Annotated in this window: 90 protein-coding genes, 3 tRNA genes and 4 pseudogenes; 43 read left to right on the forward strand and 54 right to left on the reverse strand. The window is 72.6% G+C overall.

Annotated features, from left to right (window positions below; translation table 11 throughout):
- The 13 genes from ACP4J0_RS22575 to ACP4J0_RS22635 form a co-directional block, all read right to left on the reverse strand.
- Nucleotides 1-274 (reverse strand): hypothetical protein (locus tag ACP4J0_RS22575; protein WP_426600479.1); only part of this gene is annotated, 274 nt, incomplete at its 3' end.
- A gap of 274 nt (nt 275-548) precedes the next feature.
- On the reverse strand, nt 549-1,325 hold the full coding sequence (locus tag ACP4J0_RS22580) for a TIGR03936 family radical SAM-associated protein (protein ID WP_426600480.1): 777 nt from the start codon (nt 1,323-1,325) through the stop codon (nt 549-551).
- Nucleotides 1,326-1,556: 231 nt separating this feature from the next.
- Nucleotides 1,557-3,389 carry a trypsin-like serine protease gene (locus tag ACP4J0_RS22585; RefSeq protein ID WP_426600481.1) on the reverse strand — a complete coding sequence of 611 codons (1,833 nt, stop codon included), beginning with the start codon at nt 3,387-3,389 and terminating at the stop codon, nt 1,557-1,559.
- 346 nt (nt 3,390-3,735) lie between these two features.
- On the reverse strand, nt 3,736-5,676 hold the full coding sequence (locus ACP4J0_RS22590) for a TIGR03960 family B12-binding radical SAM protein (protein WP_426600482.1): 1,941 nt from the start codon (nt 5,674-5,676) through the stop codon (nt 3,736-3,738).
- 93 nt (nt 5,677-5,769) lie between these two features.
- Nucleotides 5,770-6,969, reverse strand: a complete 1,200-nt coding sequence (gene rodA / locus ACP4J0_RS22595; protein ID WP_426600483.1) for a rod shape-determining protein RodA — start codon at nt 6,967-6,969, stop codon at nt 5,770-5,772.
- On the reverse strand, nt 6,966-9,272 hold the full coding sequence (gene mrdA / locus ACP4J0_RS22600) for a penicillin-binding protein 2 (protein ID WP_426600484.1): 2,307 nt from the start codon (nt 9,270-9,272) through the stop codon (nt 6,966-6,968). The genes rodA and mrdA overlap by 4 nt, the downstream gene beginning before the upstream one ends.
- A gap of 120 nt (nt 9,273-9,392) precedes the next feature.
- Entirely contained in the window at nt 9,393-10,064 is a 672-nt protein-coding gene (gene mreD, locus ACP4J0_RS22605; RefSeq protein WP_426600485.1) for a rod shape-determining protein MreD, read from the reverse strand.
- A 13-nt stretch (nt 10,065-10,077) separates the two neighbouring features.
- The gene (mreC, locus tag ACP4J0_RS22610; protein WP_426600486.1) at nt 10,078-11,088 is read right to left on the reverse strand and encodes a rod shape-determining protein MreC; all 1,011 of its coding nucleotides are present in this window, start codon (nt 11,086-11,088) and stop codon (nt 10,078-10,080) included.
- A gap of 163 nt (nt 11,089-11,251) precedes the next feature.
- On the reverse strand, nt 11,252-12,271 hold the full coding sequence (locus ACP4J0_RS22615) for a rod shape-determining protein (RefSeq protein ID WP_398130593.1): 1,020 nt from the start codon (nt 12,269-12,271) through the stop codon (nt 11,252-11,254).
- Nucleotides 12,272-12,591: 320 nt separating this feature from the next.
- Entirely contained in the window at nt 12,592-13,005 is a 414-nt protein-coding gene (gene ndk / locus ACP4J0_RS22620; RefSeq protein WP_007449819.1) for a nucleoside-diphosphate kinase, read from the reverse strand.
- Nucleotides 13,006-13,109: 104 nt separating this feature from the next.
- The gene (locus tag ACP4J0_RS22625; RefSeq protein WP_426517218.1) at nt 13,110-13,466 is read right to left on the reverse strand and encodes a DUF4233 domain-containing protein; all 357 of its coding nucleotides are present in this window, start codon (nt 13,464-13,466) and stop codon (nt 13,110-13,112) included.
- Between the two features lie 5 nt (nt 13,467-13,471).
- A complete protein-coding gene (gene folC / locus ACP4J0_RS22630) occupies nt 13,472-14,983 on the reverse strand; it encodes a bifunctional tetrahydrofolate synthase/dihydrofolate synthase (RefSeq protein WP_426600487.1) in 1,512 nt (503 codons plus the stop codon).
- Nucleotides 14,984-15,199: 216 nt separating this feature from the next.
- Nucleotides 15,200-17,851, reverse strand: coding sequence for a valine--tRNA ligase (locus ACP4J0_RS22635; protein ID WP_426600488.1), 2,652 nt, complete (start codon nt 17,849-17,851; stop codon nt 15,200-15,202).
- A 137-nt stretch (nt 17,852-17,988) separates the two neighbouring features.
- Between ACP4J0_RS22635 and ACP4J0_RS22640 the strand changes: the two genes are divergently transcribed.
- Nucleotides 17,989-18,951: a hypothetical protein gene (locus ACP4J0_RS22640; protein ID WP_426600489.1), complete on the forward strand. Its 963-nt coding sequence runs from the start codon at nt 17,989-17,991 to the stop codon at nt 18,949-18,951.
- Between the two features lie 78 nt (nt 18,952-19,029).
- Here ACP4J0_RS22640 and clpX read toward each other — a convergent pair whose 3' ends face one another.
- From clpX to ACP4J0_RS22665, 5 genes are all read right to left on the reverse strand, one after another.
- Nucleotides 19,030-20,316 (reverse strand): ATP-dependent Clp protease ATP-binding subunit ClpX, encoded by a 1,287-nt coding sequence (clpX, locus tag ACP4J0_RS22645; RefSeq protein WP_426600490.1) that lies wholly within the window; start codon nt 20,314-20,316, stop codon nt 19,030-19,032.
- Nucleotides 20,317-20,496: 180 nt separating this feature from the next.
- The gene (locus tag ACP4J0_RS22650) at nt 20,497-21,177 is read right to left on the reverse strand and encodes an ATP-dependent Clp protease proteolytic subunit (RefSeq protein ID WP_426600491.1); all 681 of its coding nucleotides are present in this window, start codon (nt 21,175-21,177) and stop codon (nt 20,497-20,499) included.
- A 126-nt stretch (nt 21,178-21,303) separates the two neighbouring features.
- A complete protein-coding gene (locus ACP4J0_RS22655) occupies nt 21,304-21,909 on the reverse strand; it encodes an ATP-dependent Clp protease proteolytic subunit (protein ID WP_031040345.1) in 606 nt (201 codons plus the stop codon).
- A gap of 384 nt (nt 21,910-22,293) precedes the next feature.
- Complete coding sequence (tig, locus tag ACP4J0_RS22660; protein ID WP_426600492.1) at nt 22,294-23,700, reverse strand: trigger factor; 1,407 nt, start codon at nt 23,698-23,700, stop codon at nt 22,294-22,296.
- Nucleotides 23,701-24,112: 412 nt separating this feature from the next.
- Nucleotides 24,113-24,186 (reverse strand) — tRNA-Pro (locus tag ACP4J0_RS22665).
- Nucleotides 24,187-24,348: 162 nt separating this feature from the next.
- Here ACP4J0_RS22665 and ACP4J0_RS22670 point away from each other — a divergent pair.
- Nucleotides 24,349-24,419 (forward strand) — tRNA-Gly (locus tag ACP4J0_RS22670).
- Between the two features lie 188 nt (nt 24,420-24,607).
- On the opposite strand, the gene ACP4J0_RS22675 is transcribed toward ACP4J0_RS22670, so the two are convergent.
- Nucleotides 24,608-24,802: a hypothetical protein gene (locus ACP4J0_RS22675; RefSeq protein ID WP_426600493.1), complete on the reverse strand. Its 195-nt coding sequence runs from the start codon at nt 24,800-24,802 to the stop codon at nt 24,608-24,610.
- Nucleotides 24,803-25,467: 665 nt separating this feature from the next.
- Between ACP4J0_RS22675 and ACP4J0_RS22680 the strand changes: the two genes are divergently transcribed.
- Nucleotides 25,468-26,658, forward strand: coding sequence for an acyltransferase family protein (locus ACP4J0_RS22680; protein WP_426600494.1), 1,191 nt, complete (start codon nt 25,468-25,470; stop codon nt 26,656-26,658).
- A 17-nt stretch (nt 26,659-26,675) separates the two neighbouring features.
- Here the strand turns inward: ACP4J0_RS22680 and ACP4J0_RS22685 are convergent, their stop codons facing one another.
- Together ACP4J0_RS22685 and ACP4J0_RS22690 are read right to left on the reverse strand one after the other, a co-directional pair.
- Nucleotides 26,676-27,104 carry an HD domain-containing protein gene (locus ACP4J0_RS22685; protein WP_426600558.1) on the reverse strand — a complete coding sequence of 143 codons (429 nt, stop codon included), beginning with the start codon at nt 27,102-27,104 and terminating at the stop codon, nt 26,676-26,678.
- Nucleotides 27,105-27,240: 136 nt separating this feature from the next.
- Complete coding sequence (locus ACP4J0_RS22690) at nt 27,241-28,428, reverse strand: PP2C family protein-serine/threonine phosphatase (RefSeq protein WP_426600495.1); 1,188 nt, start codon at nt 28,426-28,428, stop codon at nt 27,241-27,243.
- A gap of 162 nt (nt 28,429-28,590) precedes the next feature.
- Here ACP4J0_RS22690 and ACP4J0_RS22695 point away from each other — a divergent pair, with 162 nt between their 5' ends.
- Nucleotides 28,591-29,847, forward strand: a complete 1,257-nt coding sequence (locus ACP4J0_RS22695) for a GNAT family N-acetyltransferase (protein ID WP_426600496.1) — start codon at nt 28,591-28,593, stop codon at nt 29,845-29,847.
- 10 nt (nt 29,848-29,857) lie between these two features.
- Here ACP4J0_RS22695 and ACP4J0_RS22700 read toward each other — a convergent pair whose 3' ends face one another.
- On the reverse strand, nt 29,858-30,676 hold the full coding sequence (locus ACP4J0_RS22700) for an Fpg/Nei family DNA glycosylase (protein ID WP_426600497.1): 819 nt from the start codon (nt 30,674-30,676) through the stop codon (nt 29,858-29,860).
- A gap of 346 nt (nt 30,677-31,022) precedes the next feature.
- A complete protein-coding gene (locus tag ACP4J0_RS22705; protein ID WP_426600498.1) occupies nt 31,023-31,508 on the reverse strand; it encodes a ribose-5-phosphate isomerase in 486 nt (161 codons plus the stop codon).
- A 210-nt stretch (nt 31,509-31,718) separates the two neighbouring features.
- Between ACP4J0_RS22705 and ACP4J0_RS22710 the strand changes: the two genes are divergently transcribed.
- Nucleotides 31,719-33,161, forward strand: coding sequence for an amino acid permease (locus ACP4J0_RS22710; protein WP_426600499.1), 1,443 nt, complete (start codon nt 31,719-31,721; stop codon nt 33,159-33,161).
- A gap of 108 nt (nt 33,162-33,269) precedes the next feature.
- Here ACP4J0_RS22710 and ACP4J0_RS22715 read toward each other — a convergent pair whose 3' ends face one another.
- Nucleotides 33,270-33,854 (reverse strand): biotin transporter BioY, encoded by a 585-nt coding sequence (locus tag ACP4J0_RS22715; RefSeq protein WP_426600500.1) that lies wholly within the window; start codon nt 33,852-33,854, stop codon nt 33,270-33,272.
- 332 nt (nt 33,855-34,186) lie between these two features.
- On the opposite strand from ACP4J0_RS22715, the gene ACP4J0_RS22720 reads away from it, so the two are divergent.
- The 3 genes from ACP4J0_RS22720 to ACP4J0_RS22730 all read left to right on the forward strand — a co-directional run bounded on the left by ACP4J0_RS22720 (nt 34,187) and on the right by ACP4J0_RS22730 (nt 36,955).
- The gene (locus ACP4J0_RS22720) at nt 34,187-35,569 is read left to right on the forward strand and encodes an amino acid permease (protein WP_426600501.1); all 1,383 of its coding nucleotides are present in this window, start codon (nt 34,187-34,189) and stop codon (nt 35,567-35,569) included.
- 186 nt (nt 35,570-35,755) lie between these two features.
- On the forward strand, nt 35,756-36,397 hold the full coding sequence (locus tag ACP4J0_RS22725; protein WP_426600502.1) for a superoxide dismutase: 642 nt from the start codon (nt 35,756-35,758) through the stop codon (nt 36,395-36,397).
- Nucleotides 36,398-36,727: 330 nt separating this feature from the next.
- The gene (locus ACP4J0_RS22730) at nt 36,728-36,955 is read left to right on the forward strand and encodes a hypothetical protein (protein ID WP_426600503.1); all 228 of its coding nucleotides are present in this window, start codon (nt 36,728-36,730) and stop codon (nt 36,953-36,955) included.
- A gap of 26 nt (nt 36,956-36,981) precedes the next feature.
- On the opposite strand, the gene ACP4J0_RS22735 is transcribed toward ACP4J0_RS22730, so the two are convergent.
- Complete coding sequence (locus ACP4J0_RS22735; RefSeq protein WP_426600504.1) at nt 36,982-37,620, reverse strand: DsbA family protein; 639 nt, start codon at nt 37,618-37,620, stop codon at nt 36,982-36,984.
- A 219-nt stretch (nt 37,621-37,839) separates the two neighbouring features.
- Between ACP4J0_RS22735 and pepN (ACP4J0_RS22740) the strand changes: the two genes are divergently transcribed.
- Nucleotides 37,840-40,419, forward strand: coding sequence for an aminopeptidase N (pepN, locus tag ACP4J0_RS22740; RefSeq protein WP_426600505.1), 2,580 nt, complete (start codon nt 37,840-37,842; stop codon nt 40,417-40,419).
- A 204-nt stretch (nt 40,420-40,623) separates the two neighbouring features.
- Entirely contained in the window at nt 40,624-41,703 is a 1,080-nt protein-coding gene (locus ACP4J0_RS22745) for a hypothetical protein (protein ID WP_426600506.1), read from the forward strand.
- Nucleotides 41,704-41,780: 77 nt separating this feature from the next.
- Here ACP4J0_RS22745 and ACP4J0_RS22750 read toward each other — a convergent pair whose 3' ends face one another.
- Together ACP4J0_RS22750 and ACP4J0_RS22755 are read right to left on the reverse strand one after the other, a co-directional pair.
- Nucleotides 41,781-42,917: a serine hydrolase domain-containing protein gene (locus ACP4J0_RS22750; protein ID WP_426600559.1), complete on the reverse strand. Its 1,137-nt coding sequence runs from the start codon at nt 42,915-42,917 to the stop codon at nt 41,781-41,783.
- Between the two features lie 137 nt (nt 42,918-43,054).
- A complete protein-coding gene (locus ACP4J0_RS22755) occupies nt 43,055-43,540 on the reverse strand; it encodes an NUDIX hydrolase (protein ID WP_426600507.1) in 486 nt (161 codons plus the stop codon).
- Between the two features lie 250 nt (nt 43,541-43,790).
- On the opposite strand from ACP4J0_RS22755, the gene ACP4J0_RS22760 reads away from it, so the two are divergent.
- A complete protein-coding gene (locus tag ACP4J0_RS22760) occupies nt 43,791-47,099 on the forward strand; it encodes a S8 family serine peptidase (RefSeq protein ID WP_426600508.1) in 3,309 nt (1,102 codons plus the stop codon).
- A gap of 64 nt (nt 47,100-47,163) precedes the next feature.
- Here ACP4J0_RS22760 and ACP4J0_RS22765 read toward each other — a convergent pair whose 3' ends face one another.
- Nucleotides 47,164-47,901, reverse strand: a complete 738-nt coding sequence (locus ACP4J0_RS22765; RefSeq protein ID WP_426600509.1) for a hypothetical protein — start codon at nt 47,899-47,901, stop codon at nt 47,164-47,166.
- Nucleotide 47,902: 1 nt separating this feature from the next.
- Nucleotides 47,903-48,439, reverse strand: a complete 537-nt coding sequence (locus ACP4J0_RS22770) for an RNA polymerase sigma factor (RefSeq protein WP_426600510.1) — start codon at nt 48,437-48,439, stop codon at nt 47,903-47,905.
- Between the two features lie 374 nt (nt 48,440-48,813).
- Between ACP4J0_RS22770 and ACP4J0_RS22775 the strand changes: the two genes are divergently transcribed.
- The gene (locus ACP4J0_RS22775; protein WP_426600511.1) at nt 48,814-49,830 is read left to right on the forward strand and encodes an aspartate-semialdehyde dehydrogenase; all 1,017 of its coding nucleotides are present in this window, start codon (nt 48,814-48,816) and stop codon (nt 49,828-49,830) included.
- On the opposite strand, the gene ACP4J0_RS22780 is transcribed toward ACP4J0_RS22775, so the two are convergent.
- Complete coding sequence (locus ACP4J0_RS22780) at nt 49,827-50,303, reverse strand: DUF1203 domain-containing protein (protein WP_426600512.1); 477 nt, start codon at nt 50,301-50,303, stop codon at nt 49,827-49,829. The genes ACP4J0_RS22775 and ACP4J0_RS22780 overlap by 4 nt on opposite strands.
- A 112-nt stretch (nt 50,304-50,415) precedes the next feature.
- Here ACP4J0_RS22780 and pepN (ACP4J0_RS22785) point away from each other — a divergent pair, with 112 nt between their 5' ends.
- The 3 genes from pepN (ACP4J0_RS22785) (at nt 50,416) to ACP4J0_RS22795 (ending at nt 55,495) form a co-directional block, all read left to right on the forward strand.
- Entirely contained in the window at nt 50,416-52,986 is a 2,571-nt protein-coding gene (gene pepN / locus ACP4J0_RS22785) for an aminopeptidase N (protein WP_426600513.1), read from the forward strand.
- 323 nt (nt 52,987-53,309) lie between these two features.
- Nucleotides 53,310-54,026, forward strand: coding sequence for a S1 family peptidase (locus tag ACP4J0_RS22790; RefSeq protein ID WP_426600514.1), 717 nt, complete (start codon nt 53,310-53,312; stop codon nt 54,024-54,026).
- A gap of 128 nt (nt 54,027-54,154) precedes the next feature.
- Entirely contained in the window at nt 54,155-55,495 is a 1,341-nt protein-coding gene (locus ACP4J0_RS22795; RefSeq protein WP_426600515.1) for a hypothetical protein, read from the forward strand.
- A gap of 45 nt (nt 55,496-55,540) precedes the next feature.
- Here ACP4J0_RS22795 and ACP4J0_RS22800 read toward each other — a convergent pair.
- The 3 genes and pseudogenes from ACP4J0_RS22800 to ACP4J0_RS22810 all read right to left on the reverse strand — a co-directional run.
- Nucleotides 55,541-55,799: pseudogene (locus ACP4J0_RS22800) on the reverse strand (LysR substrate-binding domain-containing protein); the annotation flags it as partial.
- A 1-nt stretch (nt 55,800) separates the two neighbouring features.
- A pseudogene (locus tag ACP4J0_RS22805) lies at nt 55,801-56,316 on the reverse strand (DMT family transporter); the annotation flags it as partial.
- Nucleotides 56,317-56,433: 117 nt separating this feature from the next.
- Complete coding sequence (locus ACP4J0_RS22810) at nt 56,434-57,384, reverse strand: EamA family transporter (RefSeq protein ID WP_426600516.1); 951 nt, start codon at nt 57,382-57,384, stop codon at nt 56,434-56,436.
- Nucleotides 57,385-57,489: 105 nt separating this feature from the next.
- Between ACP4J0_RS22810 and ACP4J0_RS22815 the strand changes: the two genes are divergently transcribed.
- Nucleotides 57,490-58,002 (forward strand): MarR family winged helix-turn-helix transcriptional regulator, encoded by a 513-nt coding sequence (locus ACP4J0_RS22815; RefSeq protein ID WP_426600517.1) that lies wholly within the window; start codon nt 57,490-57,492, stop codon nt 58,000-58,002.
- Nucleotides 58,003-58,125: 123 nt separating this feature from the next.
- On the opposite strand, the gene ACP4J0_RS22820 is transcribed toward ACP4J0_RS22815, so the two are convergent.
- From ACP4J0_RS22820 to ACP4J0_RS22830, 3 genes are all read right to left on the reverse strand, one after another.
- Nucleotides 58,126-58,407, reverse strand: a complete 282-nt coding sequence (locus tag ACP4J0_RS22820; protein ID WP_426600518.1) for a hypothetical protein — start codon at nt 58,405-58,407, stop codon at nt 58,126-58,128.
- Between the two features lie 82 nt (nt 58,408-58,489).
- Entirely contained in the window at nt 58,490-60,592 is a 2,103-nt protein-coding gene (malQ, locus tag ACP4J0_RS22825) for a 4-alpha-glucanotransferase (protein ID WP_426600519.1), read from the reverse strand.
- 9 nt (nt 60,593-60,601) lie between these two features.
- Nucleotides 60,602-60,907, reverse strand: coding sequence for a hypothetical protein (locus tag ACP4J0_RS22830; protein ID WP_426600520.1), 306 nt, complete (start codon nt 60,905-60,907; stop codon nt 60,602-60,604).
- Nucleotides 60,908-61,275: 368 nt separating this feature from the next.
- Between ACP4J0_RS22830 and ACP4J0_RS22835 the strand changes: the two genes are divergently transcribed.
- The 4 genes from ACP4J0_RS22835 to ACP4J0_RS22850 all read left to right on the forward strand — a co-directional run bounded on the left by ACP4J0_RS22835 (nt 61,276) and on the right by ACP4J0_RS22850 (nt 66,922).
- A complete protein-coding gene (locus tag ACP4J0_RS22835) occupies nt 61,276-64,227 on the forward strand; it encodes a beta-N-acetylglucosaminidase domain-containing protein (protein ID WP_426600560.1) in 2,952 nt (983 codons plus the stop codon).
- Nucleotides 64,228-64,326: 99 nt separating this feature from the next.
- Nucleotides 64,327-64,860: a PadR family transcriptional regulator gene (locus tag ACP4J0_RS22840; RefSeq protein WP_426600521.1), complete on the forward strand. Its 534-nt coding sequence runs from the start codon at nt 64,327-64,329 to the stop codon at nt 64,858-64,860.
- Nucleotides 64,857-65,564, forward strand: coding sequence for an ABC transporter ATP-binding protein (locus ACP4J0_RS22845; protein WP_426600522.1), 708 nt, complete (start codon nt 64,857-64,859; stop codon nt 65,562-65,564). Before ACP4J0_RS22840 ends, ACP4J0_RS22845 begins: the two co-directional genes overlap by 4 nt.
- Complete coding sequence (locus ACP4J0_RS22850; protein ID WP_426600523.1) at nt 65,561-66,922, forward strand: FtsX-like permease family protein; 1,362 nt, start codon at nt 65,561-65,563, stop codon at nt 66,920-66,922. Before ACP4J0_RS22845 ends, ACP4J0_RS22850 begins: the two co-directional genes overlap by 4 nt.
- 491 nt (nt 66,923-67,413) lie before the next feature.
- Here the strand turns inward: ACP4J0_RS22850 and ACP4J0_RS22855 are convergent, their stop codons facing one another.
- Nucleotides 67,414-67,608 (reverse strand): DUF397 domain-containing protein, encoded by a 195-nt coding sequence (locus ACP4J0_RS22855; RefSeq protein ID WP_426600524.1) that lies wholly within the window; start codon nt 67,606-67,608, stop codon nt 67,414-67,416.
- A 3-nt stretch (nt 67,609-67,611) separates the two neighbouring features.
- The gene (locus tag ACP4J0_RS22860; protein ID WP_426600525.1) at nt 67,612-68,496 is read right to left on the reverse strand and encodes a helix-turn-helix domain-containing protein; all 885 of its coding nucleotides are present in this window, start codon (nt 68,494-68,496) and stop codon (nt 67,612-67,614) included.
- 201 nt (nt 68,497-68,697) lie between these two features.
- Here ACP4J0_RS22860 and ACP4J0_RS22865 point away from each other — a divergent pair, with 201 nt between their 5' ends.
- Nucleotides 68,698-69,186: an ATP-binding protein gene (locus ACP4J0_RS22865; protein ID WP_426600526.1), complete on the forward strand. Its 489-nt coding sequence runs from the start codon at nt 68,698-68,700 to the stop codon at nt 69,184-69,186.
- Entirely contained in the window at nt 69,183-69,767 is a 585-nt protein-coding gene (locus ACP4J0_RS22870) for a Uma2 family endonuclease (protein ID WP_426600527.1), read from the forward strand. The genes ACP4J0_RS22865 and ACP4J0_RS22870 overlap by 4 nt, the downstream gene beginning before the upstream one ends.
- Nucleotides 69,768-69,807: 40 nt before the next feature.
- Here the strand turns inward: ACP4J0_RS22870 and ACP4J0_RS22875 are convergent, their stop codons facing one another.
- Nucleotides 69,808-70,344 carry an HNH endonuclease gene (locus ACP4J0_RS22875; protein WP_210962055.1) on the reverse strand — a complete coding sequence of 179 codons (537 nt, stop codon included), beginning with the start codon at nt 70,342-70,344 and terminating at the stop codon, nt 69,808-69,810.
- A 309-nt stretch (nt 70,345-70,653) separates the two neighbouring features.
- Between ACP4J0_RS22875 and ACP4J0_RS22880 the strand changes: the two genes are divergently transcribed.
- The 9 genes and pseudogenes from ACP4J0_RS22880 (at nt 70,654) to ACP4J0_RS22920 (ending at nt 83,730) form a co-directional block, all read left to right on the forward strand.
- Nucleotides 70,654-71,757 carry a mechanosensitive ion channel family protein gene (locus ACP4J0_RS22880; protein WP_426600528.1) on the forward strand — a complete coding sequence of 368 codons (1,104 nt, stop codon included), beginning with the start codon at nt 70,654-70,656 and terminating at the stop codon, nt 71,755-71,757.
- 9 nt (nt 71,758-71,766) lie between these two features.
- Nucleotides 71,767-72,025, forward strand: a pseudogene (locus ACP4J0_RS22885) (ATPase); the annotation flags it as partial.
- Nucleotides 72,026-72,270: 245 nt separating this feature from the next.
- The gene (locus ACP4J0_RS22890) at nt 72,271-73,737 is read left to right on the forward strand and encodes a hypothetical protein (RefSeq protein WP_426600529.1); all 1,467 of its coding nucleotides are present in this window, start codon (nt 72,271-72,273) and stop codon (nt 73,735-73,737) included.
- A gap of 59 nt (nt 73,738-73,796) precedes the next feature.
- Complete coding sequence (locus ACP4J0_RS22895) at nt 73,797-74,849, forward strand: glutamate ABC transporter substrate-binding protein (protein ID WP_426600530.1); 1,053 nt, start codon at nt 73,797-73,799, stop codon at nt 74,847-74,849.
- A 59-nt stretch (nt 74,850-74,908) separates the two neighbouring features.
- A complete protein-coding gene (locus ACP4J0_RS22900) occupies nt 74,909-76,243 on the forward strand; it encodes a hypothetical protein (RefSeq protein ID WP_426600532.1) in 1,335 nt (444 codons plus the stop codon).
- A 21-nt stretch (nt 76,244-76,264) separates the two neighbouring features.
- Nucleotides 76,265-79,168: a tetratricopeptide repeat protein gene (locus tag ACP4J0_RS22905; protein ID WP_426600533.1), complete on the forward strand. Its 2,904-nt coding sequence runs from the start codon at nt 76,265-76,267 to the stop codon at nt 79,166-79,168.
- 3 nt (nt 79,169-79,171) lie between these two features.
- On the forward strand, nt 79,172-80,566 hold the full coding sequence (locus tag ACP4J0_RS22910; RefSeq protein ID WP_426600534.1) for a PP2C family serine/threonine-protein phosphatase: 1,395 nt from the start codon (nt 79,172-79,174) through the stop codon (nt 80,564-80,566).
- A 128-nt stretch (nt 80,567-80,694) separates the two neighbouring features.
- Nucleotides 80,695-82,077 (forward strand): vWA domain-containing protein, encoded by a 1,383-nt coding sequence (locus tag ACP4J0_RS22915; RefSeq protein ID WP_426600535.1) that lies wholly within the window; start codon nt 80,695-80,697, stop codon nt 82,075-82,077.
- A 48-nt stretch (nt 82,078-82,125) separates the two neighbouring features.
- Complete coding sequence (locus tag ACP4J0_RS22920; protein ID WP_426600536.1) at nt 82,126-83,730, forward strand: FHA domain-containing protein; 1,605 nt, start codon at nt 82,126-82,128, stop codon at nt 83,728-83,730.
- A gap of 25 nt (nt 83,731-83,755) precedes the next feature.
- On the opposite strand, the gene ACP4J0_RS22925 is transcribed toward ACP4J0_RS22920, so the two are convergent.
- A complete protein-coding gene (locus tag ACP4J0_RS22925) occupies nt 83,756-84,730 on the reverse strand; it encodes a methyltransferase domain-containing protein (protein ID WP_426600537.1) in 975 nt (324 codons plus the stop codon).
- A gap of 75 nt (nt 84,731-84,805) precedes the next feature.
- On the opposite strand from ACP4J0_RS22925, the gene ACP4J0_RS22930 reads away from it, so the two are divergent.
- Nucleotides 84,806-85,219 carry a globin gene (locus ACP4J0_RS22930; protein ID WP_426517092.1) on the forward strand — a complete coding sequence of 138 codons (414 nt, stop codon included), beginning with the start codon at nt 84,806-84,808 and terminating at the stop codon, nt 85,217-85,219.
- Nucleotides 85,220-85,262: 43 nt separating this feature from the next.
- Here the strand turns inward: ACP4J0_RS22930 and ACP4J0_RS22935 are convergent, their stop codons facing one another.
- Genes ACP4J0_RS22935 through ettA form a run of 3 tightly spaced genes read right to left on the reverse strand, consistent with a single transcriptional unit; the run spans nt 85,263 to nt 88,023 of the window.
- The gene (locus ACP4J0_RS22935) at nt 85,263-85,949 is read right to left on the reverse strand and encodes a hypothetical protein (RefSeq protein WP_426600538.1); all 687 of its coding nucleotides are present in this window, start codon (nt 85,947-85,949) and stop codon (nt 85,263-85,265) included.
- Nucleotides 85,946-86,356, reverse strand: a complete 411-nt coding sequence (locus tag ACP4J0_RS22940) for an acyl-CoA thioesterase (protein ID WP_426517088.1) — start codon at nt 86,354-86,356, stop codon at nt 85,946-85,948. The genes ACP4J0_RS22935 and ACP4J0_RS22940 overlap by 4 nt, the downstream gene beginning before the upstream one ends.
- Before the next feature lie 2 nt (nt 86,357-86,358).
- The gene (gene ettA / locus ACP4J0_RS22945; protein WP_426600539.1) at nt 86,359-88,023 is read right to left on the reverse strand and encodes an energy-dependent translational throttle protein EttA; all 1,665 of its coding nucleotides are present in this window, start codon (nt 88,021-88,023) and stop codon (nt 86,359-86,361) included.
- 240 nt (nt 88,024-88,263) lie between these two features.
- On the opposite strand from ettA, the gene ACP4J0_RS22950 reads away from it, so the two are divergent.
- Nucleotides 88,264-88,782: an HAD domain-containing protein gene (locus ACP4J0_RS22950; RefSeq protein ID WP_426600540.1), complete on the forward strand. Its 519-nt coding sequence runs from the start codon at nt 88,264-88,266 to the stop codon at nt 88,780-88,782.
- Nucleotides 88,783-88,842: 60 nt separating this feature from the next.
- Here ACP4J0_RS22950 and ACP4J0_RS22955 read toward each other — a convergent pair whose 3' ends face one another.
- The 6 genes and pseudogenes from ACP4J0_RS22955 to ACP4J0_RS22980 all read right to left on the reverse strand — a co-directional run bounded on the left by ACP4J0_RS22955 (nt 88,843) and on the right by ACP4J0_RS22980 (nt 95,566).
- Nucleotides 88,843-89,103 (reverse strand): cold-shock protein, encoded by a 261-nt coding sequence (locus ACP4J0_RS22955; protein WP_426600541.1) that lies wholly within the window; start codon nt 89,101-89,103, stop codon nt 88,843-88,845.
- Between the two features lie 36 nt (nt 89,104-89,139).
- Nucleotides 89,140-89,235: pseudogene (locus ACP4J0_RS22960) on the reverse strand (GntR family transcriptional regulator); the annotation flags it as partial.
- Nucleotides 89,234-90,640: a Cys-Gln thioester bond-forming surface protein gene (locus ACP4J0_RS22965; RefSeq protein ID WP_426600542.1), complete on the reverse strand. Its 1,407-nt coding sequence runs from the start codon at nt 90,638-90,640 to the stop codon at nt 89,234-89,236. The gene ACP4J0_RS22965 and the pseudogene ACP4J0_RS22960, both read right to left, overlap by 2 nt.
- Before the next feature lie 262 nt (nt 90,641-90,902).
- Entirely contained in the window at nt 90,903-91,376 is a 474-nt protein-coding gene (locus ACP4J0_RS22970; protein WP_426600543.1) for a single-stranded DNA-binding protein, read from the reverse strand.
- Between the two features lie 320 nt (nt 91,377-91,696).
- Nucleotides 91,697-93,955, reverse strand: coding sequence for a YfjP family GTPase (locus ACP4J0_RS22975; protein WP_426600544.1), 2,259 nt, complete (start codon nt 93,953-93,955; stop codon nt 91,697-91,699).
- Nucleotides 93,956-93,958: 3 nt separating this feature from the next.
- Nucleotides 93,959-95,566: a dynamin family protein gene (locus ACP4J0_RS22980; protein ID WP_426600545.1), complete on the reverse strand. Its 1,608-nt coding sequence runs from the start codon at nt 95,564-95,566 to the stop codon at nt 93,959-93,961.
- Nucleotides 95,567-95,888: 322 nt separating this feature from the next.
- Between ACP4J0_RS22980 and ACP4J0_RS22985 the strand changes: the two genes are divergently transcribed.
- A tRNA-Arg gene (locus tag ACP4J0_RS22985) sits at nt 95,889-95,964 on the forward strand.
- Nucleotides 95,965-95,995: 31 nt separating this feature from the next.
- On the forward strand, nt 95,996-96,955 hold the full coding sequence (locus tag ACP4J0_RS22990) for a D-2-hydroxyacid dehydrogenase family protein (RefSeq protein WP_426600546.1): 960 nt from the start codon (nt 95,996-95,998) through the stop codon (nt 96,953-96,955).
- 114 nt (nt 96,956-97,069) lie between these two features.
- On the opposite strand, the gene ACP4J0_RS22995 is transcribed toward ACP4J0_RS22990, so the two are convergent.
- The 4 genes from ACP4J0_RS22995 to ACP4J0_RS23010 all read right to left on the reverse strand — a co-directional run bounded on the left by ACP4J0_RS22995 (nt 97,070) and on the right by ACP4J0_RS23010 (nt 100,003).
- The gene (locus ACP4J0_RS22995) at nt 97,070-97,936 is read right to left on the reverse strand and encodes a tyrosinase family protein (RefSeq protein ID WP_426600547.1); all 867 of its coding nucleotides are present in this window, start codon (nt 97,934-97,936) and stop codon (nt 97,070-97,072) included.
- On the reverse strand, nt 97,920-98,477 hold the full coding sequence (locus ACP4J0_RS23000; protein WP_426600548.1) for a tyrosinase family oxidase copper chaperone: 558 nt from the start codon (nt 98,475-98,477) through the stop codon (nt 97,920-97,922). Before ACP4J0_RS23000 ends, ACP4J0_RS22995 begins: the two co-directional genes overlap by 17 nt.
- 265 nt (nt 98,478-98,742) lie before the next feature.
- Nucleotides 98,743-99,024, reverse strand: coding sequence for a hypothetical protein (locus tag ACP4J0_RS23005; protein ID WP_426600561.1), 282 nt, complete (start codon nt 99,022-99,024; stop codon nt 98,743-98,745).
- Between the two features lie 250 nt (nt 99,025-99,274).
- On the reverse strand, nt 99,275-100,003 hold the full coding sequence (locus tag ACP4J0_RS23010; RefSeq protein WP_426600549.1) for a hypothetical protein: 729 nt from the start codon (nt 100,001-100,003) through the stop codon (nt 99,275-99,277).
- Nucleotides 100,004-100,849: 846 nt separating this feature from the next.
- Here ACP4J0_RS23010 and ACP4J0_RS23015 point away from each other — a divergent pair.
- The 8 genes from ACP4J0_RS23015 to ACP4J0_RS23050 all read left to right on the forward strand — a co-directional run bounded on the left by ACP4J0_RS23015 (nt 100,850) and on the right by ACP4J0_RS23050 (nt 110,871).
- The gene (locus ACP4J0_RS23015; protein WP_426600550.1) at nt 100,850-102,319 is read left to right on the forward strand and encodes a glycosyltransferase; all 1,470 of its coding nucleotides are present in this window, start codon (nt 100,850-100,852) and stop codon (nt 102,317-102,319) included.
- Entirely contained in the window at nt 102,316-103,746 is a 1,431-nt protein-coding gene (locus ACP4J0_RS23020; RefSeq protein ID WP_426600551.1) for a sugar transferase, read from the forward strand. The genes ACP4J0_RS23015 and ACP4J0_RS23020 overlap by 4 nt, the downstream gene beginning before the upstream one ends.
- 4 nt (nt 103,747-103,750) lie before the next feature.
- Nucleotides 103,751-105,307, forward strand: a complete 1,557-nt coding sequence (locus tag ACP4J0_RS23025; protein WP_426600552.1) for an O-antigen ligase family protein — start codon at nt 103,751-103,753, stop codon at nt 105,305-105,307.
- Nucleotides 105,304-107,043: a lipid II flippase MurJ gene (locus tag ACP4J0_RS23030; protein ID WP_426600553.1), complete on the forward strand. Its 1,740-nt coding sequence runs from the start codon at nt 105,304-105,306 to the stop codon at nt 107,041-107,043. The genes ACP4J0_RS23025 and ACP4J0_RS23030 overlap by 4 nt, the downstream gene beginning before the upstream one ends.
- Nucleotides 107,044-107,098: 55 nt before the next feature.
- The gene (locus ACP4J0_RS23035) at nt 107,099-107,788 is read left to right on the forward strand and encodes a polysaccharide deacetylase family protein (protein WP_426600554.1); all 690 of its coding nucleotides are present in this window, start codon (nt 107,099-107,101) and stop codon (nt 107,786-107,788) included.
- 1 nt (nt 107,789) lies between these two features.
- The gene (locus ACP4J0_RS23040; RefSeq protein WP_426600555.1) at nt 107,790-108,950 is read left to right on the forward strand and encodes a glycosyltransferase; all 1,161 of its coding nucleotides are present in this window, start codon (nt 107,790-107,792) and stop codon (nt 108,948-108,950) included.
- Entirely contained in the window at nt 108,947-109,678 is a 732-nt protein-coding gene (locus ACP4J0_RS23045; RefSeq protein ID WP_426600556.1) for a lipopolysaccharide biosynthesis protein, read from the forward strand. The genes ACP4J0_RS23040 and ACP4J0_RS23045 overlap by 4 nt, the downstream gene beginning before the upstream one ends.
- A 74-nt stretch (nt 109,679-109,752) precedes the next feature.
- Nucleotides 109,753-110,871: a GNAT family N-acetyltransferase gene (locus ACP4J0_RS23050; RefSeq protein ID WP_426600562.1), complete on the forward strand. Its 1,119-nt coding sequence runs from the start codon at nt 109,753-109,755 to the stop codon at nt 110,869-110,871.
- A 25-nt stretch (nt 110,872-110,896) separates the two neighbouring features.
- On the opposite strand, the gene ACP4J0_RS23055 is transcribed toward ACP4J0_RS23050, so the two are convergent.
- Nucleotides 110,897-112,081 carry a glycoside hydrolase family 26 protein gene (locus ACP4J0_RS23055; protein ID WP_426600557.1) on the reverse strand — a complete coding sequence of 395 codons (1,185 nt, stop codon included), beginning with the start codon at nt 112,079-112,081 and terminating at the stop codon, nt 110,897-110,899.
- Nucleotides 112,082-112,150: the final 69 nt, after the last annotated feature.

The raw sequence follows: 112,150 nt of genomic DNA on the forward strand, positions 1-112,150 counted from the left end.
GACGCGGCCGGCCCGCGGACGCGGGCTCCGGAGCCGCCCCGGCCGCCGCTGCGGCCGCCTCCTCGGCTTCCGTCTCTTCCGGCTCGTCGGCCGCGGCGCTCACACCGGCAGGCGCGACGGTCTCCGCCGGCGCGGCGGAGCCACCGGACGGCGGTCCCGCCGGCCGGGACGCGGCCCTGCGCCGACGGCGCGGCGGCAGGGTGTCGCTGGGGGTGTTCGATTCGGTGTCCGTCGAGGTGGTCGAGGACCCTGTGGGTTCGGTCGGTTCGAGCATGCGGGGGTTTCTCCCGTCAGGCTCCCGGGCGCCGCGCCTGGTCCGGCATCGACCATGTCGACCGCCGGTGACGTCCGCGGCTCGCGCGATGCGCGGTCGCCGCCGTCCGGGGCGCGGGCGCCGCTCGGGAGCTCTCCGTGTCTTGTCTCGCCGGTTCCGTACCCCTTGTCGTGTACGGCCTGGCGAAAGTCTTGTGGTCGGTGCGCTGCCCGACCCAGGTGGCTCCCGAGTTCGAGGGCGGCGCTACGACGTCCGTCCCTACGCGGAACCTTCCTTACGCCGGCGCCTTCGCGGCGGCGGAAGCGGCGGCCGGTTGCGGCTCGGGCGCTTCTGCCTCGCGGTCGGGCGCGAGCGGGTCGGTCACCGCACCGGTCTCTTCATCGAACAGCCCCTGCGCCAGCCTGGTCACCGCTGCGGGGACCGGCGGCGCCAGGTCGGCCACGGCGCGAAGACCGGACAGGACGTCGTCGGGTCGTACGGCAGGCGTCACGTGCCGAACAACCAGCCGCAGTATCGCACAGGGCCGGTCGGTCGGCCTATCAGCCGGCGAACCGTGCGTGGTGACGCTCTCGAGGTGCGCGACGGCGGAGCGGGCGTCGAAGGTGCGGACGCCGTTCTTCGTCCTGCGCTGGACCTCCACGGCCGGGGCCGCGTTGAAGGCCGCCACGGCGCGTTCCGCGTCCGCGGAGTGCACACCGTCCAGCCGCAGCTCCCACACGGAAGCCGTCAGCCGGTCCGCGAGCCCGGAGGTCCTGGCCTCGGCCGCCTCGACGATGTCGAGCCCGGCGGGCAGCGACTCGTCGAGGAGCAGCCTGAGCCGCTCCGGGTCACGCGCCTCGGTGAGCGCGATCTCCAGGTACTCCGCCTCACTGCCCGTGCCGGTGGGTGCGGCATTGGCGTACGACACCTTCGGATGCGGCGTGAACCCCGCCGAGTACGCCATGGGCACCTCGGCACGGCGCAGCGCACGCTCGAAGGCGCGCTGGAAGTCACGGTGGCTGGTGAACCGGAGGCGGCCGCGCTTGGTGTAACGCAGTCGGATGCGCTGCACCGCGGGTACGGGCGGCGGGCCTTCGGGCTGTCGCTTGCCCAGGGGAACTTCTCCTTGTGTACGGCGGTCGGGACGGGGCACCGTCCTCGCCTCGGCGGGGGCATCACGCCCAGTCCTCTTTTCTAGAGTACGCGTTCCCGCCACCACGAGTTCCCGCCGGTACGCGAACCGCCACGACGGGACACCTTCCGGCGTCCGACCGTCGTGGCGGTTCGTGCGAGCGAGCGCAGATCAGGCGATGTCGCTCCGCGCCCAGGTCCAGCTGCTGCCGCTGTCCGCGCTGTCCCAGACCTTGACCGGCTTGCCCGAGCCGGACCCGGTGCTCGTCAGCGTCCACAGGCCCGTGCGGCTGCCGCCGCCCGCCTGCACGCCGTAGTCGTACAGCACACCGACGTCACCGCGGCCGTCACCGTTGAAGTCACCGGCGACCGGCTTGGAGCGGTCCCAGTTCCAGCTGCCGCCGTCCACGCTGTCCCAGACCCTGACCGGCTTGCCGAAGGCGGAGCCCGTGCTCGTCAGCTTCCACAGCGCGGTGCGGTTGCCGCCGCCGTCCGCCCGCACCCCGTTGTTGTAGAGCACACCGACGTCGCCGCGGCCGTCACCGTCGAAGTCACCGGCGACCGGCTTCGAGCTGTCCCACCTCCAGCTGATACCGCTGTCCACGCTGTCCCAGGCCATGACCGGCTTGCCGAAGCCGGACCCGGTGCTCGTCAGCGTCCACAGGCCCGTGCGGCTGTCGCCGTCCGCCTGCACGCCGTAGTCGTACAGCACACCGACGTCACCGCGGCCGTCACCGTTGAAGTCACCGGCGACCGGCTTGGAGCGGTCCCAGTTCCAGCTGCCGCCGTCCGCGCTGTCCCAGACCTTGACCGGCTTGCCGAAGCCGGACCCGGTGCTCGTCAGCGTCCACAGCGCGGTGCGGTTGCCGCCGCCGTCCGCCCGCACCCCGTAGTCGTAGAGCACACCGACATCGTCGCGGCCGTCACCGTTGAAGTCACCGGCGACCGGCTTCGAGCTGTCCCAGCTCCAGCTGCCGCCGTCCGCGCTGTCCCAGACCTTGACCGGCTTGCCGAAGCCGGACCCGGTGCTCGTGAACGTCCACAGCGCCGTGTGGTTGCCGCCGCCGTCCGCCCGCACGCCGTAGTTGTACAGCACACCGACATCGCTGCGGCCGTCACCGTCGAAGTCACCGGAGAACGCCTTCGAGCGGCTCCCGTTCCAGCTGCCGCCGTCCGCGCTGTCCCACTTCATCTGCGGCTCGGCCATCCCGGACCCGGTGCTGGTGAGCGACCAGAGCGTCGAACGGGACCTGCCGTCCTGGAGGGCGCCGTTGTCGTAGAACACGCCGACGTCGCTGCGGCCGTCGCCGTCGAAGTCGGAGCCGGGAGTGGCCCGGGCGTTGGCCGTGATCCAGTCCCGGACGTCGTCGACACGGGTGCTGATCGCGGTGCTGGGGGTGCCCGCCGGGGCGTCGTTGCCGAAGCAGCCCGCCTGGTCGGAGCGGCTGCTGATCGCGACGAGCGCCGGCTTGCCGTCGACGGTGCGGACGGCGGGGCCTCCCGCATCGCCCTGACAGACCGCGGCGCCGCCCTTCCCACTGAGGGTGAGGTCGCCGCCGGCGACGGAGGCGACGGCGAACGTGCCGGTGTGCCCGCCGAGCGGCGCCCATTCCCCGGCCGTACGGCCGTGTCCGGCGACGGTGAGCTCCTGCCCGGCGGCGGGCGCCGCGGCGGCGACGGCGACCGGGGTCACGCCGCGCACGGGCTGGGCGAGACGGGCCAGGACGAGGTCGCGCTCGCCGTGCGGTCGCAGTTCGGCCACGGTCCGGGACTGGCCGCCGCCCACGGTCACGACGGTCTTGACCCTGGGTGCGCCGGCCGGCACCGTGCGGTCGGCGACCGGGTCCTCGGCGAAGCAACTGGCGGCCGTGAGCACCCACTCGGGGGATATCAGCGCGCCGGAGCAGCCTCGCTCGTAGTCGCCGACGAGAAGCCGGGCGGTGAAGCCGTAGGAAGCGCCCTCGGCAGGCTCACCGACCACCGCGTGGCCCGGTGAGGCGGTCATGAGCAGCAGCGGCGCCGCACCGAGCAGGGCCGCTGACCTGATCGCGGCGGCTCCGGGCGCCTGCCGTCTGGATCGCTTCGGGTGTGCTGTGCTGGGGGTGCCGGGTGCTCTCATCACTGTCCTAGAGATCGTTCGGGCACAACTGGACTGGAGGATGCGGCCCGCCGGCGGCCCCCGGACACCCGGAAGTCACGTAGGCGCCACCGCAACTTCGGACATCTAAGATCATCTACGTGATCTCGTCCACCGGTCCATCCCAGGCAAACTGACCGTACGTCACACACCGAATGTGACGTACGGCACCACGCCACGTCACCCGCGCCGCACGGTCCCCCCGCTCCGCCGGCTACTTGACCGTCAGCGGCAGCAGCTTCTTGCCGGTCGGACCCACCTGGATCTCGGTCTGCATGGCCGGGCACACGCCGCAGTCGAAGCACGGCGTCCAGCGGCAGTCCTCGACCTCGGTCTCGTCGAGGGCGTCCTGCCAGTCCTCCCAGAGCCACTCCTTGTCGAGGCCGGAGTCGAGGTGGTCCCAGGGGAGGACCTCCTCGTAGCCCCGCTCGCGGGTGGTGTACCAGTCGACGTCGACGCCGAACGGCTCCAGGGCCTTGTCGGCGCAGGCCATCCAGCGGTCGTACGAGAAGTGCTCGCGCCAGCCGTCGAAGCGGCCGCCGTCGTCGTAGACGGCGCGGATGACGGCGCCGATGCGGCGGTCGCCTCGGGAGAGGAGGCCCTCGACGATGCCGGGCTTGCCGTCGTGGTAGCGAAAGCCGATGGAGCGGCCGTACTTCTTGTCGCCGCGGATCTTGTCGCGGAGCTTCTGCAGCCGGGCGTCCGTCTCCTCGGCGGAGAGCTGCGGGGACCACTGGAAGGGGGTGTGGGGCTTGGGGACGAAGCCGCCGATGGAGACCGTGCAGCGGATGTCGCCCGAGCCGGAGACCTCGCGGCCCTTGGCGATGACGCGGGTGGCCATGTCGGCGATCTGGAGGACGTCGTCGTCGGTCTCGGTGGGGAGGCCGCACATGAAGTACAGCTTCACCTGGCGCCAGCCGTTGCCGTACGCGGTGGCGACGGTGCGGATCAGGTCCTCTTCCGAGACCATCTTGTTGATGACCTTGCGGATGCGCTCGGAGCCGCCCTCGGGGGCGAAGGTGAGGCCGGAGCGGCGGCCGTTGCGGGTCAGCTCGTTGGCGAGGTCGATGTTGAAGGCGTCGACGCGGGTGGAGGGGAGGGACAGGCCGATCTTGTCCTCCTCGTACCGGTCCGCGAGGCCCTTGGCGACGTCGGCGATCTCCGAGTGGTCCGCGGAGGACAACGACAGCAGGCCGACCTCCTCGAAGCCGGTCGCCTTCAGGCCCTTCTCGACCATCTCGCCGATGCCGGTGATGGAGCGCTCGCGGACCGGGCGGGTGATCATGCCGGCCTGGCAGAAGCGGCAGCCGCGGGTGCAGCCGCGGAAGATCTCCACCGACATGCGCTCGTGGACCGTCTCGGCGAGGGGGACGAGGGGCTGCTTGGGGTAGGGCCACTCGTCGAGGTCCATGACGGTGTGCTTGGAGACGCGCCACGGGACGCCCGAGCGGTTGGGGACGACGCGGGCGATACGGCCGTCGGGGAGGTACTCGACGTCGTAGAAGCCGGGGACGTAGACCCCGCCGGTCTTGGCGAGGCGGAGGAGGAGCTCCTCGCGGCCGCCGGGGCGGCCCTCGGCCTTCCAGGCGCGGATGATCGCGGTGATCTCCAGGACGGCCTGCTCGCCGTCGCCGATGACGGCGCAGTCGATGAAGTCGGCGATCGGTTCGGGGTTGAAGGCCGCGTGTCCACCGGCCAGGACGACCGGGTCGTCGATGCCGCGGTCCTTGGACTCCAGCGGGATGCCGGCCAGGTCCAGGGCGGTCAGCATGTTCGTGTAGCCGAGCTCGGTGGAGAAGGAGAGGCCGAACACGTCGAAGGCCTTCACCGGGCGGTGGCTGTCGACCGTGAACTGCGGGACGGTGTGTTCCCGCATCAGCGCCTCCAGGTCCGGCCACACGCTGTAGGTGCGCTCGGCGAGGACGCCCTCCTGCTCGTTGAGGACCTCGTAGAGGATCATGACGCCCTGGTTGGGCAGACCGACCTCGTACGCGTCGGGGTACATCAGGGCCCAGCGGACGTCGCAGGATTCCCAGTCCTTGACCGTGGAGTTGAGCTCTCCGCCGACGTACTGGATCGGCTTCTGCACATGCGGGAGCAGCGCTTCGAGCTGCGGAAACACGGAAGACACAGACTCGGCGGCTTCGGCAGGCATCTCACGGAACCTTCGTGTGCTGACAAGGGGGACCATCCAGCCTAACCCGGCGCGGACGGTCCCCCGTACCGCTCGGGCGGCCGGTGCCCCGCCTTACGCCGACATCGGTCTCTGCACCGTGATCGACTGGAGCAGGCCCACCGCTATCCACACGGCGAACATGGAGGAGCCGCCGTACGACACGAAGGGCAGGGGGAGGCCGGTGACCGGCATGATGCCGAGGGTCATGCCGATGTTCTCGAAGGTCTGGAAGGCGAACCAGGCGACGATGCCGGCGGCGACGACCGTGCCGTACAGGTCGGTGGTCTCGCGGGCGATCCTGCAGGCGCGCCACAGGACCACGCCGAGCAGGGCGATGATCAGGCCCGCGCCGAGGAAGCCCAGTTCCTCTCCGGCGACGGTGAAGACGAAGTCGGTCTGCTGCTCCGGGACGAACTGGCCGGTGGTCTGGGAGCCGTGGAAGAGGCCGGAGCCGGTCAGGCCGCCGGAGCCGATCGCGATGCGTGCCTGGTTGGTGTTGTAGCCGACGCCCGCGGGGTCGAGTTCCGGGTTGGCGAAGGCGGCGAAGCGGGCGATCTGGTAGTCGTCGAGGATGCCGAGCTGCCAGACGGCGAGCGCGCCGGCGGTTCCCGCGCCGAGCAGTCCGAACACCCAGCGGTTGGAGGCGCCGGAGGCGAGCAGCACGCCCAGCACGATGATGACCATGACCATGACCGACCCGAGGTCGGGCATGAGCATCACGATCAGCATCGGCACGACGGCCAGGCCCAGGGCCTGGAGGACGGTCCGGTGGTCCGGGTGGGCCCGGTCCCCCGCGTCGACGCGTGCGGCCAGCAGCATCGCCATGCCGAGGATGATCGTGATCTTCACGAATTCCGAAGGCTGCAGGGAGAAGCCGCCGGGGAGTTTGATCCAGGAGTGGGCGCCGTTGATGGTCGAGCCGAGCGGGGTGAGCACCAGCAGGATCAGGAACACGGAGAAGCCGTACAGGACCGGCACGGCGGTGCGCAGGGTGCGGTGGCCGAGCCAGACGGTGGCGATCATCAGGGCGAGCCCGATGCCGGTGTTCAGCAGGTGCCGGGTCAGGAAGTAGTACGGGTCGCCCTGGTTGAGCTCGGTGCGGTTGCGGGTCGCGGAGTAGACGAGCAGGGAGCCCATCAGCGAGAGCGCGACGGCGGCCAGCAGTATCGGCCAGTCGAGCCGGCGTGCCATCGAGTCCCGGGCGAGCAGCCGGGTCCAGCCGGCTTTCTCGGGTCCGTAGCCGGAGACCTGGAAGCTGTTGGAACCGGTCATGCGCGTGTCCTCCGGCTTCCGCTGCTGGCCGCCCCGCGGCTTCCGCTGCCGCGACGGCCCCCGCCGCGTCGTCGGTGGCGGCGCGTGTCGCGGTTGTCGCCGTTCTGTGCCGGTGGCGTCGCTCCCTGTTCCTGTCCGTCGACGGGGGCGTACTCGTCCTCCGGGGAGGCCTTCTCCTTGGGGAGGAGGTCCTTGATCACGTCCTTGGGGATCTTCGGTGCGGGGATGGTCCCGTCCGCCTTGATCGTCGGCAGCTTCGCCTGCGGTTCGGGCAGCAGCCCCTTCCTGCTGTCGACCTCCCCGTCGTCCGAGACGCCGTACAGCGCGTCGTAGATGTTGCGGACGGCGGGACCGGAGGCGCCCGAGCCGGTACCACCCTGGGAGATCGTCATGACGATCGCGTACTCGTCGGTGTAGGTGGCGAACCAGGAGGTGGTCTGCTTGCCGTAGACCTCGGCCGTGCCGGTCTTGGCGTGCATCGGGATCTTGTCCTGCGGCCAGCCGTCCTGAGCGAACCGCCAGGCGGCGGTGCCGCGGGTGGCGACGCCTTCGAGGGCGTCGTCCATCTTGGCGAGCGTGGTCTTGCTTATCGGCAGCTTGCCGTGGGCCTTGGGCTCGATCGGGCGGATCTCCTTGCCGTCGGGGCTGACGATCGCCTTGCCGATGCTCGGGTCGTACATGGTGCCGCCGTTGGAGATGGCCGCGTAGATGGTGGCCATCTGGATGGGGGTGACGAGGGTGTCGCCCTGTCCGATGGAGTAGTTGATGGCGTCACCGGCGCGCATCTGGTTGCCCTCGAGGCAGTTCTCGTACGCGATCTGCTCGACGTAGGAGCCGCCCTTCTTGCCGGACTTGCACCAGGCGTCCTTGTTGGCCTCCCAGTACTCCTGCTTCCACTGGCGGTCGGGGACGCGGCCGGTGACCTCGTTGGGGAGGTCGATGCCGGTCTTCTTGCCGAGGCCGAAGTCGTGGGCGGCCTTGTAGAAGTAGTCGTTGGGCTTCTTCGGCTTCATGCCGCCGTCCTTCTTCCACTCCTGGTGGGCCAGGCGGTAGTAGACGGTGTCGCAGGAGAGTTCCAGGGCGCGGCCGAGGTCGATCGAGCCGTAGCTGGCGGACTCGTAGTTCTTGAAGACCTGGCCGCCGACGGAGTAGGAGCTGGAGCAGTCGTAGCCGCCGTCGAAGTCGTAGCCGGCGTCCACGGCGGCGGACGTGGAGATCACCTTGAAGATGGAGCCGGGGGCCGCCTGGCCCTGGGTGGCCCGGTTGAGCAGCGGGTAGCGGGAGTCCTTGCCGGTGAGCTTCTTGTAGTCGGCGGCGGAGATGCCGCCGACCCAGGCGTTGGGGTCGTACGCGGGGTTGGAGGCCATGGCGACGACGCGGCCGGTCTTGGCCTCCATCACGACGACGGCGCCGGCGTCGGCCTTGTAGTTCTCGCCGGTGTTGTCGTCGTAGACCTTGCGGGCTTCCTTCATCGCCGCGTTCAGCTCGTACTCGGCGACCCGCTGGACGCGGGCGTCGATGCTGGTGACGAGGTTGGAGCCGGGCACGCCGGGGTCGGACTCGGCCTCGCCGATGACCCGGCCGAGGTTGTCGACCTCGTAGCGGGTGACGCCGGCCTTGCCGCGCAGCGCCTTGTCGTACTGGCGTTCCAGGCCGGAGCGGCCGACCTGGTCCGAGCGCAGGAAGGGCGAGTCGGTGTCCTGGGCCTTCTGGATCTCCTCGTCGGTGACCGGCGAGAGGTAGCCGAGGACCTGTGCGGTGTTGGACCCGCCGGGGCCGGCGTAGCGGCGCAGCGCCTCGGGTTCGGCGGTGATGCCGGGGAAGTCCTCGGCGCGCTCGCGGATCTGGAGGGCCTGCTTGGGGGTGGCCTCGTCGGTGACGGGGATCGGCTGGTAGGGCGAGCCGTTCCAGCAGGGCTGGGGTGTTTCGGCGTCGCACAGCCGGACCTTGTCCATGACTTCTTTGGGCTGCATGCCGAGGACGCCGGCGAGCTTGGTGAGGACGGCCTTGCCGTCGTCCTTCATCTTCAGCAGGTCGGTGCGGGAGGCGGAGACGACGAGGCGGGTCTCGTTGTCGGCGAGGGCCACGCCGCGGGCGTCCAGGATCGAGCCGCGGGTCGCGGGCTGGACGACCTGCTGGACGTGGTTGCCGGAGGCCTCCTCGGCGTACTCGTCGCCCTGGCGGATCTGGAGGTACCAGAGCCGGCCGCCGAGGGTGGCGAGGAGGGAGAGGACGAGGATCTGGATGACGACGAGCCGGGTCTGGACGCGTGTGCTGCGGCCGGTCTCCGGAATGTTACTCATGGGAGCAGCCCATTCCGTTGAGGGTGGTGGTGGGCGACGGGCGGGGGTCGGTCACTGCGGCTGCCTCCCCCGTTCAGTGGGTGTACGTGTCGAGGCGGTCGTACGGCCGGGGGGTCGTCGTCACAGCCGCTTGACCCCCTTGATGCGTCCGGCCCGGGCGACCCGCGCCCGCGCCGCCTTGGCCCGCAGTCCGTTGCGCTGGCTGCCGATGCGCAGTCCGGTGCCGCCGGAGAGCCAGCCGGAGGCGATGTCGGTCTTCTGGCCCGCGGAGTTGGTCTCGGCGAGCGGGTCGTTCTCGGCGCGTCGGGCCAGGGCCATGATGCCGGGGACGACGAAGGGCGCGAGCAGCAGGTCGTACAGGGCGGCCGTGAACAGCAGGCCGGGCAGGCCGACATGGCGGGCGGCGGTGTCGCCGACGAGGGCGCCCACGCCGGCGTAGAGCAGGGTGGTGCCGAGGGCGGCGACGACCACGACGGCCATGGGGCCGGTGGCCGACCTGAGCCGGCCGTTCTCCGGTTTGGCGAGCCCGGCGAGGTAGCCGATGACGCAGAGTACGAGGGCGTAGCGGCCGGCGGCGTGGTCGGCGGGCGGGGCGAGGTCGGCGAGGAGTCCGGCGCCGAAGCCGACGAGGGCGCCGCCGACGTGGCCGTAGACCAGGGCGAGGCCGAGGACGGTGAGGAGCAGCAGGTCGGGGACGGCGCCGGGCAGGTGGAGGCGGGCGAGGACGCTCACCTGGATGACCAGGGCGACGACGACGAGGGAGACGGACAGCAGGATCCGGTTGACGCGCATGGGGTGAAAGCTCCTACTGCTCGGTCTGCTGGTTCTGCTCGGTCTGCCCGTCCTGCTGGGTCTGCCCGCCCTGCTCGTCCTGCTCGTCCTGCGACTGGCCGTCGACGGGGGCCCCGGCGGACGGAGTGACGGTCACCGTCACGGTCGGCCTGGGTTCCGGCTTGGGCTTGTCCGGGAGCACCGTGTCCCGCGGGTCCTTCTGCGGGGCCTGGACGACGACGCCGACGATGTCGAGCTTGGTGAAGCTGACGAACGGTGTGACGTCGAGGGTGCGGGTCAGGTCGCCGCCGGAGGGGTCGACGCGGGAGACGACGCCGACGGGCACGCCGGGCACGAACGGCTTGTCGGCCTGGGAGCCGAAGGTGACCAGGCGGTCGCCCTTCTTGACGTCGGCCTTGCCGTTGAGGAGTTCGACGCGCAGGGGGCGGCCGCCCTGGCCGGAGGCGAAGCCGAGTTCGTCGCTGCCCTCCATCCGGGTGCCGACGGTGAAGTCGGGGTCGTTGGCGAGCAGCACGGTGGCGGTGTTCGGGCCGACGGTGGTGACGCGGCCGACGAGGCCGTCGCCGTTGAGGACCGTCATGTCGCGCTTGATGCCGTCGCCCGCGCCGGCGTCGATGGTGATGGTCCAGGAGAAGCCCTGCGCCGCTCCTATGGCGATGACCTGGGCGCCCTTGATGCCGTACTGGCCGGCGCCGGCGAGCCCGAGCATCTTGTCGAACTGCTTCAGGCGGCTGCGGCCGCGCTCGTCGCTGCCGAGCTTCGCCTCCAGGGCCGCGTTCTGCGTCTCCAGTTCGGAAAGGCGGTCGTGCCGGTCGCCGGATTCACGGATCGCGGTGATGGCGTTGCCCACCGGGTCGACCGCGGACGACACCCCGTTCTCGATCGGGCCGAAGACGGTGGCCGCGGCCTGCCGGGCACCGTCGACCGGTGAGTCCTCCCCGCCGCGGATGTCCACCGTGATCAGTGCGAACGCGATGGCGATCAGCAGCACCAGGAGCAGCCGGCTCTCTTTCGTGTCCCTCACGTGCGGCGGCCGTGCCTTCCTCGTCGAATTCGGGAATTACGTGGCGGTGTTCAGGAATTCAGGCGATTCGGTACCTGAGGTACATGCGCGGTACCGCACCTCTATATCAACGATCCGCCGTACGAGAGGAGTTCGTCTCGTACGGCGGAACCGAGGGGTCACGTCATCTGCGGGGCTGGGCGTCCAGCACCTGCTGGAGCGCGTCGAACTCCTCGACGCACTTGCCGGAGCCGAGCGCCACGCTGTCCAGCGGGTCCTCGGCGATGTGGATCGGCATTCCGGTCTCCCGGCGCAGCCGCTCGTCGAGCCCGCGCAGCAGCGCGCCGCCGCCGGTCAGGACGATGCCCCGGTCCATGATGTCGCCGGACAGCTCCGGCGGACACTTGTCGAGGGTCGTCTTGACGGCGTCGACGATCGCGTTGACCGGCTCCTCGATCGCCTTGCGTACTTCGGCGGCGGAGATGACGACGGTCTTGGGCAGTCCGGAGACGAGGTCCCTGCCGCGGATTTCGGTGTGCTCGTCGGTGTCGAGGTCGTACGCCGAGCCGACCGTGATCTTGATCTGCTCGGCCGTGCGCTCGCCCAGCAGAAGGCTGTACTCCTTCTTCACGTGCTGGATGATCGCGTTGTCCAGCTCGTCACCCGCGACGCGGATGGACTGGGCGGTGACGATGCCGCCGAGCGAGATGACCGCGACCTCCGTGGTGCCGCCGCCGATGTCCACCACCATGTTGCCCGTGGCCTCGTGGACCGGCAGGCCGGAGCCGATGGCCGCGGCCATGGGCTCCTCGATGATGTGCACCTGACGGGCGCCGGCCTGGGACGACGCCTCGATGACGGCGCGGCGCTCGACGCCGGTGATGCCCGAGGGCACACAGACGACGACCCGCGGGCGAGCCAGATAACGCCGCTTGTGGATCTTCAGGATGAAGTAGCGGAGCATCCGCTCGGTGATCTCGAAGTCGGCGATGACGCCGTCCTTCAGCGGGCGTACGGCAACGATGTTGCCGGGCGTGCGCCCGATCATCTTCTTCGCTTCGGCGCCGACCGCGAGGATGCCACCGGTGTTGGTGTTGATCGCGACGACGGACGGCTCGTTGAGTACGATCCCGCGACCCCTGACGTACACCAGCGTGTTGGCGGTCCCGAGGTCGACAGCCATGTCACGGCCGATGAACGACATTGAGTTCCCCATCAGGATTCGACTGGCCTTCCCATGAGCTTTTGAGGGCTTTTCAGGTAGGCGAGGTGGGTGCAGTGACGCGTGGAGGCTTCCATCGTAGACGCGCTTTCGCGAACACTGCGCGAGGGTCTTCGCCATTGTCAGCAGATGGCGCATCGCCTCGCTTGTGGAGACGGGCCAACGGAGGCATCAGTTCCCCCGAACAGGCGCGCATATGCCACAGGGCGGTCGCTTTTACGCGACCGCCCCGGTCTGCTGCGGGCCATTCGACTGACGTCGCGTCAGAAAAAAAGCCGTCTCCGGCGTGTCCGGGAAGGGACTCAGACCCGGCCCGGGAAGAAGATCTTCAGCTCGCGCTCGGCGGACTCCTCGGAGTCGGAGGCGTGGATCAGGTTCTCCCGCACGATCACACCGAAATCCCCGCGGATGGAGCCGGGGGCGGCGGCGATCGGGTCGGTCGGGCCGGCCAGCGCGCGCACGCCCTCGATGACCCGCTCCCCCTCGACGACCATGGCGACGACCGGGCCGGACGCCATGAACTCGACCAGCGGCTCGTAGAAGGGCTTGCCCTTGTGCTCGCCGTAGTGCTGCTCCAGCGTCTCGGCGTCCAGGGTGCGCAGTTCCAGCGCGGTGATCTGCCAGCCGGCCTTGCGCTCGATACGGCTGATGATCTCGCCGGTCAGGCCGCGACGGACGGCGTCGGGCTTGAGGAGGACGAGGCTGCGCTGGGTCACGACGGGCTCCTTGGAGAGGTGCGTTTGCACGGGCGTGCGAACGTGCGGTGGTACGAAGTGATGACTGAGGTTACCGGGCGTGTCGCGGCGCCCGTCACGCAGCGTCAGGCGGCGTCGGGGGCGGCGGCGTCCGCCTGGGCCGCGAACCTCGCCTTCGCTTCGTCGATCTTCCGCCCGTAGTGCACGGACGCCCACCACAGGGCGGCGAAGACCGCCCCCAGGAAGAACATGGTCGGCACGACGAACCCGGAGGCGATCAGTGCGATCTGCAGGGCCCAGCCGAAGGCGACGCCGCCCGGCCGGGTGACCACGCCGCACAGCGCCACGCACAGGAACATCGCGATGCCGCTGACCGTCCACACCGTCCCCATGGACAGGTCCGGGTCCTTCATGGCGACCAGTCCGGCGAAGCCGATCACGAAGACCTCGCCGATCAGAGTCGAAGCGCAGAGCGTACGCACGTTTCTCAGCCCCTCCCGAGGAGCAGTCGGGCCTCGCCGACGGTGATGACGGAACCGGTGACGAGCACACCGCCGCCCGCGAACTCGCCCTCCTCCTCGGCCAGCGTGATCGCGGCCTCCAGGGCGTCCGGCAGCCGCGGCTCGACCTGGACGCGGTCCTCGCCGAACACCTCCACGGCGACGGACGCCAGCTCGTCCGCGTCCATCGCGCGGTGGCTGGAGTTCTGGGTGACGACGACCTCGGCGAAGACCGGCTCGAAGGCCTCCAGCAGCCCCCGCACGTCCTTGTCGCCGCTCGCGCCGACCACACCGATGAGCCGGCTGAACTGGAACGCCTCCCCGACCGCCTCGGCGGTGACGCGGGCCCCGGCCGGATTGTGCGCGGCGTCCAGCACCACGGTCGGCGAGCGCCGCACCACCTCCATCCGCCCCGGCGAGGCGACGGCGGCGAAGGCCTTGCGCACGGTGTCGATGTCCAGCGGCCCGGGACGCTGCGCCCCGACGCCGAAGAACGCCTCCACGGCGGCCAGCGCCACGGCCGCGTTGTGCGCCTGGTGGGCGCCGTGCAGCGGCAGGTAGACCTCGGTGTACTCGCCGCCGAGCCCGCGCAGGGTCATCAGCTGCCCGCCGACGGCGACCTGCCGGGCGACGACCCCGAACTCCAGCCCCTCGCGCGCCACGGTGGCGTTGACGTCCACGGCCTTCTTCAGCAGCACCTGCGCCGCGTCCACCGGCTGCTGGGCCAGGATCACCGTGGCGTCCTGCTTGACGATGCCGGCCTTCTCGGCCGCGATCGCGCCGGGCGTCTCGCCGAGCCGGTCGGTGTGGTCCAGGTCGATGGGGGTGACGACGGCGACGTCCCCGTCGATGACGTTGGTGGCGTCCCAGGAGCCGCCCATGCCGACCTCGACGACGGCCACGTCGACGGGCGCGTCGGCGAAGGCGGCGTACGCCATGCCGGTCAGCACCTCGAAGAAGGACAGCCGGTAGTCCTGCTGGTCGTCCACCAGCCCGACGTACGGCTTGATGTCCTCGTACGTCTCGATGAACCGCTCGGCGGAGATCGGCGCCCCGTCCAGGCTGATGCGCTCGGTGACCGACTGCACGTGGGGCGAGGTGTACCGCCCGGTGCGCAGGTCGAAGGCGCCGAGCAGCGCCTCGATCATGCGGGCGGTGGTGGTCTTGCCGTTGGTCCCGGTGATGTGGATGGACGGGTACGACCGCTGCGGGTCGCCCAGCACGTCCATCAGCGCGGCGATGCGGGCGACGGACGGCTCCAGCTTGGTCTCGCCCCAGCGGGTGGCGAGCTCCGCCTCCACCTCGCGCAGGGCCTTGTCCACCTCGGGATCCTCGGGGCGCGCGGGCACGTCGGCCTGCGGGGGGCCGCCCTGGGTGCGGAGGGTGCGGCTGCCGGCCTCGATCACGGCGAGGTCGGGGTCGCGGGTCGTCTCCGCGTCGATGATCTCGTCGAAGGATTCGAGAGGGTCGGGCTGGTTCTCGCCGGGGTTGTCGCTCACGGGACCAGTCTACGGAGGGGCGCCGGCAAAGGTCGCGGGTGGCTTGCCCGTCGTACGTCCGCGGGCCGCCGCGGGCCGCGGACGCCCACGCGGCTGAGTCGTGGGGCACCCGCCCGCACGGCTGAACCGCACACCGGTACGGCCCCGCTCCCCCGGGCACGCGAAGGCTCCCGGCACCCACAGGGGCACCGGGAGCCTTCGTCCACGTGCCGGCGATTACGCCTGCGGCAGCTTCTCCAGCTGCGCCCGGAGCCGCGCGATGTCGTCGTCGGCCTTGGCCAGCCGGCCCCGGATCTTGTCCACGACGTGGTCCGGAGCCTTGGCGAGGAACGCCTCGTTGCCCAGCTTGGCGCCCGCCTGCGCCTTCTCCTTCTCGGCGGCGGCGAGGTCCTTGGCGAGGCGCTTGCGCTCCGCCTCGACATCGATCACACCGGAGAGGTCGAGGGCGACCTCGACCCCCGCGACCGGCAGGGTCGCCGTGGCCGTGAAGGCGTCGCCCTCCGGCTGGAGGCGCAGCAGCTGCCGGACGGCCGCCTCGTGCGCCGCGAGCGCGGTGCCGCCGAGGGTCAGCCGGGCCGGGACCCGCTGGCCGGGCTGGAGGCCCTGGTCGGCGCGGAAGCGGCGGACCTCGGTGACGACGGACTGGACGGTCTCGATCTCCCGCTCGGCGTCGGCGTCCCGGAAGCCGCCCGGGGCGTCAGCCCCAGGAACGGACACAGCGGCCGGCCAGTCGGCGATGACGAGCGACTCGCCGCCCGTGAGCGTGGTCCACAGCGTCTCGGTGACGAACGGGACGACCGGGTGCAGCAGCCGCAGCGTGACGTCGAGGACCTCTCCGAGGACGCGCTTGCTGACCTCGGCGGGCTCGCCGCCCGCCTGGAACGTCGTCTTGGACATCTCGACGTACCAGTCGAAGACCTCGTCCCAGGCGAAGTGGAACAGGGCGTCGGACAGCTTCGCGAACTGGTAGTCCTCGTAGTACGCGTCGACCTCGGCGACCACCGAGTTCAGGCGGGAGAGGATCCAGCGGTCGGTCGAGGACATCCTCGACGCCTCGGGCAGCGGGCCCTCGACCGTCGCGCCGTTCATCAGCGCGAAGCGGGTGGCGTTCCAGATCTTGTTGGCGAAGTTGCGGGAGCCCTGGACCCAGTCCTCGCCGATCGGGACGTCGACGCCCGGGTTGGCGCCGCGCGCGAGGGTGAAGCGGAGCGCGTCGGAGCCGTACTTGTCCATCCAGTCCAGCGGGTTGACCACGTTCCCGAAGGACTTGGACATCTTCTTGCCGTGCTGGTCACGGACCATGCCGTGCAGGGCGATGGTGTGGAACGGCGGGGTGCCGTCCATCGCGTAGAGGCCGAACATCATCATCCGGGCGACCCAGAAGAAGAGGATGTCGTAGCCGGTGACCAGGACGGAGTTCGGGTAGAACTTCGCGAGCGAGTCGGTCTGCTCCGGCCAGCCCAGCGTGGAGAACGGCCACAGGCCGGACGAGAACCAGGTGTCCAGGACGTCGGAGTCCTGGTGCCAGCCCTCGCCGCTCGGCGGCTCCTCGTCGGGCCCGACGCAGACGACCTCGCCCTCGGGGCCGTACCAGACGGGGATGCGGTGGCCCCACCACAGCTGGCGCGAGATGCACCAGTCGTGGAGGTTGTCGACCCAGTCGAAGTACCGCTTCTCCATCTCCTGCGGGTGGATCTTGACCTTGCCGTCGCGGACCGCGTCGCCGGCGGCCTTGGCCAGCGGGCCGACCTTGACCCACCACTGCATGGACAGGCGCGGCTCGACGGTGGTCTTGCAGCGCGAGCAGTGGCCGACGGAGTGGACGTACGGCCGCTTCTCGGCGACGATCCGGCCCTCGGCACGCAGCGCGGCGACGATGGCGGAACGCGCCTCCAGCCGGTCCAGGCCCTGGAAGGGGCCGTGGGCGGTGATGATCGCGTGCTCGTCCATGACCGCGATGGCGGGCAGGTCGTGGCGCCGGCCGATCTCAAAGTCGTTCGGGTCGTGGGCGGGCGTCACCTTGACGGCGCCGGTGCCGAACTCGGGATCGACGTGCTCGTCGGCGACGACCGGGATGGAACGGTCGGTCAGCGGCAGCTTGATCAGCTTGCCGACCAGGTGCTTGTACCGCTCGTCCTCGGGGTGGACGGCGACGGCGGTGTCACCGAGCATCGTCTCGGCACGGGTGGTGGCGACGACGATCGTCTCGTCCCCGTCGCCGTACTTCATGGAGACGAGCTCGCCGTCGTCGTCCTGGTACTCGACCTCGATGTCGGAGATCGCGGTCAGGCAGCGGGGGCACCAGTTGATGATGCGCTCGGCGCGGTAGATCAGCTCGTCGTCGTAGAGCCGCTTGAAGATGGTCTGGACGGCCTGGGACAGGCCCTCGTCCATGGTGAAGCGCTCACGCGACCAGGCGACGCCGTCTCCCAGGCGGCGCATCTGGCCGCTGATCTGCCCGCCGGACTCGCCCTTCCACTGCCAGACCCGCTCGACGAACGCCTCGCGGCCGAGGTCGTGCCGGGACTTGCCCTCCTTGGCGAGTTCCCGCTCGACGACGTTCTGCGTGGCGATGCCGGCGTGGTCCATGCCGGGCTGCCAGAGCGTCTCGAAGCCCTGCATGCGCTTGCGGCGGGTCAGCGCGTCGATGAGCGTGTGCTCAAAGGCGTGCCCGAGGTGCAGGCTGCCGGTGACGTTCGGCGGCGGGATGACGACGGTGTACGGCGGCTTGTCGCTGTCCGCGTCCGCCTCGAAGTAACCCCGTTCCACCCAGCGCTCGTACAGCTGCCCCTCTACCTCGGCCGGCGCGTACTGGGTCGGCAGTTCGGTGGCGGGTGCTGGCTGCGGCTGCTGAGAGTTCTCGGTCACGGGGGTCAGTTTAAGGGCGTCACGACCCTGTCCCGAAACTCGTTTCGTTTGTAACGGTGCGGCCCCCGGTGACCTGCGCACGCCAGGTCTGGGTCAGGATGTCAGCACCACATAAGCATCTGGAGGGGAACCCAGAAATGAGTCACAACCAGCCGGGCCCGTACGGCGGGCAGCCCCAGCAGCCCGGACCGTACGGCCAGCCGGGTCCGTACGGCCAGCAGCCGCCGCAGGCCCCCCAGCCCGGCTACGGCTACCCCCAGCAGGCTCCTCCCCCGCAGCCGGGCTACGGCTACCCGCAGCAGCCCCAGCAGGGCGGCGTCCCGCCGCAGCAGCCGCCGTACGGCCAGCAGCCCGCCTACGGCCAGCAGCCGCCCGGCCAGGCCCCGTACGGCATGCCCCAGCCCCCCGCGCCGGGCGGCGGCAAGAAGAAGACGGGACTGGTCATCGGCGCGGTCGCGGTCGTGGCGGCGATCGGCGTGGGGGCGTACTTCGTGTTCGGCGGCGGCGGGGGCAGCGGCTCGGACATCGCCGACGACGGCCCGCACAAGCTGACGACCCCGGCGACGGTGCTCGGTGAGTACAAGAAGGCCGAGGGCGACAGCGGCACCATGGACGCCGGTGACATGAAGGACGCCGAGACGTGGGGGGTGAAGGACGTCAAGGACGTGAGCGCCTCGTACGCGGCGGAGAACAAGGAGAACCCGCTGGCGAGCAAGCAGCTCATGTTCCTCGGCGTCTACGGCACCATCGAGGACCCGGAGAAGGCCCTCGACGCGATGTTCGCCCACATGAAGAAGAAGAGCCAGGAGGACAGCAGCGACGAGGAGGTGACCTTCGTCGGGGAGCCGAAGGAGTACAAGCCCGATTCCCTCGAGGGCGCCATCCTCAAGTGCCAGGACGCCAAGGTCGACAACTCCGACGGCGGTGCGAACGAGCCGAAGTCGATGACCATGACGTACTGCGCCTGGGGTGACCACAGCACGCTCGGCTTCGCCATGCCGCTGTCCCTCCTGGACATCGCGGCCGGCAAGAAGACCGACCCGGCGGGGGCGGCCGACATCACGGCCAAGCTCCGCAAGGAGGTTCGCGTCAAGATCTGACGCGGACACGGACACGCGGAAGGGGCCCGGTCGCTGGACCGGGCCCCTTCCGCGTGCGTGCCGTTCGTACGGTGACGGCTAGGCCGTCTTCTGCTCGCCCGGCCCCCGCCCCCGCGCGTCCCGCGGGATGAGGGTCGGGTTGACGTTGGAGAGGACCACGTCGGCCGTGATGACGACGCGGGCGACGTCCTTGCGGGAGGGGACCTCGTACATGACGCCCTGGAGGACTTCCTCCATGATGGCGCGCAGGCCGCGGGCGCCGGTCTGGCGGAGGATGGCCTGGTCGGCGATGGCCTCCAGGGCCTCGCGCTCGAAGTCCAGCTCGACGCCGTCGAGTTCGAAGAGGCGCTCGTACTGCTTGACGAGCGCGTTGCGCGGCTCGATCAGGATCTGGAGCAGGGCCTCGCGGTCGAGGTTGTGGACCGAGGTGATGACGGGGAGCCGGCCGATGAACTCGGGGATCATGCCGAACTTGACCAGGTCCTCGGGCATGACGGACTCGAACTGGTCCTTGGACTCCAGCTCCCGCTTGGAGCGGATCGTCGCGCCGAAGCCGATGCCCTTGGCGCCGGCCCGGCCCTCGATGATCTTCTCCAGGCCCGAGAAGGCACCGCCCACGATGAACAGCACGTTCGTCGTGTCGATCTGGATGAACTCCTGGTGCGGGTGCTTGCGGCCGCCCTGCGGCGGGACCGAGGCCGTGGTGCCCTCGAGGATCTTCAGCAGGGCCTGCTGGACGCCTTCGCCGCTGACGTCGCGCGTGATCGACGGGTTCTCGCTCTTCCGCGCCACCTTGTCGATCTCGTCGATGTAGATGATCCCGGTCTCGGCCTTCTTGACGTCGTAGTCGGCCGCCTGGATCAGCTTGAGCAGGATGTTCTCGACGTCCTCGCCGACGTACCCGGCCTCGGTGAGCGCCGTGGCGTCGGCGATCGCGAACGGGACGTTGAGCATGCGCGCCAGGGTCTGGGCGAGGAGGGTCTTGCCGGAGCCGGTGGGGCCCAGCAGCAGGATGTTGGACTTCGCCAGCTCGATGGCGTCGTCGCGGCCTTGGGCGCCGCCGTTCTCACCGGCCTGGACGCGCTTGTAGTGGTTGTACACCGCTACGGAGAGCGCCTTCTTGGCGGCTTCCTGGCCGACGACGTACCCGTCGAGGAACTCGTAGATCTCGCGGGGCTTGGGAAGCTCCTCCCAGCGCACCTCGCTGGTCTCCGCGAGCTCCTCCTCGATGATCTCGTTGCAGAGGTCGATGCACTCGTCGCAGATGTACACACCAGGCCCTGCGATGAGCTTCTTGACCTGCTTCTGGCTCTTGCCGCAGAACGAGCACTTGAGCAGATCGCCGCCGTCACCGATGCGTGCCACGGTGTGCTTCCCCTTCGCCTGGGAGACGCCCAGCCGTCGACGTCACGTCAACGGCCGGCGGACTCCTGGTGCTGCCTTATGTCCGACGGTACCTTGCCGAGCCCCCCGTCCGGGCCCCCCTTGGCACGGTTCACTTCGACGTGGACCGTGCCAAGGAGCAGCAGACGATACCCGTCCGCGTCAGCGAACCGACTCGTTGTTCATCTTGCGGGTGGAGATGATCTGGTCGACCAGACCGTAGGCCAGGGCGTCCTCGGCCGTGAGGATCTTGTCGCGCTCGATGTCCTCGCGGATCTTCTCGACCGGCGTGGTGGAGTGCTTGGCCAGCATCTCCTCCAGCTGCGCGCGCATGCGGAGGATCTCGTTGGCGGCGATCTCCAGGTCGGAGACCTGGCCGCGGCCCGTCTCGCTGTACGGCTGGTGGATCAGGACGCGGGCGTTCGGCAGCGCCATGCGCTTGCCCGGCGTGCCGGCGGCCAGCAGGATCGCGGCGGCGGAGGCCGCCTGGCCCATGCAGACCGTCTGGACGTCCGGCTTCACGAACTGCATGGTGTCGTAGATGGCCGTGAGCGCCGTGAAGGAGCCGCCGGGGCTGTTGATGTAGATCGAGATGTCCCGGTCGGGGTCCATCGACTCCAGGCACAGCAGCTGCGCCATGACGTCGTTGGCGGAGGCGTCGTCGATCTGGACGCCGAGGAAGATCACACGCTCTTCGAAGAGCTTCGCGTACGGGTCGTACTCGCGAACGCCCTGGGAGGTGCGCTCGACGAAGCGCGGGATCACGTAGCGGGACTCGGCGGTGGGGCCGGTGTACTCGGCACGCGGGCGGCCGTGCAGGCCGCTGCCGGGGAAGTCGTTCACAGTGTCTCCTGGAAAGGGGCTGAGGCGGTCGGCTCGGGACCGGCTGGACGGGCGCGCTGGGCCCGCGGAGGGCTGGGCTCGGCTCCGCGGGGCCCGGGGAGACCCGGGGAGCCCGCGGGGAGCGGCTCAGGCCCCGGTGCCGCCGCCGCCCGGCATGCCGGCGGCCGTGGTGATGACGTCGTCGACGAGGCCGTACTCCTTGGCCTCGAAGGCGTCGAACCAGCGGTCGCGGTCCGAGTCGCGGGTGATCTGCTCGATCGTCTGGCCGGTGTGCTGGGACGTGAGCTCCGCCATGCGCTTCTTGGTGTGCAGCAGCCGCTCGGCGTGGATCTTGATGTCCGAGGCGGAACCGGCCAGGCCGGCGGAGGGCTGGTGGATCAGGATCTCGGCGTTCGGGAGCGCGAAGCGCTTGCCCGGGGTGCCGGCACTGAGCAGGAACTGGCCCATCGAGGCCGCCAGGCCCATCGCGATCGTCACCACGTCGTTCTTGATGTACTGCATGGTGTCGTAGATCGCCATACCCGCCGTGATCGAACCGCCGGGGCTGTTGATGTACAGGAAGATGTCCTTGTCCGGGTCGGCGGCAAGGAGCAGCAGCTGCGCGGTGATCTTGTTGGCGATGTCGTCGTCGACCGGCTGGCCGAGGAAGATGATCCGCTCACCGAGCAGCCGGTTGTAGACCTGGTCGCCGAGGCCACCACCGATGGAGGGCTCGCCGGCGGCGGAGGGCATCAGATTCGTCACGTATCCACCTGCTCGTCTTACGACGGCGCCGGGCCGTCTCACGTGTTCTGCCGGGGCACGGGGCCGTCCGGCCGGTTTCGGGGACTCCCCTGCCCTCGTATTCATGGACCCTAACGCGCAGGCCCTGCGGTGCCATCCCGGTTCTCGCGGTGTTCGCTGTGAGCGCATGTCGCTCCGCTGCGTGAGCGGGGTGCGGCTCCGCCGTGGGCGGTCCGGTCCGTCCCCGGCCGGAGGCCGTGGGGGCTGGGGCCGCGCCCGCCGTCGTGCCGTGCTCCGGGACCGTACGGCGTCGCCGGGACGTGAGCGCGACGGGCCCCGAAGCGCTTCCGCGTCTCGGGGCCCGTCGTTACTGCGTCAGGGGTGCCGTGGGGCTCAGCCCTCGGTCTTCTCCCCGGTCTTCTCCTCGGCCTCGGCCTCGGTGGCGTCGGTGGGCTCGGCGGCGGCCTCCGTGGCCTCCGTCTCCTCCTCCTCATCCTCCAGGTCGACGACCTCGCCGTTGGTGTCCTTGACCGTGGCCTTCTCGACCACGACGGCCAGGGCCTTGCCCCGGGCGACCTCGCCGACGAGGAGCGGGACCTGGCCCTGCTCGACGACGGCCTGGGCGAACTGGTCGGGGGACATGCCGGAGGAGGCGGCGCGGCGCATGAGGTGCTCGGTGAGCTCCTCCTGGCTGACGTTGAGCTTCTCCTGCTTGACCAGCTCGTCGAGGACGAACTGGGTCTTGATGCCCTTGACCGCGGCCTCGCGGGTCTCGGTCTCGAACTCCTCGGCGGTCTTGCCCTGGATCTCCAGGTACTTGTCGAGGTCCAGGCCCATCTGGCCGAGCTGGTGGTGCTCCAGGTTGTGCTTGCGGGTGTTGACCTCGTCCTCGAGGAGCTTCTCGGGGACGGGGACCTCGACCAGCTCGAGGAGCTTGTCGAGCACGCGCTCCTGGGCCTGCGTGGCCTGGTCGTACTGCTTCGTGTTGGCCAGGCGCTTGCGGCTGTCGGCCTTCAGCTCCTCGAGCGTGTCGAACTCCGACGCGAGCTGCGCGAAGTCGTCGTCCAGCTCGGGCAGCTCGCGCTTGGCGACCTGGGTGACCTTGACGGTGACCTCGGCCTCCTTGCCGGCCGCCGAGCCGCCCTTGAGCTCGGAGGTGAAGGTGGCCTCGCCACCGGCCTCCAGGCCCTTCACGGCGTCGTCGATGCCTTCCAGCAGCTCACCGGAGCCGATGGTGTAGGAGACGCCGTCGGCGACGCCGTCCTCGAGGACCTCGCCGTCGACCTTGGCCTGCAGGTCGAGGGTGACGACGTCACCGTCCTCGGCGGCCCGCTCGACCGGGGAGGTGGAGGCGAAGCGCTCGCGCAGCTGCTCCACCGCCTTCTCGACGTCCTCGTCGCTGATCTCGACGGCGTCGACCTCGACCTCGATGCCGGAGTAGTCCGGGATCTCGATGGCCGGGCGGATGTCGACCTCGGCGGTGAAGTTCAGCGTCTCGCCGTCCTTCAGCTCCGTGATGTCGACCTCGGGCTGGCCGAGCGGGTTCAGCTCGGCCTCGTTGACCGCGTCGGTGTAGAACTTCGGAAGCGCGTCGTTGACCGCTTCCTCCAGAACCGCACCGCGGCCGAACCGCTGGTCGATGACCCGGGCCGGGATCTTGCCCTTGCGGAAGCCCTTCACCGTGACCTGCTGGTTGATCTTCTTGTACGCCGCGTCGAGGCTGTCCTTGAGCTCCTCGAAGGGCACCTCGACAGTGAGCCGAACCCGGGTCGGGTTCAGGGTCTCCACGGCGCTCTTCACGGTTCGGTCTCCTTGGTGGCTGACTTCTTGGGTTCTGCCGGAGCCAGAGCGGCATCCGGCAAATTTCGCCGCCCGGAGACTTCAGACGCTGAGCACACGGGCGTGCAGCTTGCATAGTAACGGCAGCGACTACACGGCCCAAAAGGCGATCACGGGAATCCCGGGTCGTTCACCCGAGGCGACCGGCCCGAGACCCGAGGGGCGACCGGCCCCAAGACCCGACGAGAGGCCGCGGAGCGCCGGTGGCCGGGCGGGACGCGGCGGTGACCGGTCGGGAAGCAGCGGCGGCCGGCCGGGGGCCGGTGGCGCCGTCGGGCGGCCGGGAGCCGGGCGGGTTCCACGTTCTCGACGGTCGGGTAGGCCGGCCGCGACCGGCGGCGGGCCGGCCGGGACGACAGCGGCCGGCGATCGGTCGGGGTGGCGGGATTTGAACCCACGGCCTTCCGCTCCCAAAGCGGACGCGCTACCAAGCTGCGCCACACCCCGTCTGGTGCGACACGTAGGGTACATGCCCCCAGGCACCGGGGCCGTCCGATTACCCGAGCGTCCGCGAAGGTCCGGCGCGCTCCGGAAGGGGTGTGCGGTGAAGGACGACGACCCGCTAAGATGCCTGCAGTGCCGCGGTCACCGACCTGCGGCGCGCGCCGCGCGGGCGTAGCTCAATGGTAGAGCCCTAGTCTTCCAAACTAGCTACGCGGGTTCGATTCCCGTCGCCCGCTCCGAGAGGCCTCCGGCCCGGTCCCTTCACAGGGGCCGGGCCGGAGGCCTTTGTGCTGCAAGGCGGAGGAGGGGGTCGACGCGGTGGTGTCCTCCCGCTCGAGCGGAGCCGAGCGCGGGAGGAGTGACGACAACGCCGCAGACGCGCGTGCCGGACCCGGCGTCCGCGGCGTGATCGAGCCGGCAGGCCCTAGAACTGGATGGAGTTGAGCGTCTCCGCTATCGAGTCCAGGAAGCGCTGGATGTCGTCGGCCATGCCGGTCGAGGCCAGGAAGAAGCCGAAGAGGACCGCGACGACCGCCGGGCCCGCCTTGAGTGACCCTCCTCGCAGCAGCACCACCAGGATGATCCCCAACAGCAGCACCACTGACAGTGAAATGGCCACAACTGATCACACCCTCGGTCGGTCCGCTCTCCCGGCCCGGGGGTCAGCCCTGCACACCCCCGCCAGAACCATCGTGCCACCAACCCGGCCCCGCCATGCGGCAGGTGACACATCATTCGGGGACGGATCCAGGTGCGAGCGCTCCCCCGCACACGTGGACGTACCCGCCCATCGCATCCCGTACAGAAATTCGACAGGGCACCCGCGCGAGGAATTCCGGGCGCTTCGTTTCGATGCCCACACAACGCGTTCGCAGATATTTCGAATTGTCACGGGACACACACCGAAGGGCGCATCACAGGGAGATCACAGGATTCCCGGCAGGTCCCCGTGAGCGCATTGAAGCGGACATTGCAGCGGAGTCGCCCACCGCGCTTATGGCCTGTTCAGTCCGGATGAGTCATGACATGTGGGATGACCCAGGAGCCGCTGCGGGGTGCGGCCGCGCACCGCGACGTGGGAGCCGTCACGCGACCGGAGAGATCGAGTTCCCTGAAATGCGGGGCACTCGCGAGGCACTCGGGACCCGAATACGGGAATGACTTCGAAGGTTTTACGGAATCCCACGGGAACGCTAGGGTGCCTCAGATGTTCTACGCTGCCTCGTCCCCCACCAGAGCAGCGAGGTCCTGCGATGTCCCGCCGATTTTCTGGCGGGGGGCCGCATGACGAACTCGCTGCGACCGCACGGCGACCGGGAGACGCCGTCGCCACCGGACCAGCAGACACCGGTCCAGCAGACACCGCCGAGCCGGCAGACCGGGCCGGGTCGCCGGCGCGACGCGTTCTTCGACAACGCCAAGTACCTGGCGATCGTGCTGGTCGGTGTCGGTCACGCCTGGGGACAGATCCTGGACGGGAACCGGACCGTGGAGACCCTGTACCGGGTCCTGTACACGTTCCACATGCCGGCCTTCATCATCATCTCCGGCTACTTCTCGCGCAGCTTCGACCTGAGCCCCAAGCGCGTCAAACGGCTGATCACCGGTGTCGCCGTCCCCTACGTCGTCTTCGAGGTCGCCTACGCGCTGCACCGCCGCGTCAGCGAGGACCCGGACAACGACATCAGTCTGCTGGACCCCACCTACCTGCTGTGGTTCCTGTGCGCGCTGTTCGTCTGGCGGCTGACCACCCCCATCTGGCAGACGGTCCGCCGGCCGCTGCCGATCGCCCTGGGCATCGCCGCGCTGGCCTCCGTGACACCCAGCATCGGGAACGACCTGAACATGCAGCGGGTGCTGCAGTTCCTGCCGTGCTTCGTGCTGGGCCTGCTGCTGCGCCCCGAGCACTTCCAGCTGGTGCGGCGCCGCTCGGTGCGGATCCTGTCCGTGCCGGTGGTCGCGGCGGCGGCGGCCGTCGCCTGGTGGTCGGTGCCGCGCATGGAGACCGGCTGGTTCTACCGCAACGCCGCCGTGCAGGACTCGGGCGCCCCCTGGTGGTCCGGGCCGGTCGTGACGCTCGCGCTCTTCGGGTGCTCGCTGGTGCTGACGGCGTGCTTCTTCGCCTGGGTGCCGGGCCGGCGCATGTGGTTCACGGCGCTCGGCGCGGGCACGATCTACGGCTACCTGCTGCACGGGTTCCTGTCGAAGGAGGGCACCTTCGCGGGCTGGTTCCACGACCCCGCGTGGGGCAGGCCGCTCGGCGTGATCGTACTGACCGTCCTCGCGGCCGCCGTCATCACCCTGCTGTGCACCAAGCCCGTCCAGCGGGTCCTGCGGTGCGTGGTGGAGCCGAGGATGGACTGGGCCTTCAAGCGGGACCCCGGCGAGGCCGCCCGGGTCCGCGAGCGGCGGGAGGAGAACGAGGTGCGCGAGGCGCGGGCGACGAGCGGGGCCGGCGAGAAGGTTTCCGTCTAGGGCCGCCTGCCCCTGCGTCAGGCCGGCCCGACCAGGCCGAGGAGTGCGCGCATCCGCGTGTACTTCTCGGCCAGTCGTGCGCGGGTGGCGGCGTCGAGGACCGCGAGCCGTGCCGGATCGGCGTTGTGCGCCAGGTCCGCCTCCTTGACCAGTCGCGCCCCGGGCGTGTCGAGGATGCGCGCGGCGTACGCCTCGGGCGGCTCCCCGGCCCGCTTGGTGAGGGCGAGGACGATGTCCTTGGTACGGCGGCTCAGCGAGGCCTCCCGCAGCCACCGCTCGGACAGCGCGTCGTCCTCGACGGCGTCGTGCAGCCAGGCCGCCGCGATCTGCTCGTCGTCCCCGCCGCGCCGTCGTACCCCCTCGGCGACGGCCCGCAGGTGCTCGGTGTACGGCCGTCCCGCCTTGTCGGTCTGTCCCGCGTGGGCGGCACGGGCGGCGGCCTCCACGTCGGCAAGGGAGAGTCGCGGGGCGGGCCCGGTGCCGGGCCCGGAGACGAGCTGCGAGGCCGACTGCGAGGTGGCCTGCGAGGTGGTCTCCGGGGCGCGTGGCCGTGACGGGGTGGGGGGCACATGGTCCAGTGTGTCAGTCCGCCGACGTCGGGGACTGGGACGTCGGGCCCTCCCGGCAGATCAGCAGGAGCGCGCGGTCGTCGTTGACGTCCTTGGCCACCGCCTCGATCAGGTGCCAGGCGGCGCCGTGGAAGCCGCCCGCGACGTAACGGTCGGCCTCGCCGGTGAGGCGGTCGATGCCCTCGGTGATGTCGCGCTCGGAGGTCTCCACCAGGCCGTCCGTGAACAGCATCAACACGTCTCCGGGCCGCAGCGTGCCCTTCACCGGGTCGAACTGCGCCCCGTCGTACACACCCAGCAGCGGTCCCTCGGCCGACTTCTCCTCCCAGCGGCCGGTGCCCGCGCTGAGCTGGAGGCCCGGCGGGTGTCCGGCGGAGTACAGCTCGTAGTCGCCGGAGTCGAGTTCGAGGACGAGGTGGATGGAGGTGGCGAAGCCCTCGTCCCAGTCCTGGCGGAGCAGGTAGCCGTTGGCGGCCGGCAGGAACGCGTGCGGGGGCAGGCTGCCCAGCAGGCCGCCGAACGCGCCCGACAGCAGCAGGGCGCGCGAGCCCGCGTCCATGCCCTTGCCGGAGACGTCGGTGAGGACCACCTCCAGCGTCCGGCCGCCGTTGGTGCGGGCCGCGACGACGAAGTCGCCCGAGAAGGACTGTCCGCCGGCGGGGCGCAGCGCCATCTCACGGTGCCAGCCCGGCGGGAGACCCGGCAGCTTGCTCTGGACGCGGATGCGTTCGCGCAGGTCGAAGAGCATGGTGCCGCCGCGTCGCCAGGGCACGCCGACCCGGCTGCGGAACTGGGCGACCAGCAGCCCGAAGAAGCCGCAGGCCGCGACGACCAGGACCACGCCGGGGGTGACCCGGGAGGGGCCCTCCGTGTACGGGCCCAGCTGCACCGACTCCACGATCAGCGCCGTGGCCGCCGCCGCGTACAGGGCGAGCAGGCTGGCCGGGCGCAGCAGCAGGCCGCCCGCGACGATCGGCAGGACCAGCGCGGCGGGTGAACACCACACGGAGTTCGCCATCGTGGTGGCCGCGATGACGGGGATCATCAGCATCAGTCCGGCCAGGGCGATCCAGTCCGAGCCGTCGCCGCGGAAGTAGTCGACGGCGGATCTGCGCATGCCTACGCGGGCCCGGTGCCACTGCTTCTTCCACCGGGCCGTGAACGTCTCGGCTTCCGCGCGCCGCTGTCGTCCTGCTGCCATTAGTTCGGGACCCTATCCATCGGACCGGGCACTTGGCACGGGAGGTCCTGCTTGTCCCCCGTCCGAGGCCCGACTTCACAGTGAACTTCACGAACGGCCGTCGCGCCGCAACCTGGCGGAAATTCCCTCGCCGACCCCCGGGGGCCCTGGTACGCATGGTCCATGGGCAATTGCGATGACGGTGGCGACCTGACGACCGAGCTGCGGGTACTGCGGCGGGACGAGTGGAAGACGTGGTACGGGACACTGGTCCGTGCCTTCAGCGGGGTCCCGGAGTCGGCCGAGGGGCTGGAGCTGTACGAGGCCCTGACCGAGGCCGACCGCTCGCTCGGCGTCTGGGAGGGCGAGGAGTGCGTCGGGACGGCGGGGGCGTTCGGTTTCCGGATGACCGTGCCGGGTGGTGCTCAGGTGCCCGCGGCGGGCGTGACGATGGTGGGCGTCGCCGCCACGCACCGGCGCCGGGGTGTGCTGACGTCGATGATGCGGCGGCAGTTGGACGACATACGCTCCTGGGGCGAGCCGCTGGCCGTGCTGACGGCCTCCGAACCGGCGATCTACGGCAGGTTCGGGTACGGCGCGGCGACCTTCCAGCTCAACGCGGAGATCGATACGGACCGGGTCCGTCTGTCGGTGCCGGACGGCACGGATGACGTACGGCTGCGGTACGCGGCGCCCGCGGACGTCCTCGACGCGTGCGAGGCGGTGTACGCGCGGCTGGTGCCGGGGCGGCCCGGGATGCTGGCCCGGCGGCCCGGCTGGGAGCGGGTGGGGCTGCTGGACCCGGCCGGTGAGCGGGAGGGGGCGTCGCCGTTGCAGTGCGTGGTCGCCCGGCGGGACGGCGAGGTCACCGGGTACGCACGGTTCCGGGTGCGGCCGGGGTGGGGGGCCGGGGGGCCCGAGGGCGCGGTGGTCCTGGACGACCTGGCGGGGCTGGACCCGGCGACCGAGGCGGCGCTGTGGCGCTTCCTGTGGGGCATCGACCTGACGACGACGCTGACCGTGCGCGGGCGGCCGGTCGACGAGGCGTGGCAGTACCAGGTGTCGGACATCCGGCGGTGCCGGCCGGGGCTGCGGGACGCGTTGTACGTACGGCTGGTGGACGTGGGGGCGGCGCTCGCGGCGCGGACCTACCAGGCGCCGGTGGACGTCGTGTTCGAGGTCGAGGACGCCTTCTGCCCCTGGAACGCGGGGCGTTGGCGGCTGACCGGGGACGCGAAGGGGGCGTCCTGCGAGCGTACGTCCGACGCGGCGGATCTCGCTCTGTCCGTACGGGAGTTGGGGGCGGCGTACCTCGGCGGCGTGAGCCTGGCCTCGCTGGGCACGGCCGGGCGGGTGCGGGAGGTGCGGCCGGGGACGCTGGCGGAGGCGTCCCTGGGGTTCGGGTCGGACGTCGCGCCGTGGCTGCCGCACGGGTTCTGACGGCCGTCGCCTACGTCCGCCCCCGCTGGCAGGCCGGGCACCAGAAGAGGTTGCGGGCGGCGAGGTCCGCGGTGCGGACGGTCTCGCCGCAGAGGTGGCAGGGCTGGTCGGCCCGGCGGTAGACGTAGACCTCGCCGCCGTGGTCGTCGACGCGGGGCGGGCGGCCCATGGCCTCGGGGGTGTGTTCGGGGCGGACGGTGTCGATGCGGTTGTTCCGGACGCCCTCGCGCATCAGTTCCGTGAGGTCCTGCCAGATCGCGTCCCATTCGGCGCGGGTGATGTCCCGGCCGGGGCGGTACGGGTCGATGCCGTGGCGGAAGAGGACCTCGGCGCGGTAGACGTTGCCGACGCCGGCGATGACCTTCTGGTCCATGAGCAGGGCGGCGATGGTGGTGCGGCTGCGGGAGACGCGGCGGTACGCGGCTTCGGGGTCGGCGTCCCGGCGCAGGGGGTCGGGGCCGAGGCGGTCGTGTACCGCCTGCTTCTCGGGGTCCGTGATCAGGGTGCAGGTGGTGGGGCCGCGGAGGTCGACGTAGGCCGTCTCGTTGAGGAGCCGGAGGCGGACGGTGTCCGTGGGGGGTGGTGCGGGGGTTTCCCCGAAGGTGACCTTGCCGAAGAGGCCGAGGTGGATGTGGATCCAGTCGGCGTCCCGGAAGCCGAGGAAGAGGTGCTTGCCGTGGGCCTCGGTGCGGGTGAGGGGGGTGCCGGTGAGGAGGGCGGCGGCGTCGGAGAACTTGCCCTGCGGGCTGGTGGCCCGCACGGGTGTGCCGGTGGCGAAGGCGGCGGCGTAGTCCTTGGCCAGTCTGTGGATCGTGTGGCCTTCCGGCACGGGGTGTCCTTCCTGCGTACTGCGCGCGCCCGCTCGCCCGCCCGGCGCGGAGGGCCGACCGGGAGGCGGGCTCGCCCCGGGGCTCCGGCCCGGACCACCGCGGGGACTGTGCGTCTGCTGCTCCGCGTGCGGGCCAGCGTCTGCTGCCCCGCGTGCGGGCCTTGCTGCCCTGCGCGGGCGCCTTTGCTGCCCCGTACGGGCGCCCTGCTGCCCCGTGCGGGCCGGGCGTCGGCCCCGCGCCCTTCCTGGGCACCCGGCGCCGCACCTTCCCGGGACGCCGTCGCCAGGCCCTCGTGAGGGCCTGGCGACGTCCGGGACAGGGGCCCGGACGACGCCGGGCGGCGGACTACTGCTGCGGGTGGTGGGGCGGGACGGGGGGAAGGTCGCCCGTCGTCTCGTAGGACGTGAGCATGTCGATGCGGCGGATGTGGCGCTCGTCGCCGGAGAACGGGGTGGCGAGGAAGGTCTCGACGAACTTCGTCGCCTCCTCCTGCGTGTGCATGCGGGCGCCGACCGCGACGACGTTGGCGTTGTTGTGCTGCCGGCCCAGCGACGCCGTCTCCTCGCTCCAGGCCAGCGCCGCGCGCACGCCCTTCACCTTGTTCGCCGCGATCTGCTCGCCGTTGCCGGAGCCGCCGATCACGATGCCGAGGGCGTCGGGGTCCGCGGCCGTCCGCTCGGCGGCGCGGAGGCAGAAGGGCGGGTAGTCGTCCTGGGCGTCGTAGATGTGCGGGCCGCAGTCGACGGGCTCGTGACCCGCCGCCTCGAGCCACTCGACGAGGTGGTTCTTGAGTTCGTAGCCCGCATGGTCGGAGCCGAGATACACGCGCATGGATCGAGTGTGACACGTCGGGCGCGGGGCAGCAGCGCCGGGTGTCGAGGTCTGGAGAAGAACGAGTGAAGCTGTAGAAGCTCAGGAAAAGCTCAGGTAACAATACGGAATCATAGGTTCCTGAATTCTTTCACCTCCGTTTCACTGGTCCGACTCGTACACCCCTCGGTACGGGAACCTGCTCGACCGGCGCAAAGGAAGACCACCCCCATGACTTCGCAGCCGACCCTCACGAAGCCCGAGGACGGGACCGGAGGCCCCGGAGAACCCGGGTCCGGGCTCCAGGCCGGGCTCAAGAACCGCCATCTCTCCATGATCGCCATCGGCGGTGTCATCGGGGCCGGGCTGTTCGTGGGATCCAGTTCGGGAATCGCCACCGCCGGGCCCGGCATCCTTCTCTCGTACGCCCTCGTCGGCACGCTCGTGGTGCTGGTGATGCGGATGCTCGGGGAGATGTCCGCCGCCAACCCGACCTCGGGTTCCTTCTCCGCGCACGCCGACCGGGCGCTCGGACCCTGGGCCGGGTTCTCCATCGGCTGGCTGTACTGGTTCTTCTGGGTCGTCGTGCTGGCCGTGGAGGCGACCGCCGGGGCCAAGATCCTCGAAGGCTGGATACCGGCCGTGCCCCAGTGGGGCTGGGCGCTGATCGTGATGGTCGTGCTGACCGCCACCAACCTCGCCTCGGTCGGCTCCTACGGTGAGTTCGAGTTCTGGTTCGCCGGGATCAAGGTCGTCGCGATCGCCGCGTTCATCGTCGTCGGCGGGCTGGCCGTCTTCGGGGTGCTGCCCGGCGTCGACAGCGAGCAGGCGGGGCTGGCCAACCTGACGGAGCACGGCGGTTTCCTGCCGAACGGGGCGGGGGCGATCCTGACCGGTGTGCTGCTCGTCGTCTTCTCGTTCATGGGCAGCGAGATCCCCACGCTGGCCGCCGGTGAGTCCGAGGACCCGCAGCGGGCCGTCACCAAGGCGACCAACAGCATCATCTGGCGTATCGCCGTCTTCTACCTCGGCTCGATCTTCGTCGTCGTCGCGCTGCTGCCCTGGGACTCGCAGTCGATCACCGACCGGGGTTCCTACGTAGCCGCCCTCGACTCACTGGGGATCGCGAACGCCGGTCAGATCATGAACTTCATCGTGCTGACGTCCGTGCTGTCGTGCCTGAACTCGGGGCTCTACACGGCCTCCCGCATGGCCTTCTCGCTCGGCCGGCGCGGCGACGCGCCGAAGGGGTTCGCCCGGACCACCCGGCGCGGGGTGCCGAGGACGGCGATCCTCGTCTCCGTGGTGTTCGGATTCGTCGCCGTCTTCTTCAACTACGAGTTCCCCGACTCCGTCTTCCTCTTCCTCGTCAACTCCTCCGGCGCCGTGGCCCTCTTCGTCTGGCTGGTGATCTGCTTCTCGCAGCTGCGGATGCGGAAGATCATCCAGGCGGAGGCGCCGGAGAAGCTGGTGGTGCGGATGTGGCTGTTCCCGTACCTGACCTGGGCGGCCGCCGCCGTGATCGTCTTCGTGCTCGGCTACATGCTGACCGACACCGAGCACAACGGGCGCACCACCGTGCTGCTGTCGCTGCTCGTCGCGGCGCTCGTCCTCGCCGTCGCCTTCGTCAAGCAGCGGGTCACCGCGCGGAAGGCCGCCGCCGGGAAGGGCTGACGCCCCGCCGGAAGGGCTGACGCCCGCCGGGACGTGAAAGAGGCTCGCCGGAACGCTGCTGCGATCCGGCGAGCCTCTTCGTGGGACTACCGCCCCACCGGCGCGGTGCTACCGCTTGCCGACCAGCTTCCAGGCGGTCGGCAGTACGCCCATCGCCAGGGCGGCCTTCAGCGCGTCACCGATCAGGAACGGGGTGAGGCCGGCCGCGATCGCGGCGGTGAGGGACATGTCGGCGGCGAGGGCGAGGTACGGGACGCCGACGGCGTAGATGACCGCCTCGCCGAGCAGCATCGTGCCGGCCGTGCGCAGCATCGAGCGGTCGGCGCCGCGGCGGGCCAGGGCGCCCACGACGGTGACGGCGAGCAGCATGCCGAAGACGTAGCCCAGCGACGGGGCGCCGGTGCCGGAGCCGCCCTCCGCGAACCACGGCACGCCCGCCATGCCGACCAGCGCGTACAGGGCGAGCGAGAGCAGGCCGCGGCGGGCGCCGAGCGAGGTCCCGACGAGCAGCGCGGCGAAGGTCTGGCCGGTCACCGGCACCGGGGAGCCGGGGACGGGCACCGCGATCTGGGCCGCGAGGCCGGTGAGTACGGCACCGCCGGCCACGAGCGCGGCGTCCCGGACTCGGGAGGAGGGGATGAGGTCGGCGAGGACCTGCCCGGAGCGGTGGGCGGGGACGGCAGCGGTGCTCATGGGGACTCCGCGGTGGTGTGGACATGTCGGGACACCGCGACGCTATCCCAGCGGGTCGGGCCCGATCACCAGCAGCGCTCGACAAAGGCTCGATCGGCGGCTTGGTGGGCTCCCGACAAAGGAGACCGGCTACACACGGTCCCGGGTGACACCGGTCACCGAGGTGGGGAGGCGAGCGTCACCCGGAAGCGGAGTGCCGCATTCAGATGGTCACGTTCCGTACCGGGAGCGTCCGTATCGTGGGCAACCGGTGTCGCCGACCGGCGCGAGACCGGAGACTGTGGGCGTTTTTGCCCTGCCCCCGTCCCCCCACGCATTGGACGAGCCGCTCCATGTCCAACAGCACCACCACCGGTACGCCGCCGCAGTCGGACGACGCCTCCCTCTCCCACGGCCTCAAGCAGCGCCATCTGTCGATGATCGCCCTCGGCGGGGTGATCGGCGCCGGGCTCTTCGTCGGCTCCGGGGCCGGCATCGCCGCCGCCGGGCCGTCGATCGTCGTCGCCTACGCCCTCTCCGGCCTCCTCGTGATGCTGGTGATGCGGATGCTGGGCGAGATGTCGGCCGCGTATCCGTCGTCGGGTTCGTTCTCCGCGCACGCCGAGCGGGCGATCGGCCCCTGGGCCGGCTTCACCGCGGGCTGGGCGTTCTGGGTGCTGCTGTGCACGGCCGTCGGTCTTGAGGGCATCGGCGCCGCGGCGATCGTCCACGGCTGGCTGCCGGGCACGCCCGAGTGGGTGTGGGTGGCACTGTTCATGGTGGTGTTCTGCGGGACGAACCTGGCGGCCGTGAAGAACTTCGGCGAGTTCGAGTTCTGGTTCGCCGCCCTCAAGGTCGGCGCGATCTCGCTGTTCCTGGTGCTCGGCGTGCTGGCGGTCGCCGGCGTCCTGCCGGGCACCGACTCCCCCGGCACCTCGCACCTGAGCGACTTCCTGCCGAACGGCGGCAACGGTCTGATCATCGGCCTGCTCGCCTCGGTGTTCGCGTACGGCGGCCTGGAGACGGTGACCATCGCGGCGGCCGAGTCGGAGAACCCGGTCAAGGGCGTCGCGAGCGCCGTGCGGACGGCGATGTGGCGGATCGCGCTGTTCTACATCGGCTCGATGGCGGTCATCGTCACCCTGGTCCCCTGGGACTCCCCGGAGGTCGTCGAGAAGGGCCCGTACGTCGCCGCCCTCGACGAGCTGGGCATCCCGGGCGCCGGTCAGCTGATGAACGTCGTCGTGCTGGTCGCGCTGCTCAGCGCGATGAACGCCAACATCTACGGCGCCTCGCGCATCGGCTACTCGCTGGTCGAGCGGGGGCAGGGTCCGAAGGCGCTGGGCCGGGTGTCGGGCGGGGTGCCGCGGATCGCGGTGCTCGTCTCCTCCCTCTTCGGCTTCGGCTGCGTACTGCTCAGCTACTGGCGGCCGGACGACGTCTTCTCCTGGCTGCTGAACATGATCGGCGCGGTCATCCTGGTCGTCTGGGTCTTCATCGCCGTCTCCCAGCTGCGGCTGCGGCGCCGGCTGGAGCGGGAGGCGCCCGAGAAGCTGGTCGTGCGCATGTGGGGCTTCCCGTGGCTGACCTGGGTGGCCCTGGCGGGCATGGCCACGGTGTTCGTCCTGATGGCCCGCGAGCCGGACACCCGGGTGCAGCTGTACTCGACGGGCGGGATGACGCTGGCCCTGGCCGCCGTCGGCTACGCCCGTCAGCGGCGCCGGGCGCGCGGCTAGCCGCCACCGGGAGCGCGGCCGGCCGCCACCCGGAGCATCCCGAGGGCCCCCGCACGGAGACGGATCCGTGCGGGGGCCCTTTCGCGTGCCCCGGCGCGCCCGTCCGCCCCTCGGGCCTTCGCGACCCTCTTGCTGCTAGCGTGCAGTTGCAAGCCTTTTGCAATAAGAGGTCGGAGGGGATCCGCCATGTCCGTCTACACGCTTCCTGAACTGCCGTACGACTACTCCGCGCTGGCCCCCGTGATCAGCCCCGAGATCATCGAGCTGCACCACGACAAGCACCACGCGGCCTACGTGAAGGGCGCCAACGACACGCTGGAGCAGCTCGCCGAGGCGCGGGACAAGGAGTCGTGGGGCTCGGTCAACGGCCTGGAGAAGAACCTGGCCTTCCACCTCTCCGGGCACATCCTGCACTCGATCTACTGGCACAACATGACCGGCGACGGTGGCGGCGAGCCGCTGGAGGCGGACGGCACGGGCGAGCTGGCCGACGCGATCGCCGAGTCGTTCGGCTCCTTCGCCGGCTTCAAGGCGCAGCTCACCAAGGCCGCCGCGACCACGCAGGGCTCCGGCTGGGGCGTGCTGGCGTACGAGCCGCTGAGCGGCCGTCTGATCGTCGAGCAGGTCTACGACCACCAGGGCAACGTCGGTCAGGGTTCCACCCCGATCCTGGTCTTCGACGCCTGGGAGCACGCCTTCTACCTCCAGTACAGGAACCAGAAGGTCGACTTCATCGACGCCATGTGGGCCGTCGTCGACTGGCAGGACGTGGCGAAGCGGTACGAGGCCGCGAAGTCCCGTGCGAACACGCTGCTGCTGGCGCCCTGAGTCCCCGGTACGTCCTGCCTCGTGATCGTCTTCTCACCCTTCACGGCGGCAGGCGGAAGAAGAAAAACCCCCGCGAGGACGTGACTCGCGGGGGCTTTTCCGTGTACGCACAGGAGCGTCACGGCTCGCGAGGACGGCACGGCGCCGCTCTCGCCGCAGCCGTCCTGCGCCGCCTCGTGGGCGCGCCGAGCCCGTCCCACCGGCGCGCGGGCCCGCCCCGCGCGCCGTACGGGCTTCTGTTCCCCGGTCTCCCCGGCCCCGCGCCTGGCGCGGCGCGCGGGCCGCGCGCTGTACTGCCGTCCCGGCCCCACGGGTACTGCGGAGGTTGCGATGAGGAAGAGCCTGGCCTGCCCCACCTGCGGGGGGATGCAGGACTTCCGCCCGCTCGACGACGCCGAGAAGGCGGCGGTGCGGGAGCAGCTGAAGATCCCGTACGTGCACGACTACTGGCGCTGCGACGTCGCCGGGTGCCTGCGGTTCCAGCGCTGGGACAAGCAGCGCGCCGGCGGCCTGCTCCCGGAGAGGTTCCGGAGGCAGGCCGCCGACGGGGAGGAGTGACCCTGGGGCCTCTGGGCCCCAGGCCGTTACAGGTTGCTGAAGTCCGGGCCCTTGGTGCGGGTGCGCTTGATCTCGTAGAACCCGGGGACCGAGGCGACCGCGAGGGTGCCGTCCCAGAGCTTGGCGGCGTCCTCGCCCTTGGGGGCCGGGGTGACGACCGGGCCGAAGAAGGCGAGCTGCTCGCCGTCGGCGCCGGGGACGGCGATGACCGGGGTGCCGACCTCCTGGCCGACCTTGTCGATGCCCTCCTTGTGGGAGGCGCGCAGCTGGGGCTCGTACGGGGTGGAGTCCCAGTGGTCCATGAGGGACTCGGGCAGGCCGACGTCCTTCAGGGCGGCGGCGACCGTCTCCTTCTCCGGGCCCTCGCCCTGGTTGTGGAAGCGGGTGCCGAGCGCCGTGTAGAGGTCGCCGAGGACCTCGGGGCCGTGCTCCTCCTGGGCGGCGATGACGACGCGGACCGGGCCCCAGGCCTTGGTCCGGAGCATCTCGCGGTACTCCTCGGGCAGCTCGTCGATCCTGTCCTCGTTCAGGACGGCGAGGCTCATCACGTGCCAGCGGACCTCGATGTCCCGGACCTTCTCCACCTCCAGGACCCAGCGGGAGGTCATCCAGGCCCAGGGGCACAGCGGGTCGAACCAGAAGTCGACGGGCGTCTTGACCGACATGTCTCTCCTCGATGGGGCGGCAGGGCCGAGCGTTTCTCCAGGGAACCGACCGGACGCCCCGGCCATTCCCGGCCCGACCCACCTGTCCCGGGCCGCCCCGGGCGCGTTCCCCGATCCGCCCCGACCGATTCCCGGCCGTTCCCGGCTGCCGTGCGTCAGGGGCACATGGCAGGATCGGTGCTGTCCGCATGCTGAACACCACCCGAGGGAGTGCCGCCCGTGCCCGGTGAGAATCTGTCCCGCGACGAGGCCCGGGAGCGGGCCGCGCTGCTGTCCGTCGACGGGTACGACGTGTCCCTCGACGTGCGTTCGGCCACCGGTGAGGCGGAGGGCGACGGTCCGCGCACCTTCCGGTCCGTCACCACGATCCGCTTCCGCTGCAACGAACCCGGCGCGAGCAGCTTCGCCGACCTGATCGCACCGAGCGTCACCGCGGTCTCCCTCAACGGCCGCGACCTCGACCCGAGCGAGGTCTTCGACGGCTCCCGCATCGCCCTGGAGGACCTGGCCGCCGAGAACGAGCTGGTCGTCGACGCCCGGTGCGCGTACTCCCGCACCGGCGAGGGCCTGCACCGCTTCGTCGACCCGGAGGACGGCGAGGTGTACCTGTACACCCAGTACGAGCCGGCCGACGCCCGCCGGGTCTTCGCGGGCTTCGAGCAGCCGGACCTCAAGGCGCCCTTCCGCTTCGAGGTGCGGGCGCCCGAGGAGTGGACGGTGTGGTCCAACGGCGCGGGCGAACGCGCCGACGGGGTGTGGCGGTTCGCGGAGACCAAGCCGATCTCGACGTACATCACGTGCGTGGTCGCGGGTCCGTACCACTACGTGACGGACTCCTACGAGCGGGTGTTCGAGGACGGCACGCGGCTGAAGATCCCGCTCGGCGCGATGTGCCGCAAGGGGCTCGCCCCGCACTTCGACGCCGACGACGTCTTCCTGGTCACCAAGCAGGGCCTGGACTTCTTCCACGACCACTTCGACTACCCGTACCCGTTCGGGAAGTACGACCAGGCGTTCGTGCCCGAGTACAACCTCGGCGCGATGGAGAACCCGGGGATGGTGACGTTCCGCGAGGAGTTCATCTTCCGGGGCAAGGTGACACAGGCGTCCTACGAGGGCCGCGCCAACGTGATCCTGCACGAGATGGCGCACATGTGGTTCGGCGACCTGGTCACCATGGAGTGGTGGGACGACCTGTGGCTGAAGGAGTCCTTCGCGGACTTCATGGGCGCCTTCTCGCTGGTCGGCGCGACCCGCTTCACCGACGGCTGGATCACCTTCGCCAACCGCCGCAAGGCCTGGGCTTACCGCGCGGACCAGCTCCCGTCCACGCACCCGGTCACCGCCGACATCCGCGACCTCCAGGACGCCAAGCTCAACTTCGACGGCATCACGTACGCCAAGGGTGCCTCGGTGCTCAAGCAGCTGGTGGCGTACGTCGGCCAGGACGCCTTCCTGGAGGGCGCCCGGCGCTACTTCAAGCGGCACGCGTACGGCAACACGCGCCTCGGTGACCTGCTGTCGGTGCTGGAGGAGACCAGCGGGCGGGACATGGGCGCCTGGGCGCGTTCCTGGCTCCAGACGGCGGGCGTCAACTCGCTGACCCCGCAGGTGCTGCTGGGCGAGGCGGGCACCGTCGACGAGCTGGCGGTCGTACAGGAAGCGGCGGAGTCGCACCCCGAGCTGCGCCCGCACCGGGTGGCGGTGGGCCTGTACCGGCGTACGGCCGAGGGCGCCCTGGAGCGGTACGCGCGTGCCGAGGTGGACGTCGACGGGCCGCGCACGGTGGTGGCGGAGCTGGCCGGCGCCGAGGCGCCCGAGCTGGTCCTCGTCAACGACGACGACCTGACGTACTGCAAGACGCGCTTCGACGAGACCTCGCTGGCGACGCTGCGCGAGCACCTGGGTGCCCTGACCGACCCGCTGGCCCGCGCCCTGTGCTGGTCGGCGCTGTGGAACATGACCCGGGACGCGCTGCTGCCGGCCCGGGACTTCGCCGGCCTGGTGATGCGGTTCGCCGGGCGCGAGTCCGACATCGGCGTCCTCCAGATGCTGCACGCCTGGGCGAACTCGGCGCTGACGCACTACGTGGCCCCCCAGTGGCGGGAGGCCGGCGGCCGGCTGCTCGGCGAGGGCGCCCTGCGGGAGCTGCGGGACGCGGTGCCGGGCAGCGAGCAGCAGCTGGCGTGGGCGCGTTTCTTCGCGGCGGTGGCCTCCGACGAGGCGGAGCTGCGGCTGCTGCGGGGGCTCCTGGAGGGCACGGAGAAGATCGACGGTCTGGACGTGGACCAGGAGCTGCGCTGGACGTTCCTGGAGCCGCTCGCCGCGCACGGCGAGGCCGACGAGGGCGTCCTGGCCGCCGAGCTGGCCCGGGACGACACCGCCTCCGGCAAGCGCCACCAGGTGCGCTGCCTGGCGGCCCGCCCGTCGGCGGCGGTGAAGGCACAGGCCTGGGCGCAGGTCGTGGAGTCGGACGCGCTGTCGAACGCGCTGGTGGAGGCGACCATCGCGGGCTTCGCGCAGGCCTCGCAGCGGGAGCTGATCGCCCCGTACGCCGAGAAGTACTTCGCCGCGATCGAGCGGGTGTGGGACGAGCGGTCCATCCAGATCGGGATGGACGTGGTGCGGGGGCTGTTCCCGTCCCTGCGGGACTCCCAGGACACCCTGGAGGCGACGGACGCGTGGCTGTCCGCGCACGAGGGGGCCGCGCCCGCGCTGCGCCGGCTGGTGCTGGAGGCGCGGGACGACCTGGCGCGGGCACTGCGGGGTCAGGCGTGCGACGCGGCGGCCGGACGCTGAACCCCCGATCTCTGGCCAACGATTGAGCGTTCCGTCATCGTTACGGAATACGGGCAAGAGCAGCCGTAACCCCTGGTCCGCACCGAGCGGACCAGGGGTTTTCGGCATCCGAACACCCGTCCTTTAGGGCGGCCCTGTCCGGATTTGTCGATGAGCTTGTAACAGCGGTTAAGGAGCGGTCCGGACACGGGAAAGTCCCCGGTCATGACGCACAACACCCCGCTCTCCCCTCGCACCTTCCACCACCTGGCCGACAACCGGCGCCGGCTGATGACGGCGGCGCAGCTGCGGGCGCACGGTGTCCTGGCCGCCGAGACCGACGAGCAGTGCCGGCCCGGCGGACCCTGGCAGCGGATCCTCCCCAACGTCGTCCTGCTCCACCCGGGCCCGCCGACCAGCGAGGAGCGTCTGCACGCGGTGCTGCTGTACGCGGCACGGGACCGGACCGGCGGCGTGAACGGCGGTGCGGCCGCCGGCGTCACCGCCTCGGTGCCGGTCCAGCCGGGCAGGGAGGAGACGCCGCCCGCCCCGGCCTACGCGGAGGCGATGATCACGGGACTGGCCGCGCTGACGCTGCACGGCTTCTCCGCGACGCCCCCGCTGCCGTCCCTGGACGTCATCGACGTCCTGGTCCCGAGGCTGCGCCGGCTGCGGACGACGGGCTGCGCGCGGATCGTCCGCACGACCGCGCTGCCCACCCCCGTGCAGGTCACGGGCGTTCCGGTGGCGCCGGTGGCGCGGGCCCTGGCCGACGCGGTGGCGGAGCCGGCGGACGCGGGCGTCGTCCGCCGGCTGCTGACGGAAGCGGTGCGCGGCGGGCACTGCGAACCGGCGGCGGTGGTACGGGAACTGAACCGGGCCCGGCTGCTGAGCCGCCCGCACGTGGTGGACGCGGTGGACTCGCTGGCCGCCGAGGGGCGGGCGCTGGCCGAGCAGCGCCTGTACCGGATGGTGCGCGAGCACGGCCTGCCGGAACCGGTCTGGAACGTCGGACTGCGCCTGCCCGGCGGCCCCCACCTCGGCGGCGTGGACGCCTTCTGGCCCGAGCACGGGGTGGCGCTGGAGCTGGACACCCGCGCCCACCGGCAGCAGGACGACGACGCGCTGTGGGCGGAACACGCGGGCAGGCGCGAGCACTTGGAACGGCTGGGCATCACGGTCGTGCACCTCACGCCGCGCAAGCTGCGGGACTGCCCGGAGCACCAGGCGACCGTCGTCCGCACCGCGTTGATGGCGGCCGGGGACCGGGAACCCGCCGCGTATGTCGTGGTGTTGCCCCGGTAGTGACGGACCGGGGCGACACCAGGAGGGGAGAGGAGGGGCCACCGCTGCGCCGGGGCCCCTCCTCGTGCGCGGCGCGTCTACTCGGGGCAGAACTCCGCCCGGATCACCGCCTCGCCGTCGCCCGACCAGTCGCCGTTGAAGTTGAAGGCGAGCGCGTGCCGGCCGTCCCCGGTCGTCACCGCGTTCGACAAGGAGCCGTGGATGCCGCCGGCATGGCCCCAGACGGTCACTCCGCAGTCGAGTTCCCGCTTGATCAAGCCGAGGCCGTAGTCTGCACCCGGCTCCGCGGGCACCGTGGTGGTCATCTCGGCCAGTTGCTCGGCGGGCAGCAGCCTGCCGCGGAACAGGGCGGTGTAGAAGCGGTTCAGGTCGGCGGAGCTGGAGATCATCTCGCCCGCCGGGCCGGCGATGGAGGGGTTGAGCCGCGTGACGTCGTACGTGCGGCCGGTGACCGCCCCGTCCAGCTTGGAGTACGCGCGGCTGCTGGGCTCCGGCAGGCCGGTCCGGGTGCCCGGGACCGACGTGGCACGCAGCTTCAGCGGCTCGATGACGCGGCGGCGCACTTCGTCGCCGTACGGTCGGCCGGTGACCTCCTCGATCACCATGCCGGCCAGGAGGTAGTTGGTGTTGGAGTAGTTCCAGTCGGCGCCGGGGGCGAAGTCCGGTTCGTGGGTCATGGCGATCGCGACCAGCTGTCGCGGTGTCACCGTGTCGTAGCGGTGCTCGAGGAAGCCGTCCTTGGTGAAGTAGGCGCGGGCGAAGTCCTCGTCGGCCGTGACGTTGAAGATCCCGCTGGTGTGGTTGAGGAGTTGGCGCAAGGTGATGCGGCTGCCGTCGTGGCCGTTGCCTTCGACCACGCCCGGCAGCCACTTGTCCACCGTGTCGTCCAGCGAGAGCCGGCCCTCGGCCTCCAGCTGGAGCAGGACGGTGGCGACGAAGGTCTTGGTGATGCTGCCGACCCGGTAGCGGTCCCGCTCCGAGCGCGGCTCGCCGGTCCTGAGGTCGCCCACGCCGGCGGTCCCGGACCATGTGCGGTGGCCGTCCCGGGCGGTCGCGGTCACGCCGGGCACGCCGTCCGCGACCGCGGCTTCCATGGCGCGGCGGGTGGCGTCGTGTCCTCCGGTGCCGGGCGCCGCCACGGCCGGGGCGGCCAGCGCCACCGACAGTGCCACGGCGGTGGCCGCCACCAGGCTGGTCCGTACGCGAGTGGTCATGTCTTCCCCCATCGTCTGCGTCGTCTGCGTCGTCTGCGTCATCCGCGTCTTCTGCGTTTCTTTGTGTTGCTCGGTCGGCGGGAGGGACCGGACCGGCGGCGGGAAGGTTGCCGCGCCCTCGGGCGGTTGAGCGCGTTTCAGCCTTCCTCGCCCCGGAGGCGTTCCGCCCGTCCCGACGGCGGCCTCTCCCGCCACAGCCGCAGTCCGATGTCGACCATCGGCACCCGGGTCAGCCCCGGGACGGCGGTCAGGTCCTGCCAGGCCGCCAGGTCCGTGGAGCCACCGATCTCGAACCGCAGGTCACCGCCGGTGATCCGGACCTCGTAGACGAGCTGTACGCCGTGGTGGTCGACGGTTCGCCGCAGGAGACCTCCGAGCCCGGCGCGGCTCGGGCGGGTGACGCGGTGGGAGCCGACGCCGAGCAGGGCGGTGGGCTCGACGCGGTAGCCGGTCTCCTCCCCGACCTCGCGCACGACGGTGTCGTGGGGGTCCTCGCCGTGCTCCATGCCGCCGCCCGGCAGCACCCACTCGGGGACCCCGCCGGGCCCCGGTGACCGGGCGAGCAGGATCCGTCCGTCACGGACGCATATGGCGTAGGCCGCCACCCTCAGCTTTCGGCGCACTCCGGGACGTTAACCCGCCGGGCGCGGGCCGGGGTGCGGCTCACAGGATTGTCACAGCCCGCCCCTTGTGTCCCCGATGGCGTATGGCGGAAGTACGCCATGGCTCCATCCCGTCCCGGACAACTCTCCCCAAACAGCGAACCCTTGCGTAAAGCTGAGCGGTCGTCCGGGATCGGATTCCGGACTGCTTCGGCCAGGACCGATCGGCCCCGGTCGTTGTCGCACGTTCCTTCACCTACAAGGGATGCCGATGACCCACAGCCCCCAGCGCGAACCGATATCGGGCGCGAGACGCGCGGCCCGCCTTGCCGTGGCCACCGGCCTCGTCGCCGCGCTCTGCGCGGCCGGGCCGATACCCGTGGCCTTCGCCGCCGACGGTCCCGGAACCGCGCCCCCCGTCGACGCCTCCGTCGACGGGGGCGTCAAGTCCGCGCCCGACAAGCTCGGTTCGGACGACGCGGACCTGCTCGCCGAGGCGAAGGCCGACGGCACGAAGAACGTCACGATGATGGTCGCCACCGCGCCGGGCGAGACCGAGCAGGTGGCGAAGGAGCTGGACGCGGTCGGCGGCGGCTCCGTCGGCCGGACCTACGACGAACTCGGCTACGTCCGCGCCACCGTGCCCACCGCCGAGGCGGACTCGGCCATCGCCGCCGCCGTGAAGCTCTCCTCCGTGCACGGCATCGACCTGCGCGACGAGATCCCGCTGGACGACCCGACGCCGGGCGCGGACCGGGCGAAGGGCGGCGAGCACCACAAGGGCCGCTCCTACCCCGCGCCGGACCGCCGCACCCCCGCCGAGAACCCGTACAACCCGTCCTTCGAGACGGGCGCCGTCGACTTCGTGAAGAAGCACCCGAAGGCGGACGGCCGCGGCGTCACCATCGGCATCCTCGACTCGGGCGTCGACCTCGCCCACCCGGCGCTGCAGAAGACCACCACCGGCGAGCGCAAGATCGTCGACTGGGTCACCGCGACCGACCCGGTCGTCGACGGCGACCGGACCTGGCGCCCGATGACCACCTCCGTCTCCGGCCCCACCTTCACCTACGGCGGGCGGACATGGACGGCGCCGGCCGGTTCCTACCGGGTCAGCACCTTCCTGGAGTCGTACACCACCGGTGGTGACGCCGGAGGCGACGCCAACCGGGACGGCGACACCACCGACTCCTGGGGCGTCCTCTACGACGCGGCGGCCGGCACGGTCCGCGTCGACCTGAACGGCAACCACGACTTCGCCGACGACACCCCGATGAAGCCGTACAAGGACGGCTTCCAGATCGGGTACTTCGGCACCGACGACCCGAAGACGGACGTGGCCGAGCGCCAGCCGTTCGTCGTCGAGATCCGTAAGGACGTCGTCTACAACGGGGCGGGCGCGAAGGCCGACTTCGTCAACATCGGCGTCATCGAGGGCTCGCACGGCTCGCACGTGGCCGGCCTCGCCGCCGCCAACGGCCTGTTCGGCGGCCGGATGGACGGCGCCGCGCCCGGCGCGAAGATCGTCTCGTCGCGCGCCTGCACCTGGAGCGGCGGCTGCACCAACGTCGCGCTCACCGAGGGCATGTTCGACCTCGTCGTCAACCGGGGCGTCGACATCGTCAACATGTCGATCGGCGGCCTCCCCGCGCTCAACGACGGCAACAACGCCCGCGCCGAGCTGTACACGCGGCTCATCGACACCTACGGCGTCCAGCTGGTGATCTCCGCGGGCAACTCCGGCCCCGGCGCCAACACCATCGGCGACCCGTCGCTCGCCGACAAGGTGATCTCGGTCGGCGCGTCCGTCTCCCGCGAGACCTGGGCCGCCAACTACGGCTCCGCGGTGAAGACCAAGTACGCGATGATGCCGTTCTCCTCGCGCGGCCCCCGTGAGGACGGCGGCTTCACGCCGACGCTCACCGCGCCCGGCGCCGCCGTCAACACCATCCAGACCTGGATGCCCGGCGCCCCGGTCCCGGAGGCGGGCTACGACCTCCCCGCCGGCTACGGCATGCTCCAGGGCACCTCGATGGCGTCCCCGCAGGCCGCCGGCGCCTCCGCGCTGCTGCTGTCCGCCGCGAAGCAGGCCGGCATCGACCTCACCCCGGCCAAGCTGCGCACGGCCCTGACCTCCACCGCCGACCACATCAAGGGTGTGCAGGCGTACGAGGAGGGCGCGGGCCTCATCAACATCCCCGACGCCTGGCGCGCGATCCGCAAGGGCGCCACCGCCCACGAGTACACGGTCAAGGCGCCGGTGGACACCGCGATCGACCAGCTCCTGGAGACCCCGGGGTACGGCACCGGCCTCTACGACCGCGAGGGCGGCCTGAAGGCCGGCGAGCGCAAGACGTACGACATCACGCTCACCCGTACGTCCGGCGCGGACCGCGCGATCCGGCACGAGCTGCACTTCGAGAACAACACCGACCGCACCTTCCGGATCGTCGGCTCCGACGAGGTGAAGCTGCCGCTGAACGAGCCGGTGACCGTCAAGGTGCAGGCGAAGCCGCGCTCCGAGGGCATCAAGAGCGCGATCCTCGAGGTCGACGACCCGCGCACCGAGGGCACCGACAAGCTGGTCCTGACCACGGTCGTGGCCTCGGCCCCGCTGGAGTACGCCTTCTCCGCGAAGGGCTCCGTGCAGCGCAACGACACCGAGTCGTACTTCGTGACCGTCCCCGAGGGCGCCAAGACGCTGGAGGTGGCGATGAGCGGGCTGAAGGACGGGAGCCAGACCCGGTTCGTCGCCCTCCACCCGTACGGCGTCCCGGTCGACAACACCTCCACGCCGTACTGCTACAACAACTACCTCGACGGCAACGGCTGCCGGCCCGACGTGCGCGCGTACGCCGACCCGCAGCCCGGCGTCTGGGAGATCGAGGTCGAGTCGCGGCGCACCTCGCCGCTGCTGGACAACCCGTACGAGCTGGACGTCACCGTCCTCGGCGCGGTGTTCGACCCGGAGGTCGTGACCGTGCCCGAGGCCAAGGCCGGCACCCCGGCCGACGCCTCCTGGAAGGTGACGAACCGGTACGGCCCGATCGACGGCAAGCTGGTCGGCGGCCCGCTCGGCTCGGCCGAGACGTCCCGCCCGTCGATCGCGCAGGGTGAGACGAAGAGGTCCACGGTCGAGGTGCCCGAGGGCGCCGAGTCCCTGGACGTCGCCGTCGGGGGCGTCTCCGACGCGGCCGCCGACCTGGACCTGACGGTCTACGACAAGGACGGCAACGTCGTCGGCCAGTCCGCCGACGGCGACTCGGAGGAGTCGGTCTCCGTGCCGAAGCCGGCCGCCGGCGCCTACACCGTCGAGGTCGTGGGCTACGCGGTGCCGTCGGGCAGCACGGAGTACGACTATCGGGACGTGTACTTCGCCGCGTCCCTCGGCTCGGTCACCGTGGACGGGTCGGCGCCGGTGAAGCTCGGCACGGGCGACTCGGCGACGGTCTCCGGCAGCGTCACGGCGCTGGCCGCCGCGCCTGAAGGCCGTGAGTTCTTCGGGCAGGTCCAGCTGGTGAACGCCCACGGCACGGCCGCGGGCCTGGGCAGCGTCCGGATCGGGACGGTCGTGCCGTAGTCCGGTGCGGCACGCATAGGGGGCGGGCGCTCCGCGGGGCGCCCGCCCTTTCCGCATGCCGGCGTCAGTCGCAGGTGAGGGTGCGGGCCTCGGGCAGGGACGCGGTGATCCAGGCGCGTTCGGCGGCGATGGCCTCCTCGCCGGTGATCACGGCGTCCGGGCGGTCGCCGTCCAGCGGGATGCCGATCAGCGCGCGGTCGCCCACGGCGAGCCGGGCGGTGGTGTCGTCCAGGACGAACGTGATCCGCTCGCCCGTCTTCCCCGGCCGTTCCCGCGGCTTGTGGGAGCGGGTCACGTCCAGGGTGATCCGGTGCTGCCGGACCCCCGGCACCGGTTCGGAGCCGGTCACCGTGCCCTCGGCCACCAGACGGGCGCAGGCGAGGTAGCGGGGGCTGCCGAAGGCGACGCCGCCGGCCTCGGCGGAGTCCGCCCGCCGGTCGCTCGCCTCGGCACTGCCGCTCGCCGTGTCGTCGGAGGTCCCGCTTCCGCCCTGGACCACCAGCCATCCGAGGCCAGTCACCACCGTGGCGGCGCAGGCCGCGGCGAGGGCACCGAAGGCGAGGGCGAGCGGACGGCGCCGGGGGCGGCGAGCGGGCTCGCCCACCGGGGAGGTCCCGGGGCCGGGTGGCGGTTCGCTCAGCGACCGGCCGATGATCCCCAGCTGCTCCCGCAGCAGCGCCACGTCGGCCGCCGCCGACCGGTACTCGGCGTCGGCGCCGGCGTCCGCCCCGGGCGGCAGCGGCTCGCCCGTGATCGCGGCCATCAGCGCGTCCTGCCCACCGGGATGCTGTTCGGCGGCCATCTCACACCACCTCGTCCTCGTGCAGGCGGGCCCGCAGCGCCCGCACCGCCGTGTGCAGCCTGCTCTTGACCGTGCCCTCGGGGATGCCGAGTTCCTCGGCGATGCCGCGCACCGGCAGGTCGGCGTAGAAGCGCAGGACGAGGACCTGGCGCTGGGCGTCGGGCAGCTCGTCCAGGCCCTGCGCGACGGCGAGGGAGATCACGCTGGTGTCCTCCCCGGAGGGCTGCTCCGCCTGGCGCAGGGCGGCGAGGCGTTCACCGAGCCGGTCCTGGCGGCGCCTGGCCCGGTGCCAGTCCATGGCCAGGTTGGAGGCGACGACCGCCGCCCACGCGGACACGTCGCGCGGCGCCTCGCGTCCGCTCGCCGTCCGCTCCAGCAGCCGCAGCCGGACCTGCTGCACCCCGTCCGGCAGGTCCGCCTGCGGCACTCCGCCGAGCGCGAGCACCGCCCGCACCCTGCGCTCCTGGGCCGCGTCCAGGGGATCGTCGAGTACGGCGTCCCCCTGGCCGCGGCGGGCCTTTCTGCGCAGCACAGCCACCCCTCCCCCAGGCCCGAGGGCCCGGCCGCGTTTCCCCTATGACGCCGGCGGGGCCGGAAACGTTCGCCCGGCCGGCCGCGCTCCGGCACGAGGCGCGCGAGGCGTGCGTCACATCGTCGTGTGAGGGGGGAAGGGATGGGCAGGGGCCGGAACAGCACAGCTTGCGGCGCGGGGCCCGGCGGAGGTGAATTTCTGCAGTTCAGCGCGGGTTTCCGCCGAAGGACCGCGCCTGCTGTCCGAGCCGCCGCGTCCCAGGGTGCGGGCACGGGGCGCAAAGAATTGGACAGGCGGGCCGGGCTTCGCCCCATGATGGAAAAGTCTCGGCCGAGCAACGCGCGCGTGAAGACACGCGCACAGACGGAGAAGGAGTCACCGTGAGGGTCGGAATCGTCGGAGCCACCGGTCAGGTCGGCACGGTCATGCGCAGGATCCTCACGGAACGGAACTTCCCGGTCACCGAGCTGCGCCTGTTCGCCTCCGCCCGCAGCGCCGGCAAGGAGCTGGAGGGCGTGACGGTGGAGGACGCGGCCACCGCCGACTACTCCGGCCTGGACATCGTGCTGTTCTCCGCGGGCGGCGCCACGTCCAAGGCGCTGGCCGAGAAGGTCGCCTCCCAGGGACCGGTCGTGATCGACAACTCATCCGCCTGGCGCCGTGACCCCGAGGTCCCGCTGGTCGTGTCCGAGGTGAACCCGCACGCGATCGCCGACCGCCCCAAGGGCATCATCGCCAACCCGAACTGCACGACGATGGCCGCGATGCCGGTCCTGCGGCCGCTGCACGCGGAGGCGGGCCTTCAGGCGCTGGTCGTCGCCACCTACCAGGCGGTGTCCGGTTCCGGCGTGGCCGGCGTGGACGAGCTGTTCGAGCAGGTCCAGAAGGTCGGCGCGGACGCGCCCAAGCTCGCCCACGACGGTTCGGCGGTGGAGTTCCCGAAGCCGGAGAAGTACGTGGCGCCGATCGCGTACAACGTGCTTCCGCTGGCCGGCTCCATCGTGGACGACGGCCTGCACGAGACGGACGAGGAGCAGAAGCTCCGCCACGAGTCCCGCAAGATCCTGGAGGTCCCGGAGCTGAAGGTCTCCGGCACCTGCGTGCGCGTGCCCGTCTTCAGCGGCCACTCCCTCCAGATCAACGCCCGCTTCGCCCGCCCGATCAGCGTGGAGCGCGCCAAGGAGCTGCTGGCCGGTGCCCCCGGCGTCGCGCTCACCGAGGTGCCGACCCCGCTGGAGGCGGCCGGTCAGGACCCGTCGTACGTGGGCCGTATCCGCCGGGACGAGACCGTGGACAACGGCCTCGCCCTGTTCGTCTCCAACGACAACCTGCGCAAGGGCGCGGCCCTGAACGCGGTGCAGATCGCGGAGCTGGTGGCGGCGGAGCTGAAGGGCTAGTCGCGCCTGACCTCGTAGAGGAAGCAGCCGTACTCGACGGCCCGGACGTGGACGAACGCCACGGCCGGGTCGTCGAACGCTTCCCGGAGGGCGTACGCGAAGGCGCCGGGGTCCCCGATCAGCCGCCCGCCGACGATGTGCCCGTCGGTGGAGTAGCGGCGCAGGACGCGGTGCGAGTCGGTGAAGGCGAGGCCGTCCGCCTCCGGTCCCGCGCACTCCTCGGCGTGGACGAAGACCGGGCCCTGCTCGTCGTAGGCGCCCGGGTCGGCGCCGGTCTCGGCGGCCCAGCGGCGCAGCGGGGCGTACGAGACGAGCGCGATCCTCTCCCCCGGGCGGCTGCGGCGCAGGCAGCAGCGCAGGGGTGCGCCGCCCTCGCCGTCGGTGAACGGGGCGGGTGCGCGGCCCGCGTCGTCGGTGGTGCGCAGTTCCTTCAGGGCGGCCGGCGGGATCGGCCGTGCGGTGTAGTGCTGCATGGCCCCAGGCTCGCGCGTGTCCGCTCCGCGCACCGGCGGGAAATGGTCATCGCGTTCCGTACCGGCCACGTGGAAGGATGGCGCAACCCACACATAACGAGGAGATGACCGCGTGCCTGGCACAAACCTGACTCGCGAAGAGGCGCGGCAGCGGGCGACGCTGCTGACCGTTGACTCGTACGAGATCGATCTCGACCTCACCGGCGCGCAGGAGGGCGGCACCTACCGGTCCGTGACCACGGTGCGCTTCGACGTCGCCGAGGGCGGCGGCGAGTCCTTCATCGACCTGGTCGCGCCGACGGTCCACGAGGTGACGCTGAACGGCGACGCCCTCGACGCCGCCGAGGTCTTCCGGGACTCCCGGATCGCCCTGCCGGGGCTGCTGCCGGGGCGCAACATCCTGCGCGTGGTCGCCGACTGCGCGTACACCAACACCGGTGAGGGCCTGCACCGGTTCGTCGACCCGGTCGACGACCAGGCCTACCTGTACACGCAGTTCGAGGTGCCGGACGCGCGCCGCGTCTTCGCGAGCTTCGAGCAGCCGGACCTCAAGGCGACCTTCCAGTTCACCGTGAAGGCGCCCGAGGGCTGGACGGTCATCTCCAACTCGCCCACCCCCGAGCCGCAGGACAACGTCTGGGTCTTCGAGCCGACCCCGCGCATCTCGTCGTACATCACGGCGCTGATCGTCGGCCCGTACCACTCGGTGCACAGCGTGTACGAGAAGGACGGCCAGTCGGTGCCGCTCGGCATCTACTGCCGCCCCTCGCTGGCCGAGCACCTCGACGCGGACGCCATCTTCGAGGTGACCCGGCAGGGCTTCGAGTGGTTCCAGGAGAAGTTCGACTACCAGTACCCCTTCGCGAAGTACGACCAGCTCTTCGTGCCCGAGTTCAACGCGGGCGCGATGGAGAACGCGGGCGCGGTGACCATCCGGGACCAGTACGTGTTCCGTTCGAAGGTGACGGACGCCGCGTACGAGGTGCGGGCGGCGACGATCCTGCACGAGCTGGCGCACATGTGGTTCGGCGACCTGGTCACCATGGAGTGGTGGAACGACCTGTGGCTGAACGAGTCGTTCGCCACCTACGCGGAGGCCGCCTGCCAGGCCGACGCGCCCGGTTCGAAGTGGCCGCACTCGTGGACGACGTTCGCGAACCAGATGAAGACCTGGGCGTACCGGCAGGACCAGCTGCCGTCCACGCACCCGATCATGGCGGACATCAGCGACCTGGACGACGTGCTCGTCAACTTCGACGGCATCACGTACGCCAAGGGCGCCTCGGTGCTCAAGCAGCTCGTGGCGTACGTCGGTGAGGACGCGTTCTTCCGCGGCGTGCAGGCGTACTTCAAGCGGCACGCGTTCGGCAACACGCGCCTGTCCGATCTGCTGGGCGCCCTGGAGGAGACCTCCGGCCGCGACCTGAAGACCTGGTCGAAGGCGTGGCTGGAGACGGCCGGCATCAACGTGCTGCGCCCGGAGATCGAGACGGACGCCGAGGGTGTGATCACGTCCTTCTCGATCCGCCAGGAGGCCCCCGCCCTGCCCGCCGGTGCGAAGGGCGAGCCGACGCTCCGCCCGCACCGCATCGCGATCGGCGCCTACGACCTGGACGCGAACGGCAAGCTGGTGCGCGGCGACCGGGTCGAGCTGGACGTCGACGGCGAGCTGACGGCCGTGCCGGAGCTGGTCGGCAAGCGCCGCCCGGCGGTCGTGCTGCTCAACGACGACGACCTGTCGTACGCCAAGGTCCGTCTGGACGAGCAGTCGCTGGCCGTCGTCACCGAGCACCTGGGTGACTTCGCCGAGTCGCTGCCGCGCGCCCTGTGCTGGGCGTCGGCGTGGGACATGACCCGGGACGCGGAGCTCGCCACCCGCGACTACCTCTCCCTGGTGCTGTCCGGCATCGGCAAGGAGTCCGACATCGGCGTCGTGCAGTCGCTGCACCGCCAGGTGAAGCTGGCCATCGACCAGTACGCCGACCCGGCCGCCCGCGAGGCGCTGCTCACCCGCTGGACGGAGGCCACGCTGGCCCACCTGCGGGCCGCCGAGGCGGGCAGCGACCACCAGCTGGCGTGGGCGCGCGCGTTCGCGGCGACGGCCAGGACGCCGGAGCAGCTGGACCTGCTGGACGCCCTGCTGGACGGCACGCAGACGATCGAGGGCCTGGCCGTCGACACGGAGCTGCGCTGGGCGTTCGTGCAGCGGCTGGCGGCCGTGGGCCGGTTCGGCGGGTCGGAGATCCAGAGCGAGTACGAGCGGGACAAGACGGCCGCCGGTGAGCGCCACGCGGCCACCGCGCGTGCCGCCCGCCCGACCGAGGCGGCCAAGGCGGAGGCCTGGGAGTCGGTCGTGGAGTCCGACAAGCTGCCGAACGCCGTGCAGGAGGCGGTCATCGCCGGCTTCGTCCAGACCGACCAGCGGGAGCTGCTGGCGCCGTACACGGAGCGGTACTTCGAGGCGCTGAAGGGCGTCTGGGAGTCCCGTTCGCACGAGATGGCGCAGCAGATCGCGGTCGGCCTGTACCCGGCGGTGCAGGTGTCGCGGGAGACCCTGGACCGCACGGACGCCTGGCTGTCCTCCGCGGAGCCGAACGCGGCCCTGCGGCGGCTGGTGTCGGAGTCCCGCTCGGGCGTCGAGCGCGCGCTGAAGGCGCAGGCGGCGGACGCGGCGGCGAAGTAGGCAGCACGACCAAGCGGGGCGCCCGGTGATGTACCGGGCGCCCCGTTGCCGTTCGCGCTGCAGCCGGCCGGGTCGGCGATTCTTTGTCTGAGTCGGTACAACCTTTTCGCGTGTGACGCAGGTCATGATCGATAATCGTCGGTTGTTCGCTTCTTCCCGATTCCCCTACTGGACGTCCGAGCCAAGGCCCGGCTTCGATGGGGGACTTGTCCCTGGACGAGACCCGGACTCCAAGCACCCCGTTGCATGCACCGGTTGAGGCCTTTGTGACGCGGCCGCCGACAGGACGCCCTGTCAGCTGTGCAACCGAGGAAGGAAGTACGTTGTTCAACAGAGGAATCCGCGCCAGACGGGCTCGCGGTGCCCTGAACGCCGGCACAGCCCCGGCGGCCACCGCCGGCCTGCTCACGGCTGCGCCGGCCGCGCAGGCGGTCTCCGGCGAGCCCGCGGCCGCGGGGGACCACGCTTTCACCGCCCGGCTCGTCATCGGCGAGGGTGACGCCATGCGTGGCTGCTCCGCCGCGCTGGTGCACCAGCAGTGGCTGCTGACCGCCACGAGCTGTTTCGCCGCCACCCCGGGCGGCGAGGTCAAGTCGGGCAAGCCCGCGATGAAGACCACGGCGACCCTGGGCACGCGGACCCTCGGCATCGTCGAGGTGGTCCCGCGCGACGACCGGGACGTGGCCATGGTCCGGCTCGCCGAGCCCGTCACCACGGTCGCGCCGGCGGGGCTGGCCGCCGACGCCCCCGAGGCGGGCGAGACCCTGATCGGTGCCGGATTCGGGCGGACCCGCACCGAGTGGGTCCCGCCCCAGTTGCACACCGGTGAGTTCCGGGTGGACTCCACCACCGACACCACCGTGGCGCTGACCGGTCAGGACGGAGCCTCCGTCTGCATGGGTGACACCGATGGTCCGGCCCTGCGCAGCACGGGTGGTGAAGTCGAGCTGACCGCCATCCACAGCCGTTCCTGGCAGGGCGGGTGCTTCGGCGGGACGGAGACCCGGACCGGCGCCGTGGACGCCAGGGTCGACGGCTGAGGCTGTCCGCGAACGGCCGGTTCACATGGCCCCGAGGTGCTGGTGGACCGCCGCCAGTTGATGAAGTCATCGAATTCGAGAGCGGGCACCGTCGGCGACGGCGGTACGCCGGGAGGCAGGGCAGGAAAATGACAGGAATCAGCCGACGGGGGCTGCTGCGCGGCGGCATGGTGGCCGGGGCGGTCGCGGTCGTGGGGGGCACGGCATCGGCGGCCCGGGCCGACGCCGTGGGCATCAATCCGTCCGTCGCGGGCGAGGCAGCGCACGTCCGTGCTCTGCGCAAGGCGCTGGACGACGCGGCGGCGGGCATCGTCGGTCCGCACGGCGTCGATGACAAGGGCCGGATCATCGTGAAGGCCGGGTACGCGGGCGTACCCACCTACACGCTGCTCAACACCTTGATCATCGGTGGCAACACGGTCCTGGACGGCACCGGTGCGCGCTTCGTCGCCAAATTCGGCACCGTCACGCGGAAGTACACGCTGGACCGGACGAACCAGCACTCCCCCAGTCCCGAGTACGTCACGGACAGCCAGGGGGCGTTCAGCGCGCCCGCGGTCAGCGGTGCCAGGGCCGCCACCATGCTGCTCAACCATGTTCCTCCTGCCACGGAGGGCTACTCGGCCCCGGGCAACATCATGGTCAAGGGCGGCGAATGGGACCCCATCTCCGCGTGGGTGTGGAACGACTCGGGCACCGCGCGGGCACGTGCCGACAAGGCACCGCCGATGAACGTGCTGACCTTCACCCACACCCAGGACGTGGAGGTCGAAGGCGTGACCATCTGGAACGTCAAGTGGTGGCACGCGGTCGAACTCAACGCCGTGCGCCGGGGTGCGGTCCGGGACTGCTTCTTCAAGGGCTGGGTCGAGAATCCGACGTGGGGCCTGTGGCAGGGTGAGGCGGTCCAACTCGACCTGCCCCTCTCCGGCAACACATGGGCCGGGGCCAGCGACGGCACCCCGACCGTGGACGTTCAGGTCCAGCGCAACTACGCGGGTGCGTCCGGATCCCAGCCGTCCTGGGCGAAGCTGGTCGGATCGCACACCGGCGGCGAGAAGGTCGGCCAGGTGCACGCGCGGGTGCTGATCGAGGGCAACGTCGTCGACGACGCCAAGTGGGACGCCATCGGCGCGATGAACACCACCGACATCGTCGTTCGCGGCAACACGATCAACAACAGCGTAGGCGGGGTCTACGTCAGCTCCGTGTCGGCGAGGATCTTCAGCCGACCGCCGGTCCAGGTAGGGCCGAATCCCGTCTCCGGGGTCGACATCGTCGACAACCACGTGACCGTGGCGGCAGGCGCTTCGGGGGCCTCGCGCAACGCGGTCCGCGTGAGCGCGGACACGGTCGGGTTCGTCTCGCCGGTCAGCGATGTCGCGGTCACCGGCAACCGGGTCAGCGGCGGAGGTTTCTACTACACCCCGCACGTGACGTTCCGGCCGGGCACCACACCACAGCGCTGAGTGCCTTCCCCCGGGATGTGGGGTGCGTCTGTGCGGGGCGGGGGCTCAGCGGTCGGTCTTGTCGAGACGCGCCCGTGCCGCCGTGCGCAGGGCCGCCAGCACGGTGCCGACGGCCGCGCCCTCGCCGGCGCCCCTGCGCACCGCGGCGACGACGTGCCGGACGGGCCGGTCCGCGTGCAGCTCGCGCATCACCGCGCCGGTCCGCGGCACGGCCGCCGTGCGCGGGACCAGGGCCACGCCCATGCCCGCCCCGACCATCAGGCCCACACGCCGTCCAGCCGGCCGCCGTGTGGGCCTGGTACGGGGAGGAACGCCGCGCCGCCCAGTTCGGCGGGCCTGCGGCGCAGCAGCGCGCTGTACGACCCGAAGCAGCAGGCGGCGGCGATCATCCACAGGTCGCCGGCCGAGAAGGAGGCCCCGCCGCCGACCAGCAGCAGCACGCCCGCGCAGGCGATGAGCAGCCCGGCGACCCGGCGCGGGCCGAGCCGTGTGCCGCCCGCCCGCTCCCAGAGCGCCATCAGCACCGGGGACGCGGCCATGATCATGCCCATGTTGGCGGCGGGTGTGGTGACTCCGGCCTGGTTGACGAGCGTGTTGCAGACGGTGACGCCGAGCAGGGAGGCGAGGAGGACGAAGCCGAGGTGGCGCCGGGTCAGCGCGCGTTGCCGCCAGGCCCGCCGGGCACCGAACGGGGCGACGACCGCGAGGGCCGCCACCCAGCGCCAGAAGGCGTGCTGGACGGGCGGGACGCTGTCGCCGGGGGCCCGGGAGGTGACGAAGCTGCCGGACCGGACGAGGGTGGCGAGGACGGCGAGCCCGATGCCGAGGGCGACGGGGGGCGGCCGGTCCCGGCCGCGCGGCGGTGGGTGCCCCGGTGCTGATCCGGCGTTCGACTACGGCCACGGAGTTCCTTTCGCTGGTCGGCGATGGCGGTGGCTCTACCGTCGCAGCGTCGCACCCGTCAGGTCCATCGAATCCTTTCGACTGTTCCGTGCAGGAGATCTGAAAGGTCGGGGCCGCGCCGCGGTCCCGCCCCGCGACGTGAGCTGCCCCGCGACCGTCGCCCCGAACGCCAGCGCCATGCCCGCCAGTTGCACCGGCGTCAGCGTCTCGCCGAGCGCCGCCCAGCCGACGACGGCGGCGGTCAGGGGTGAGAGCGGGCCGAGGAAGGTGACCTGGGTGGCGGAGAGCCTGCCCATGCCGCGGAACCAGAGCCAGTACGCCACCGCCGTGTTGGCCAGCGCCAGGTAGAGGTAGCCGCCGGCCGCCGGGCCGTCCAGCGCGGGCGGGGCTCCCTCGACCAGGAGGGCGAGCGGGGCGATGAGCAGGCCGCCCGCGGTCAGCTGCCATCCGGTCAGGGCGAGGGGGCCGACGCCGTCGGGCCGGCCCCACCGCTTGGTGAGCACGGTGCCGGTGGACATGGAGGCGGTGGAGGCGAGTGCGGCCAGCGCGCCGAGCGGGTCGAGCGCCCCGGCCGCCCTCAGCACCACCAGGCTCACGCCGAACGCCGCCACGACCCCGGCGAGCACGGAGCGGGTGGTGGGCCGCTGGCCGAGCAGCAGCGCGGAGAGCCCGACGACGAAGAGCGGGCCGATGGAGCCGACGACGGCGGCCATGCCGCCCGGAAGGCGGTAGGCGGCGAGGAACAGCAGCGGGAAGAAGGCCCCGATGTTCAGCGCACCCAGGACCGCCGCCTTCCACCACCAGGCGCCGCGCGGCAGTACCCGGGTGAGGGCGAGGAGCAGCAGGCCGGCGGGCAGGGCGCGCATCAACCCGGTGAACAGGGGCCGGTCCGGTGGCAGGAACTCGGTGGTGACGGCGTAGGTGGTGCCCCAGGAGACGGGGGCGAGGGCGGTCAGGGCGATGAGGGCGGGACGGTTCGCGGCCACGGAAGGCCCCCTTCGGATAGGTCGGCAATAAGTAGCTTACTGGCAAGCTACTTATTGGCAAGCCACTTTCTTGCGGCCGACCTGACGGCCGTCGATACTCGTCCCATGAGTGAGCGCCCCGAGCAGCACAAGGATCCGGTCGACGCGATCATCGGCCAGTGGGCGGTGGTCCGGCCGGACCTCGACACCACCGCGATGGAGGTCTTCGGGCGCGTCAACCGGCTCTCGCGGGCGATCGGCGAGCGGATGGACAGGGCCTACGCCGGGTTCGGGATCGCCCGCGGCGAGTTCGACGTCCTGGCGACGCTGCGCCGCTCCGGCGAGCCGTACGCGCTCTCGCCCCGGCAGCTCTCGGCAACCCTGATGCTCACCACGGGCGGCATGACGGGCCGGCTCGACAAACTGGAACGGGCCGGTCTCCTGCGCCGCTCCCCCGACCCGCACGACCGCCGGGGCCTCAGGGTCACGCTCACCGACAAGGGGCGGGAACTCGTCGACGAGGCGGTCGGCGCGGGTCTCGCCGTGCAGGCGGAGGCCCTGTCCGCCGCTCTCGACGCCGAGCGGGCCGGCCAGTTGGCCGACCTGCTGCGGGACCTGCTGGCGGCGACCGAGGGGTAGCGCACGGCATGCGGAAGGCGCCGGTCCCGTCCGCGCACGGCTGCTTGCCGGCTGCGGGAGGACCGGCGCCCTCGGTACAGCTGAGGTGGGCCGTCGGGCCGTGGGCCCGTCGGGTGGAACCCGTCAGGCCTTGGCGTCGGCCTTGGGCCGGGTCTTGATGTTGCGGGAGGTCACGCGGTGCTCCTCCTTGGACTTGTCCAGGACCATGACCAGGGCCGCGATGACCACGAACAGCACGATCGGGGCCACGACGTAGAGGCCCACCGTCTCGATGACGCTGAGGCCCGGACCGGGGTCGTCGCCGTCGTCGCGGGTCAGCGCGAGCGCGGGGGACGACATGAGCAGCATCATCAGCGTCGTACCGGCTGCCAGGGCGCCGGCGCGCAGGGCGTTCTTCTTGTCCACGGTGCAAAGTTAGCGAACGGCCGTCAGGGGCGCGCGCCCGGGGTGCCGTACGAGGCCCGTGCACGGCCTCCGGGCGGGCCGCTCAGTCGCCGGCGCGGTCCCGTACGGCGTCGATCAGGCCGTGCAGCCGGGGTGAGACGGCCAGGTCCTCCAGGGTCACGGGGCGGCCCTCGGCGTCGGCGACGGGCAGGCGCCAGTTCGGGTACTGGTCCCAGGTGCCGGGGAGGTTCTGCGGGCGGCGGTCGCCGACGGCGTCCGGGAGCCAGATGCCGGTCATACGGGCGGGGGTGCGCCGCAGGAAGCGGTGGACGGCCTGGATGCCGGCCTCCTCGGAGGGGGCGCCGGTGTCGCCGCCGGTGCCGTGCAGCAGACCGAGCCGGGCCAGCAGGTCCAGCCACTCCGCCGCGTCCGCCGACGCCTCGGCCCGTTCCTCCTCGAGCGGGCGGGTGAGCAGGCCGAGGCGGTCGCGGAGTTCGACGTGTTCGCCGGTGAGCCGGGCGGCGGTGGACGGCAGGTCGTGGGTGGTGGCGGTGGCCAGGCAGTCGGCGCGCCACCGTTCGGGGGGCAGGGGGCGGCCGTCGCCCGCCCAGTCGCGTTCGAACCACAGTACGGAGGTGCCGAGCACCCCGCGTTCGCGCAGCGCCTCGCGCACGCCGGGTTCCACGGTGCCCAGGTCCTCCCCGATGACCACGGCGCCGGCCCGGGACGCCTCCAGGACGAGGACGGCGAGCATGGCCTCGGCGTCGTAGCGGACGTAGGTGCCCTCGGTGGGCGGCCGGCCCTCGGGGACCCACCAGAGCCGGAACAGGCCCATGACGTGGTCGATGCGCAGGGCTCCGGCGTGCCGGAACAGTCCCCGCAGCAGGTGCCGGAAGGGCTCGTAGCCGCAGGCGGCCAGGCGGTCGGGGCGCCAGGGCGGCAGGCCCCAGTCCTGGCCGCGGGCGTTGAAGGCGTCGGGCGGCGCGCCCACCGACATGCCGGCGGCGAAGTACTCCTGCTGCGCCCAGGAGTCGGCGCCTCGCGGATGCACGCCCACGGCGAGGTCGTGGACGATCCCGACCGGCATCCCGGCCTCGCGTGCGGTGTGCTGGGCGGCGGTGAGCTGGGTGTCGGTGAGCCAGGCGAGGCGGGAGTGGAAGTCGACGCGGTCCATCAGCTCGGTGCGGGCGCGGTCGGTGCCGGCCGAGCGGGGGTGGCGCAGTCCTTCGGGCCACCGGCGCCAGTCGGAGCCGTGGACCTCGGCGAGCGCGCACCAGGTGGCGTGGTCCTCCAGGGCGGTGCCCTGTTCGGCGAGGTAGTCGCAGTAGGCGGCGCGGCGGCCGGGTCCGAGGGGGACCTCGTGGAGCAGTTCGAGGGCGGCGCGCTTGAGCTCCCACACGGCGTCCCGGTCGATCAGGGCGTTCTTCTCCAGCACGGCCGCGCGCAGTCGTCCGGCCCGCTCCCGCAGGTTCCGGGCGCCCTCGTGGTCGGTGACGTACGCGAACTCGGGCACGTCCTCGATCCGCAGGTGCACGGGGTCGGGGAAGCGGCGCGAGGAGGGCCGGTACGGCGAGGGGTCGGTGGGGGCGCCGGGCACGGCCGCGTGCAACGGGTTGACCTGGACGAATCCGGCGCCGAGGGCGCGTCCGGCCCAGGCCGCCAGTTCACCGAGGTCGCCGAGGTCGCCCATGCCCCAGGAGTGGCGGGAGAGGAGGGAGTAGAGCTGGACGAGGAGTCCGTAGCAGCGGGTGGCGGGGGCGGGCAGCCGGGCGGGCGCGACGATCAGGTGGGCCTGTGCGGTGCGGCCGTCGGGCGCGGTGGCGGTCAGCCGGTGGACACCGGCCGGGAGCCGGCCGGCGTCGGCGCGGGTCTCGCCCTGTTCGGTGTCCACGCGCAGCCGGGTGCCCTCGGGCAGGGCGGCCAGGGCGGCCGGTGTGCCGCCGCCCTGCCGGCCGACCACGGTGGGCGGCAGCAGGCGTGCGCGCAGCTCGTCCTCACGGGCGGCGAGCGCGGCGGCCACGGCCCCGGGAGTGCTCGTGTCGACGCCGAGGGCGGCCAGCGCGAGGGTGACGGCGGTGGCCGGGACCGTGACGGTGCGGTCCGGGGACGGGCTGTAGGAGGTGGCGACGCCGTGCAGGGCGGCGAGCCGGGTCAGATCCTCGGGAAGGTCCTCGGTGGGGGGCTCGGCCGGCCGGGCTGCTGGCATCTGTGACCTCTACGACCTCGTCGGTTCCGGGACGGCGAAGGAGGGGCCGCCCTGCTCCGGCACGTCCGCCGTGAGTTCGGGCGAGGACTCGCTGGTCAGCGGCACGGCGTCGGCGAACGGCGACTCGCTGGTGAGGGGCTCGGCGTCGGGCAGCGGCGGTTCGCTGGTGAGCGGGGTCTCGGCGCAGCTGCCGGTGGCGCCGAAGACGCAGTAGTGCGGGGTGCCGGAGACGGCGGAGGGCTCCGCCCAGGGGGTGGACGGCTCCGCCACGGGTTTGGACGGGGCCGGGAGCAGAAGCGGTGCCAGTGCAGCCACGGGGGACTCCTTCGTAGTACGTCGTCGAGATCCATCGAGATTCGTCGAGAGTCGTCGACTTCTGTCGAGCGCGCTTTTGGCGGGTTACGGCTTTGGCCGGTTACGGCAGCCCTACCCAGTCCGCGCGAGGACAGACGCCCCAACGGCGACAACGTGGCCCTGGTCACACTCCACGTCGGCGATCTCCCATCGAATCGGCATAAAACAGTCACCTAACCCGTTCGGTGACCACGCAAACCGGTGAAGGGAGCGAGCGTCGTTGACACGTTGATCACGCGGGTGGTGGGCTCACTCGTGACACAGACGTGACCCGGACGTGACCCAGGGGGGCGCGGGCGCCGGGCGACGACCGGAAGGAGCCGGTGCCCGTGCAGCCACGGCGCAGGAGGAGGGCGGCCGCCCTCGCGATCGCCGTCCTGGCCGGAACACTGGCGCCCGCGGGCGCCCTGGTGGCGGCCCCCGCCGCACTGGCGGGCCCCGGCCCGGGTGCGGCTGCCGCGTCCTCCGGCCGGAAGACCGGCGACGCGGTCGCGGTCTGGCCCCGCCCGCAGTCCCTCCGTTCGAACGGCGCCCCGGTCCCGGTCACCGACGAGGTCGCGCTGATCACCGACGCGTCGGCCGACCCGTACGCCGTCGAGGCGCTGCGCACCCTGCTGGGGCAGGCGGGGGCGCGCCGGATCACGACCCCGGCGGCCGGCGGGCGTCCGCCCGCGGGAGCGCTGGTGGTGCGCGCGGAGACGGAGGAACCCCAGGGTCGGGGCGGCTCCCGGAAGGGGCTGCCGTCGGGTGGTTACCGCCTGTCGGTCGGCCGGGGCGCCGTCACTCTGTCCGGGGCCGGCCCGGACGGGCTGTTCCACGCCGTGCAGACGCTGCGTCAGCTGGTACGGCCGGGCGACGGAACGCTGGTGGCGGCTGTGGTTCGGGACTGGCCCGGCACCGCCGTGCGCGGCATCACGGAGGGCTTCTACGGCACGCCCTGGACCCACCGGGAGCGGCTGGCGCAGCTGGATTTCCTGGGACGCACCAAACAGAACCACTACCTCTACGCCCCCGGTGACGACCTCTACCGGCAGGCCCGCTGGCGCGAGCCGTACCCCGCCGGGCAGCGGACACGGTTCCGGGAGCTGTCCGACCGGGCCCGCCGCAACCACGTCACGCTCGCCTGGGCGGTGTCGCCGGGCCAGGCGATGTGCCTGTCCTCGGACGCGGACGTGCGGGCGCTGACGCGCAAGCTGGACGGGATGGAGGAGCTGGGCTTCCGCGCCTTCCAGCTCCAGTTCCAGGACGTCAGTTACAGCGAGTGGCACTGTGCCGCGGACGCGGAGCGGTTCGGGTCGGGGCCCGGGGCGGCGGCGCGGGCGCAGGCCCGTGTGGCGAACGCGGTGGCCCGGCACCTGGCCGAGCGCCGTCCGGACGGCGCAGCCGGGCTGACGGTGATGCCGACCGAGTACTACCAGGACGGGCCGACCGCCTACCGCCGGGCGCTGGCGGGCGCCCTGGACCGGCGGGTCCGGGTGGCGTGGACGGGGGTGGGCGTCGTGCCCCCGGCCATCACGGGCCGCGAACTGTCCCGGGCGCGGGAGGCGTTCGGGCATCCGCTGGTCACCGTGGACAACTACCCGGTCAACGACTACGCCCCCGGCCGTCTCTTCCTCGGCCCCTACCAGGGCCGTGAACCGGCGGTCGCCACCGGTTCGGCGGCGCTGCTCGCCAACGCGATGCAGCAGCCGGAGGCGTCCCGTATCCCGCTGTTCACCAGCGCCGACTACGCTTGGAACCCGCGCGCCTACCGTCCCCGGGAGTCTTGGCGGGCCGCGATCCGCGACCTCGCCGGAGACGACGGCCGCCGTGAGGAGGCGCTCACGGCGCTCGCGGGCAACGACGCGTCCTCGGTCCTCGGCACCGCGGAGTCGGCGTATCTGCGGCCGCTGATCGAGGCGTTCTGGGACGAGCGTCCCACCGGACGCGACACGGCGGCGAAGCGTCTGCGCGAGGAGTTCGCGGTACTGCGCGAGCTGCCGGCCCGGCTCCCCGGCGCGGGGCGCGCCACCGGTCTCGCCGCCGAGGTCGCCCCCTGGTCCGGGCAGCTGGCCCGCTACGGCGAGGCGGGCACGGCCGCGCTCGACATGCTGCGCGCCCAGCGTGCCGGCGACCCGGCGGCGGCCTGGGCGGCGTACCGGGACCTCGGCGTGCTGGGCGGGCGTCTGGGTTCGTCGCGGGTGACGGTGGGCGAGGGCGTGCTGGAGCCGTTCCTGCGGCGGGCGCGGAAGGCCTACGAGGCGTGGGCGGGACTGGAGCACGAGCCGGAGGCCGAGGGTGCGGGCGGTGCGGACGACGGGGACGACGGCCGTACGGTGCGTTTCCCGCGCGCCCGTTCCCTGGCGGCGGTGACGGCGCTGGCGGAGCCCGGCACGCGCGGTGACGTGGAGGTCCGCGTTCCCGGCGGGGGCTGGCGGCGGATCGGCGCGCTGGACGCGAGCGGCGCCACGGAACTGACCGTGCGCCGGGACGCCGAGGCGGTCCGCGTCACCGGCCCGGACGCCTCCCGCGTACGGCATCTGGTGCCGTGGTTCGACGACACGGCCGACGCGTCGCTGGACATCCCGGCGGCAAGGGCGAACAGGGGCCCGGAGGCGGAGACGGACGCCGAGACGGACGCGGAGATCGGTGGCACCGAGCGGCTGACCGTCCGGCTCGGCTCACTGCGCCCGGCGGACGTCCGCGGCACGCTGACGGCGCAGGCACCGAAGGGCGTGGAGGTCCGCGTCCCCGAGGGCCCGCTGACGCTGCCGCGCGGCCAGGAGGTGGACGTTCCGGTGGAGGTGGCGGTCGCCCCGGACACGCCGACCCGGTCGTACGACGTCCGGCTCGCGTTCGGCGGTACGACCCGCACCCTCACCGTCCACGCTTTCCCGCGCACCGGCGGCCCCGACCTGGCCCGCACCGGAACGGCACGGTCCTCGGCCGACGAGACGCCCGGTTTCCCCGCGTCGGCGGCGAACGACGGCGACCCGGCCACGCGCTGGTCGTCCCCGGTCGACGACGGCGCCTGGTGGCAGGTGGGGTGGGCGCGGCCGGTGCGGCTCGGGCAGGTGGTGCTGCGCTGGCAGGACGCGTACCCGTCCGCGTACCGGATCCAGGTCTCGGCGGACGGCCGCCACTGGCGCACGGCGGTGTCGGTGCGCGACGGGCGGGGCGGCCGGGAGTCCCTGCGCATGGACGAGGGGAACGTGCGGTACGTGCGCGTACAGGGCGAGAAACGGGCCACGCGGTACGGGTACTCGCTGTGGTCGGCGGAGGCGTACGCGGTCGGGGAGTGACCGCCGGCACCGTCCGGCACCGGCCACTACGGACCGTCACCGGAAATTGGTCCAGCCCGACTATTCACTCAGTACATGTACGTGGTGAATACTGAGCGCATGAGCACCCGTCACATCCTGCTGGGGCTGCTCGCTTCGGGGCCGAGCCATGGCTACGACCTGAAGCGGCGCCACGACGAACGCTTTCCCCAGGCCCGCCCGCTGGCCTTCGGGCAGGTCTACACGACCCTGCAGCGCCTGGTCCGGGACGGTCTCGCGGAGGTCGACGGCACGGCGTCGGACGGCGGTCCGGAGCGGACCGCGTACCGCGCGACGGGCGAGGGAGCGCGTGAACTGGCGCGGTGGGCGGGCGAGATCGCGCCGCCCGCGCCGTTCGTGACGAACGAGATCTTCGCCAAGGTCGTCGTCTCGATCCTCACCGGCGGTGACGCGGGTGCCTATCTGCTGGCCCAGCGCGCCGCCCACATGGACCGGATGCGGGAGCTCACTGCGGTCAAGACGGCCCCGGGCACGGACCTGACGACCGTCCTGTCGGCCGACTACGCCCTCAACCACCTCGACGCCGACCTCCGTTGGATGACCACCACGGCGGCCCGGCTCACCACCCTGACCGCGGAGGTCCGCACAGCATGAGAGACGGGGACACGAACGGGACCACGGCGGGACCGCTGCTCGCCGCCCGCGACCTGGTGAAGGCCCACGGCAGGACGCAGGCCCTGCGCGGCGCCTCGGTCGACCTGCGGGCCGGCGAGATCCTCGCCGTCACCGGGGCCAGCGGCAGCGGGAAGTCGACGCTGCTGCACTGCCTGGCCGGGATCGTCCGGCCGGACGCGGGTTCGGTGGCGTACGGCGGTCAGCGGCTGGACCGGCTGCCGGAGAAGCGGCTGAGCGAGCTGCGCCGCACCGATTTCGGGGTGGTCTTCCAGTTCGGGCAGCTGATCCCGGAGCTGACGGCGCTGGACAACGTGGCACTGCCGCTGATGCTGGCCGGCGTCGCACGGGGCGAGGCGCGGGTGCGGGCCGGGGAGTGGCTGGAGCGGTTCGGGGCGCGCGGGCAGGAGGAGCTGCGGCCGGGTGAGATGAGCGGCGGGCAGGCTCAGCGGGCGGCGCTGGCCCGGGCGCTGGTCACCGGGCCGAAGGCGGTGTTCGCGGACGAGCCGACCGGGGCGCTGGACTCGCTGGCGAGCGAGCAGGTGATGACGGCGCTCGCGCACACGGCCCGGGAGTCGGGCACGGCGGTCCTGCTGGTCACGCACGACGCCCAGGTGGCGGCGTACGCGGACCGCGAGGTCCGGCTGCGGGACGGCGCCGTGGCGCCGGTGGAGGTGATGGCGTGAGCACGGTGGTTTCGGATGTCCGGCTGGCCCGGCAGCTCGTGCGCGGGTCGGACCGGCGTGAGTGGTGGCGGGTCATGCTCACGGCGGTGGGTGCGGCGCTGGCGACGGGCTTCGCGCTGGCGGCGGTCACTCTCGCGTCGGTCCCGGACGGTTACACCGTCTCCGCCTTCCACGGCCTGCTGAGCGAACCCGGCACCCGTGGTGGAGTGATCAGCGGTCTGCTGCTGTTGCTGGTGCCGGTACTGGCGTTCCTCGGCCAGTGCGCCCGGATCGGCGCCGCGCACCGCGACCGGCGGCTGGCCGGGCTGCGGCTGGCCGGGGCGACGCCCTGGCAGGTGCGGCGGATCGCCGGGCTGGAGACCGGGCTCGCGTGTCTGGCGGGTTCGGCGGTGGTGACCGTCTTCTCCGTCCTGTTGCTGCTGCGTCTGTGGAACCGGCCGACCGCCCTCACCTGGGTGGGCCTCGCGCTGGTCGCCGTCGGCGTGCCGGTGCTGGGCGCGGTGGCGGCCGTGCTGGCGCTGCGCCGGGTGGTGGCCTCGCCGTTGGGCCGGGTGCGCCGGGTGGGGCCGGGCTCGGGCCGGGGGCCGGGGCTGCTGTTCCTGGGTGCGCTGGTCATGCTGGCCGGGACGGCGCCGCTCGCCCTCGGCGGTGGCCATGTCCCGGGCAACCGCTTCGACTGGCGGACGCCGCTGACCGTCTTCCTGCTCGTCATCACGCTCGGTGCCGGCGCGGTGTGGCTGTCCGGGGCCACGGCCCGGCTCACCGGGCGGCTGCTCGCCGGCCGGGCCCGGACGGCGGCTTCGCTCATCGCGGCGGAACGGCTGCGTGACGACCCGTGGGCCCCGGCCCGCACCCACGCCGCGGTGCTGCTGGTGACGGTCGCCGGTACGGCCTTCCTGTGCGTCCGGTACGCGTTGCTCATCGACCTGCGCGCCACCGGGCAGGGCCACCCCGCCGCCGACATGGAGTACTACACCACCGGCATCGACCTGACCGGCGTCGCTGTGCTCGTCGCTTTCGCCATCGCCCTCTCGGGCCTCGCCGTGGGCACCGCCGAGTCCGTGACCACCCGGCGCCGGGCGCTGTCCGCCCAGGTCGCCGCCGGCGTCCCGCGTACGGTCCTCAACCGTGCCCTGCTGATGGAGACCGCCGTCCCGCTCGGGCCCGCCCTGCTGCTGGCCGGTGCGGGGGGCCTGGCGATCGGCGTCTGGTACTCCGCGCTCAGCGGCGACGGCTCGATTCCGTGGACGGCCCTGCTGGTCGCGCCCGTGGTGTACGCGTCGTGCCTGCTGGCGGCGGCGACGGCACTGCCGCTGCTGGGGCGTTCGGTCCGGCCGGGGGAGCTGCGGTACGCGTGACGGACGGCGGCCGGCGACGGAGGGCGCTCGCGTCAGCCGCCACCATGGGGAGTTGGGCAGGGGGCTGGGCCTACTAGGAGGGCGTGGAGCTCGGCCCCACGCCGGAGTACCCCTCGGCGGCCGCGTATCTGGAGGCGGTGGCAGACGCCTTCGAGTACGACGCCGCCCCCTGGTGTCGAGTCCGGCGCCGAACCCGCACGCGCCCGGGACCGTGGGCGGGGCGCTGATTCGGGCGAACCTGGACCACCCTCACGGCGTTCCGCACGGCGGGCGGGCGGGCGGTGCAGGCGCCCCCTGCCTCAGTCCCGACCCCGGCCGATGGCCGTCCCACTGCGGGGCCGGGGGCGGGTACCTCGCTGTAAAGCGTGAACTATTCCGGGCGAACGTCCCTTTGTCGCTCAAATGAGCGGGCCGAGGACGGAAGCGGTGAAAAGTTCACGTTTTTTGGGCAAGGCATGCCGCTCGGGGGACTCCCCCGCCGCCCCGGAACCTCAGCCGAGGGAAGCCGTGAACCGCCCCCAGGCTTCCGGCCCGAGACGGAGTATCGGGCCATCACCGGACTCCTTGGAGTCGCGCACGGCCACGGTCCGGTGACTGTTGAGGGCCACCTCGACGCATTCGCCGGAGGTGTTGCTGTAGCTGGACTTCACGAAGTCGAAGTCGAAGTCGAAGTCGAACTCGGACACCGGTCACATCTCCTGTCGGATGGCGTCGATGAGTCGGATCGAGTCGCGCTGAGCAAGACTCCGCCGGGCCGTGCGATCAAAGAGATCGCCGTACTGGCTGCTCGCCGCTTCGTTCTCCACCCACACACTGGACGCGATCGTGTCGGCCTGGACCACATCCAACGCCTCGGTCTCATTGAACGACAAGATGGTGAACGGGCCCGTGATGCACGGATGCCCTCCGGCGTGGAACGGCAGGACCTGCAGGCGGACATTGTCCAGTGCGGCAACTTCCAGGAGCCGTCCCAACTGTCCCCGCATGGTCGAGGAGCCACCGATCAACTGCCTCAACGCCGCCTCCCAGACGACGGCGTACACCTCGAGCGGGCGTTTCCCCACCAGGCGGTCCTGCCGGCGCATCCGGATGTCGACGACCCGCTCGATCTCCGAAGGATCTTCCCAGGGTCCGACCCCCTCACTGACCGCCAACGACCGTGCGTATTCAGGGGTCTGGAAGAGGCCCGGAACAAGCGACAGCTGCCAGGTGCGCACGCGACTGGCCGCGTCTTCCATGGCGATGAACTCGGTGAGCGCCCCAGGGTGCGGGGAGTCCTGCCACCACCCCTTCGCCTTGCGTCTTTCACGGTCCAGCCTGGCCAGTTCCAGCAGTTGGGCCACGGCCTCGGTATCCGCCGAACCGTAGAACCCGCACAGCGCACGAATGTCCGGATCGCGCATCGGAACCCAGCCGCGTTCCATCTTGACGATCTTCGAGTTGGTCGCACTGATGACCTCGGCGGCCTGCTGCTGCGTCATGCCCGCGGCGTCCCGCAAGCGCAGAAGTTCGGCACCGAGCCTGCGCCCGAGCACAGTTGACGTCCTGTTGCCGAGTTGCGTGGTTCGAGTCACCCCCACATGGTGCCGGACTGGAACCCTCGAGCTCCCAGCGGAGACAAATGTCTCCGATCCAGTTGCACCCAGGACGGACGAGCCGCTACTTTCGGTATTCATCCGCTCACTCTGCGGTTCCGACCTCGGCGGAAGTGCACCGTCCTGCCCCACGCAGGTACGGCAGAGACACCGCCGCCCGCACCCGGAGGCACCTCTTCCATGGCAGAACCCGTACCCTTGCCGCCGCCCGTACCGCTTCCCCACGAGGACCTGCTCGACTACACCCCCACCCAGCGCAGTGTCCCCCTCGCCCGGCGCCGGGCCGCGCGGCTCGTGGCCGGGTGGGGTCAGCCGGGCCTCGCCGGAGACGTCGCCCTCGTCGTCTCGGAGCTGATGACCAACGCCCTGCTGCACGGCAGCCTGAGAGGCCGGCTCATCCGCGTACGCCTCACCCTCGATCACCGCACCCTGCGGGTCGAGGTGAGCGATCCGCGCGGTGAGCGGTTGCCGCGTCCCCGCCCGGCAGAAGACGTCGACGAGCAATTCGGGCGGGGACTCCTCCTGGTCGGAGCGCTGACCGCGCGGTGGGGCTGGGAGCCGCGCACCATCGGCAAGACCGTGTACGCCGAGTGGGACACCCCGGCCGCCAGGGCGGATCTCCCCTACGCTGAGCGTGTGGACCCCCGCAGATCCGGAGGAGCCTTGTGACCGTGACCGCTGACAGGCCGCAGATGCTCGTCACCGAGTTCGAAGAACTCGCCCGCCACGCCGAGCGGAGCATAGAAGGCGTGCGGCTCGAGTTCATCAACGGACACCTTGGGGGGAAAGCCGTGCCCGACGGCGATCACGGACGCGTCATTCAGTGGCTGACTCGCATCTGCATGCAGCACCGGCCCGACCTGTGGCTGGACCCGACACAGGGCCTGGTGATCGAGACGTACCGTGAGGGCCGTGCCCGCCCGGACGGCTCCCTTGCCCCGGCGGAGGCCTTCGTCGGCCAGGGCGAATGGGCCGACCCCACTCCCGTCCTCATGGTCGTCGAGGTCACCTCGTACGACTCCGACACCGACCGGCGCGACCGCGTCGAGAAGCCCCGGGCCTACGCCGGGACCGGCATCCCGGTGTACCTGCTCATCGACCGGGACACCTGCGAGGTCAAGGTGCACAGCCGCCCGGACGGCGGACGGTACGAGACCGTGCAGACACTCCCCTTCGGCAAGGAGGTCGCGCTGCCCGATCCCGTCGGGATCACCCTGGACACCGAGCCGCTGAAGAACTGGGTTCGCTGACCCACCGCCCCGGCCGCACGGCGGACGAAGGCCCGGACCGTCAGGCGGAAATGCCGTCGATCCGGGCCATCGCGTCCTCCGCGCCGTACGGCTGCAAGTACGGCAGCCAGCGCGGGTCCCTGTGGCCCGTGCCGATGATGCGCCAGGCCAGACCCGTGGGCGGGGCGGGTTTGTGGCGCAGGCGCCAGCCGATCTCGCCGAGGTGGCGGTCGGCCTTGACGTGGTTGCAGCGGCGGCACGACGCCACCACGTTGTCCCACGCGTGCAGGCCCCCGCGACTGCGCGGGACGACGTGGTCGACGCTGGTGGCGACGGCGCCGCAGTACATGCAGCGGCCCCCGTCGCGCGCGAAGAGCGCCCGCCTCGTGAGCGGGACGGGCCCCCGGTAGGGAACCCGCACGAACCGCTTCAGCCGGACCACGCTGGGGGCGGGCACGGTGACGGTCGCGCTGTGCAGGTAGGCGCCGGACTCCTCGAGGCACACGGCCTTGTTCTCGAGGACGAGGACGAGCGCGCGGCGGAGCGGTACGACGCCGAGCGGCTCGTACGACGCGTTGAGAACCAGGACATGCGGCACGGATGCCTCCTTGTACGCCGGCGGCGCGTGGCTCGCGCCGGGACGATCCGTAGTCAGTCTCCCCTCATGCCTGGTGGAAGCGCCACCATGTCCCCGTAACGGGCTGGGAGTGTTTTCGACCACATGGGATGCATCCCCAGGACCGTGACCTGTTCAAGCGCGGGTGAGGACGGTCTCTCCTGTGAGCTTCGCGCCGTTCCGCACACCGTGCCCCGTTAGTGTGGTGATTCCGCCCGTCCGGTGACCGTTCCGTGACCTTGGACCGACCGCGCCGGCGGTGGGCGGCCGCTGCACCTGGAGGTATCCGCCGTGTCCCTGTCCGCCGCCGTCCTACTGGCCGACAGTTCGTCGCCGTCCCCGTCGCCGTCGCCGACGGCCCCGGCCGTGCCTTCGTTCCAGGACGCCCAGGAGAGCGCCTCGAACGCCGCCGGCTGGGTCGAGGAGAACTGGTCGACGTGGCTCGCGATCGGGCTGCGGGTGCTGCTGATCGTGGTGATAGCGGCGGTGCTCAGAGCGGTGGTGCGGCGGGCGATCACCAAGCTGATAGACCGCATGAACCGCCGGACCGGGGCGGGCGGCACCGCGCTGAGCGGGCTGCTGGTCAACGCCGAGCGGCGCCGTCAGCGCTCCGAGGCCATCGGCTCCGTACTGCGCTCGGTGGCCAGCTTCCTCATCCTCGGCACCGCCGCCCTGATGGTCCTCGGCACCTTCCAGATCAACCTGGCCCCGCTGCTGGCGTCCGCCGGTGTCGCCGGTGTGGCGATCGGCTTCGGCGCCCGCAACCTGGTCACCGACTTCCTCTCCGGCGTCTTCATGATCCTGGAGGACCAGTACGGCGTCGGCGACAGCATCGACGCGGGCGTGGCCTCCGGCGAGGTCATAGAGGTCGGCCTGCGGGTGACCAAGCTGCGCGGCGACAACGGCGAGATCTGGTACGTCCGCAACGGCGAGGTCAAGCGGATCGGCAACCTCTCCCAGGGCTGGTCGACCGCCGGCGTGGACGTCACCGTCCGCTCCGACGAGGACCTGGACAAGGTCAGGGAGACGATCCGCGCGGTCGGCGAGCGGATGAGCAAGGAAGAGCCCTGGAACGAGATGCTCTGGGGCCCGATCGAGGTCCTCGGCCTGGACTCCGTGCTGCTCGACTCCATGGTGGTGCGGGTCTCCGCGAAGACCATGCCCGGCAAGTCCCTCACCGTCGAGCGCGAGCTGCGCTGGCGCGTCAAGCGGGCCTTCGACGCGGCCGACATCCAGATCGTCGGCGGCCCCGAGGTCCCGGGGCAGGCTGCCGCGGCACCCGACCCGACGGCCGGCGTGGCGGCACCGTCGGCGTACGCGAGCACCGTGTCGCCGCAGTCCATGGCGGCGGCCCCGATCACCCCGCCGAGCACCCCGCCGAGCACCACCAAGTAGACCTGGCCCCTGGAGTGCGGGCGCGTCGGCCAGACCGGCGTGGCGGTCGTGACGGCCGGCCGGGGAGGTCCTCGCCACGGCCCGCGACGGCGCCTTCCGGCCGCCCGCCGTGGGCGTGGAACGGGCCGTGGACGCCCTCGCCCGGACCGTGACGGCGGCCTTCGCGACGGCGGGCGTCACCTCCGTCGGCCACGTCTCGGCGTGCCTGGCCAACGCCGACCCGCCCGTGGAGGAGGAGCGGCCGGCCCCCGGGGCCCCCGCACGGGCGCGGGCGCACTTCGCCGCCTGAGCCCGCCGGCCGGTCAGCCGGTCGGAGCGGTCCGGCGGGGAACCGGACCGGGTTCCGGGGGCGTGTTCATGGGCAGGGGTGGTGCGTCGGACCGGGACCGGGACACAGGCGCCGGCGCCGGGCGCCGGGACACCGGGACCGGATCAAGATCGGTGAAGGCCGGTGCGAATGTCGGCTCGGGCAGCGATACTTGCGGCGACGGATGACCATGGGGGAGGTCAGCAGTGACTCGACCGCCGAAGGGCAGCGCGGCGTCGCCACCGGGCGCGGGCATGCCCACCCTGCCCGCCGTGCCGCCGCAGCCCCGTCCGTCGCCCCAGCAGCGGCCCGGCGGCCTCGCCCCCGCCGCGCCCCCGCCGTCGCCCCGGCGCACCGCGTTCGCCGAGGGCGTGGACCGGCTGCGCGCGGCGGCCGTCACCGAGCCGGGACGGCTGCGCATCATCGGCGCGCTGCTCGCCGCGCTCGTCCTCGCCTTCGGCGCCGTCACCGCCTGGCAGATGCACGACCGGTCCGCGGCGGCCGACGACGTGCTGCACCGCAGCCAGCCACTCACCTCCGAAGCGGCCGACATCTACCGCTCCCTGGCCGACGCCAACACCGCGGCCTCCAGCGGGTTCCTCGCCGGCGGCCAGGAGACCAAGGCGTCCCGCGACCGGTACGAGAAGGACATCCGCGCCGCCGCCGAAGGGCTCGTGCAGGCCGCCGCCAACTCCGACGCCGCATCCTCCTCCGCGGCGACCATCACCGAGCTCAACCGCCTCCTGCCCGAGTACAAGGGCCTCATCGAGCGCGCCCGCACCTACAACCGCCAGGGTTTCCCGGTCGGCGGCGCCTACCTGCGCCACGCCAACGCGATGATGCAGGAGCAGATGCTCCCGAGGGCGGAGGACCTCTACACGACGGAGAACCAGCGGCTGCGCGCCGACTACGCCGACGCCGAGCCCTACCCCTGGGCCGCGCTGGCCCTCGGCCTCCTCGCGCTCGCCGCCCTGGCCTGGGCGCAGCGCCGCGACTACCGGCGCACCCACCGCGTCCTGAACCAGGGCCTGGTAGCCGCCACCGCCGCCACCACGACCGTCCTGCTGTGGCTGGTCGTCGGCCACAGCGTCGCCCGGTCGAACCTGACCGACTCCTACGACCACGGAGTGCGCTCGCTGAACGTGCTGCACGACGCCCGCATCGCCTCCCTCAAGGCCCGGGGCGACGAGAACCTCACACTGGTGGCGCGCGGCGCGGAGACGACGACGGTGGACGGCACGACGTACGACACGTACGACTTCTCCCACGGCAAGAACATGGACACCCTCCGCAAGGCACTGGCCGAAGCGGCGCGGCTCGCGGACGACGAGGCGGGCGAGCGGCCGGTCACGGCGGCGAACGACGACATGACGGAGTGGAAGAAACGCCACGCGTCGGCCCGTGAACAGGACGAGAACGGCAACTACCAGCAGGCGCTGGACCTGGTGATCGGCAGCGCGGACAGCACGGTCGAGCCCACCGTCGAGTGCTTCGACGGCGTGGACGCCGCGCTCGCCACCGCCCTCGCCCACGAGGGACGGGAGTTCGAGCAGGCGGCGGGCGACGGCCTGGACGCGATGGGCTACCTGCCGCAGGGCGCCGGCGTCCTCGCCGGGCTCGGCGCGGCCGGCGCGCTGCTGGGCATCGGCCGCAGGCTCTCGGAGTACCGGTGAAGCGGGGCGCGGACCCGGCGGACGGGTGGAAAGGGATACCCGTGGAAGGAGGAGCGAGGATGCGTGCACGACGACTGCGGAGCGGCCTGAAGGGCTGGGGCGGTGTGGGGGCGATGGCCTTCGCCTGCGCCCTCGCCGTGCTCTTCGCCCTGCTCCTGCCGGTGGTCCGCCCGCACGGCGAGGGCGACGGCAGCGGAGTCAGCACCGCCGGCCACGGCGTCGCCCACGGCAGCCGGGCACGCGCCGCCGAGGAGTGCACGGACCCGGAGAAGCAGAGCCTGTCCCCGGACGACGCCGACGGCCCCACCATCGACGCGATCAAGAACCGCCGGGGCGAGAAGCGCAAGCTGATCGTCGGCGTCGACCAGAACAGCTACGCCTGGGGCTACCGCGACCCGAACAGCGGCGGTGCGGCCGAGCTCGAGGGCTTCGACATCGACCTGGTGCACCGCATCGCGAAGGACATCCTCGGCGACCCGGACGCCGTGCAGTTCAAGGCGATCCCCACCGACCAGCGCATCCCCGCGATCCAGGACGGCCGGGTCGACATGGTGGTCCGCACGATGACCATCAACTGCGACCGCCTCACCGAGGTCGCCTTCTCCGCGCCCTACTTCAGGACCGGACAGCAACTGCTCGCGCCCAAGTACTCCGCCATCACCGGATACGACGCCACGCTGGCCGGCAAGAAGATCTGCACGGCGCAGGGTTCGACGGCGAACAGCACGCTGGTGAAGGACCAGTCGGACGGCAGGCCGGCCGCCGGCGCCGACCTCGGCACCACCGTGCCCAACCAACTGGACTGCCTGGTGAGGCTCCAGCTCGGCGAGGTCGACGCGGTCGTCACCGACGGCGCGCTCGCCGCGAGCCAGGCCGCACAGGACCCCGCGGTCGAACTGAAGGGGGACGCCTTCACCACCGAGTACTACGGCGTGGCGATGAAGAAGGACGCCGACGACCTGGTACGCCGGGTCAACCAGATCCTCGTGGAGTGGCACGCGGACAAGGCCGGGGGCTGGCAGCACTCGTACGACGTGTGGCTGTCGGAGACGATGGGCGGGGACGCGGCGAAGTCTCGGCCCCCGGCCCCGGTGTACCGGGGCACGAGCTGAACGACCGCCGCACCGCAGGGAAGAAGCACGCACAAGTCCGCGACAGCGAAAGGTGATCGATGGGCGACACGGGACCCACCGGGCCGGTGATGGACCGGGACGAGGTGGACCGTGCGCTGGCGCGGCTCGGCGCGGAGCACGAGGCGGTCGAGACCTCACTCCTCGCCCTGCAGGACCACGCGGGCCGCAGACTCCTCGAAGGCGCCGAGCTCACGGGAGTGACCGGCGAACGCTGGGCCGCCGCGGAGGCGTCGATCACGCTGCTGTGGACCTACTTCGACGCGTACACGGGCGCGCTGCGCACGGCCAGGGAGATCCGCTCCCGGCGCCGCTGGTCCAGCCGCGAGGACCTGGCCGAGCTGACCGAACTGCTGCGCGGCGAGGCCGTCACGGTGGCCGGCAGCGCCACCGCCACGGCCGCGGCGCCCACCCTGAACGGCGCTCCGGGCCGCCTCAGCGAGCGGTACTCGCTGGCGACGCTGGTGGACCGGATGAACCAGCTGTACGCGACCTCCCTCGACATGGTGGTCGCCGCCGACGCGGTGTGGTCGGCGCTGCCCGCACGGATCGATCTACTCGCCGCCGAGCTGAGGCGCACCCGCGAACTCGCGCACTCCGTGGGCGTCCGCCCCGGCGAACACCCGGCCGGCGACGACCTGGAACGGATCACCCGCACCCTGACGAAGCTGCGGGAGCAGGTGGTGTCCGACCCGCTGGCCTTCTGGCTGCCCGCGGAGGGCAGTGCGGCGCCCGGCGGCGGCCGGCCGGACACCACGGTGTACGACCGCGAGGCGCGCGCCCTGGAGGAGGTGCGCCGCGAGATCGACGCCGTACTGGCCGTGCGCCAGGACGCCGAGCAGCGGATCGTACGGCTGCGGGACGTGCTCTCCCGCGCGGACCGCACGCTCGCCGAGGCCCGCACCGCGCGCGGCGAGGTACTGGCGAAGATCGCCGCGACGGAGGTGCCGGTGGTCAGCGGGCCGCCGACCGTGCTGCAGGAACAGCTGGCGGCGGCCGCCGAGTACCGCAGACACGCGCAGTGGCACCGCCTGTCCCCCCTCCTGGAGTCGCTGGAGGAGAAGGCGGAGGACGAGCTGCTGCGCGCCCGCGAGTCGCTGACGGCGGTCACGGCGCCGCTGGCGGTCCGGGCCGAGCTGCGCGGCCGGCTCGACGCGTACAAGGCGAAGATGGCCCGGCTCGGTTTCGCCGAGGACCCCGAGCTGGTCGAGAAGTACGAGAAGGCACGCCGCATGCTGTGGAGCGCGCCCTGCGACCTGCGCGTCGCCGGTCAGGCCGTGCTGCGCTACCAGCACGCGGCGGCCGAACTGCTCGGCTCCGCCCCGCACGTGCCCGGACAGGGCGGGCCGGTGGACCGGACGGGGCCCGGCGCGTGAGCGACGAGGGGAGGCGGCGTCATGAGTGAGACACCGCGGACGTGTCAGTGTCCCGGCTGCGACGGGACCTACGAGGACATGGGCGGCGGCGAGCTGTACTGCGACACGTGCGGTCTCGCGCCGGTCGTCCCCGCCAACGGTGTGTTCGGCTCGACGCCGGCCGGGACCACCGGCGACGGCCGGGGCTCGCGCGGTTCACGCGGCTCGGCGGGCAGCGGGAGCGCACGGTCCGGCAGCCGCGGCTCCCGTACGTCGTCGCAGTCGTCGAAGTCCCGGCGTTCGGTGTCGGGACGGCTCTCGCGGTCGGTGTCGGGCCGGTCGACGAGCCGGTCGGTGTCGGTACGCAGCTCCGGTTCCCCCGCCGGTTCCTCCCCGCGCGGCCGCCTCGGCGCCGGCCTGGTCGAGGTCCCGGTGATCCCGCGGCCCGACCCGCGCGCGATGGTCCTGGACAACCCCGAGGTGCCCGAACGGAAGCGGTTCTGCTCACGCTCGGACTGCGGCGCGCCGGTCGGACGGTCGCGCGGCGAGCGCCCGGGGCGCACGGAGGGCTTCTGCACCAAGTGCGGCCACCCGTACTCGTTCGTGCCCAAGCTGAAGACCGGGGACGTCGTGCACGGCCAGTACGAGGTGGTGGGCTGCCTCGCGCACGGCGGGCTCGGCTGGATCTACCTCGCCGTCGACCGTGCGGTCTCCGACCGCTGGGTGGTCCTCAAGGGCCTGCTGGACACCGGCGACCAGGACGCGATGGCGGCGGCCATCTCGGAGCGGCGGTTCCTCGCCGAGATCGAGCACGCCAACATCGTGCGGATCTACAACTTCGTCGAACACCTCGACCAGCGGACCGGGTCGCTGGACGGGTACATCGTCATGGAGTACGTCGGCGGCAAGTCGCTGAAGGAGATCGCCAACGCACGGCGCTCCCCGGAGGGCAGGCGGGACCCGCTGCCGGTGGAGCAGGCCTGCGCGTACGGCCTCGAGGCGCTGGAGGCACTCGGCCACCTGCACAGCCGCAACCTGCTCTACTGCGACTTCAAGGTCGACAACGCCATCCAGACCGAGGACCAGCTCAAGCTGATCGACATGGGCGCGGTACGCCGGATGGACGACGACGAGTCCGCCATCTACGGCACGGTGGGATACCAGTCGCCGGAGGTCGCCGACGTCGGCCCGTCCGTGGCGTCCGACCTGTACACCGTCGGCCGCACGCTCGCCGTGCTGACGTTCGACTTCCAGGGCTACACCAACGTCTACGCCGACTCCCTGCCGGACCCCGACACCATCGACGTCTTCCGGCGGTACGAGTCGTACTACCGGCTGCTGGTGCGTGCCACCGACCCCGACCCGGCCCGCCGGTTCGCCTCCGCGCAGGAGATGGCCGAGCAGCTGACCGGAGTGCTGCGCGAGGTCGTCTCCCTCCAGACGGGCCACGCCCGGCCCGCCGTGTCCACCCTGTTCGGGCCCGAGGTCAGGGTGACGGACACGGAGTTGTTCCCCCGGCCGGACGGTGACGTGTCGCGGCTGGGGGCGCGGGAGCCCCGTAGGAGGCGGCGCGGCACCGGTGCGGCGGTGGCCCGGCGGCCGGGCGGCGCGGGCACCGGCCCCGCGCTGCCGGGCGGGACGAGCGCGGCGGTCGGAGCGCCCGGCGGAACGGGCACGGACGTCGGAACGGGCGGCGGAACGGGCGGCGCCCTCGGGACGTCGGGCGGAACGGGCGGGGGGCTCGGCGTCTTCGGCGCGTCGGGTGGGGGCCTCGGCGTCCCCGGCGCGACGGGCGGAGGTCTCGCCACCTCCGGCGCGACGGGCACAGCGCACGCGCACGGAGCCTCCGGCGGGTCGGGCGCGCACGTCGGGCAGCACTCCGGCAGTGCGGGCGCGGGCGCGGGCTCCGCGCCGCCGGGTGCGGAAGGCGCGGGTGGCGGCACGGCCGGTGACGGCGTCTCCGGCCTGGTCAAGCCCGCCGACGCGCCCGTCGCCGCCCTCGCACTGCCGGTGCCCCGGGTCGACGCCGACGACCCCAACGCCGGTTTCCTCGCCGGCCTCATGGCGTCCGCGCCGGGTGAACTGCTGACCGCGCTGGCCGCCGCGCCCGCGCCGTCGACCGAGACCCGGCTGCGGCAGATCCGGGCCCGGCTGGAGAACGGCGACGCGCCCGGCGCACTGGAGGCCCTGGAGACGCTGGAGGGCGAACGGCCCGACGACTGGCGGGTCGTCTGGTACCGGGGGCTGGCCGCACTGACGACCGGCGACCACGAGGGCGCCGCACTGGCCTTCGACGCGATCTACGACGCCTTCCCCGGCGAGATCGCGCCCAAGCTGGCCCTGGGCCTGTGCGCGGAGGTACTGGGGCAGCTCGACAACGCCGCCGAGTACTACCGCCTGGTGTGGTCGTCCGACCCGAGCCATGTGAGCGCCGCGTTCGGGCTGGCCCGCGTCCAGCTCGCCGGCGGCGACCGGACCGGTGCCGTACGGACGCTGGAGTCGGTGCCGGAGTCGTCCATCCACTGCACGGCCGCGCGCGTGGCGGCCGTACGGGCACGGCTGCGGCAACGCACGGCGAGCGCGGGCGACGTGGCGTTCCTGGACGATCTGGTCGCCGCGGCGCGGCAGGTCGAGGCGTTGGACGTGTACGGTCTGGATCCGGCGCGGCGCGAGCAGCTGTCGGCCGAGGTCCTCGGATGTGCGCTGGACTGGGTACTCTCCGGAGGTCGGGGTTCCGTCCCTCCCCCACTCTCGGCTCCGCCCGAGCGGAGGGACCCCCGTGCCGCCGGGGGCCGGACGCTGCTCGGCAGTAGCCTGGACGAACGCGGCCTGCGTTTCGGCCTGGAGCGTTCGTACCGCACGCTGGCCCGGCTGGCGCGGGGCGGCGAGGAGAGGATCGACCTGGTGGAACGTGCCAATCGTTACCGCCCCCGGACGTGGGTGTAGTTGATGTCGCAGATGCCCCAGCAGGCCGCTGTGCCGAAGTGCCCGAGCTGCGAGGAACCCCTCGAGTCGGGTGACCGTTTCTGCGGTGCCTGCGGATACGACCTGTCCGCCGTGCCCGCGCGGCCCGAGGACAGCCCGGCGGTCGCCGTCAACGGCTCGGTGCCCGCCCCGACGCCGCCGCCGGACGGTGTGGACCGGCCCGCGGCCCGGGACGCGAACGGCTTCGGCCGGACCGCCCCGGCGCACCCGGCGGCCGGAATGCCGGATACCGGCTGGGGCGGCCCCCCGCCGCCGCCACCGCCCACGGCGCCCCCGCCACCACCGCCCACGGCACCGCCGATGCCGGCGGCACCGCCGCAGCCGGCCGCGGCCGGCGTGCGGTTCGACGGTCCCGACCACGCGCGGGAGCCCGACGAGTACCCGCTGCAGGCGCCCGACCCCCGGCCGGCCGCCGAGCCGGTGCCGTCCGCGCCGGCCGCCGACGGGAAGGTGTGCGTGGCCTGCCGCGCGGGCCGGGTCGACGACGACGGCTACTGCGAGACCTGCGGACACGCCCAGCCCCGCGAACGCGACCACATGGAGCAGGAGTCCGGGCCCGTCGCCGCGGTCAGCGACCGCGGCCTGCGCCACCACCGCAACGAGGACGCCTTCTCCGTCGGCTGCACCGCGCTGCCCGACGGCGCCCCCGCGACCGTGGCGATCGTCTGCGACGGCGTGTCCTCCGCGACCCGTCCCGACGACGCCTCGCTGGCCGCGTCCAGGACGGCCGGCCAGTCACTGCTCGCCGCCCTGCCCCGGGGCACGCATCCGCAGCAGGCCATGCACGACGCCATCGTCGCCGCCTCGCACGCCGTCAACGCGCTGGCGGACGAACCGGCCACCGCCCGCGAGCAGGCCCCCCACCAGAACGCGCCCGCCTGCACGCTGGTCGGCGCCGTGGTCACCGCGGGCCTGCTGGTCGTCGGCTGGGTCGGCGACAGCCGCGTCTACTGGGTGCCGGTCGACCGGAGCACACCGCCCGCCCGGCTCACCGAGGACGACTCGTGGGCCGCGCAGATGGTCGCCGCCAACCTGATGAGCGAGGCCGAGGCGTACGCCGACGAGCGCGCCCACGCGATCACCGGCTGGCTCGGCGCCGACGCCTACGAACTGGAGCCGCACACCGCGTCCTTCAAACCGGACCGCCCGGGTGTGGTCGTGGTCTGCACGGACGGCCTGTGGAACTACGCCGAGTCGGCCGAGGAGATGGCCGAGGTCATGCCCCTCGACGCGGCCACCCGTCCGCTGCACAGCGCCCGCGTGCTCGTCGGTCACGCCCTGGACGGCGGGGGCCACGACAACGTAACAGTGGCCCTCCTGCCGTTCCCCGCGCCGCCGCAGGGGGCAGGATCGGCCTGAGGCCCCCGCCCGGGTACACGGGGACGGGTGCGCACGCGGGGGCCGCTCTCGCGGGCCGCAGGGGGCGGTCCGCGCCAGCAGCCATCGCCCCCACCACCGTGGGGGCGTAGAGGGGGATGCGAACCGGCATGACCAATTTCTCGAAGTCGAACGTGCCGCAGTTCTCGGTGGACGTCTACCAGAACGAGTACCTGCCCGAGGGCGGCCGTGAGGTCAACGCCATCGTGACGGTCACCGCGACCGGCGGCGGCACGATCGGGAGCGCGGTGGCAGCGCCCCACCTGTACTCACCGGGCCAGGGCCCGTCGGCGGCCGTGGCGGTCATGGTCGACTGCTCGGGTTCGATGGACTACCCGCCCACCAAGATGCGCAACGCCCGCGACGCGACGGCCGCCGCGATCGACACCCTGCGCGACGGTGTGCACTTCACGGTGATCGGCGGCACGCACGTGGCCAAGGAGGTCTACCCGGGCGGCGGCCGGCTCGCGGTCGCCGACGCCACCAGCCGGGAGCAGGCCAAGCAGGCACTGCGCCGGCTGAGCGCGGGCGGCGGCACCGCCATCGGCACCTGGCTGCGGCTGGCCGACCGGCTGCTGTCCACCGCGGACGTCGCCATCCGCCACGGCATCCTGCTCACCGACGGCCGCAACGAGCACGAGTCGCCCGAGGACCTCAAGGCGGCGCTCGACTCCTGTGCCGGCCGGTTCACCTGTGACGCCCGCGGCGTGGGCACCGACTGGGAAGTGAAAGAAGTCACAGGCATCGCCTCCGCCCTGCTCGGCACCGCCGACATCGTCGCCGACCCGGCCGGCCTCGCCGCCGACTTCACGCGGATGATGGAGGCGGCCATGGGCAAGGAGGTCGCGGACGTCGCCCTGCGCCTGTGGACCCCGGTCGGCACCACGGTGAAGTTCGTCAAGCAGGTCGCGCCCACCGTCGAGGAGCTGACCGGCCGCCGCACCGAGGCGGGCCCGCGCTCCGGCGACTACCCCACCGGGTCCTGGGGCGACGAGTCCCGCGACTACCACGTCTGCGTGGAGGTCCCGGCCGCGAACCTGGGCCAGGAGATGCTGGCCGCCCGCGTCTCCCTGGTCGTCCCGGAGCCCGGAGGCGCCTGGCTCCCGGGCGCGATGGGGAGTGGAGGAGGCGGCGTCCGCAGCCTCGGCGCGCAGGGTCTCGTACGGGCCGTGTGGACGGACGACATGGCCGCCTCCACGTCGATCAACCCGCAAGTCGCCCACTACACCGGGCAGGCCGAACTGGCACAGGTCATCCAACAGGGTCTGGATCTGCGCAAAGCGGGCGACATCGACGGAGCAACGGCCAAACTGGGCCGTGCGGTTCAGCTCGCCGGAGTCTCCGGAAACGCCGATACGGCGAAACTGCTTGCGAAGGTGGTGGACGTGGTCGACGCGGCGGCAGGTACTGTGCGACTGAAAGCGAAGGTCGAGGAGGCCGACGAGATGACTCTCGAGACCCGGTCGACAAAGACTGTTCGTGTAAAGAAGTGACGCAGGACGACCACGCTCCACAAGCCCGCAAGAGAGGGAAGCACCGACATGCCGACCTGCCCGAACGGACACCAGTCGGGTTCCGACGACTGGTGCGAGGTTTGCGGTCACCGCATGGCCGGTGCCGTCCCGCCCCCTCCTCCGCCCCCGCCCCCGGGCGGCGGCTACGGCTTCCCGCCGCCGGCCGGCCCGGGTGGCCCGGGCGGCGGCCCCGGTGGCCCGGGCGCCGGTCCCGGTCGTCCCGGTGGCCCGGGCGGCGGTCCCGGGGCTCCCGGCGCCGAGCCGCAGCTGTGCCCGCAGTGCCGTACGCCGCGTGAGGGCGGGGCACCGTTCTGCGAGGAGTGCCGGTGGAACTTCCTCACCAACACGGCCACCTCGTACACGCCGGCCGCCCCGCGCCCGCCGGCGTCCGGCGGCCCGGCGCCGCACTTCCAGCAGCCGCCGGCGGGTCCGTCGTACGGCGGCGGTGACTCGTACGACTACCAGAGCTCCCGCCCGTCCCGGATGAACCGGCCCGCCGAGCCGATCCCCCCGGGCCCGCCGCCCTTCGGCGGCCCCTCGGGGCCGGGCGGCCCCGGTGGTGGCCCCGGCAGTGGCCCCGGTGGTCCGGGCAGCGGTCCTGGGGGCCCGGGCAGCGGTCCCCAGGGTCCAGGCAGCGGTCCCCAGGGCCCGGGCGGCCCGAACGGCCCCTCTGGTCCCTTCAACCCCAACGGCCCCGGTGGGCCCGGCGGTCCCAACCGCTCCGGCGGTCCCGGCGGTCCCAACGGCCCTGGTGGGCCCGGCGGTCCCGGCGGCCCCGGCGGCCCCGGCGCATACGGTGGCCCCGGTGGCCCGAACGGGCCTTCCGGTCCGTCGGCCCCACCCGGTTTCGGTGCCGACCCGTCACGGCCCGTACCGCCGCCGCCCGGTCCCGGTGGATCCGGGAACGGCGCCCCTCAGGGGTACCAGCAGTCCGGCCCACCGGCCCCGCCGGCCTTCCCGCAGGAGACCAACCGGCCGCAGCAGGGCGGTCCCTCCTTCGGCGGCGGCGGTGACGACTGGGTGCTCTCCCCGCCGTCGTCCACCGGTCACGGAGGACCGGGTGGCGGCCCCGGCGGCCCCGGCGGCCCCGGTGGTCCCGGTGGCCCCGGACCGGCTCAGGGCGGCGGCTACGGCTACCCGCAGCCCGGCGCGGCCCAGACGCCGCCGCCCCCGCCCGGCAACGGCTTCCCGCAGCAGCCCCAGCAGCCGCAGCGGCCCCAGCAGCCGACGACCTGGACGGCGACGATCGGCCCGGACCGCGACTACTTCATGGCGATGATGCAGCGCTCCGGTCCCGAGGCCGCGGGTCTGAACCTGCCCGCGTACTCGCCCGAGCAGCAGCGCACGCTCACCGGCAACCAGATCACCATCGGCCGCCGCCGGCACTCCACCGGCGACACCCCCGACATCGACCTGGCCGTGCCGCCGGAGGACCCGGGCGTCTCGCACCAGCACGCGATGCTGGTGCAGCAGCCGGACGGCACCTGGGCGGTCGTCGACCAGAACTCGACGAACGGCACCACGGTCAACGGCGGCGAGGAGCCGATCCAGCCCTTCGTGCCGGTGCCGCTCCAGGACGGCGACCGGGTGCACGTCGGCGCCTGGACGACGATCACGGTCCGCCGGGGCTAGCCGGGGCCCGTCACCGGTCCGTACGTCAGGTGAAGGGCCAGGCGTACGGGCCCTCCGGGTCGTCCAGCCAGGCCCAGGCCCGTTCGCCGCTGACGGTGATGCCGTAGCGCTCACGGCCCGGGGCGTCCTCGCGGTCCCACAGCGCGTACGCCTCCTGCGGGTCGAGCCGGCCCCGGCTCAGCGCGAGCAGGAAGCGGTACAGGTCGTTCTCCCGGGCCCGGCGCGGCACCCCGCCGAGGCCCGGCGTCTCCGGCTCGGACCGGTCCGCGCCGCGCAGGGGCACGAAGTACGCGGGCGTGTGCAGGAAGCGCCCTTCGGCGTGCTCCGCGTCGCGGACCGTGAGGACGACCAGGCCGGTGGCGAGCGGCGTCAGGATCCGGCCGCCGGGGCGGCACTGGGCCGGCCAGGCACGCGGGATCGAGGACAGCGCGCAGGTGGCGAGGATCCGGTCGTAGGGGGCGCGCTCGGGCACCCCTCGGGCGCCGTCGCCGGTGACGACGGCCGGGTGGTATCCGGCGGCGGCCAGGTGCCGGCGGGCCGACTCGGTGATGTCGGCGTCCAGGTCGATCGTGGTGACCAGGTCGTCGTCGCCGAGCCGGTGGGCGAGCAGGGCGGCGTTGTAGCCGGTGCCCGCGCCTATCTCCAGGACCCGGTCACCGTCCCTCACTCCCAGCTCCACCAGCATCATCGCCATCAGCGACGGCTGGCTGCTGGAGGAGAGCAGTTCACCGTCGCGCAGCCGGGTGGCCAGCGGGGCGTCGGCGTACGCGCCGCGCACCCAGCGCTCGCGGGCCGCCCGGTCGGGGTGCTCGCCCCACCGGCGTTCGTAGCCCCCCAGGACGCCGACGTAGTAGTACGGCACGAAGAGGTGGCGCGGCACCGCCTCGAACGTCTCCCGCCAGACCGGGTCGGCGGCCCAGGCGCCGCTCAGCTCGATCTCCCGCACCAGCTCCGCCCGCGCGGAGGCGGCGAGGCCGTCCAGATCCTGGTGCCCGCCCATGTCTCCACAGTACGGGCCCGACGGCGGGCGGTGGAGGTCCTAAGCCTCAAGTCCTATGTCCACGCGTCTGAGACCATGGACGACGTGAATGAGATTCGGCGCGGCACGCTTCAGGAGCAGACCTTCTACGAGCAGGTCGGCGGGGAGGAGACCTTCCGTCGGCTCGTCCACCGTTTCTACCAGGGGGTGGCCGAGGACCCGCTTCTGCGGCCGATGTACCCGGAGGAGGACCTCGGCCCGGCCGAGGAGCGTTTCGCGCTCTTCCTGATGCAGTACTGGGGCGGCCCCACGACGTACAGCGACAACCGCGGCCACCCGCGGCTGCGGATGCGCCACGCCCCGTTCGTCGTCGACCGGGCGGCGCACGACGCCTGGCTGAAGCACATGCGGGTCGCCCTCGACGAGCTGGGGCTCTCCGAGGAGCACGAGCAGACGCTGTGGAAGTACCTGACGTACGCGGCCGCCTCGATGGTCAACACCCCGGACTGACCGAAGGCCTGTCGGGGAGGGGGCTGCGGGTCGCGGCGGCCGGTCAGCGCACGCTGATGCCCAGCGCCCCGGTCCCCGCCCGGCGCAGGACGACGGAACCATAGGGCGTGCGCAGCCGCAGCCACGCGCCCGAGGAGAACAGCTTCGGGGCGTCGTCCGCGCCGGACGTCCCGGTGGGGCGCAGGAACCCCAGTGACTGGGCCGCGTGCACGGCCCGCACCGGCAGCGCCGTGTCCCCGACCGTCCGGGACCACATCTCGCGTCCGATCCGGTCCAGCTCCGCCCGGGTGCGCCGCTCGGGCGGCAGCTGTGCCGTGCGGGCGCGGAACTCCGCCACCGCCGCGGCGACCAGCGCGCGCAGGTTGTCCGGGGCGGGCAGCCCCGGATCGGGCCGCCAGCCGCCGCGCGGGGGCAGCACCCCGGCCCACGGAGGCCCGGTCACCGCGCCCGGAACACCGGCTGTCGCCGCCGGCTCGTCCACCCGCTCCAGCAGCTCACCGGCGGACACGGTCACGTCCAGCGTGACGTCGATTCCGTTCTCGTACGGCTTGGCCAGCCGCACCGCGCGCACGGCCAGCACGTCGAAGGAGGGCGGCCGGCCGAAGACGGCGAGGGCCGTGCCGGCCGCCTGCAGGCGCACCGCCGCCGAACGGTCGTAGTGGAGCAGGCGGGAGAGGAAGCCCGCGAGATCCGCGGCCTCCCCCTCGTCGGCCAGATGGAGCACCGTCATGCGGCGACGGCCCCCTCCTTGTCGTCCGTGTACTCCCGGAGGAACTCGCGTTCCTCCTCGGTGATCCGGCGGGGCCGCTGCGTCTCGAAGTCGAACGGCACGATCACCGTCGAGGCGCGGACGTAGACCTGGTCGCCGTCCTTGACCTCGTAGGTGAGCGTGAAGGAGGCGGCCCTTATCTCCGTGACCCACAGCTCGATGTCGACCGGGTGGTGCCGGTGGACGAGCTGCCGCTTGTAGTCGATCTCGTGGCGCGCCACCACGGACCCCTGCTTGAAGTCCTTCTCCGGGCGGAACAGGAAGTCGATACGGGCCTCCTCCAGGTAGCGGAGGAAGACCACGTTGTTGACGTGGCCGTACGCGTCCATGTCCGCCCAGCGCAGCGGGCAGCGGTAGATGTGCCGCAAGATCAGCCCCGGGTCAGCTTCTTGTAGGTGGCCCGGTGCGGGCGTGCGGCGTCCGCGCCGAGCCGCTCGACCTTGTTCTTCTCGTACGACTCGAAGTTGCCCTCGAACCAGAACCACTTGGACTCGCCCTCGTAGGCGAGGATGTGCGTGGCGACGCGGTCGAGGAACCACCGGTCGTGGGAGACGACCACGGCGCAGCCGGGGAACTCGAGCAGCGCGTTCTCGAGGCTGCCGAGGGTCTCGACGTCGAGGTCGTTGGTCGGCTCGTCGAGGAGGAGCAGGTTGCCGCCCTGCTTGAGGGTGAGCGCGAGGTTGAGCCGGTTGCGCTCACCGCCGGAGAGCACCCCGGCCGCCTTCTGCTGGTCCGGTCCCTTGAAGCCGAAGGCGGAGACGTACGCCCGCGAGGGCATCTCCACCTGCCCGACGTTGATGTAGTCGAGCTCGTCGCTCACGACGGCCCAGAGCGTCTTCTTCGGGTCGATGTTCTCGCGGCTCTGGTCGACGTAGGAGATCTTGACGGTGTCGCCGACCCTGATGCTCCCGGAGTCCGGCTCCTCGAAGCCCTGGATCATCTTGAAGAGGGTGGTCTTGCCGGCGCCGTTGGGGCCGATGACACCGACGATGCCGTTGCGCGGCAGGGTGAAGCTGAGGTCGTCGATGAGGAGCTTGTCCCCGAAGCCCTTGGTGAGGTTGTTGACCTCGACGACGACGTTGCCCAGGCGCGGGCCCGGCGGGATCTGGATCTCCTCGAAGTCCAGCTTCCGCATTTTGTCGGCCTCGGCGGCCATCTCCTCGTAGCGGGCCAGACGGGCCTTGGACTTGGCCTGGCGCCCCTTGGCGTTGGACCGCACCCACTCCAGCTCGTCCTTGAGCCGCTTGGCGCGCTTGGCGTCCTTCTGGCCCTCGACCTTGAGGCGGGTCTGCTTGGTCTCCAGGTACTTGGAGTAGTTGCCCTCGTAGCCGTGCAGGCGGCCGCGGTCGACCTCGCAGATCCATCCGGCGACGTTGTCCAGGAAGTACCGGTCGTGGGTCACGGCCACGATGGTGCCCTCGTACTTGGCGAGGTGCTGCTCCAGCCAGTTCACCGACTCGGCGTCGAGGTGGTTGGTGGGCTCGTCGAGCAGCAGCAGGTCGGGCGCCTCGAGCAGCAGCTTGCAGAGCGCGACGCGGCGCTTCTCACCACCGGAGAGGTTCACGACGGGCCAGTCGCCGGGCGGGCACCCGAGCGCGTCCATGGCCTGCTCCAGCTGGGCGTCGAGGTCCCAGGCGTTGGCGTGGTCGAGCTCCTCCTGGAGCTTGCCCATCTCCTCGAGCAGGGCGTCCGAGTAGTCGGTCGCCATCTGCTCGGCGATCTCGTTGAACCGGTCGAGCTTGCCCTTGACCTCGGCGACACCCTCCTGGACGTTCTCCAGGACGGTCTTCTCCTCGTTCAGCGGGGGCTCCTGGAGCAGGATGCCGACCGTGTAACCCGGCGACAGGAACGCGTCGCCGTTCGACGGCTGCTCCAGCCCCGCCATGATCTTCAGAATGGTCGACTTACCGGCGCCGTTCGGTCCGACCACGCCGATCTTCGCGCCGGGCAGGAAGCTCTGGGTGACGTCATCGAGGATCACCTTGTCGCCGTGCGCCTTGCGCGCCTTGCGCATGGTGTAAATGTACTCAGCCAAGAGAAACCGTCCGGCAGCTTGATCAGGCAGTGGGCAGATACACCCCATCTTGCCGCACCGCCACCCCTGTGAGGAAACGCGTTCCCTACGAGGGCTCTGACCTGGGGTTTCCTGGTGGGCGCCCGAGCCTCGCCTGTCCCTGTCGGTCGCCGTCGGTCGGCCTCGGGCACTTTCGCACGACCCGGGGACGGCCCAGGCCGAGGGTGCCGCGCCCCCACCGTGCTGGGCTACGGTGCGGCCGTGACCAGCGCATCGGAGCGCCCCCTCCTCTTCCTCGACGTCGACGGACCGCTGATCCCGTTCGGGTCTTCGGCCGGCCAGAAGGAGGTCGCCGCCGCCTCCTCCTCGACGGCCGTCGATCAGGGGAACCCGCTGCTGGTCCGACTCGACCCCGGGATCGGGGCGCGCCTCATGGCTCTGGGCTGCCGGCTCGTCTGGGCGACGACCTGGATGGACGAGGCGAACGAGGTGGTCGCCCCGCGCATCGGCCTGCCGAGGCTGCCGGTGCTGGAGTGGCCGGACACCGACGCAGGAGGAACCCCGCGGGGCCTCCACTGGAAGACTCGCCCCATGGTCGAGTGGGCCGCCGGCCGGCCCTTCATCTGGGTCGATGACGAGATCAGCGCCATGGACCGCCTCTGGGTCGACGCCGGCCACCCCGGGCCTTCACTGCTGCACCAGGTCGAGCCGGCCAAGGGCCTCGAAGACGCCGACTTCTGCGCGCTCACCGGATGGCTCGATGCCGTCGCGCCGAGATGAGCACCGCCTCAGAAATCGGAGACGGTCTCTCTGCGAGTTGCCTGATGTCGGCCGTGGAGGTCAGGCGGAGCGGGGAACGATGCTCACCGCCCGGTAGTCGTACCCGTCCTGCTTGAAGCCGGGCGCTTCCCAGGTGAGATCGACCTGCTGCCCTGGTGACAGCGTGCGGAAGCCGGGCGCCTGAATGTCGGAGAAGTGGCCGAAGCACCCTCCGGGAGTCTCGGGCGAGTCGAGGACACCCCAGCCCTCCTCGTCGCTCCACTCACGCACCGTCGCGGTCACGACCGCGGGGTCCTTACGGGTCTCTCTGCGGCGACCCATCTGCTTCTCCCTTCACGTATGGCGCTGTCACCGGCCGACCGTGATGCCGATCGCGGCCGTGCCGTTCACGACGCCTGCTCCAGCGTACGGGCCTGCCTCGGGGAGGACGGCGAGAGTACCGGCGGTGAGGTCACTGTTCGCTCTTCCTGCGGACGAACAGGAGGACCGCGCCGCCGATCATGACCAGGCCGATGGCCGTGCCGCCGATCAGGGGCGTTACGCCGGAGCTGCCGGTTTCGGCGAGGTTGGGGTTCGGGGTGGGGGTGATGACCGTGGCGGGGGCCGGTTCGCCGAGGGGGCGGGTGGTGTCCGGCAGTGCGGCGCTCCGGGTGCGGCAGTCGAGGACGCCCTTGAAGCGTTGTTCGAAGCCGGCCGGGCCGCGGATCGTGAAGTCGTAGGCGCGGTCCTCCGGCAGCGGGACGGTCACCGTGCGGGTCTCGCCGGCCGCGATGGTGTACTCGGTGTCCAGCAGCTGGAAGGTGAAGGGCTCGTCGCCGTTGTTGACCGCGGTGATGTCCAGGGCGCCCTCGGCGCAGTTCTTCGTCGCGGACAGGGCGGGTATCGCGCCCTGGTCGGCCCACGAGGCGGTGGCCGTCGCCGCGACCGTGGACTCGCTGGAGCCGGCCAGGATCTGGGTCTGGCTGCGGCTCTCGGAGGCGAGGGCACGGCCGACCGGCACCGTGGTCGAGGCCTGGACCGTCAGCTCGGCTGTGCCGGCCGCCGCGTCCTCGGGCACGTCGAAGAAGATCTGGGAGCCGTTGGTGACGGAGGTGACGGGCTCGCCCTGCTTGTCGACGATGCGCACCCCGCCGGCAGTGGCGTCCACCGGGGGTGTCACCGTCGCGCCGCCGCCGTTGGTGCGCACCGTCACCGGGCCGAGCCGCTCACCGGGGCGGCCGGAGACCGCGGGCGGGTCCAGGGAGAGCGACGCCGCGGGCTCCGCGAGAACGCGGGCCTTCTTCTCCAGGTAGTCGGCGAGCCGCTCGGCCTGGGGATCGAGTGCCTCGACGTCCGTGTCGTCCGAATAGCGCCAGACGGCCACCTGCGTGCCGGCCGCCGCGTCCTGCTCGGTGAGTCCGCCGCGGACACCCGCCTTCTTCGCCAGCGCGGCGAGGTCGTTGACCTGGGGGTAGGAGTTCTGCAGGATCCAGCGGATGCGGCCCGCGTCCTTGTTGGTTCCCAGGGACGTGCCGCTCCAGGGCGTCTCGTGGTACTTGGCGTCCTTCTGCGTCGGGTTCTGGACGTCGACGCAGTACGTCTGCAGCATGCCGCCGCCCTCGACGGACATCTCGAACAGGCCGGCCGGCACCTCCTGGGGGCCGTCCGCCCCGTGGACGACCGCGACGCCGTGCGCCTTGAGGCCTCCGATGGTGGCCGTCGCCCCGCCCTGCCCCTGCGCCGCCGCGCCCTGGGCGGCGGCTGCCGGTCCGGCACCGGTCACCACCCCTGCGGCGGCGAACGCGGACACCAGGGCCGCGGTGGCGCGTCGCACCGCCCCTCGGCCGGACGGAGACAGCGCAGCGAGCGAAGAAAACACCAAATTCCCCTTCGAGCAGGACCCGTTGACGTGGGGGGCACGGTCCCACCAGCAGAATCACCAGCCCCTCAGGGCTCGTTCGGCATCCTAAGGACGTGGCGCACCGTGCTTGCCGGTGATGTTCGTCCACACGGTGATCCGAATCGGAATCGTTATCGCCAACAGGCCCGTGAGCAGGGCTTATCGACAAATCCACCCGGGTTCGTCCGGTGCGTATTCGCCGATAAGCCGCACTTCGGTCAGTTCCGGCGGACCGTCGGCTTCACGCCACCGCTGCGGCGGGTTCCGGCCGTTGTTCGGTGGTGTCCGTGCCGTCCGGCTCCCCGGCCGGTGTCTCCCAGTTGGGCTCCGGCTGTGGTGGGGAGACCGCCGTCTCCGCCTTTCCGGTGCGCCGGAACGCCGCCGTGCCGCGTGCGAGGTCGTGGCCGATCGCCACCGCGTCGATGTCCGCGGAGGTCCAGTTCTGCCCCTCGCGCACGTCCGTGCGCACCTTCAACCGGCCCTGCACGATGACGGGTTCGCCCACCGCCAAAGACGCCGAGGCGTTGGCGGCGAGCTGCCGGTTGGCCCACACCGTGAAGAAGTTGGTGTGACCGTCCGTCCACGCGCTCTTCTCCCGGTCCCAGTAGCGCGCGGTGACCGCCAGCCGGAACCGCGCCGACGGTCCGTTCGCCAGCTCCCGGAACACCGGCCGCGTGGCCACGTTGCCCACGACGCAGATCATCGTCTCGTTCATCGCGAGTCCTCCCTCCCGTACGGGCCTTCCCGTACGGCTGCGTCCGGCGCGGCGGTGTCGCGTTCCCGCACACCGCCGCCGCCCGTGACGACCGCGTCCGTCGCGATCGCCGCGACGCCAGACTGCCCCGCCCGGGGCGGGGCCCGCCGAGGGCTGTGGACCGTCATCTCGTCTGTGGAGAACTCCGCCACCCCCATGGGTGTCCCCCGTGTCCCCCGTGTCCCCGGGGCCGTCCCGCGGCTGGGTTCCCCGGGCGGACGATCGCCTCCGCCCGCCCAGCGCCCCGGCACCCCGGCACCCCGGCACCCCAGCGCCTACGTCTACCTCGCCGTGGTTCCCACCCCCGCGACCCGCCCGTACTGCTCCCGGACTTCCCGGTACCGCAGCAGTTCCGCCGCCAGCGGATCCAGGACCCTGGCCCGGCCGCATCCCGCGGCCGCCTCCCGCAGCAGGCGTTCCGCCTCGTGGCCGTAGCGTCGTGCCGGTCCGCGCGCCGCGATGCGGCAGCTCCATTCGATGAGGGGTCCGCCGATGATGCCGGCGACCATGAGCAGCACCGGCACGCCCAGGTTCGGCGGCAGGAAGCCGATGATCTGGCCCAGCAGCCACAGGCCGCCCGCCACCTGCAGGAGGGTCATGGACGCCTGGGCCAGCACGGCCACCGGCCACCAGCCCGGCCGCGGCGGACGCCCCGGCGGCAGCCCCGTACGCACCACCAGCTCGTCGAGGGCCTCCGGCAGCCCCTGGGCGCCCCGGACGGCCGCCTCGCGCATCGCCTGCGCCCATGGCGCGGGCAGCCCGGCCGACGCCCGGTCGGACACCGTGCGCACCGCCTGCTCGACGCGCTGACGGGCGGTGGCCTCCTCGTCCGCCTGGGCGCGCAGCGAGAGCCGGCCCGTGGGAGGTTCGCGCCGGTCGTGGTACCAGCGCCACAGCCGCAGCCAGGGTGTGCCGCACGCGCGGTTGGCGTTGCGCAGCCAGGCCCGTTCGGCGGCCTCGCCGGCGGCGGTGGCCCCCACCGCGTCCGCGAGCCGGTCCGCGAACTCCTCCCGCGCCTCCTCGCTGAGCCCGGTCCGCCGCCCGGTGACGTACACGGGACGCAGGCGCCAGGCGGCGGCGTCCACGTCGGCCGCGATCCGGCGCGCCGGAGCCTGCCGTTCGGCGACGAACTGGCCGAGCGCGTCGCGCAGTTCGCCGATGCCGTCCCCGGTGAGCGCGGACAGGGCGAGCACGGTCGCGCCGGGTTCGTCGTACTCCCCGAGTGCGATGCCGTCCTCGTCGAGCAGCCGCCGCAGGTCGTCGAGGACCTGCTCGGCGGCCTCCCCGGGCAGCCGGTCGACCTGGTTGAGGACGACGAAGGTGACCTCCGCGTGGCCGGCCATCGGCCGCAGATAGCGCTCGTGGAGCACGGCGTCGGCGTACTTCTCCGGGTCGACGACCCAGATGACGGCGTCGACGAGCGCCAGGATGCGGTCCACCTGCTCGCGGTGCTGCACGGCCGCCGAGTCGTGGTCGGGGAGGTCGATCAGGACCAGCCCGCGCAGCGGCGAGTCGGCGTCCGGGTGCTGCAGCGGGCGGCGGCGCAGCCGGCCGGGGATGCCGAGCCGGTCCAGGAGGCTGGCCGCGCCGTCGCTCCAACTGCACGCGATGGGCGCCGCGGTGGTCGGCCGGCGGACGCCCGTCTCGGAGATCGTCACTCCGGCGAGCGTGTTGAACAGCTGCGACTTGCCGCTGCCGGTCGCGCCGGCGATGGCGACGACGGTGTGCTGCCCGGAGAGCCTGCGCCGCGCGGCGGCCTCGTCGAGGACCCGGCCCGCCTCGGCCAGGGTCCCGCTGTCGAGCCGGGTACGGGAGAGCCCCACCAGTTCGCGCAGCGCGTCGAGCCGCGACCTGAGCTGTCCGTCGTACGCCAGCGGCATCAGGGCCGAGGAACTGGCGGGCCTGCTCGGCACCACGGCGAACTGCTCCGCCCCGGCGTTCTCGTCCACCCGCCGCGCGATCAGCCCGTCGCCCCAGGCGCCTCCTCCGTCCCCGGCCCCGGAACCGGCCCCGGGGACGGAATGGGAATCGGGCCCGGCGGAACCACCGGCCGCGCGCTCCGTACCCGCCGCGCGATCGCGGCCGGCCGCGCCCTCCGTACGATCCCTGTCCGCCGTACGACCCCTGTCCGCCGCAGGGTCTCTGCGCTCCGTACGTCCAGGGGCCGCCGTGGGATCCCCGCGCTCCGTACGGTCCCTGCGCTCGTCACCGCGGTCGCGGTCCAGGGCCGTACGCGGGGACGCTCCGTTGTCCTGCACGCGTGGGTGAGGGCCGGGTGCGCGCTCGCTCGCGCGGCCCTGCGCACGCGTCGCCTGCCCGGCCCCCGTGGCCTCCCGCCGCGCGGCGGCCTCCGCGCCGGCCCGCTCCGGGCCACGGCCGCCCCCGGGCCCCGCCTCGCCCCCCTGACCTCCCTGACCTCCCTGACCTCCGTGGCCCCCCTGCCCTCTTTGGCCTCCGGGACGTGCCTGGCCTGCCTGGCCTGCCTCCTCCGTCGTGTGGTCGGTGTGCTCGGTGGGGTCCTGGTCAGTGACGGCGGTCACCGGTCACCTCTCCTTCTGCAATACGGACAGCGCTGCGATGAGTTCGGCCTGCGGTTCGGGATGGACCTCCATCCCGTCAAGCGGTGCCAGTCGGCGCTCGCGCTCGACGTGCATGACCCGGTCCACCTGTTCGTCGAGCAGCCGCCCGCCCCGGTCGCGCAGCCGCAGCGCACCGTGGGCGCCGATCCGCTCGGCGAGCCGCTCCCCGGCGCTGCGCGCGCGCCGCCCGCCCAGCAGCACGGTGGCGACCAGCGCGGCGACCACCCCCGGGTCCGGTGCCATGCTCCGGTCGAGTTCGCGCACCTCCTCCTCGGCGTACTCCTCCAGCTCCCGCCGCCAGCGCCGTACGGCCATCCCGATGCGGTGCTCGGCGCTCTCCGTCGCCGGGGCGCGGTCCGCGAGTTCCGGTGCGGCGGCCGCCGGTTCGCGCCGCCACGCGTCGTCGACGCGTTCGTCGGCGGCGGTGACGGCGCACAGCAGCAGCGCGCTCAGGCTCTCGACCAGCGAGTCGATGAGTTCCTCGGGGGAGCAGTCGAGGGGGAAGGCCCGCCACCGCTTCAGCGCGTCCCCGGCGAGCACGGCCCCCGCCTGCAGCCTCCCTCGCACGCGCGCGTGCTCTCCGTCGTACGCGCCGTCGACGGCCGCGGTGAGCCGCAGCGCGGCGGCGTACTGCGCGGCGGTGGCGCCGGCCAGTTCGGGCATCCGGGAGGTGAGGGAGTCCAGGATGCCGTGCGCCGTACGGGCCATGGTGTGGTGCCGGGTGTCGAGGTCCTGTGCCCGGTGGACGAGCCAGGACCGCAGCGGCGCCACGGCGGTGGCCGGCAGCAGCCCGCCGCCCCACGCCGATTCGGGCAGTTCGGGCACGGTGAAGCGGGGAACCTCGCCGAGCCCGGCCTTGGTGAGCAGCGCCCCGTACTGCCGCGACACCTCGGCCACCACCTGGTGGGGCACCCGGTCGAGCACGGTGACCAGGGTGGCGTCGTACTCCTTGGCGGTGCGCAGCAGCTGCCAGGGCACGGCGTCGGCGTACCGGGCGGCCGTGGTGACCATCACCCAGATGTCGGCGGCGCAGATCAGTTCGGCCGCGAGGACGCGGTTGTCGGCGACGAGGGAGTCGATGTCGGGTGCGTCGAGGAGGGCGATGCCGGGCGGCAGGGTGTCGGCGGTCTCGATGCGCAGCACGCGCGCGGGCTTCTCGCCCGGCAGGAGCAGGTCGTCGTCCGGGTCCCGGTGGGGCACCCACACGCGCGTGAGGTCGGGCAGCACCCGCATGCCGCTGAACCAGTGGTGGTCCTCCGGATGACACACGAGCACCGGCGTCCGGGTGGTGGGCCGCAGCACCCCGGCCTCACTGACCCGCCGCCCCACGAGGGAGTTCACCAGCGTGGACTTCCCGGCGCCGGTGGATCCGCCCACGACGGCCAGCAAGGGCGCTTCGGGTTCCTTCAGCCGGGGCACCAAGTAGTCGTCGAGCTGTGCGAGCAGTTCGTCGCGGTTGGCACGCGCGCGTGGGGCCCCGGGCAGGGGCAGCGGGAAGCGTGCGGCCGCGACACGGTCGCGCAGGGCGGAGAGTGCGTCGAGCAGCTGAGGCCGTACGTCCAAGGTCACCACATGTGAAGAATGCCCAATTTCAGGGGAATTCTGAAGCATATGAGCATGCCTGCGCGCCGACCGGACACTTCGGACGGAAGGGACTACTGGGACGTGAGGCGACTCCAGGCATAACGAGTGCACAACACCCGATGCGTGAGACGCCAAAAGCGATGCAGGATTCGTACCTGCCTGCGATTATCAGGACCGCTTCACCGAACCTCCACATCGAGCCACGGAGGTGAAGCAGCAGGGACATGGAGCCGGGAGCCCTATCCTTGTCCCCGGCAACCGTCACGGATCAGCCCACACCCGGGCACCACGACCGAGGCCACCACACCAGGCCCCCGTAGCTCAGTGGATAGAGCAGGCGCCTTCTAAGCGCTTGGCCGCAGGTTCGAGTCCTGCCGGGGGCGCCACTGCCCGTTCCGTCGGGAGGGACCGGACGACGTGCGACTGCGCTGCGCGGTGCTCGACGACTTCCAGCAGGTGGCGACCGGGATCGCCGACTGGTCCCCGGTCGCGGACGACGTGGACGTCGTGTCCTTCGCCACCCATTTCGGCAGCGAGGACGCCCTCGCCGCCGCGCTCGCCGACGCGGACATCGTGGTCACGCTGCGCGAACGCGTGCCGTTCCCCGGGTCACTGATCGCCCGGCTGCCCCGGCTGAAACTGATCGTCGCCTCCGGCATGCGCAACAGCGTCATCGACTACGCAGCCGCCGACGCGCACGGCGTCACCGTGTGCGGTACGGCCTCCTCCTCGACCCCGCCCGTGGAACTCACGTGGGCCCTACTGCTGGGTCTGGCCCGCGGTGTCGTCCGGGAGAGCAACGCGCTGCGCGAGGGCGGGCCCTGGCAGCAGACCGTGGGCGCCGACCTGCACGGTCAACGGCTCGGGCTACTGGGCCTGGGCAGGATCGGCAACCGGGTGGCGCAGGTCGGTCTCGCCTTCGGCATGCGGGTGAGCGCGTGGAGCCAGAACCTCACCCGGGAACGCGCCGAGGAGGTCGGCGTCGAACTCGCCCCCTCCAAGGAGGAGCTGCTGCGGGCCTCCGACTTCGTCTCCGTCCACCTGGCGCTCGGCGACCGCACCCGCGGCCTGCTCGGCCCCGCCGAACTGGCGCTGCTCAAGCCGACCGCCTACCTGGTCAACACCTCGCGCGCGGCGATCGTCGACCAGGACGCCCTGCTCGCCGCGTTGCACGGGGGCCGCATCGCCGGCGCGGGCGTGGACGTCTTCGACACCGAGCCGCTGCCCGCCGGGCACCCGATGCGCACCGCCCCGCGCCTGCTCGCCACCCCGCACCTCGGCTACGTCTCGCGCGCCAACTACGCCACGTACTACGGCCAGGCGGTCGAGGCGATCCGGGCCTACCTCGCGGGCTCCCCCGTACGCCGCCTGCCCTGAGGCCGCCCGTACGCCACCAGCCCCGAGGGCTGCACGCCACCCGAAGAGTGCCCCCCGGCCTTCCCAGCCGGGGCTCTTCCCGTCCGCGCCGTCTGCGCCGTCCGCGCCGTCCGCTCAGGCGTACCGGTAGATCCGGCTGTGGTCCTCCAAGTCGTCCGGCGTCACGTCCCACGGTGGCAGCCTCTCGTGCCGCGCGACGACCCGGCCGTGCTGCGCGCCGCCCCGGCCGGGCGGCTCGGCGGGCAGGTAGCGGGTGTCGCCGTGCCGGGCCTGCCAGCGGGACCACTGGAGGTCGACGAAGGCGTGGTGCAGCCAGAACACCGGGTCGTTGACCGAGGCAGCACCGACCATGGCCCCGCCGACCCAGCGGTGCACCCGGTTGTGGTTGCGCCAGGAGACGCTGCCGCGGCCGGTCCCCCACCCCTCCAGCTTGTTCCGGAACCCCTCGCGCACCGTGGAGTCCCAGGGCGCGGTGTCGTACACCGGGTCGTCGAGCGCCCACTTCAGGTCGCTCTTCGTGGGCAGCTCGATGGGAGCGTCGGCGCGTCCGAGGTCCCGGGTGAGGTACTCGGTGTCGGTGACGTTCTCCTTGATGGCCCAGTTGCCCTCGGCGTGGGCGAACGGCCCGGTGGTGACCCGGCGGTCGGAACGCCGCCCGTTGCCGCCGAGGAGGTCGGCGGTCCAGGGCGAGGACGAGGTGGTGCGGTCCTTGGTCCAGTCCCAGTACGGCACCGTCACGGACGAGTCGACCCTGCGCAGCGCCTCCTCCAGGTCCAGCAGGAACCTGCGGTGCCAGGGCAGGAAGGACGGGGCCATGTGGGCACTGCGCAGCCCGTTCTCGCCGTCGGAGACGTAGTAGACGATGTGGGTGCGCACGAACTCGTCGTACTCACCGCGCCGTTTGAGCTCCAGCAGCGCGTTGACGAACCGCCGCTTCTCGGAGCCGGTCAGTGTGCTGACGTCCTTACGCGTGTACGCCATGGCGCCCCCCGGAATGGTGCCGGCCGCCCTCGGCCGGCGTGTCGCGCAGCTGCTCGCCGGGGCCGAGTTCGTCGACGGCACCGCGGGCCGCGGCAAGGGGAGTGGGATACGACCGGTAGTGGTCGATCATGCTCAGCCAGCCGCCGTCGGCCCGGCGCATCAGGTGCAGCGGCCGGCCGTCCACGGTCACGTGCCAGGTGCCGACGCCGGCGGCCTGCCCCGCGGTGGGCCTGACGCCCCGGATGTGGCGGCCCCGGTAGATCTCGTCGAACGCGGCGCCCGCGGCCGGCTCGGGGGCGTACGGCGCTGGCCGCGCACCGGCCGCGGTGGGGGTGGTCCCGGTGTTCTCCGCACTCTCGGCGGCGTCCGACGGCGGGGAGGGCCGGGAGGCCGCGATCAGGGGCGTCAGCGTCACGGCGAGGGCCGGGGCGAGCAGTCCCCGCAGCATCCGGCGCCGCGTTCCGTGACCGGGCCCGCCTCTCGCGGGGCCCCGCGTCTCCCCTTCCGCGCCGCTCACTGCTCTGCCCACGTTGGCGATCATGGCTCGCTCCTCGTCCGCTCGGTGGATCCGCACCGTTAACCGGGCGGCGGGCCCCGTGGTCACCGCTCGCTGGGCCACCCGGAGCACCGGCCGCCGACTCCGGCACAGAGGCGACGGGAAGTCGCCGCGGAGTACCCGTGGAGTACGGGGCAGGTGCTGGGGAGGTGCTGGGGAGGTGCTGGGAGCCGCTGGGGGACGCGCTTTCGTCCCGGTGTGCACGCTGGGGGTGGTCTCACACGGGATCACCCGTGCGCCGGGGCGCGGGTCAGCGGCCCAGCGAGAGGCCGCCGAGCAGCCCGTCCTTGGAGTTCAGCCTGTTGGTCGTGTCCTTCACGGTGTGCAGCACGGATCCCTTGTTCTCGCTGTCGGGCGCCTTCGGCCGGTGCTTCGGCGGCACCACGTTGGTGCGTTCCTCGGTGAGCGCGCTCACGACGCTGTTGAGGGCGCCGGACGTGCGGTCGGCGGTGACGTGGGCGGACGCGGGCGCGGCGGAACCGGCGACGGCCAGGGCCCCGGCAACGACAGCGACGGCCTTGAGGGACTTCATCATGTTCCTTTCTTCGGCGACTCACGTCGCCCGAGGACATACCGAGGACATACCGACGCCCTGCCCAACGACCTCCGCGGAGCGCGGAAACCCCGCGCTCGGAAGACATATGAGATATCCGGCAGGCGTCATCGCCCGACGGGACATCCCTGCGTGGGGAACCACGGGGAGAGGCGCGGGAACCGGAACGGAGAAGGCCGTCGCGCCGCCCCGGAAGGGCGACGCGACGGCCTGGTTCGCCGTGCGGGCGTCAGGAGGGGTTGGCCGGCTGCGGGTTCGCCGGCACCGGCGCTTGCGGCGTGGCGGCTTCCGGCGCGCTCGGCAGGGCGGGCAGCCCGGCCAGGTCGGCGGCGGGCAGCCCGCTGCCGACCAGCGTGGCGGCGACGACGTTGACGACGCCGGTCACCACTTCCTCCACGGCCGGACTCACCTGCGCGGCCGTACCGGAGGTGGTGGCCTTGAGCAGGGCGTCGATCTGCGCCATCAGGTCGGCGTGTGCGGCGGCGGCCAGGCCGGCCACCGCCGTGGTGCCGTCACTGCTCTGCGCCACGACGGGCGCCGGCAGGGTCACCGGCGTCTCGGCGGCCGGCGGCTGGGCCGGGGTGGTGGTGCCGGGGGTGGTGGTGCCCGGCGTGGACGCCACGTCGTCGGCGTCCGCGTCCGCCGCTTCGGCCTTGGCGAGGGCGTCCTTGACGGCGGCGGCCAGCTTGTCCGCCTCCTCGGTGGACAGGCGGCCGTCGTCGGCCTTGAGTACGGCGCCGAGCAGATCGGTGACCGGCGTGAGCACTGCGCCCAGACCGGCCAGACTGCCGACCTGGCTCTGCAGTTCCGCAGCGTCGGGGAGGGGGGCTCGGGACGCCGCGTGGGTGCGTTCCCGGACCGATTCACCGTCGGCCGCCATCACCGCCGGACCGGAGAGGCCGATCAGCAGGCCGGCGCAGAGAGCGGAGGTGGCGATTCGCCGTGCGGGCAGACGCATGGGGGTTCCTTTCGGTGGTGCGTCGGATCTTGTGCCCACCGTGAAAGCGCCCATGGCGCTCTGCAACCGAGCGGTGACCCCGTGCGCCGGACCGCTTTCCCTCGCATCGGCGTCCTACCTGGTGAGAGGCCCTGTCAAGGTCCGCGTGCCGTGTCGGCGCCCACACCCCCCATTCGGGGCACACGCCGCCGTCCGCGCGGCAGCCGTCCGCACGGCGACGTGAACCGGCCGCCCGCTCGCGGAAGAGCCGCGGTACGGACGGCCGGTGCGCGTCCCCCGAGGCACCGTCGGCCGTTCTCGCGCGCGTTGCCGAACGCCGGGTTCCACGGGCCCGGGGCCCGCCATGCCGGCGGTGCTGCCGCAGACGCCGGCCGGAGCCCGGACCGGACCTGCGCCACCACGCCGGACGGAGCACCCGGGACACGGGCGGCGCTCCGCCGTCGGCAGCGGCGACACCGGCGGCACCGGCGGCACCGGCGGTTCCCGGCGCAGCGTCGGCGCGTGCCGGCGCGTGCCGGCGCGTGCCGGCGGCGTGAGCGTGCCGCCGATCGAGTGATCTCACAGGAGAACAACATTCACCAATCCAACACACTCGCCCGGCTTCGCCGGATTGGCATGGATCGCCGCTAAAGTCCCACATCATCCGACGCATCCCCGTGCACCACTGCGGGACATCGGCCAAGGGGACCCTCCGGGAGCTCCGAACGCGGCGGACGCCCACCGGTCTTCCGGCTCGTTCCCCGGCGGGACGCCGCGTGCGCCCGCGTCCACCGTGTCGCGACGGTGCCCTGCGGTGAGACGCGTTCCCGCCCGTCCCGAGCATGTTCCTTGAGCGAGGAAACGCGTATGCACCTGCCACCGACCGACTCCCCGCCCCGGGTTCTCCACGTCACCCAGCCGGTGGACGGCGGGGTCGCCCGTGTCGTCGGGGACCTGACGCGGGTTCAGCTCTCCGCCGGGCTGCGCGTCACGGTCGCCTGTCCCGACGGGCCCCTCGCGGGCGAACTCCGGTCGCTGGGCGCCGACGTCCGGCACTGGGCGGCGACGCGGTCACCGGGTCCCGCGCTGGTACCGGAGGTGCGACGGCTCGCGCGCGTGATCGCGGACGTACGGCCCGACCTGGTGCACGCGCACAGCGCGAAGGCAGGTCTCGCCGGGCGGCTCGCCGTACGGGGGCGTATTCCGACCGTGTTCCAGCCGCACGCCTGGTCGTTCGAGGCCGTCGGGGGGCCCGCCGCGGCGCTCGCGCTCGGCTGGGAGCGGTGGGGGTCGCGGTGGGCGGCGCGGACGGTGTGCGTGAGCGAGGCGGAGCGGCTGCGGGGGGCTCGGGCCGGGGTCCGCGGGCGGTGGGCGGTGATCCCGAACGGCATCGGCCTCGACCGCTTCCGCGACGACACGGTCTTCCACGACGACATGGTTTTCCACGACGGCACGGTCTTCCGCGACGGCACGGCCGGAGGCCGGAACGGCGTGGCGGACCCGGAGCCGGCACGGCTGCGGGCCGGTGTCGGCCCGGACGCCCCGCTGGTGGTCTGCGTGGGACGGCTGTGCCGGCAGAAGGGGCAGGACATCCTGCTGGCGGCGTGGGGGCCGGTCCTCGCGCGCGTGCCGGGGGCCCGGCTGGTACTGGTCGGCGACGGGCCGGAGCGCGCCCGGCTCGCGGCGCGTGCCTCGGCGTACGGATTCCTCGGCGACGGACCGCACCGGACCGGACCTGCACCCGGAACCCACGGCTGCGGACCGCACCCCACCCGCCCGCGACACCCCGACCCGGCGTCCGTGCTGTTCGCGGGTGCCGTCGCCGATGCCACCCCCTGGTACCGGGCCGCCGACCTGGTCGTCCTGCCCTCCCGCTGGGAAGGCATGGCGCTGGCCCCGCTGGAGGCGATGGCCTGCGGGCGGCCCGTGGTGGTGACCGACGTGGACGGCGCCCGCGAAGGACTGCCGCCCGCTCTCGCGCCGCACTGCCTGGTACCGCCGGAGGACCCGACGGCGCTGGCGGGCGCCGTCAGCGGCCTGCTGCTCGACGCTCCCCTGCGTGCGTCGCTCGGCCGCCGGGGGCGTGCGCACGTCCTGTCCACGCACGACGTACGGCTCACGGCCGCGGCCGTCGCGGCGGTATACCGCGCCCTCCTCCACGACGGGCACGACTGCCACGACGGGCACGGCGGGCACGACGGGCGGACGGCCGAACCGCGCCCCCTCCCCGGCCACCGGCCCGCCTCCACGGCGCCCCACCCCTCCGGCGACCGGTCGACGACCGTGGGGCGGTCGCCGGTCGTGCCCATCGAGTACAGGGAGTCCACGCACCCATGACCGCGGAAAGCACCGTCCCCGCCCCCGCCGGCCAGCCGCGCGCCCCGGGCTCCTCGTCCCCCGTCTCGGTGCTGCCGCCGAGGGCCGGCACCGGGGGCCTCCGGTTCCCCACCGGGCGCCCCGCGCCACGGCCGGACTCCCCGCTGCCGCTGCTCGTCGCGGACGGCACGGCGGCCGCGGTTCCGGGCTCGCTGACCCTGACCGGCGTCCCGCACCAACCGCTGCTGACGGCCCTGCTGGTCGCCGCCGCGCTGCTGCTGTGTCCGCGCCCGCGCCGACGGCTGCCGGGTGTGCTGGACGACCTGCCCGCCCTGTGCGGCCGGATCGCGGTGGCCTGGCTGTCGCTGGCGGCGCTCGTCGCGGCGTACGCCCCACCGCACGCGCTGTCCGCCCGCACGCTGCTCCTCGGCTTCCTGCTGCACGCGGCGACGGGCTGCGCCGGCCGGGGCGTCGTGCACGGGCGGCGCCGTGCCGCGCTGCTGAACCACCCGCGCGCGGCCCTCGTCGCCGGCCCCGCCGCGACCGCGCAGCGCGTGGCGTCGGCGGTGCTGCGCCACCCGCGCTGCGGGGTGCGCCCCGTGGGGATCGTCACCGACGACCCGGGCGGCACCACCGGCCTGCCCGTGCTGACCACGGGAGAGGAGGTGCGGCGGGCGGTCGTGCAGAACGGCGTACGGGACGTACTGGCCGTGCACCCTTGCGAACCGGCCCGGCAGGGGCCGCTGCTGCGGACGCTGGCCGAGTCGGGCTGCGTGGTGTGGGAGGTCGACGCGGATGCCTCCGCGTACCCGGGCCGGGACCGGATCGCCGGGTTCTCCTTCCGGCGTCCGGAGCCGGCCGCGCGGCGGGCGGGCGGTGCCGGCAAGCGGGTGCTGGACGTGACGGTGTCCGGGGCGCTGCTGCTGCTGCTGAGCCCGTTGCTGCTGACCTGTGCGACGGCGTTGAGGATCATCGGGGGGCCCGGCGTACTGTTCCGGCAGGAGCGCATCGGCAAGGACGGCAGGCCGTTCACGCTGCTGAAGTTCCGCACCTACCGCCCGGCCGACGAGCACGAGTCGGCGACCCGGTGGAGCGTGGCCGACGAGCGTCGGATGCCGTGGTTCTGCCGCTTCCTGCGCCGTACCTCGCTCGACGAACTGCTCCAGCTGTGGAACGTCTTCCGGGGCGACATGAGCCTGGTCGGGCCGCGCCCCGAACGGCCGTACTTCGTGGCGCAGTTCAGCCGGACCTACCCCGGTTACGCCGCCCGCCACCGGGTGCCGGCCGGCATCACGGGCCTGGCCCAGATCAACGGACTGCGCGGCGACACCTCCATCGAGGACCGGGCCCGCTTCGACAACGCCTACATCGACGACTGGTCCCTGTGGCAGGACGTATGCATCCTGCTGCGCACGGCCGTCACGCTCGTGCGCCCCACCGGGAGCTGAGCGAGTGTCCCAGGCCCTGCCCCTGTGGTCCGCCGTGCGCGTACGGCGGCTGCCGCCCGTACTCGCCGTGGTCGCGGTCGTCGCGCTGCTCGCCCTGCCGGTCGCACCGGACGGCGGGGGCGGCGCGCACCCGGCCGACGCGGTCTCCGCGCTGGTGGTGCTGTACTGCGTCCTGCGCCTGGTACGGGACCGGCGGCGCCCCCTGTCCCGTACGGCGGCCGTGGTGCTGGGACTGCCCGTGTCCGGACTGGCCGTCGCCGCCATGGGGGCGGTGTCGCCGGGGGCCGGGCTCACCGGGCTCGGCCGCTACCTCCAGGTCTTCGTCCTCGTCCCCGCCGCCGTCCTGCTGCTGATCCGCGGCCGGGACGACGCACGGCTGCTCGCCTGGTCGATGGTGGGGCTGGCGGCGTGGCAGGGGGCGGTCGGCGTGCACCAGTACGTCACCGGGACCGGCGCCTCGTACCAGGGCGAGCAGATCCGGGCCGTGGGCACCTTCGGGCCGCAGGACGTGATGGGGATGGCCACCGTGGTCTCCCTGGGACTGGTCTGCGCGGTCGGGCTGGCGCTGGGCCGGCACCCGGGGAGATCCACGCCATCCACGCCATCCTCCGCGCCATCCATGCCATCCGCGCCATCCACGCCAACGACTCCATCCACGCCAACGACTCCATCGACGTCCTCCACACCGTGCACGCCGTCGACACCGTGCACGCCGTCCGTACGTCAGCGCGCACTCGCCGCCGGGTGCGCGCTCGCGCTGCTGCTGCCGCTCGCCCTGTCGTTCAGCCGCGGGGCGTGGATCGCCACGGCGGTGACGTGCGCGGCACAGCTGCTGCTCGCCGGGGTGCGCCGGGCGCTCACGGTGGGGGCGGCCGCGGTCGCGGCGGGGGTGGTGCTGGTGGGCGGGTTCGGTGTCGGTACGGCGATGCTCCAGGAGCGGGTGGGGAGCATCGCGCGGGTCACCGCATCGCCCGACCAGTCGGTGACCGACCGTTACGCGATGTGGGCGGCGGCGGCCGGCATGTGGCGCGAGCGGCCCCTGACCGGCGTGGGCCTGAAGGGGTTTCCCGAACACCGGGACGCACACGCGTCGCTGGCGCTGTCCTCGGGCAGTGAGACCGAGGGCGCCGGTGCCGGATACCGCAGACAGCCGCTGCTGTCCCCGCACAACATGTACCTGCTGGTCCTGGCCGAACAGGGCCTGATCGGGCTGGTGGCGCTCGCGGGGAGCTGGCTGGCGCTGCTCGTCCTGGGGCTGCGCGGGCTCCGTGCGGTACGGCGTTCCGGGAGGCCCGCACCGGACTGCGCGCTGATCGCCTGCGGGCTGCTGGTGTGGCAGCTGACCGACTTCGCGTACGCCGACATCGGCGGGCCCTCGACCGTGCTGACGGCGGTGTGCTTCGGGCTGGCGGCGTGGTGGGCGCTCGGGTCCGAGTCCGGGACCGGGTCCGGTCACGGCGCTGACTTCGGCTCCGGTCACGGCACTGACTCCGGTCCCGGTCACGGCGCTGACTCCGGTCCCGGTCACGGCCCCGGTACGGAGGAGGTGCCGGCGCGGTGAAGGTGAAGGCGACCTCGGTTCCTGCGGCGGGCGGGACGTCCGTCCCCCCGGCCCGGACCGTCGCGCCCCGGGCGGACACCGCGACGGCCGCCGAGGGCCGGTCCTCGGGGGGCTTCCTCGCCCGGGCCGCGCTGCTCACGGCCGTGCTGTCGGTGGCCGGGTCGGTGCTCGGGCTGGCCCGGGACCAGGCGCTGGCCCGGCTGTTCGGGGCCGGCAGTGAGACGGACGCCTTCCTCGTGGCGTGGACGGTGCCGGAGTTCGCGGCGACGCTGCTGATCGAGGACGGGCTGGCCTTCGCTCTGGTCCCGATGTTCAGTCTGGCCCTGGCCCGCCGCGCGCAGGGCGCCCCCGGCGACCCGGTCCGCGCGCTGGTCGCGTCGACCCTGCCCCGGCTGGCGCCGGCCTTCGCCGCGGTCGGCGCACTGGTCGTCGTCTGCGCGCCCCAGTTGGTCGCGGCCCTGGCGCCGGGGCTGCCCGACCACGCCCTCGCCGTGGACTGCACCCGGCTCACCGCCACCTGCGTCGTCAGCTTCGGGCTGGCCGGGTACTGCAGCGCCGCCCTGCGGGCGCACCGCCGGTTCCTGGCGCCGGCGGCGATCTACGTCGCCTACAACACCGGCATCATCACCGCGATGTTCGTGTTCGGCGGGCGCTGGGGGGTGCGTTCGGCGGCGGTCGGGGTCGCGGCGGGCGGCTTCCTGATGGTGGCGGCGCAGTTGCCGTCGCTGCTGCGGCAGCTGCGCCGCCGGAGCGACGGGGCGCCGCCGTCGGCCGTCGCGGACCAGGCCCGTCCGCTGGCCCTCGCCCTGTTCAGCACCGTCCTGCTCTTCGCCCTGTGCCGCCAGTCCCAAATCCTCATCGAACGCTTCCTCGCCTCCGGGCTCCCCTCCGGGGCCATCTCGCACCTGAACTACGCGCAGAAGGTGGCCCAGATCCCGATGACACTGTCACTGATGCTGTGCACGGTGACCTTCCCGGTGGTGGCCCGTGCGATGGCCGACGGCGACACCGAACGGGCCCGCGACCGCGTCGAGCGGGACGTGGCGCTGGCGGCCGCCCTGGTGCTGCTGGGCGCGGCCGCGGTCGTCGCCTGCGCACCCCAGATGGTCGGGCTCCTCTTCCAGCGGGGCGCCTTCACGGCGGCGGACACGGCGGCGACCGCGACCGTCATGCGCGTGTACGCGCTCGGGCTGCTCGGCCAGACCGTGGTGGGCGCGCTGGCCCGCTCCTACTTCTCGGCGGGCCGCGCCAGCTGGTACCCGCTCGGCGCGATGGCCGTCGGCATCGCCGCCACCGCCGGCGTCGGCGCGTGCGCGGTCGGCCCGTGGGGCGTGACCGGGATCGCCGCCGCCAACGCCGCCGGCATCACCGCCACCGCCGCACTGCTGCTCGCCGGGATGGGCCCGCGCAGCGTCCCGGTCCGCGTCCGGCGCGTCCTGGGCGACCTGGGCAGGCCGGTGGTGGCGGCGGCCGCGGCGACCGTCGCGGGCGTGCTGGTCACGGACCGGCTCACCGCCCCGGCCGGTTCCCCCGGTGTCTCCCTCGCCGTCGGCGTGGCGACCGTCGTCGGCGTCTTCGTCCTGCTCGGCCGGGTTCTGCGCGTCCAAGGCGTCGCGCAGGCCCTCGATCTCGTCCGCTCCGTCACACGAAGGCTCCCCCATGGCCGTTTCGGCTTCCGCTTCCGCTTCCGCCGCTCCCGCTCCCGCCCCCTCCCCCGCTTCCGCAGATTCCGTTGAAGCCCTCACCCGCCCCGGCGCCCGCACGCGCGCCGACGTCGTCCCCTGGATCGCGATGTACCACTCCGTCGGCGACTGCTCGGACGACCCGTACCGCATCACGGTCACGCCCGACCGGCTGGACGCGCAGCTGGGCTGGCTGCGGCGGCGCGGGCTGCGCGGGGTGTCGGTCGCCGAGCTGCTGGCCGCCCGGGCCCGCGGCGACGGCCACGGCCTGGTGGGGCTGACCTTCGACGACGGGTACGCCGACTTCACCGGGCACGCGCTGCCCCGCCTGCGCCACTGGGGCTGCGGGGCGACCCTCTTCGTACTGCCGGGCCGGCTCGGCGGCGACAACGCCTGGGACCCGCTGGGCCCGCGCAAGCCGCTGCTGACCGCCGACGGCATCCGGCACGCCGCCGCCGAGGGCGTCGAGATCGGCTCGCACGGGCTCACCCACGTCGACCTGACGCAGGCGGACGATGCCGCGCTGAAGGCCGAGACCGCCGAGAGCAGAGCCCTGCTCTCGGAGTTGACCGGCGCTCCGGTCACCGGCTTCTGCTACCCGTACGGCACGGTCGACGCCCGCGCCGCCGAGGCCGTACGGGCCGCCGGTTACGCCTACGCCTGCGCGATCGACCCCGGCCCGCTGACCGGCCCGCACGCCCTGCCCCGCGTACACGTCGGCCAGCGGGACACCGCCGTACGCCTGCTGCTGAAGACCCGGCTGCACCGCCTGCGCCGCCGCCGTGCGACGGGGGTGTGAGGTGAAGGCCCTGCACGTCATCACCGGCCTCGGCGTGGGCGGCGCCGAACAGCAACTGCGGCTGCTGCTGCGCCACCTCCCCGTCGACTGCGACGTCGTGACGCTCACCAACCCGGGCGCGGTCGCCGACGGACTGCAGGCCGACGGCGTCAAGGTCGTGCACCTCGGCATGACCGGCAACCGCGACCTGGCCGCACTGCCCCGGCTGACCCGGTTCATCCGCACCGGCGGCTACGACCTGGTGCACACCCACCTCTACCGCGCCTGCCTCTACGGCCGGCTCGCCGCGCGCCTGGCCGGCGTCCGCGCCGTCGTCGCCACCGAACACTCCCTCGGCGACTCCCAGATCGAAGGCCGCCCGCTCACCCCGGGCGTCCGCGCCCTGTACCTGGCCGGGGAGCGGCTGGGCAGCGCGACGGTCGCCGTCTCCCCCACCGTCGCCGACCGGCTGCGGCGCTGGGGCGTGCCCGCGCCCCGCATCGAGGTCGTCCCCAACGGCATCGACCTGGCCCGTTTCCGCTTCGACCCCCTCGCCCGGCTGCGCACCCGGCGCCGCCTCGGCCTGCCCGAGGACGCGTACGTCGTCGGCGGCATCGGCCGGCTGACCCCGGGCAAGCGGTTCGACGTGCTGGTCCGCGCCCTGGCCCGGCTGCCGGACGACTGCTGGCTGCTGCTGGTCGGCGGCGGCCCCGAGGAGCACGTCCTGCGCCGCACCGCCCACGAGGCCCGGGTCGCCGACCGGGTCCTGCTCACCGGCGAACGCCCCTACGTCACCGACGGCTCCCCGGGCCCCGACCTGCCGTCGCTCGCCTGCGCGATGGACGTCCTCGCCGCGCCGTCGCCGGAGGAGGCCTTCGGCCTGGCGGCCGTGGAGGGCCTGGCCTCCGGGCTGCCGGTGCTGTACGCCTCCTGCCCGGCGATCGAGGACCTGCCCCCGGCCGCCGCGCCCACGGCCCGGCACGTCACGGGCGGCGAGGAGGAGTTCGCCCGCGCCCTCGCCGAGGTCCGCGCGGCCGCCGGCCCTGGCTTCGGCGCGCGCACCGTGCCCGAGGCCGCCCGCCACTACTGCGTCACCCGCAGCGCCGCCCGGCTGATGGACGTGTACGCGACCACCCTCACGCACCCGTTGTCCCCGGCACCCCAGGGAGTGAGTTCCGCATGACCGAGCCCCTCACCCGGCCCCCGGCCGACCCGGCGGCCCCGATCCCCGCAGGCCGGCCCACCCGCCCGGGCCGCGCACGCACCGCCCTGCGCCGCGTCCGGACGCGGACCCGGACGGGCGCCCGGGCCCTTCCGCCCTGGTCCGCCCTCGCGGCCGGTGCGCTCGCCGGCGGACTCCTCGGCGCCGGCTACGGCCTGGTCACCACCCCGCAGTACACGGCCACCAGTTACGTCGTCGCCGTCCCCACCGACCAGTCCGACCCGGCGTCCGCGCTGGGCTTCGCACAGGCCTACGGCCGGGTCGCCACGCAGCTCGCGGTGCTCGGGGACGCGCAGATGTGGGCGGGCGTGCCCGTGGCGACGCTGCGGGAGAGCGTCCGCACGGCCACCTCCCCGGACGCGCCGATGGTCTCGGTGGCGGCCACCTCCTCCCGCCCCGCCGACGCGGCCGACATGGCCAACGCGGTCGCCCGCGCGCTGACCCGGCACGCGGAGACCTCCGCCGGCGACACCCACGTGGAGCTGCGGCAGTTCGCGCGCGCCACCGAGCCCACCGAGGCGTCCTCGGCCTCGTCCGCCGTGACGGGACTGGTGGGCGCGAGCGCGGGCGGCCTGCTCGGCGGGCTGGCGCTGCTGGCCCGCCCCCGGCGGGCCGCCCGGGGGCCCGGCCGCGCGACGGCGGCCGTACCCGGACCCGCCTCGGCGGCCGACGTCCGCGGACAGCTGTGACGTACCCGACGACGTACGCGGGCACGGACAAGGCGTGGCGCCCGGCGCCGTACCCGACGACGTACACGACCGAGCTGGTCACCGACGAGCGGCGCTTCGCCGAGCTGGCGGCGGACTGGGGGCGGCTGTACCGCCGGTGCGCCGCCGCGACCCCGTTCCAGAGCCACGCCTGGCTGCACTCGTGGTGGCGGTCGTACGGCGGACGCGGCCGGCTGCGGCTGCTGCTGGCCCGCGACGGCCGTGAACTGGTCGCCGCCGCGCCGCTGACGCTCGTACGGCGTCCGGTGCCGGCGCTGGTGCCGCTGGGCGGGGCGATCTCCGACTACGGGGACGTCCTGCTGGACGACGCGCGCGGCCAGGACGCGGTGGACGCGCTCACCGAGGGCCTGTCCGCGGCGGCCCGCACCGCGCTGATCGACCTGCGCGAGGTGCGGCCGGGCGCCGCCGCCGAACGGGTCTACGAGCGCTGGCGCGGCCCCCGGCGCCGGGTGCCCGACTCGCTCTGCCTGGAGCTGCCCGCGGCTCCGATGGCCGAGCTGATCACCCGGCTGCCCTCGGCCAAGGCCCAGCAGCGGGTGCGCGCCAAGCTGCGCCGGCTGGACGCGCTCGGCGTCAGGAGCCGGGCCGTCCTGCCCGGCGAGGTGGACGCGGCGCTGCGCAGGCTGCTGGAGCTGCACCGGCTGCAGTGGCAGGGGCGGCGGGTGACCGGCGAGCACCTGCGCACGCGGTTCAGCGAGCATCTGGTGCGGGCGGTGGGGCCGATGGTGCGTTCCGGGGACGCGGTGGTCACCGAGTTCCGGATGGACGGCGAGGTGGTGGCCGTGGACGTGACGCTGCTGTCCCGGCGGCTGGCGGGCGGCTACCTGTACGGCGCCCATCCCCGGCTGCGGGAGCGGAAGGCGGACGTGGCGGTGATGCTGCTGGACGCGTGCGCCGAGTACGCCCGGGCCCCGGAGCGCGGCACGCTGAGCCTGCTGCGGGGCAACGAGCCGTACAAGCACCACTGGCGCCCGGAGCCGGTGGGGAACCAGCGGCTGCTGCTGGCCCGCCGGCGCACGGCCCCGCTGCTGTCGGCGGCCCTGTGCGACGCCACCGCGCGGCGACGGGGCAAGGAGCTGCTGCTGCGCCGGCAGGAACGGAAGGAGCGGAAGGAACGGAAGGAGGCCGGCGGTGGCGGCGGAAGCGGCACCTGACCGCCGCCGCCGGCCCCGCGAGCCGCTACTCGTCCCGCGAGAACCAGTCGAGGCGGACACAGAGCTTCCCGCCGAGCCAGTACTCGACCCAGGCGCCGAGCTCCAGCGGCGAGCAGCCGGCCGCCGGCTCGGGCGTGACGGACGGCACCGCCGGCACGGGCGGCATGGCGGGTGGGGTGGGCGTGACGGGCGGGGTGGGCGTGGCCGGCACCGGGACGGTGGGAGCCGGCTCGTCGGTGCGGCCGAAGAGCACGGACCGGTAGACCGCGGTGGACCGGGGATTGTCGTCGCACTGCCACACGCCGTGCGGGCAGTAGTCGGTGACCGTGTTGTACACGGGTTTGTGCTGGTCCATCCAGGCGAGCATGCGCCGCATGTACTCGGCGTTGTCGCCGTTGCGGAAGAGACCCCATTCGGGGTAGGAGATGGGCTTCTTGTGGGCCCTGGCGAAATCCACGTGCGCCTGGAGTCCGTACGGTTCCCTCACCTGCTCGTCGAACGTCATTCCGCGCGGCTGGTCGTACGAATCCATGCCGATGATGTCGACCGTGGCGTCCCCCGGATAACACCGGGTCCAGGGAACGGCGTCCCGGCCGCGGCTCGGGGTGAAGTCGAACCGGAACTTCTGGCCCGGCACCGCGCGCATGGTGGTGACGATCCTGTTCCAGTACGTCTTCCAGGCCTCCGGGTCGGGCCCGCAGCGATGGGTGTACGTGGTGCCGTTCATCTCCCAGCCGAGGACCAGGACGGTGTCCGGCACGTCCAGCTCGACCAGCCGTTCGGCGAGGGCCCTGAAGTGGTGGTCGAAGTGTCCGGCGGCGCCCCGGCGCAGGAGTTCGCGCACCTCGTCGTCGTCGAGGCCCTCCTCGTTGCGTTCCAGCATGGGCACGTTGAGGACGAACATCCGGTCGGCCTCGCCGGTGCGCCAGTCGGCCCACACGTCGAGGAAACCGGGGGCGCCCTCGATGTTGCTCCAGCGGTCGCCGGGCAGGTAGGTGTGGCCGACGCGCAGGTCGGCGCCGCCCAGCCAGTGGCTGAGCTGCGCCATCCGGGCCACGCCGCGCGGGCCGTAGTCCAGGTACGCGCCGAACGCGGCGGAGGAACCGGCGGCGGCCCCCGGGGCAGCGCCTTGGGCGGCGCCCGGAGCGGCCCCCGGAGCGGCGGCGCCCGGGGCGGCGCCCGGGGGCGCGCGGCGGCGGGGCCCGCCCACGCGTCCCCGTGAAGGAGCGGGGCAGCGGCCCGCGCCTACGTGCGTTCCACGACCTTGCCGTCCGTCACC

The sequence above is a fragment of the Streptomyces sp. WG7 genome (assembly GCF_049975785.1).
GTDB lineage: Bacteria > Actinomycetota > Actinomycetes > Streptomycetales > Streptomycetaceae > Streptomyces.

What these genes read in the sequence shown, in the direction of transcription:
- ACP4J0_RS22585 (WP_426600481.1), bottom strand. Translation starts at nt 3,389, where the DNA reads ATGACCGCCTCACCGGGCCACGCGGTGGTCGGTGAGCCTGCCGAGGGC.
- ACP4J0_RS22590 (WP_426600482.1), bottom strand. Translation starts at nt 5,676, where the DNA reads ATGCCTGCCGAAGCCGCCGAGTCTGTGTCTTCCGTGTTTCCGCAGCTC.
- rodA (WP_426600483.1), bottom strand. Translation starts at nt 6,969, where the DNA reads ATGACCGGTTCCAACAGCTTCCAGGTCTCCGGCTACGGACCCGAGAAA.
- mrdA (WP_426600484.1), bottom strand. Translation starts at nt 9,272, where the DNA reads ATGAGTAACATTCCGGAGACCGGCCGCAGCACACGCGTCCAGACCCGG.
- mreD (WP_426600485.1), bottom strand. Translation starts at nt 10,064, where the DNA reads ATGCGCGTCAACCGGATCCTGCTGTCCGTCTCCCTCGTCGTCGTCGCC.
- ACP4J0_RS22615 (WP_398130593.1), bottom strand. Translation starts at nt 12,271, where the DNA reads ATGTCGTTCATCGGCCGTGACATGGCTGTCGACCTCGGGACCGCCAAC.
- ACP4J0_RS22640 (WP_426600489.1), top strand. Translation starts at nt 17,989, where the DNA reads ATGAGTCACAACCAGCCGGGCCCGTACGGCGGGCAGCCCCAGCAGCCC.
- ACP4J0_RS22655 (WP_031040345.1), bottom strand. Translation starts at nt 21,909, where the DNA reads ATGCCCTCCGCCGCCGGCGAGCCCTCCATCGGTGGTGGCCTCGGCGAC.
- ACP4J0_RS22680 (WP_426600494.1), top strand. Translation starts at nt 25,468, where the DNA reads ATGACGAACTCGCTGCGACCGCACGGCGACCGGGAGACGCCGTCGCCA.
- ACP4J0_RS22690 (WP_426600495.1), bottom strand. Translation starts at nt 28,428, where the DNA reads ATGGCAGCAGGACGACAGCGGCGCGCGGAAGCCGAGACGTTCACGGCC.
- ACP4J0_RS22695 (WP_426600496.1), top strand. Translation starts at nt 28,591, where the DNA reads ATGGGCAATTGCGATGACGGTGGCGACCTGACGACCGAGCTGCGGGTA.
- ACP4J0_RS22705 (WP_426600498.1), bottom strand. Translation starts at nt 31,508, where the DNA reads ATGCGCGTGTATCTCGGCTCCGACCATGCGGGCTACGAACTCAAGAAC.
- ACP4J0_RS22710 (WP_426600499.1), top strand. Translation starts at nt 31,719, where the DNA reads ATGACTTCGCAGCCGACCCTCACGAAGCCCGAGGACGGGACCGGAGGC.
- ACP4J0_RS22715 (WP_426600500.1), bottom strand. Translation starts at nt 33,854, where the DNA reads ATGAGCACCGCTGCCGTCCCCGCCCACCGCTCCGGGCAGGTCCTCGCC.
- ACP4J0_RS22720 (WP_426600501.1), top strand. Translation starts at nt 34,187, where the DNA reads ATGTCCAACAGCACCACCACCGGTACGCCGCCGCAGTCGGACGACGCC.
- ACP4J0_RS22725 (WP_426600502.1), top strand. Translation starts at nt 35,756, where the DNA reads ATGTCCGTCTACACGCTTCCTGAACTGCCGTACGACTACTCCGCGCTG.
- ACP4J0_RS22730 (WP_426600503.1), top strand. Translation starts at nt 36,728, where the DNA reads ATGAGGAAGAGCCTGGCCTGCCCCACCTGCGGGGGGATGCAGGACTTC.
- ACP4J0_RS22735 (WP_426600504.1), bottom strand. Translation starts at nt 37,620, where the DNA reads ATGTCGGTCAAGACGCCCGTCGACTTCTGGTTCGACCCGCTGTGCCCC.
- ACP4J0_RS22745 (WP_426600506.1), top strand. Translation starts at nt 40,624, where the DNA reads ATGACGCACAACACCCCGCTCTCCCCTCGCACCTTCCACCACCTGGCC.
- ACP4J0_RS22750 (WP_426600559.1), bottom strand. Translation starts at nt 42,917, where the DNA reads ATGACCACTCGCGTACGGACCAGCCTGGTGGCGGCCACCGCCGTGGCA.
- ACP4J0_RS22760 (WP_426600508.1), top strand. Translation starts at nt 43,791, where the DNA reads ATGACCCACAGCCCCCAGCGCGAACCGATATCGGGCGCGAGACGCGCG.
- ACP4J0_RS22765 (WP_426600509.1), bottom strand. Translation starts at nt 47,901, where the DNA reads ATGGCCGCCGAACAGCATCCCGGTGGGCAGGACGCGCTGATGGCCGCG.
- ACP4J0_RS22780 (WP_426600512.1), bottom strand. Translation starts at nt 50,303, where the DNA reads ATGCAGCACTACACCGCACGGCCGATCCCGCCGGCCGCCCTGAAGGAA.
- ACP4J0_RS22795 (WP_426600515.1), top strand. Translation starts at nt 54,155, where the DNA reads ATGACAGGAATCAGCCGACGGGGGCTGCTGCGCGGCGGCATGGTGGCC.
- ACP4J0_RS22815 (WP_426600517.1), top strand. Translation starts at nt 57,490, where the DNA reads ATGAGTGAGCGCCCCGAGCAGCACAAGGATCCGGTCGACGCGATCATC.
- malQ (WP_426600519.1), bottom strand. Translation starts at nt 60,592, where the DNA reads ATGCCAGCAGCCCGGCCGGCCGAGCCCCCCACCGAGGACCTTCCCGAG.
- ACP4J0_RS22840 (WP_426600521.1), top strand. Translation starts at nt 64,327, where the DNA reads ATGAGCACCCGTCACATCCTGCTGGGGCTGCTCGCTTCGGGGCCGAGC.
- ACP4J0_RS22845 (WP_426600522.1), top strand. Translation starts at nt 64,857, where the DNA reads ATGAGAGACGGGGACACGAACGGGACCACGGCGGGACCGCTGCTCGCC.
- ACP4J0_RS22865 (WP_426600526.1), top strand. Translation starts at nt 68,698, where the DNA reads ATGGCAGAACCCGTACCCTTGCCGCCGCCCGTACCGCTTCCCCACGAG.
- ACP4J0_RS22895 (WP_426600530.1), top strand. Translation starts at nt 73,797, where the DNA reads ATGCGTGCACGACGACTGCGGAGCGGCCTGAAGGGCTGGGGCGGTGTG.
- ACP4J0_RS22900 (WP_426600532.1), top strand. Translation starts at nt 74,909, where the DNA reads ATGGGCGACACGGGACCCACCGGGCCGGTGATGGACCGGGACGAGGTG.
- ACP4J0_RS22905 (WP_426600533.1), top strand. Translation starts at nt 76,265, where the DNA reads ATGAGTGAGACACCGCGGACGTGTCAGTGTCCCGGCTGCGACGGGACC.
- ACP4J0_RS22910 (WP_426600534.1), top strand. Translation starts at nt 79,172, where the DNA reads ATGTCGCAGATGCCCCAGCAGGCCGCTGTGCCGAAGTGCCCGAGCTGC.
- ACP4J0_RS22915 (WP_426600535.1), top strand. Translation starts at nt 80,695, where the DNA reads ATGACCAATTTCTCGAAGTCGAACGTGCCGCAGTTCTCGGTGGACGTC.
- ACP4J0_RS22920 (WP_426600536.1), top strand. Translation starts at nt 82,126, where the DNA reads ATGCCGACCTGCCCGAACGGACACCAGTCGGGTTCCGACGACTGGTGC.
- ACP4J0_RS22925 (WP_426600537.1), bottom strand. Translation starts at nt 84,730, where the DNA reads ATGGGCGGGCACCAGGATCTGGACGGCCTCGCCGCCTCCGCGCGGGCG.
- ACP4J0_RS22930 (WP_426517092.1), top strand. Translation starts at nt 84,806, where the DNA reads ATGGACGACGTGAATGAGATTCGGCGCGGCACGCTTCAGGAGCAGACC.
- ACP4J0_RS22935 (WP_426600538.1), bottom strand. Translation starts at nt 85,949, where the DNA reads ATGACGGTGCTCCATCTGGCCGACGAGGGGGAGGCCGCGGATCTCGCG.
- ACP4J0_RS22955 (WP_426600541.1), bottom strand. Translation starts at nt 89,103, where the DNA reads ATGGGTCGCCGCAGAGAGACCCGTAAGGACCCCGCGGTCGTGACCGCG.
- ACP4J0_RS22970 (WP_426600543.1), bottom strand. Translation starts at nt 91,376, where the DNA reads ATGAACGAGACGATGATCTGCGTCGTGGGCAACGTGGCCACGCGGCCG.
- ACP4J0_RS22995 (WP_426600547.1), bottom strand. Translation starts at nt 97,936, where the DNA reads ATGGCGTACACGCGTAAGGACGTCAGCACACTGACCGGCTCCGAGAAG.
- ACP4J0_RS23000 (WP_426600548.1), bottom strand. Translation starts at nt 98,477, where the DNA reads ATGATCGCCAACGTGGGCAGAGCAGTGAGCGGCGCGGAAGGGGAGACG.
- ACP4J0_RS23005 (WP_426600561.1), bottom strand. Translation starts at nt 99,024, where the DNA reads ATGAAGTCCCTCAAGGCCGTCGCTGTCGTTGCCGGGGCCCTGGCCGTC.
- ACP4J0_RS23010 (WP_426600549.1), bottom strand. Translation starts at nt 100,003, where the DNA reads ATGCGTCTGCCCGCACGGCGAATCGCCACCTCCGCTCTCTGCGCCGGC.
- ACP4J0_RS23015 (WP_426600550.1), top strand. Translation starts at nt 100,850, where the DNA reads ATGCACCTGCCACCGACCGACTCCCCGCCCCGGGTTCTCCACGTCACC.
- ACP4J0_RS23020 (WP_426600551.1), top strand. Translation starts at nt 102,316, where the DNA reads ATGACCGCGGAAAGCACCGTCCCCGCCCCCGCCGGCCAGCCGCGCGCC.
- ACP4J0_RS23035 (WP_426600554.1), top strand. Translation starts at nt 107,099, where the DNA reads ATGTACCACTCCGTCGGCGACTGCTCGGACGACCCGTACCGCATCACG.
- ACP4J0_RS23045 (WP_426600556.1), top strand. Translation starts at nt 108,947, where the DNA reads ATGACCGAGCCCCTCACCCGGCCCCCGGCCGACCCGGCGGCCCCGATC.